The following is a 99,166-nucleotide window of genomic DNA, read 5'->3' on the forward strand; positions in this document are numbered from 1 at the left end:
AAGGACTAGATGAGATTGGATAGATAAAGGTCTTTTAATGAAGCAAGCGCTATTGTGTTTTTTTATATTATTTTCTTTGTGTTGCATAATCGCGCCTAGCCAAGCCCATAACTTCGGTCACTATACTTCTCGTTTCTCTGTTGAAGAAGGGTTAAGCCAGTCTGCAATCACCGCTATAACACAAGATAAACATGGCTTCATTTGGATAGGCACCCTGCAAGGGTTAAACCGTTATGATGGTAATCAACTCGTTAGTATTGAAGCCTCTATGGGCTTTGATGAGAGAGAAATAGTTGGATTATTCAATATTTCGAACGATGAATTACTGATTTCGACCGGTGTAGATGGCGCATTCCTGTTTAACGTTAATGATTACACAAGCAAGCGAATTTATGATGGTAAACGCCAAGATAATAACGCTATTTCAAAACCCATTAGCACCGCCACCACTCAAAGAGAAAGCATTATTTTCTCTATTGAAAGCGACCTTTATTCACTTAACCGAAATACATTTGAATCTGAGTTACTAGTCCACTTTAAACCCAGCAATCATATAAGAGCTATCACAGTTATTGGTAATTTTGTAATAGTTGGAACGACCGAAGGCTTATTCAGCTATTCACTTGCTACAGGAAACGTAGAGCAGCTCAGCTATACAGAGTCAGATTCAGAGTTAAGCCACGATGTGAAGCTACTAAAGCGTGATCCTTCTTTAGGACTACTTGTGGGCACTGTAGAAGGCTTGTTTGTTATTCCTATCAAGAACCAAACACTTGTAGCTTCAAAAAGCTATACGCTTGTTCCTGAAAGGAATATTTGGGGGCATCAAATCACTCCCTTTGGAGAGTTTATTGCGACAGAGGATGGGTTATACCTCATTGACAGAAGAGACAAGAGCAGCTCGAAAGTGCTTTCCTTGACGGAAGGCCAATACAGGCTAACGAACCCAAGTATTACCCACCTATATGCGGATAAAAATAATAACTTATGGATGGGTACATATAACGATGGTGCATATTTATGGCCTTCCAGCTCGCTGCGTTTTACCAAATTCATAAGTACTCAAGATAGGTTTGCCAATAACAATATCTGGTCGATTCACCCTACCAACAAAAACACAGTGCTCCTTGGTACAGATAACGGCATTAACGAGTTTGATTTAAGTACCCGCCAATTGAAATCTAGCTATCTACAAAATAGAGACTCAAAAGCTTTGTATGGAGCAGATGCCGTATACTCTATTTTTAATTCGTCCCATTTCGATGAAAATACCTATTTAATCCAAACAACTCAAGAGACCTCGCTATTTAACATCAGCACAAAACAGCTGAGCCCAATTATGCTTGAAAACGGTGACAAACTTGAGCCATATAGTTGGGGAATAGCCAAGTACTCTCAAAGCAAGTTTCCATTCATCAATAACAATGGATTTTACGAATATAATGCAGCGACTAATAAAGTTCGGGCATTAGCTGGGTTATCCAAACAGCTAGCAGCAGCTCAAAGCTTTTTGTTTCTTCCGCCGTTGGATAGCACAAAAACAGAGTATTGGATAAGTACTAATACAGGTCTGGTCAAATACAGTGAGTCAACAGACTCACTAACTATGGTTTATAGTAAGTCCGATAAACATCTAGTTTCTGCCGTCAATAGTTGGGTAGTAGACAAAGCTGGAACGTTATGGTTGGCAACCTCAACAGAAGGTCTCATCGGGCTTAATAAAGACACCTACGCTGAAGAATACAAGCTGACAACCGATCAGGGCTTGATGAGTAATGCAATTTACAATCTGCAGTTAGATAGAGATGGCATGATCTGGGCCAGCAGCCAACGGGGTATGTTTAAGTTTGATCCAATAAATAAAACATTAGAAACCTTTGGAACGACTCAGGGTTTGCCGACACCTGAGTTTAACGGAGGCGCTGCAGCAGCACTTCGATCTGGAGAGCTTATGTTCGGTACGGTCAACGGCGCTATCTCTTTCGATCCAGAGCAATTTGCTGATAGCGTCGTGAAAAAAAGACCACTGCTGCTCACTCAAATGGATATCCTAAGCAGAGGTCAGACCTACTTAGCACCTGACGCAATTTTGCAAGCACTTGATTTTAAGTTTGATGACATGGGCATAGAGCTGCAGTTTTCCGACTTTGACTTCAATGGCGATCATCACATCCAATATCAAGCATCGTTACTTGGCCCAAGTGCACTTACATTTTCAAGCCTAAAACGAAATAAAGTATTTTTAAATCAAATACTCCCCGGCGACTATCAATTAATCATTTCGCCGCGCTCGCTAAACAGTGATGGTCTTAGCAATGTACTCAACTTGCGTTTTAATGTCGCTCATTCACCATGGCGCTCGCCTGTTGCACTAACTTTATATAGTCTAACAGTTTTCGTGCTTATATTGCTGATCGTTACCAAACACCAGCAAAAGCAACGTCAACTTGAGACAGCACTGAGGGCCGTTACACACGCAGGAAGACAGACCAAACTTGCCTTGAAATCAACCAAGAGCGGCGTTTGGTCGGCAGATCTGGCAGCACGCCAGATCACCCAGCAACGCGCCGAGGCACTTGGCTTTGAGAGCGATACGATGACACTTCAAGAGCACTATAACGCCATTCACCCAGATGATAGAGAACTTGTCGAACTTGCTTGGAAGAAGTTTATTTCTAACCCGACTAAAGAACAGCTTTCTCTCTCTTATCGGCTGCGTTGCGCTGACAACAACTGGCACTGGTTTCACGACTTTGGTCAAGTCGCAGAGTTTGATTCACAAGGTAAAGCTACCGAGCTACACGGTATTTATACTAATGTTACCACGCAAAAAGCGAACCAGATGCGCGCAAGCATGTTGGGCGAAGCCTTCAGCCAAGTAAATGATTGGATTTTGATCTTAGATCCGAGCTTACAACCTATTTCTGTCAATAGTAGCTTTTGTCGGGCATTTCAATTGCAAGAAAATGAAGCGTTAAATGACTTAACTACTGAGCGTTTTGTTAATGCTATTGGACAAAAGAAATTCCATAGTTTAATTGCCAACTTAAAATCTCTTGGACCGAATCAGTATTTAAGGCAAGAAGTACAAGTTACAGACGGTTGGGATAAAGTACATCCAGTTCAACTTAGCATTAGCGCAATTTCCAAGGACAACGTAAACCTTCAATATTTCGTGGTAGTTGTTACCGATCTCACAGAGCAAAAAAAAGCTGAGAATGAACTAAGATACCTCGCTAATTTCGACGCTTTGACGGAGCTGCCGAATCGTAGCCTCATGCTACAACACATCGAATTTGCACTGTTTAACGCAAACAACACACAGCAGAGCTGTGCCCTATTATTTATTGATTTAGACAGGTTTAAACCAATAAATGATGCTTATGGACATCATATTGGGGACAAATTACTGGTTGCTATAACTAAACGCATCCAAGAACAAATAAATAATAACTGTATTTTAGCAAGGCAGAGCGGTGATGAGTTTCTGGTGCTAATTAAGTCCTTCCCTAGTATCGAATATGTGAGTGAATTAGTCACACGTTTGGTGAAGCGCTTACCTGAGCGTATCGAAATTGATGGGATCACCATGAGTGTATCTGCCAGTATTGGTATTGCTGTTTACCCATTCGATGCGCCAGACTCAGAATCCTTGATCCGCAACGCTGATATCGCCATGATCCATGCAAAACAATCCGGAAGAAATGCATTTAAATTCTTTACTGAGTCAATGAATGAAGAGATCAGTAAAAAGCTGCGGTTAGAAACAGCAATGAAAACAGCTGTTAAAGATGGGGAGTTTTTTAATCACTATCAGCCTATCATCAATACCACAACAGGCCAGCTTGCGGGGGTCGAATTACTTATGCGCTGGCGCAATGACGATATGCTGATCCCTCCAAACGACTTTATTCCGATTGCAGAAGAAAGCGGGTTGATTGAAACCTTGACTGAGCAAGCACTTATCAGAGCCTTAATAGAATTGCGTCCGTTATTTAAACAAGAGCCAGGTTTTTATCTATCTCTTAATTTAAGCGCGGTACATATTTTACGCTCAGATATTGCGCACCAATTCACTGAAATTTTGAAAGCACATGGCCTTACAAATCGGTGCTTAAGACTTGAGATCACCGAGTCAATCTTTATGTCTGATATGGTTAAGGCGCGAGCAACTATCAACGAAATGAAGCGAGCAGACTTCGTATTGTTGCTTGATGATTTCGGCACTGGTTTTTCTTCACTTACGTATCTGAATGAGTTCCCGCTTGACATTATAAAAATCGATCAGGGGTTCGTACGTAATATGAGCGCAAAGCCTGCGAATAAATCTATCATTCGGACTATTTATTTACTGGCGCAGAGCTTAAACATGAAGTGTATTGCAGAAGGTGTTGAGACAAAAGCTCAACTTAATTACCTAAGAGAAGTGGGCTGTGAATATATGCAGGGCTATCACTTCGCAAAACCCATGGCGATTGACGATTTACTAGCATTTTACGAACTGCATGCACGCTCACGGGCTTGAATGAGAATTCGTATGTTAATTGGGCCAACACAATAAGTTAGCCCTTACCTATTGTTTCACTATCAGATAATTCTAGGCGCTGCCATGCACTAAGTTTCTGATAGAGCTCGTTAATATCAATGGGTTTTGCAATAAAATCATTCATTCCTGCTTGGATACACTTTTGTTTATCTTCTTCGTAGGCATTAGCTGTTATCGCGATAATATATGGATTACCGTATATGCTTGGCTCATTTCTGATAGCTTTGGTGCAAGCAAAGCCATCCATATTTGGCATTTGGCAATCCATTAAAACCAATGCATAGTTTTTCGCTTTCATCGCAACTAATGCTTCAACTCCATCGTCCACCTTATCCAACAAACAGTTTGTTTTCTCCAGCAACTTGCCAACAACCACTTGGTTAATTTTATTGTCTTCTACCAATAGAATATCAATGCCTTTGAAATCAGGAGCCCCAACTTCTTGCTGCTCTGTCTTAACTCCTTGCCCTTTTAAGGCTGGAATGTCTACATAAAATTTACTACCGAGCCCAAGTTCACTGTGAATGCTTATCTCACCATTCATCGCTTCGACTAGCTTTTTAGAAATAGCTAAACCAAGCCCAGTACCACCAAATTTTCTTGTGGTGGACAGATCTGCTTGAGTAAACTCATGAAACAACGTTTCTTGCTGTGCCTTTGAAATACCAATCCCTGTATCAGCGATAACAAACTTTAGTCTCCCGCTCTCGTAGTGAACAGTAAATTTTATTTGTCCTTTATTAGTAAACTTACCAGCATTGCTGAGCAAGTTATTTATCACCTGCGACACACGCAGTTCATCTAATTCAAGGTATGTAGGTAGCCCAGCCCCCTTTTCGTACTTAAATTCAACACCATACCTGACGTTTGAAATCTTGAAAATGCTAACCAAACTATCGAGCATTTCTTGTAAGTTCACTACTCGACGCTCTATTTTCAATGCTCCGGCTTCAATTTTAGAGTAATCCAAAATATCATTGAGGATGAGCATTAGGTTCTTTGCCGACTGCCGTATTATTGTTATTTGATCTGCTATCTCGCTGTTAAGGCTATCGTCTCTTATCAAGTTATCCGCCATCCCTATGATGCCATTTAGCGGCGTCCTGATTTCGTGGCTCATGTTTGCAAGGAATCGGCTCTTTGAGTGATTGGCAGCGTTAGCGGCTTCTACCGCTTTGGTAAGCTCTTCGGTTTTTTCAGCAACCTGTTGCTCAAGCTCACGATTAAAGTCGGTAAGCTTACGGTTGAGTCTTTCATTTTCCAGGCTGGCTTGGTTTTGCTTTGTAAAACTTAGCGTTAACTTAAAAGCCAACTGATTAAATTGCTGCTGTAGCTCGATAATCTCTAGGAAGCTGCTATCGGCATTGGCGGAGTTTTCAATGAGCGTTGAAGGCTCATACGCTCGAATATCGTGGCTCAATGCAACAATAGGACGTACGAGTAGACGAGTAAGCTGACGTACAAAAATAGAACTCAATACAATAATCGCAAGCGCAAGTCCCAAAGCATCTGACCAGGCTTCAGCAGCAACTAAGTTAAGATATTTACGGTCAAGCATAGTGATAACTGACCATTCATATTTTTTTGATACCGCAGTTTGCTTAAATAAGATTTGCTCAGTAGAGTCTTCAAAAGTTGATGCCTCCTTGTCAAACAAGGCTTGTAATACCGCATCACTTGGCATATCCAAGGTTTTAAATTCGGTTTTTAACGAGCTGTAGACGACCCTTTTATGCTTATCCAACACAATCAAGCTAGCGTCTTCAGCAAGAATTTTTGGAATGAAGCGTTCAAATGAGCCAAATATTAAAGAGCCTTCTACAATCCCTCTAAACTCTTCTTCGATAAAGATTGGCGCTGAAATTGCGACAATAGGAGCTTCATCAAAGCCACGCCCTTGAAATATTCCTGACACAAATCCGTCGGGGTGTTCAGGTGCTTTAATAAAATAGTCTCTGTCTGAAACATTGGCGTTTGTCCCCTTCATCGTCTCTGCAAATTGCTGAGGATAGAGGTGAGTAACATTGGCTTGATCGTCAGCAACAATCGCCGTTCTAAAATTAGCATGTGTTTCTAACAAGCGCTCGATGACATAATCAGCATTAATTCCTAAAGACACATCAGAGGCAGATATCACCATCGCCCGACGATAAGCATCTAAATAATCATCAATTTGAGCAATGATAGAGCCGGAGGCCTCTTCAAGCTGAGTTTTTATCTCAGTTTCGATTCGTTTATAGTAATTGTTTGTCAGCACAACGGTCGTCATCAATACAACCAGAACAATAACTAGGTTGACTGTAGAATTAAGAATTTGATTGAGCGGCATCCCTTGCCATTTACTTCGAGTAAAGAAAAAGCTCAGCAAGTCGACTACTGCCAAGCAGATACCGGCGTTGATAAGGTACTTAGCTAGTGCAGTGAATATAACGAGTAACGGCAGTTCAAGGGCAAAGTAACCAAAAATAAATAAGGCTGGTAAACCCAGCAAAATCCAATAAGAAATACCCCGAACAAAAAATGGCTTGGCGAAACGGACGCAGACAAAGTGTAGCCACAATACTTCGAAGAAAAAAACTACTGAGGGCCAAGCATGCTCCCATCGATACCAAATGAACCCAGCCCCGATTAACACAGCAATGATGGCGTACTGCCACCCGAATAGCAGCAGGATAAACAAAACAAATAACTGACCAAATAGAAACTCAGAGCTATCTAGAAACCAAATTGGCAACAGATTGGCCAGCCCACCTAGTACACCTAGGGCTATGGTTATTATGAGCGCTTGCTTTTGATTCAAGTATTACACCACCGCTTTGAATTATTACCTAGTTAAGTATAACAATAAAAAATAATTTAAAACCTGCCAAGGTGGCGCAAGAAATAACCGAAAAACTATATCACACTTTAAACTCTGTTAGTCCTAATGATGTGGGCAGTCATGGCTTTCAATTTGTAGTACACTACTCAACACATTGAAAGACTTCTTCAACGCTTCTTCCACTTCCACTCGACATGCTGAGTCATGGGACTCGATAGTACAGTGATGCTTTAATACCACATGTGCTCCAATAACCACTGCACCATCAATTTTACTGATCGTAATATTATGTGCACTCTCTACGTGCTCAGTGGACACTATGGTTTTTTCAACCTCCTGCACCGTCGGTAAAACCTCAGACGAAGTAGATAAACCCTTAAGGCAGGCCATTATCACCTTGATGCCGGTAAACAACACAAAAACAGAAATCAGCATACTTGAAAGAATATCTACTATCTCCCAGCCAGTTAGATGAATAATCACCCCGGCCACGAAAGTTGAAATAGTGGAAAGTAAATCAAAGAATGAATGAAGAAACACGGCATAAACGTTGATACTATCTTTTCTGCCTTTGTATAACACCCATGCAGAAGCGCCATGAAACAGAAATCCAATGGCGGCAATCATAGACATTAAATAACTGTTCACTTCTAAATCATGCCCACCTGCATGGTGAGACAGACGCTCGCTTCCCTCGAGTAAAATAACCACAGCTATGGATAGGTATAGAATACCGTTGATCAAGCCACCAGTATACTCAGCTCTTTTATAGCCATCGTTATAGGTTTTGGCTAAATAAACAGCAGCACTAGACGCAATTAGTGCGATAAACAATGAACTATTATGAACAAATAGATGCCCGGCATCTGCCAGCACAGCGAGAGAATTCGCATAATAAGCACCAACGACTTGAATGATCATAAACGAGCATGTGATTGCAAGCGCAATCAGCAGCCTTCGCCGAGAAGCTTGGTGCGTTGTAATAACTGTCATGAAATGAATCGTGTACCTTTGTAAAATAGAATGCTACGTATCTCTATGCTTAGAATAAAAAATCAAAAACTAATGTTGAGTATTGTGTCCCACTTAATCACACCGCTCCAGTTGCAGAATGACGATGAATCAAGGCAGATAAATCAAGGTGACAAGATACGTAATTGCTGTTTAAGCATTGTGCTAAACGGCAATGATATACAATCGCAATTGTAACTCTTACCAAAGCCAAATGCACTAATAATTACAACACTTTTTGCGGCAATACTTTTCCTATTTCACAACCAGTCTAAATTGCCACGGTAATTACACAGTGTCTATATTGATGTAATCCCCTCGGTGGTAGGAGTGTTATCGGCAAGGTTTTCTCGCTCCATAGTAGATCTCTTAATTGGGCGCATCGGTATTACTTATTTTTCTCCAACTGTTTCACAACATCACTAGCGATTTGCTGTAAAATTTTGCAGTCCTCTGCACCAAGTTCACGAGGCTCCGTATCGATAATACACACAGTTCCGACACGATACCCTGAAGATAAAATGAGTGGCGCACCTGCGTAGAAGCGAATATACGGTGCATCTTGTACCAGAGGATTGTCCATAAAACGAGTGTCTTCGAGCGTATCGCTTACGACAAATACAGTCTCTCCCAATATCGCATGACCACAAAAAGAAACATCTCGAGAAGTCTGCTCCGCATCTAATCCAAAGCGAGATTTAAACCATTGTCTATCTTTGTCAACAAGGCTAACCAATGCGATTGGAACATCAAAAACATGGGCAGTAAATTGGGTAATTCTGTCTAATTCTTCAGTTGCATCAGTATCCAGTACCGCCAAATCCCAAAGGGCGTGTTGCCGGGCATATTCGTTGTCGGGTAGCTCTGGGGGATTCATAATACACTTAATTAGACACCGTTTATATTTCTACTATAGTTTGTTTTATGAGATAACGCAGGTGGCAAATGTGAGCAAATATCTAAAACTAATCACCTTGACCATTTTTTCCCTAATCTGTTTAAGCGGTTTTTATCTCGAAATTAACGAATTCAATAAGAGCCGCATTGTCCATAAAAGCCTAGCCCATTATTACAACAACCTTTCCGCTCTTGATAAAGCAATTGAAGTAATATTTAGTCTACAGCGTGAGAGGGGGATGTCTACAGGGTTCATGCCTGAAGACGAGCATAATACGCGGCTACAGGCATATTACCAAGAGACAGATAAAAATATACAAAAGCTAGCTGCAGAGAAGTTTACTAGCATCCAGAACTTTGAACAGTTCCAGCTAACTTTAAAAGAGGATGTACAAGCACTTAGAAAACTCAGTCGACAAGTCGACTTTGACCATGAGCAGCTGTTCTTCCGTTACACTATTTTGATCAATTACCTGACCGATACGGTACGTACTATACAAACCGAACAATCCTACATTAATACCTTTAGTAATCACCAAAACAATGCTCAGTTTCAAAATATCCACTCGCTTATCAGAGCGATTGAATTAGGCGGTAGATTTAGAGCCAAGATAAGTCGGTACTTAACCGCGGATGAAGAAAATATCCAGTTAAGGGCCATGAGAAGCGCGTTGCACAACTATGCAACCCATATTACCCTTTTAGAAAGCTTGAAAGATAATCAAAATACAGAGCAGCTGTACAACGTCGCTACTACCTCTGACGGGTTTAGTGCTGTGGCATCAACTCTACATCTGTTCAATCAAGGACTGGAAAATAACCTCTCACATTATACGTGGTGGGATAGTAGCACCAGTTACCTCAATCTCCTCACCGACGGCAGCTTAAGTTTATTGTCATACATGAAGGACTCAGCCTCAGAGCGCATGCAAAAGTCGCAGCAAACAGCACACGCTTCTCTTATTACTTCTTGCGCTACCGCTGTTATCTACTTCATCCTCATCAGCCTATTAATTAAAGCGTTTACAGAATTAAAAGTATATAAAACCGCGCCACTAAGAGCACAAACAGCTCAGCTCATCGTCATTTTTTCCTCAGTACTTGCAGTATTGTTTGTCGAGCATTCAGCTAGCCAAAAGCAGCTATTATATTTATCTAAGGTGCAAACATTGAGGCAACTTAATAATCAGTCTTTGGAGCGAATAAATCACCTAAAAACACTGTGGTATAACCCAATGATTGAAGAGCTCAAGCAAGCGAGTATAGATACCAGCAATGCTAAGCACACTCGATTGCAAACTTTGACCCTCAACGACTTACATGACACTCAATACTTAAAAAAAAGCCAGATAACATCACTCTACTCACAAAACCAAGATAACCTGCTGCGTGGTGGTATTGTGACGAAAGTGATAACAGGAAACGATGGTCATCGGATACTTATTATGACCGGGATCGGGCTTTCCAATTCAGGGCTAACTGGCACACTGTATTGGTATGAAACGCAACTTGACGTGTTACTTGGTAGCTTAGAGTTAAACCTTAATACTCGCCTTGAAAACGCATCTGGCTACTACACACTGCAGGAACTGCAAACTCTAGAAATGGGTGGTAATCTAACACCATCAATTCAGTTACTATTAAATAATAATAAGTCAGCTGATTTTTTAAGCGCAAAAGTTTGGGATCAGGAGCTTCAAATAGGCACTTATGCTTATTCACATGAAGCTTTCAATAAAGACCTACTCTACACGATAGAAATAAAGTTTATTTGGCAAGTGCTAGCCCTAGTTGCATTTTGTTTGTTTGGTTTAATAATTAGTTATCGCGCTCAACAAAAAGCAAGAAAAGAAAAGCAGGCCGCAAAAGATGCAATTCAAAAACGTCAAACACTCCTCAATGCTTCTGAAAAGCTTGCCGTAATTGGCAGCTTTGAAATGCCTGTGGGGCAATACTTTACGCATGCTTCTGAGGGCTTTAAAGCATTGTTTAGTTTACACAATGACGATGATTACTACGACTTAAAGCCAATCGTAAAGTCACTCGATAGAGGTAATAGAAAGAGGTTACACTCAAACCTACGATCCTTAACTCATGAACAGTCCCGTGAGTTTCAATTAACATTAAGTGATGAATCTTCGACTCGGTATCTAACTGTTATTCTTAATTTAAAGTATTATTCCAGTGAAAATACACATTTTATTGTTGGCGTTGTAAAAGATATAACCAATCAAGTTAATGAAAGTAATCGTCAAAAAAGAATACAGAAAGAGCTTGTTTCCGCACGAAAAGAAGCGCTAGAAAAAATGCACGAGGCAGAAGCAGAAAGAACCTCTGCGCAACGATTACTCAAGATCCAAAAGTCTACTGAGAAGCTACTTCAAGAAGCCATTGATTCATTTCCTGCTTTTATCTTGTTAATTGATGAAAAACAGAAAATTACTATGTTAAATCAGTTTAATGAGCACCTAAAATGCGCTTCTAATATTGAATATCAGTTTATGGGGAGCACTATCAACAAAGGCTCAGACATCGTCCAACTCTTTGAGCAACTGCCATTAGTCGATAGCAAAGGCCTGCTAGACATGCTTGAGCAATCGAAACACCAAACGTCTTACCAAGCGCAAACTACCTGTCAATACCATATAAAAAACGAAGTGTATTGGTTCAACGTGTTAGTAAAAAACATTAATACCGAATCAGGAAAGTACACCCTTATCTATCAGAATGACATGACTAAGAGCGTCAACTTTTCGGATGAGTTAGAGCAAGCTCGCAAAAAAGCAGAGCAAGCTAGTAAAGCAAAATCACGTTTCCTAGCTACAATGAGTCATGAGATTAGAACGCCGATGAATGGCGTAGTAGGCATGCTAGATATTCTCGCCCAATCGGATCTTGACCATGAGCAGTCTCACCTTACTAAAGTCGCGAAAAGCTCGGCACTGGTGTTACTGAGAATAATAAACGATATTTTAGACTTTTCAAAAATTGAAGCGGGTAAAATGGAGCTTGAATCAACACCATTTAACTGGCAGGAAATCATCAGCGAGCTCGCAGAATTACTTGCATATCAGGCCGATTCAAAGAAAATCAAACTTGCTTTTTACCTTTCACCACAGTTGCCAATTTGGCAATTGGGTGATCCGGTTAGGCTACGGCAAATTTTATTAAATTTGGTCGGTAATGCGTTAAAGTTTACCAAAACTACCGCCACCGCAGTGGGATTTGTAGAGGTTACAATTGGCCGTTCTGTTGATGACAACTTAATGGAAATTAGCGTTAAAGATAATGGTAAAGGCATGTCTGAAGAGCAAGTAGACAACCTCTTCAAACCCTTTGTACAAGCTGACAGCAGTATTCAACGACAATACGGAGGGACAGGTCTTGGGCTTTCCATTACCCACAAGCTCGTAAGCATGATGGAGGGAGAAATTGAATGTAGGAGTCTAGAGGGGTTCGGCAGCAACTTCATTGTTACATTGCCATACCATGAAGTACCAAAGCAGAATAGCGATTCAGATCTGACCTTAGATAGGCTTAAAATTGCCGTAGTCGGTGACGAGGATAAGTTTGAAAAAGACCTGCAAAATCAACTGCGAATATACGAAGCACAATGCGAAATATTCCCTCGAGAACTTTTTAATGCACAACTGATTGATAGCCAGCAGTTCGATTATCTCGTCATTACGGCCGAAGCTTTTCAACGCCTGACAACCGAAGGAAAAGAAGTTTTTATTGCTGAGAGCAGTTGCAAGTATGTGCTACTGGATAATAATCAGGACAAACTGCCCTCTAATAACAGCATCCGAGTGTCAAATTTGGCACTATATCCTTACTACGCCTATAAAGTTGTCTCACACATCGCCTCGCTAGAAGGACTAATCGAATGTGACTCAGATAACAAAAATAGAGATAACCTAGGATCTGTAACCGTACCAAGCATAAATGAAGCACAAGCAATAAATAAACTCATCTTGGTGGTCGAAGATAACGTTTATAATCAGGACTTATTTAAGCGACAGTTAGCGTTACTAGGTTACCAATGTATCATTGCTGACAACGGCAAAGTTGCCTTGCAACTACTTGAACAGTATAACTTTTCACTCATTATTTCAGATTGCCATATGCCTGTAATGGATGGTTATGAATTTACAAGGAAAAGACGAGAAAATGAGCAAATACACAATTTGGGCCATATACCGATCATCGCGGCTACCGCTAATGCCTTAGAGGGTGAGCAAGATATCTGCTTCCAAGCGGGTATGGATGACTACATTGCTAAACCCATCGTACTACAAAAGTTGAACAGTAAACTCAAAAAGTGGTTTTCAAGTCATTTAAAAACAAACGCTCAAGCACCTATTCGTTCCGCTTCACTTATAGAAGAATTGTCTGCACCACCCCATCATATTGACCTCGCTATACTCGGTGAGTATGTCGGGACAGATAAAGATTTACAGCATATCTTTTTGAGAAGCTTTGTAGAAGATACGAAAAAGCTGCTGCAAGAAATTGACATGAATAGCACTGAAAGTATCAAGAATATCGCACATCAGGGAAAAACCTCCGCCAAAGCAGTAGGCGCAATACAACTTTCCGAAAAGATGGCAGAACTCGAACGAGCGGCAAGTGAGGGCAACTCCACCAAGATTGAAAGCTTGTTAAATCAGTGTTTAACACTCTTTGATAATGCACAAGCTGAAATCGCTTCTATACTTAATGTAGATGATCTAACTTGATCGTGTGCTAAATAACTCAGGCTTAGTATGTATGATAGATAATAAGCACCTAATTATTGCAATTGATGACAGCGAGCTCATCCTCACTCAATTACAGCTGTTGGTTGCCAATCAAACACCGTGCCTTTTTAAAGGTTTTATCAATGGAGCGTCTGCATTAGAAAGCCAAGAGCTTCATCAAGCTTCTCTTATTTTACTCGATATCAATATGCCACAAATGGATGGTGTTGAAATCTTAAGAAAATTTGCCGAACTAAACATTCAAGCACCTATCGCATTGCTAAGTGGCGAAAAAGACCTATTTATTAGGAACACCGCTGCACTGGCTGAACTGCATGGCCTCAATATTATATCCAGTTTAGAAAAACCACTTTCTATAACTAAGCTCAGAGAGCTTTATAGTCAACTTCAGTCCAGAGGTACCCCCGCAAGATCCCAACATGCATTACAAAACTATAGTAAAGATGAAATCTACGAAGGGTTATTGCGTGAGGAGTTTTGTGCTTATTTCCAGCCCAAAGTTGCAAGTCCGTCAGGTACCATTATTGGCGCAGAGGTGCTCGCGAGATGGCATCATAACAGCGATGGTATAGTTCAACCTTCACAATTCATCACGACAATGGAAGAGCACAATTTAATTCATCTACTTTCCTATAATTTGTTGAAACAGACCTTATCTTTGCTAAGCCATAATCGCGATGTTCTAAAAGCACTTCAATTTAGTATCAATTTGAGTGTTAAAGAACTCGAAGACATAAAACTCCCAGAAAAGCTCGAATCTATCTGTGAAGAGTACTTCACCCCCACTTCACAGATCACCTTAGAGTTAACTGAAAGCCATTTATTAGACAATATCAAGCGTGCGCTTGACGTGTTACTGCGTCTAAAGCTTAAAGGCTTTAAACTATCAATAGATGACTTTGGTACAGGTTACTCCTCAATAAAACAACTTAGCGAGCTACCTTTTGATGAGCTAAAAATAGATAGGTGCTTTGTTGATGGCTGCTCCACACAGCCCAATAAGCGTGTCATTATTGCTAGTACCTGTGAAATGGCGCACCAACTTGGACTAGAGGTGGTAGCTGAAGGGGTCGAAGAGGTGGAAGATCTAATTGTGCTACAAAGCTACGAAGTAGAATACATACAAGGGTATTATTATTACCCACCTTGTCCGCCGTCAGAGTTTTTACAAATGGTCTCCGAATCTGCGTTGCAAAAGTCTCATTCTAGTAAATAATTAAACTTAGTAGTCTTTGCTGTACTCTCAAACCCAGAGGGAATTTATGCATAAAAAAGAAGTTGAACACGCGCAGCGACATCCAAAAGTTATCATCATCTGTGACGATCCAGCAGATCTAAGTGGTGTTGTTGACATTGTTGCTTCTCAGGTAAGCGCATTTCGCACACTAACAAGCCATAAAGAAGTCGCTGAAGTGCTTACAGAATCACCACCTGATGTTATCGTCATTGCTCGAAGTACGGTTGCAAAAAGCGTAGAAATATACAGTCTACTTGCAAAACATGGCCTGCTTAATTACGCCCATGAGAACATCCTACTATGTGAAAATAAAGAATCAGGTGTCGCCTTTAGGTGTTGTATGAAAGGTATTTTTACCGATTACTTTGTTTACAAACCTATGTACGAAAATTACCGATTTCGGATGATCTTGCATAATGCTTTGGTTCGCACAGAGGGCACATCTGAGGTCACCAAGATCCGAGAAGAACATTTTGGTCGCATCGATGATAAATTAAAGCAACTCATTGATGATGCAGCTTTGTACCATCAAAAAGCGGATGAGACACTACAGACAGTAAGGCGAAACCTAGATAATGAAAAAGGAATTAACAAAGTTCAAGATGACTTGCTCAATGAGCTGAAGCAAAAACACTTATCGCCACTATTGGATGAATTAGAACATCAATTGGCAGATAGCGTTCATGAATTAACAAAGAGGCTGAAAGATAAACAGTTTTCTATCGCAGAGCTTACCGCGTTACTGAGCGAAAAAGACAACTCAAAATGCGCACAGTTAGCGCAGAATGTATTGCCAGTTGGTGAGACGGGTGAAGTCAACATTAGTGAGCCGAAAGCACTTGAAACAAAGCAAGAAGAAATAAAAATAATGGTGGTCGAAGACAACGAAATCTACCGTGAAATGATAGCTAAAATTTTACGCGACGAGGGACATAAAGTAGAGTGTGAAACCAGTGGACTAGGTGCAATAAAAACATTGAGGAAGCATAAATTCACCATGGTGTTTATGGATCTATTTATGCCTGAACTCGATGGCTACAACACAACAAAAAATATTCGCAACATTCCACATTGTAAAAAACTGCCGATCATTGCTTTAACAAGCAATAAAAACAAAGACATAATTAGAAAATGGGCATCTTTAGGGCTTACAGGATACATCACCAAGCCTTCAACCAAATCATCTATTCTTAAAGCAGTGGAAAAAGCACTGACGGAAAGCCAGTAAGTTGTCTAAAATACAAATCAGCAAACATTATCAAATCGAGTTCTGCCAAGATAAGCCATATCAGCTCCGACGTTAATCACGGAGCTGTAAAAGCCATTAGCTTAATTAGGTGATCTATTTTGAGGCAAGGCAAAGGTTTTGCTATTTAGTTGTTCTAAATAAGAAATTTTTTAGAGTAGTGAGAGGCAGATTTGCTCCTTCAATTTGACCCTGTATTAAGACAAATTGGCACACATGGCCGCATAAACCAACAATGAAGTGAACGATGACTAGAAAAGCAACGACCTTAAGCCATTACACTACTCGCTTAAATCACGTTATTGATTATATCTATAACAATATTAATCGCGATCTTGATGTTATCACGCTTGCTGATCAATGCCATATGTCGACCTATCACTTTCACCGTGTTTATCGCTCAATCGCTGGGGAAACCATCAATGCAACCGTGAGAAGAATGCGACTACACGTTGCCGCAGGCATGTTAATTCGCACTCAAGACTCTATTGCAAAGGTGGCTGAGCAAGCGGGCTACGCAAGTATTGAAGCATTTAGCCGAGCATTTTCCCAACGATACAAGCAACCACCTAGTCTGTTTCGTCAACGTGAACAGACCAAGTTAAAGGACTATGCAGCCGAATTTTATATTATTAAGGCAGATGAGGATTCGAATATGTTTAATGTAGAAATCAGCAGTAATGAGCAAATGACGTTGATCGGACTTGAGCATCATGGCGATTACATGCAAATTGGCCAGGCATTTGAAAAGTTAAACTTACTGGCGCAACAACAAGGTTTATTAGATGCAGAAACGCGTTTCTTTGGTGTGTATTTTGACGACCCAAAAACTGTCGAGGAAAATAAACTGAAATCAATGGCGACAATTTTAGTGCCAAAGACAACAGCCTCCCTACCAGAGGGGTTTTGTGAATTCACCATTCCACAAGGCAAAACGGCGAACCTACTCTACCAAGGAGACTACGCCTCTTTAGAAACACCGTATGAATATCTGTTTGGACAATGGTTACCCAACAGCGAGTTTGAGCCTGCAGATGTACCCGTTATCGAAGAGTACTTAAATGATGTCAGGGAGACACCACCACACGAGCTTCTCACTCGTATCACTTGTTACATTAAATAACTGATTTTTTATCCCGTTAAGGGTTAACTAATCTAAACGTGACTAAGCATCGACTGCTTAGAAAGAAAAAGGAGGGACTTCCCTCCTTTTCTTTTCGAACCGATTAGAACTTATAGTTAAAGCTCAACTTAGCGTTACGCTCATTACCCGGCATACCACCTAAGAACAATGCTTTACTGTAATAACGCTCATCAGTTAAGTTTTCTAAGTTTAGCTGAATGTCGAACTGCTCGGCATCGAACTTAATTGCTGCGTCCCAGCGGGTATAACCATCAATCGTCGCTGTTGGGAGACCGAAAGACACAGAGTTAATTGTTCTTTCACTCTCATAGTTAATGCCAAGACTATACTCTAATGCACCACCAAACCATTCCATAGGTTGAGTATACTTCACCCATGTGCTGGCAAACTTTTTTGGTACCCCTTTCATTTGACCTGAGCGCTCGTTTGAACGGATCTCAACAGCATCTTGATAGGTTGCATTCATGTTCACACTGATTTGGTCGTTCAATGCTAAATTTAAGTCCAGCTCTACACCTTTTGACTCATCTTCATCATCAAAGAAATAGTGTGGAACACTCACATTGTAGTCTTCTCCAGGCTGATCATTGTACTCAGGGTTTTTATACATGAGATTTGTACGTTTTGTTTCAAACCACACTAATGACCCTAATAAGTCTTCGTCAAAGGCAGTAAAACGCACACCAATATCTAACGTTTCAGATTCCGAGTCAGGTCGATTTTTACGGTTTGCATTAGCTTCATTTTCTAGGCTACCCAGTACACTGTATGCTGTACGACCTTTTGCCATGTTTACAAAAGCAGACAGCTGAGGAGTCACTTGATAGTTTACCCCCACATTGTAAGTCATACCTGCATCGTCAGTATCCAACTCTTTACCTACTGCGGCGAGTACTTCACTTCCCAAATGCTGATACTTTTGTTCAACGCTAGTATATGCAAGACCAGCACGAGCAGTTAGTGCATCAGTGATATAGAGCACTTCTTGTGCACTAATGCCATAAGCTGTAAGCGTTTTGTCATAATTAGTTCGCAACGATGGGTCGTAATCTTCGAAATCACCCGTTGGCCAGTTAGGATTGCGAATATCTAAAATGTAAGGCACAGAACCATTGCCATCGGCATCATAGGCAGACCAACTCTTTAAACGCATATCGCGATTTTCATAGTTAACACTGACTAAGTGCTCTCCGCTCAAAGAACCCATATCCCAAGTTAACTGCAAATCGGCAAAGTACTGCCAGGTTTTTTCACTGGCAACTTGGCGACGATATTCTTGACGGCGAGCCGCATACGGGTATAACTCACCGTTAACAACCAAAGGCGCTCTTGGTATACCATTGATCACATCGTAAAACTCACCTTTGTACTTTGTTCTACGCTCCCAATAAACATAATTATAAGCACCTGTTTGGCGAACAAAATCCGAATCGTAACTACGCCATAACAGTTGTTGAGTCAGCTTTGAGTTGCGATTTAGATACCAGTCATGACGTAATTTAATACGAAACTCTTCGCCCTCATTTGGGCGTGAAAGTGGTGAAATTAGGTTGCCATCACCCAAGTCAAACGGTTTTAGACCGTCTGACGCTAAAATGGAAGCCGCTAATTGAGCACGCTGCTCATCTGTAAGCTGCTGACCAAGCCACTTTTCATCTTTTACTATATAGTTAGAGTCGTTAGGTAAAAGGTCAGCAGTAACTAACCCGGGCTCTGCGTCGATACTATCCCAGTTAATAATCCGTACCGGATCGCCGATTGAATCTACTTGTTGTGAGTCATCAATATAAGCTGTTGAAAGTAAAAATGAGTGCTCGCTGCTTGGGTCGAAACGTAAGCTTGCATAGATTTCGTCTCTATTTGATTCTAGATCTCGATAGCCGTCGCTACGCTCATGGTTTGCAACAACACGGTAGGCAAGCTTATCAGTAATTGCATCTGTAAAATCAACGCCCAAGCCATAAGTATTCCACGCGCCCACTTTACCGTTAATTGCAAGTGCTTGTTCAAATTGAGGCTTTTTCTCGACTAGGTTAACTACCCCACCCGCTGCACCAATGCCATAAAGGCCTGTAGCAGGGCCTTTTAACACTTCAATACTTTCGATGTTGGTTAAGGAGCGTGTTGGGTTGAAGCTGTTCCCTAAATCAGCACCACCATACATACCATCGTAGGTATAGTTCACACCTAAACCACGGACCATTAGTGAATCACCAATGCCGTAGTTATTACCAGCCTGAGACAAACCACTTACGTTGCGTAATGCTTCTTGCAAAGTCGCTGCGCTTTGCGAATCTAGTAGCTCTTTGTCAACAACAACAACCGCCGCAGGCGTTTGCATAAGATCCATATTAGACTTGGTTGCAGTACCAGATTGCAGAATAATGTTATTATGTTTGCCATAAACACTGATTTTTTCTATATCATCTGAAGCGGAAGCGGTTGTGCTTGCACCTAGTAAAGCTATCTTAACCGCAATACAAGAAGCGGAAAGAACAGAAGAGCGAGAGTATTGCATTTTTAACTCCAAACTACGCAATTGGATAGTGGTGAAATAAGCCAAATACCTATTTCAGAAAATAATTTATCAGAGAGGGGGCGAAGTTTAGCAAAACAATAGTAATGATAACAACTATCATTTACATTTTATATTTGTAACGATTTTTGCAATAAACTCAAACATGATAACGAAGTGTAATAAGATGGTGTTTTTTAGGGTCAACAGAGCTTTCAGGTCTGCTTTTACAGCAGTTTGATTTGTTTCGTTGTTGCGTATCGTTTACGTGGATTACTGAGCTGTAAGTCGAGCATCGCTATCATACACAACCTATTCATCTCGCCCATTTAAGACTTGCGCGGATGCAATAGAACGAAATGATTACACGCTTAAAATTATTATTGCAATCGAGAGCGAAATCCGGTTGCGAGAAACACACCCACAATAGTTGAAACATACGCCTATCTCCCTTATTATAACTATAAATAATTACTTATTACTTTTTGTTATATCGGTAATTTGCTTATACCTAAAGGCTCAGTCATGACAGTAGAATCGGTGTTACCTCAAATATATCTAGATGCTAATGCAACAACCCCTGTATTAGAGCAAGCAGCAGACGCAGCATTGGTTACCATGAAAACCATGTTTGGCAATCCTAGCAGCAGCCATATTACGGGCTTACAAGCAAAGCAACTGATGGAGCATACTCGTCAAAAAGCACGTGCTGTTTTAGGTTCTGGTCATGGTCGAGTGATCTTTACCAGTGGTGCGACCGAAGGTATTCAGACTGGTATATTATCAGCTTTGTGTGCCGCGAAAAATAAGATACAACCACACAAAAAATATACACTACTTTATGGTGCCACGGAACACAAAGCGGTACCTGAATCACTCAAACATTGGAATCAAATTCTAGAAATTAATGCCGATGTTAAAGCCATTCCGGTTGATGGTGCTGGTAACCTAGATTTGGCATATATTGCAGATGAAGTACCTAATGCGCTAATGATTTGTACTATGGCCGTTAATAATGAGACCGGCGTATATCAAGACTTGAACAAACTAGAAGAAGTAATAAGAAAATACAATTCAGATATTTTTTGGATGGTTGACTGTGTACAAGCACTAGGTAAACGCAACCTAAACCTAGCGAGAACGACAATTGACTATGCACCTTTTAGTGGTCATAAACTCTATGCACCAAAAGGCATAGGTTTTGTCTATATTCGAGAAACTGCACCGTTTACACCGTTTATTGCGGGTGGTGGTCAAGAGAGCGGTTTACGCTCAGGAACAGAAAACTTGCCAGGCCTTGCCGCACTGAATGTTATCTTTGATGAACTGCTAAAAGAAAATGACAGTCGATTTGCAAACGTGGATAAATTACACGATTTTAGAAATCAACTGGCACAAACACTCAAAGATGCGTTCCCGACTATTGTATTTAATAATCAATTCAGTAATAGCGTTCCAACTACACTAAACTTTGCAATTCCGGGATTCAGTTCAAAAGAAATCATGGATTTATTTGATGCTGCAAACATCCGAGTCAGCTCAGGCTCAGCGTGTAGCTCAAAGGTAACACGCAGTTTTGTACTTGATGCCATGGGGCTCCCAGCTTGGCAAAGCGAATCGGCTATTCGACTGTCTTTTGGTCCAGCCACAACCCAAACCGAAATAGACGCGGCGTGCGAGCGCATTCTCCATTGTGCTCAGGCACTCGGTCACAGCTGTCTTATGCAAGCAGATAACGGTATTAACAATAAAGAAGCACTTGACGGTCTAGTACAATTCAAAGTGGGTGGTGCATGCTGTTGGCTGTTCGCAGATAAGCAGTCAAAAACAGCGATTATTATCGATCCTCTTCCTGAATTGGTCGAGCGCCTTAATACGATATTGGAATGCCAGCAGCTGACATTGCTCGCCGCGCTCGATACTCATGGGCACGCCGATCACAAATCGAGTCGAGCTGCACTCAGTTTACCAAAGCAAACATGCGATCATTTGGGTTGGCCAACTCAAGCCTCACAGATTGAATTTAAAGGCCAGTCACTCGAAGCGCTAGCAATTGGTCACTATCGTCTTGCAAAATTAGCCACTCCAGGACATACAGACGATAGCGTCACCTTTATACTATTGGAGCAACTACAGGGTGAGTACAGCATCAGATATGTTTTTTGTGGCGATCTGATCCTGATGGGAGCGCTTGGGAGAACTAACTTCTCCACCAGCTCATCGAAAGCGATGCTGCATAGCATTCAATCACTTGCTCAACTTATCGATACAGATACTTTGTTATGTCCAAGCCACGACTACAACAATGAATTTGCAACTACTCTAGCGGCAGAGTGCAATCGCAATTTGCTCCTAAATAATGTCCTTTACCATGACATTACGGTTGATGAATTTGTCGAGAAAAAGGTACAAATAGATAATAATATTGTTGATGAGGCAGGTAGTGAGATCATGTGTGGTGCAACTATTTGCAACAAAAATCAATTTGAGCTACACGAGTACACTACAACAGAGCTCAACACACATATTGCCAACAACGAAGAGCTGTTGTTAATTGACATACGTGAACCGCACGAATATGCCTTAAATCACAACAGCGCGTTTGATCACAATGTGCCACTCACCCGTCTTACAGACTTTATTTGCAAACATAACCAAGACAAAACGAAAAAATTGGTGTTGGTGTGCCGCAGTGGCAGCCGCTCACAAGTCGCCGCACAAGCATTGGCTAGACTCGGCTTTAATAATATCGGACATTTAAAAGGGGGGTATGCACTCATTCCTTCTGCATAACTCGCCCTGTTTCCTTTCTAAAGCCCCTATCGTGCTTGCTACGGGGGCTTTTCTGATCTCGACTTTCCCCGCCACCGTATGGATACCAGAAATGACTAACGCCAATTTGCTTGTGTTGAAGTAACCTGTGTTGAAGTGAGAAAATTTAGTCGATAACTCCACTTCCGCCCCCTACTATCACCAAGGTTACCGACATCCATGTCGGCAAGTCGGAATTTGCTCTTTCAAATTGAACATGTATTAGTGAAGTTGGTATAAACCTACAATGGCTCACAAAAAACCAAACCTACAATATAAAATATGCCCTATTTGCGAACGTCCGTTTTATTGGCGGAAAAAATGGCAAAGAGAGTGGGGTAACGTTAAGTACTGCTCAAAGCGCTGCGCTTCTGAACGGCGCTCAGGTATAGGACATAAAGATTAGGTCCTGTTATTCCTTGCTGATTGATTTTTGTTATCTTGGGTGTGTTTTGATCGCCCCCTCAATTTTACGCCAAGTGATCTAAGCAAAAGTTGAGCGATAATGGACAAAAGCCACCGAGGTGGACCCATTGAATAGCATTTCTTTGTGTGTTGCCCCACATGGAGGTGGGTAAGAGTACGCAGCAAGAGCGCAAAGTCTTTAGCCCCTGACTCACATAGAATATTTATGCTAGGCAGTCTCTGCCTCGTATAAGTACCAATTAAACTGGCGCAAAAACAAACTTGAAAGATAAACAGACTCTAAAATACATAGTAAATCTGGAAACTTAAGCAATCTGAACTGCGGATAATTAATGTCTTACTAACAGTCCACTTCAATGCTATCAACACTTAATTCTCCTTCGATAGCCAGCTATTGGCAGTCCAATTGGCGCTGCCTGTAGAAAGTAGGTACCTGAGCGGCCTCTGGGCATGGAAGTCGTATTTTCCTTAAACGCTTAGGCTAGACAGGGAGATGTATCAAGTTGTACTTTAACAACAATGAGCTAGAACATTCCTTATCCAAAACTCAAGTTAAATAGTTTATTATAATATTTGCAAATTACAAAATAATACTATTGATAATCACTCTCATCTACAATATCATTTGCGCGAACTTTGATCATAGGGATTAATAATGCGCTCACTTAAATACAAATATCCAACCTTAATTACCAGCATTGCACTGGCATTATCTTGCTCTGCGATAGCACAAGAACAAACAAAACAAGATAAAGATGACATTGAAATCATCGAAGTTAGTCCGAGGGGTCTGATTTCATACGTTAGCGCTACTGCATCAAAAACGGCAGTACCTATCGTCAAAACGCCTGTTTCGGTGTCTGTATTAACGGCTCAACGTATTTCTGATTTAGGTGCAGAAACACTGCAAGATGCAATTGGGTATGTTGCAGGTGTTTATAATGGGCCATACGGTGTTGATACTCGAGGCGATTGGTCTAAAATTCGTGGCGTTGATCCCCTACTCTATGTTGACGGCCTGCAAAAGTTGTTTGGTAATTACAACAACACGCGTACTAACCCTTATGCGCTTGAAAGTGTCGAGATCTTAAAAGGCCCTTCGTCTGTGCTTTACGGGCAAGGGTCTACCGGTGGTATCATCAACGCGGTATCAAAATTACCAAAAGCAGAAACTGAGGGTGAGATCTGGGCGCAAGTGGGCAACTACGACCGTAAGCAACTAGCACTTGATTACAACACCATATTTGGTAAGCACGAAGAGTATCAAGCACGTGCTGTCGCCATGTATCGAGACAGCGGCACACAGACCGATTATGTTGATGACGACACCTTGATGCTTGCGCCAAGCTTTAGCTGGCTTGCTTCAGATGAAACTAAAATTACCTTGCTTGCCAACCTTCAAAGAAATGAATCTGGCTCTTCAACGCAATTCTTCCCGCATGAAGGCACTATTCTACCTGCAAAATATGGCAAGATCCCAAGTGAACGTTTCGTCAGCGAGCCAGGCTGGGATAAATATGATACTGAGCAACAAGCGATCACCGCAATCGTTGAGCACAGCTTTGATTTAGACACGCATATTAAATTCTCCGGTCGCTACAGTGATAGTTCATCCGAATACCGTACCATTTATTCTTGGCCACCAAAATTTGAAGCGGACAAACGCACTATTAAGCGTATCGCCAGCCTTACCGATTCAAGTGCACGTAGTGTGACGATGGATCTGCAAATCCATAAGTATTTGGAACTGGATGCGGTGAAATTAACTATGGTGTCGGGTGTAGATTACCAAAATGCGGATACAGACTCTGATCGCGGCCGTGGTGTTGCAGCACCATTAGACTTATATAATCCAGTGTATGGACAAAGCACTGAGTTACCAACTGCGGTTGTCAATAACCCTGAGAATACGCTCAACAACAAACAGCTCGGTGCTTATGCGCAAGTCACTGCAGAAGTAAATAGCTGGGTACTTAATGCCGCACTTCGCTATGATGACCTTTCAAATCAACTGCAAACAGCAGGTGCAATCAAGAATAGTCAGAATGCCACAACGGGTCGGATTGGTGTGCTTTACCAATTTAAAAATGGTGTAGCGCCCTATGCTAGCTATTCAGAATCATTTAAAGCCGTATTTGGACAGAAACCACAAGGTGGCGCATATACACCGCTGGAGGGTGAACAAGTTGAGCTTGGATTAAAATATCAGCCAAAGGGTACAGAGCACCTTATCACAGCCTCTATATTTGAAATTAAAGACAAAAATCAAATACGAAAAGTTTCCCCTGAGTTTGAAGTACAAGATGGCGAAATCGCGGTAAAAGGACTCGAGCTTGAAGCCCAACTCGAATGGCAGTACCTTGATATTTATGCCGCTTACTCTTATTTAGATACGGAACAAGACGTTTCTCCGCTGTCTCCTACTGAACTCTTTGTGGCACAAGATTTAGTTACGTTAATCACAGATGATGCTCAGCTCTCAGCAACACCTAAGCACTTAGCTTCCATTTGGGCAACGTACCGCGCGGAAGAATGGCTTCCGGGGCTTAAGTTTGGAGCCGGTATCAGACATGTGGGAGAAACCTACGATGGCAGTCGTACAGTTGAACTAAACGGCCAAACACTACATCAGCAATTAGTGACCGACAACTTTACGCTTATCGATATGATGATTGGGTATGACATTGAACAATATCAATTCAGTTTGCAAGTTGATAATGTCAGCGATAAAACGGTTATCACCAGCTGTTTGTACCGCGGAGACTGCTTCTACGGACAGCGCAGAACCATTAGTGCTAACGTGAAGTACAAGTTTTAACGACTAGACTACAGAAATGGAATCGCCCTAGAACCGGTACCAACGGTTGTAGGGCGATTATTTAAAACTGATAACTAACAATTAAGCTACCATCAACACGCTTTTTATGATAATCGCTGCTTTCACCATAACCGCCAACCAGCTTAATACTCCACCCAGACTGATTTATACCCGAGAAGTGATAGCTATAACTTAAACCTGCGCCATTGGTGGTTTCTTCATCAAATAAATCAATAATTGGCTCAAAAATACCACATGTAATATCATCATCGTCTTCACATGTAGGGCCCGCATCTCTTGCTCCCAAAGCCCCCAACACTATACCAACCGCATGTTTGTTATTGTCAGACACAGCTCTCTCATAGCCTATAGAAAACCCGTCATCCAAACCGATAAGATAATTTCCATACCACCGACTATTACTATCGGTTTGTGGAAGAGAGAGTTCGACTTGACCAAAAAATGGGTACCCAGTACCAACAGAAAAATCTACTGAATTAGCGATAGTGGTAGTGCTGGCTACCAGAGCTGACAAGCCAAATGCCGCCCTCGTTAAAAATGAAAACATTTATCTTTCCTTTTATTATCAATCTTACAAAGGTAGCAGTAATCGTTCCTAAATAAAACACAGAAGATGTAAGAAATTGTCATACCAATTGCCTAATTAGATAACCTACCTTGATGTTTAAAAGTACTTATTAAATATACACTTAGACTTTCCATTGCACTTTTCATGTTTTAAGTAAAATGGATATGATCAAGTTAATAAAATAGTGAGCTCGGTAATTAGCTCGTCCACATCGGCGCGGCTCACTCCCATATGCGTCACAAATCGCATGCCTTGATATCCAGGAGTGATGTTAATGCCCTTTGTCTTTAACTGCTTTGCTATCGCAAAAAGATCAATGCCGGCTTCCACTTTAGCGAAGATAATATTTGTCTGTACTAAGTGCTTGCAGGGCTTAAACCCAGGCAGTTGCTCAAGTTTATCAGCTAAATATTGCGCGTTTTGATGATCTTCCTCGAGACGCTCTACATTATGTTGCAAAGCATAAAGACCAGCCGCCGCGAGCATGCCCGCCTGACGCATACCGCCACCAAGCATTTTCCTAAGCCTTCTCGCCTTTTCTATCAATGCTTTATCACCAAGCAATAAAGAGCCAATCGGCGCGCCAAGTCCTTTAGATAAGCAAATAGTAAATGAATCAAAGTGCTTTACGATTTCTGTGATATCAACCTTTAACGCGACCGCGGCGTTATAGACTCTTGCACCGTCAAGATGGAGCTTTAAGCCACGCTCGTCACACAGCGCTCTAGCTTGTGCGATATATTCTAGACTTAATACCTTGCCACCAATGGTGTTTTCTAAACTAAGCAGCTTAGTTTTCGCAAAATGAAAATCGTCAGGTTTAATCGCTTGCTTAATTCTTTCTAAGCAAATACTGCCATCTGACTCGTTTTCCAATGGTTGCGGCTGAATAGAGCCAAGCACAGCCGCTCCACCCGCCTCAAATTTATAATTATGCGCCTGTTGCCCGCACAGATATTCATCCCCTCTTTCACAATGGCTCATCAGTGCAAGTAGGTTTGCTTGCGTGCCAGAGCTGGTAAACAGCGCTGCCTCAAAACCATGACGCTCAGCAGCAAACTGTTCAAGTGCATTTACTGTTGGGTCATCACCATAAACGTCGTCACCAAGCGGCGCGTCAAACATGCTTTGTTTCATGGCGGGGGTCGGTTGCGTAACCGTATCAGATCTAAAATCCATCAATCTTATCCTTGTCAAAAGAGGAGCACACAGCATAACTGAAAAACGCGCATTGAAGTATAAAACCAGATGAAAAAGGGAGTTGTTCACTCCCTTCAAGATCCGTTACTTTCGCTGGGTTTATTGCAATCCAGGCCAAGTGCCATTATCAATGGCTTTAGGATAACCCGCATCCACTTTGTCAAAAGTAATGCTATATCTTAGATAGCGGCCATCATCTAAGAAGAAATAAGCACGCGTGTCGTTCCACTTTAATGCTGCACTTATCTTCGTTGCGTAGCCACCAAGTCCCGGCCAAGTATTATCGTTGATAGCTTTGGGATACCCACTGTCCACTCGGTCATCTCCCAAGTCATAGCGTAAATATTGACCATCATCTAGGAAGAAATACACCTTATCGGACGTCCAACGAAGGGTTGCGGTTATTTTATTTGCGTAGGCGGCAAGCCCCGGCCAAGTATTGTTATCAATTATTTTTGGATAACCTGCTCGTACCTTATCACTCTGTACGTCATAGCTCAGGTATTGACCATCCGATAGGAAGTAGTACACCGTATCACTGTCCTTATAAAAACTCGCACGAATTTGTTCTGCATAATCGCCAAGTCCCGGCCAGTTGCCATTAGTCACCGATACCGGATAACCATCATCCGTTTTATCAAGCACAGTATTGTAACGCCAGTAGCGCGCATCTTCAGAGAAAAAGTAGCTTTTAGTATTATGCCACTGATGCGCCGCGCTGAGTTTCAACTCGGTAACTCGATAACCAACATGCACACCCTGTTGCTCAAAGCTATAGTTATTGGTGCCAGATACGGGCTGCGGATCTTGCCACTGGGCAACACCTGCAGGCAATGTCTCAATCAATTGATTATTTCGATAAATACGCGTTTGCGCATTTGCACCATTTAGCCACGTAAATAGTTTATTGGCATAATTGAGTTTACGAATTCCTAAGTCACCGTGCATCGGCGTGCTTTCAAAACCCGCTTGCACATTTGTTTCAATGCCCATGTAAGATAAAATCGTCGGTACAATCGCTGTTTGTGCTGGATAGCCATATAAACCAGAGAAGTCAGTATTTGCAGGATTAACATCTTTTGAGCTAAATTCTTTATTCAACACTTTGTTGGTGGCAATAAAGATGGTTTTTTCCGGCTCGGTTTGCTCGCCATGATGACAGCCAACAACCGGTGTACGGCCATGATCGGTGGTGACCATCACCAACCAGTTTTCACCGCTTTGTTCTCTTGCTTCAACCGCATCAAGCAGTTTACCCAGTCGCTTGTCCGCATCTTCTACCGATTTATTGTAGGCAGAACCAAAGCATAAGCTGTGGCCCACAGCGTCCGGTTCATCTAAATGTAAAAAGACAAAATCTGGTGAGCCGCTGTTTAAGGTAGCCAGCGCTTTATTTAAATTATCGTCGTCGCTGCCTCCCTCCGATCTCCTGTCCATCAAGGCAACATCATCACTGAAGAATTGCGTATGAATGGGTCCCCAAGTGCTAAAACTTGAGATATCGGCGTTAGCATCATGTTCTGCGATGTAACGATAAAGGCTGGGATAGGCTTTGTTTGCTAGGCCTGAGCCGTTGCTCGGCACTTGATGCTTATTCACCCAAACCCCAGTTAAAATTGTCGCCCAGCCTGGGCCACTTTTGGTTTTTTGCTGTGTTTGTGTTTTTGCGATCCCGCCAGTGTAAGCTTGAGTCAGATATAAGCGATCAAAGTTTGGCGTATTATTGGCACCAATTTTTTCATATTGCAGGCCATCGATACCAATAAGCAATACTTTGTTTTCAAGTGCATCAACACTTGCAGTAAATGAAAGTGCAAGTAATGCACAGCTAAGCACGGGTAATTTCATTATCTTTCCTTTAAATGTAATTTTTTGGACTAGTCCAAGAAAGATGATAAATCCCAAACATGAATAACTGCTTACAAAAAAATTACATTAATATAGTTGACCGAGCAGGAAAAGGGCGAGCTAACTGAACGTTTTTTAAGTTCATTTTAAACTACATCCTAATCTAACTAGAGAATTTTAGAGGTTATTCCATTTTTTGTGCTGTATTGCAGCTCGAGGACTAGCGCTTGTTATACCAGTTGTATTACGTAACTGATCTATCTTGAAGCGGGGAAATAGCTTTAGTAGCACCGCTCTCGCGTCCTGCTACCGCTAAGGTACCTATATCCATATAGGCAAGGCAAAAATTTTGCTATTTAGTTGTTCTAAATGAGAAATTTTTAACGAAGCTAATATGCTATTTCACCCTTCAAATTGATTAGAGAATTAATTCAATTGGTATTACATTGCCCTTTTGCCATTAAGAATTAGGCGGTAAGTCGAACGCCTCGACCAAAGCCCACTCAAGAGCACAAAAATCAAACAGAAAAGGTCAACAGGCCCAAGCGTAACCGAGGCGTTTCATGTCGTAATTCCAGACATAGAGGCTTATTTTCTCTTTGGTGCACAATAGTGCCTTAAATTAGAGTTTGTCTCTACAAGCTTGCCCTTCTTTACTCAATTTAATACTGTATTACAAGAGTGGAAATACATTATTTATCAAGGAAGTGTCAAAATGGCAAACACTACCGAACAAGTGCTCAGTATCTACCCTGCCGCTGCACAAGAAAAAATCAGAGTATTGCGTAGACTTGTTATTCGAGTTGCCAGTGAGCAAAACTTTGGAGAAGTGATTGAAGCAATAAAATGGGGAGAATTAAGCTTTAGTGTTAAATCGGGAAGTCCTTTTCGTATGGCGTGGAAAGCCAAAACGCCTACCAATTTTCACCTTTATTTTCACTGCCAAACGAAACTAATAGATACATTTAGAGTACTATTTCCCGACGATTTACAGTTTGAAGGAAATCGAGCAATTGTACTCAAGTTAGAAGAAGAGATACCAACAGAGGTACTTTACCGCTGTATCGCCATTGCTATGAACTATAAAAACCTCAAGCACTTACCTTTACTTGGACAATGACACAAAACCTTATAAACCTAACACCTGAGAAAAGCCCACCGTTACCAATTTTTACAACCCTGTACTTCTTACCAGAATAAAACGTGAAAAAATTACTTGTGAAAACGCAAAAAACAAAAAACCAACTTAAAATCAAAACATTACAAACTTAATATGATGGCCCAAGCTTTGCTTACTTAGTGTAGGTAAACAATACTGGTGAGTTCGCAACTCAGCATTGGGACACACCAAAATCTACTAGCGCAACAATATGAGTAATGTAAGGAGTATAAAACATGACACCACAATCCGAGCTGCAAGATAGTTTTATTGACTTTGTGAACAAACAGCAATTTCCTTGCATTTGTGGTGGCAATAAGGCCGAATTAGCATTTAACAATGTTGAAGTTTTAGGCTTTGGCGATCTTACCTCTAGACATAACAACTTTAGTTTAATAACGAGCCTTTATTCTTTTGTCGAAAAGGTAGATTTTGACAACATGAAAAGTGCCGCGTTTGTTGCGGTTTTTGAGCAGAGCCGACACTTGGATGACAGTGACTTTAATAAGTCTGTGTGGCGTAAACTACAAGAATTGCAAAACCTGGTATCGCAGAGCACTCCAAGAGGGCCGCATTCTCAATCGTCAGATTGCAGCAGCAACTTTCATTTTAATTTGGACGGTGATCCACTTTATATCACTTGTTTAAGTCCCACAAGCGCGTCTAAAAACAGAAAGTTTAAATATCCAGCGATTGTTTTTAACTTAATGCCTCAGTTTGAGGTCCCCCAGAGTTTCCGCGTAGTCGAATCGCACGTGGAAACCCACAGAATTTAACGCGCATTGTACCAACGGAGAGGAATTAAAGATGAGCAATATCATGGTAATAGATTTCATTATTTACGTCGTCATAGGCATATTAACAACCTTGGGTTGTTTTGGTTTAATGAGTGCTTCAAGCGCTTATTCAGACCTAAGTAGTCCATCAAGGCCAACTAAGACCTGTAAGCCTGCTGCTGTTCGGAGCTAAGGTATGCAGAATTCAAGCTTTACTCCCTTTAACTATGTGCGAGAGAAAGGGAGTTTGCTTACATTTTCAAGCCACATAAATTACTTACCGGCAGCAACTAAACCAGCGCCAAATCCAAAAAACACGCCACCGCTCACTTTATTCATCACCGCCATGCTTTTCGGTGACGATAACTTAGTCTTGGCAAGGCCAGAAAACAGCGCATAAGAAATATGCACCATGAATACCAGCAAGCTAAAAGTGAAAATCAAAACCGTAAACTGCGGTAAAAATGCATTCTCAACATTGATAAACTGCGGGAAGATAGACAAAAAGAAGATAGCAGCCTTGGGATTGGTGATCGAAACAAAAAAGCCCTCTAAAAAGCACTTTTTCATCGTACCTGCAGCAATAGACTTGCCTATTTTACTCTCGCCTTTAGTTCGCCACATTTTGTAACCCAAATAGAAAAGATACGCAGCACCAATAAACTTTACGACCGTAAATGCCAGTACAGAGCTGGCTAAGATAACACCTAAACTTGACGCAGATATTGCAGCAACAATCAAAATCCCAAGTGCAACACCACAAATACCAGCTAAGGATTTGGTAAAGCCTCTTTGAATCGAATTATTGATAGTCAACATCACAGCAGGCCCTGGAAGTAAAATCGTCGCCAATGCAACACCTATAAATAGTAAATAATTATCCAAAATAATAAACCCTTAAAATGAACCATGCTTTTCACATCATTACACTAAACTAAATATTAGCCAAGCGGTATAAAATTCGGCGAGTCAAGTTCAGCACTTTAATACCAACAGCTTTAATTCTCCAAACAATTTGCAGATCAGAAAGCACATTGACTTAATACAGCTTGGCTAATCCACCTTGACGATACGGAAGTGTTACTCGAGGATAAATTCAGATTATTGCACTCACCTCTCAAACGGCACAGCATTGAATTTACTAAGCTATACCTTCGTGGTCACACCACCCAAGTGCAGTGTTTAGCTATGCTGATAACGCACCAAAGATTGTGCAATTTTGTACAAGACTTTTTGAGTGAAGACAGATACGCTTTTCATCAATAGGGGAGAGAATTATGCAACACTCAAAGTTTAGTTTTCACCGTGAACTCGGTGGCCTAGAAGTACTACACAACATTGATAAGCAGGAAGACTTTGGTAGACATAGCCACAGCGGCTATACGCTTGCCCTAGTGGATAGTGGTGCGCAACGATTCTACCGCAGCGGCGGTGAACACTTAGCGAGTCAGCATAGTGTCATTTTGATTAATGCAGAGCAGGTGCACGACTGCAAAAAGGCATCCCAAGATAAGTCTTCGTACCGCTCACTCTACCCAACACCTGAACTATTTAATCAGCTTCTTGGTGATGGCAAGGCAATGGCTCCTTTTTTTCATGATGCAGTGGTACACGACCGAGCGCTTGCGGCACTCATGAATACCACTTTTAACGTCCTAGAATGTGATACCAGCGTACTTGAAAAGCAGTCTCAACTTATTACTCTGCTATCTTATCTAAGCAATAAGCAAGGCAAAGTCACATTCGATAGAAAAATCCCTTCGGTGAAGCAGCGAATTACCACAGCACGCCATTTTCTTTTGGATAATTTATTTGAAGATGTATCACTCGACTCCTTAGCGAGCCTTGTCGGCATGAGTCCCTTTTACTTTATTCGCGTGTTTAAGGCCCACACTGGCCTCACTCCCCATGCCTTTCAAATACAACACCGGCTTAATCATGCCAAGGCATTACTGCGCAATGGCAAAAGTGTCTCCCATGCAGCATTAAGCGTAGGCTTTTATGACCAAAGCCACTTCAACCGTCATTTTAAAAAGAATATGGGGATCACTCCCAGTCAATATAGCAAGGCTTGTTAATATGAAGGTCGCAGTATGCAAAGGCTTTTGGGATATGTTGCCATTAAATCTCGCCGTACTTCCTTGGGGGATATTGTGTGGCTCCCTTGCTGTACAAAACGGCTTTACACCGCTCGAGGCACAGTTAATGTCGTTACTGGTTTTTGCAGGCTCGGCGCAGTTAGTGGCAATAGAGCTTATTGCCAAAGACACGGCGCTTATCACCTTGCTTGCGACTACCTTTATTATTAGCGCGAGACATTTACTCTATGGCCTTGCTATCCGCAACAAAATGATAGATAAGCCCCTTAAATGGCGTGGCCCGATTGCGTTTTTTCTCACTGACGAATTGTTTGCATTTTCCCATCACCATCGTGCCTATCAAGGCAAACTTCGGCTAGTGTATGCGCTCATCGCAGGTGGTAGCTTTTATGTTGCATGGAATCTGTGGACGCTCATTGGTATTGTTGCAGGTCAGTTTTTACCTGACTTGACCAACCTTGGCTTAGACTTCGCGATTGCGGCGATATTTATTGCTTTAGTGGTCCCGAGTATTAACGCATTACCCGTGCTATGTGCTTGTTTAACGTCGGCCGTAACTATCCTAGTGTTCAAACTGATCCATTTTGAATTTGGCTTAATCGCCTCAGCACTGCTCGGAATGTCGGTGGGATATGTGCTACAAAGTAAAAAGGAGCGTGTATGATCACTACTATTTTGGCCATGGCTTGCGTCACGTTTGCAACTCGATATTTATTTCTGGCAAAACAACTGCCTTTTACTATCGGTCCTAAACTACAGCGCTTTTTAAGTTTTAGCGCCCCTTGCGTACTGACTGCCATTTGGGTACCCATTGTATTTATTCAGGACAAGCAACTTGCCATCACACCAAGCAATCCCTATTTGGTCGCCGCAACGGTCGCGGTAATACTGGCGTTTCGCTTTAAAAACCTCTATGTCACCACGTTTGGGAGCTTAGCTGTGTTTTACTTGCTGTACTAAATGTGAAATGGTTACGGCCGTTGGATTAAACCCTAAACGCATGAGTGCCGTTTCATCCTCTGCTGTACTCACGCAAACTAAAGGGCGCTGGTTTAGCGCTTCGAAGCGCCCTGTCACATGGGCTTCACGGCCAATTGCAGCAAGTGGAAATACCATATCACCTTGTTCAACTTCGATATTTACATCTAGGCCATTTGCTATTCGCAGCGTCATCCAACAACCTAATTTTCTGCAAACATGAGTGACCACCCCTTTTACGGTCACAAGGTTTGTTGTGTAGTCATTGAGATTTGGCAAGATGTGCTCTGCCTCGACTAACTTAGACATGTCTGCACCACCGGCAAATTCAAGCGGACTTGAAAAGCTAAACCGAGAAAATACCGCCAAAGAGAGTGCTGTTAGTTTTATCGTATCCTTCATCATTGCGACTCCATAGCTTTTATCACTATTACCTCATCAATTGCTTACTCCTATAAAAAGTTATGGAGCATCAATCATATAGCTATATAAAAGTACAATTTGCAACTAAAATCAACACAAAAGTTAATAAAAAGTAAACTTAGAAATTAAATGTTTTTGAAATTGACGCCACAAATGTAGAATCTGCATAGGAATCAATATCATTGCTTTCATAACCCAATGAAAAAGACCAAGTACTAATCGAGTAAGTTCCAGTTAGATGCCAGTGGGTATAGTCATCATCACCCGACTCCCATTCGTATTTATCACTATCAAAGCTCATTGAATGGTCTACCCCGAGCGTCAGTGACCACCGCTCTGTGATTGGGATACTATGCGTGAGCATCACTATCCCGTGAGCAGCCCCTGTTCCAAAATAATCCCATGCATACCAAAAGTCTAAATTTGTCTGGCCGTAATTAAACTTTGCAAAGGCTTCTGCATAGTTGTAATCAGAACTCACATCATCACCATGGTAGGTATATTGCGAGAGGCCAACATCAAGCTTTAATTTTTCAGTTAGCGAAAATTTGTAGCCACCGTACAGATCTCCTTCTAAATCCGTACCATCGCCAAAATCTACTTTAGACACCCAGCCTCCGGCATACCAACCACTTTTTCCAAACCAATCTAGACTGACTTGAAGCGCTTCGTCTTCCTTAGTTTGACTTACGCCGTTAAATAAATAGTCGGAAGCCAATGTGACGGTAGAGGATGTTGTCGCATTGACGAACAGTGGAGTAAACAACAATGGCAGCAGCCAGGATTTTTTCATCTTTGAAATCACTTTTTAATTAGAGTCATCTCAAGCATAGACCAGTTTTATTGATCTATATCCATTTACAACCCGCCTTACAAAGATGATAATAAGAATGATTTTTAATTAAGGAGTCAATATGAAAACCTCTCTTTCTGCCACATTGCTTAGCCTCGGTGTCTTTCTTTTTTCTCATGCCGCATTAGCAAATGAATGTGAACTCAGCATCGAAGCTAATGACATGATGCAGTTTTCTAAAAAATCACTCAGTGCACCATCTAGCTGTAAAGAAATTTCAGTTACGTTAAAACATACAGGGAAACTGGCGGCAACAACCATGGGCCATAACTGGGTGTTGAGCAAAGCAGCTGATGTTCAAGCCGTTGCGACCGATGGTATGTCAGCCGGCGCAAATAACAGCTATGTAAAACCAAACGATAGCCGCGTTTTAGCTGTATCTAAGGTAATTGGCGGTGGCGAACAAACCACAGTGACTTTTTCTACAGAGCAGCTAAAGAAAGATGAAAGCTATAAGTTTTTCTGCTCTTTCCCTGGCCATTTCGCGATTATGCAAGGTACGTTTACACTTAGCTAGAAATACTTAATAGCAGGGAATAAACCGTGAATTTCTACAGTTTCGCAGTGTCACCCTGCTAATACCGTATCACTCACTTCTCTAATTTGAGACAATTATTACTCAAGCCTTGAAGAATATCCCTATAATCATTACAATCAATTGCAAACAATAATGATTATCACCATCATGAGCTTTTTCTCAATTATACCGTTTTGGTTTGCCGCCGTATTGCTCTATCTGGCAAGTCCAAAACAACGATTTTTGGCTACACCTATTAGTAAACTCGCGGCATACCCTGTAGCCATTCTACTAAATTTATCAGGCCTTGTTATTTTAACTGTGCAGTACCCTTTGGTCTCTGCAATGTTAGCAGCACTTGTTATCTTTATGTTTAGCTTAGTTTCAGTGACTTTGTTAAGTGGATACCCAATTAAACGCTTCTATCTCAGTTCAACGTTGGTCTTCTTATTATCTCTATTTGTAGGGGGAATAAGTTATGTGGCCTAAAACCTTACTTGGGTTTTCGTTGGGATTATTGCTGTCTATCTCCTTGGTGCTAAATCTCAATTTGCTATTACCATTTTCTGAATCGGCAAAACTCATGCTGGGTCTGATCTTGGCCTTTCCTATTTGGGCGGGCATTATCGTTTGGGGCTACGGATTTCCAAGTGCCAAAGCCGCTTGCAAGCCACTATTTGCCATTTTTATCCCTTCACTACTATTAAATACAGCATTACTGTTAATGAGATAAATAATGAAAAATCAAACACTAAAATCATTAACCGAAGCACACGCCTGGATTGGACTCATTATTTCAACGGTATTATTCATCGTTTTTATCACAGGCTCGCTTAGCTTATTTAGAGATAATATTCGGGGCTGGGAGCGTGCACCTCTGGCTGTACAATCAAACGAGTCAATAACTACAATTTCCTATGATAAAGCCATAAACTCTATCCAACAACAATACGATGTTGATACCGATCATGGTTTTTTTATGCGAGAGCCAACGCCTCATAACCCGTTTATTGAAGTATATTTCGCAACCCACTTAGACCAGCCCCACCCGATCACCGGGGAGGATCATCAGGACCAACATCTGTTGATATCACCGCAATCTGGTGAGGTACTTGCTGATGCCGATAAGTTTGAGTTTTCGACATTGCTTTTTGAACTTCACTTCGATTTGGGGTTAGGCAGGCCTGGGCTCTACTTCGTTGGTGTCATTACGTTATTTTTCTTCGTTGCTATACTAAGTGGTGTTGTGATCCATTGGCGCAAAATTGCTAAAAACTTCTTTCAATATCGCGCCGAAGGTAAAAAAGACAAATGGCTAGATGCTCATAACTTGATTGGCACAATAGGTCTGCCTTTTCACATTATGTATGCCTTTACAGGGCTTGTTTTCAACCTCGTTATTATTTATCAAATTTCATACGCCGTGCTGCTCTATGGCGGTAACCAAACTGCATTACTGCAAGCGGCTGGGTTTAACGAGCCAAAAATTGAGGCAATAAACGAAGCACAGCCGATGCAGGGCATCGATCAACTAAGAGCTCAAGCACGAGCTAAACTTGGAGATGTAACCTTCACTATGGTTGAAATTAGTCACTTTGGTGACAAGAATGCAGTGGTAGGCTTTACAGCAAAAAGCAATGATGCTTTCTCTAATATTAAAGAAATTCAATATAAGCTAAGTGACAGTTCACAAGTTTATCTCACAGAAAACAACTATGATAATGCGGTACGAGCGGGGCTATCTACCATTGCAAGTCTACACTTTGGTGATTTTGCTGGATATGGCATGCGACTGGCGTTTCTATGCCTTGGACTTGCAACCGCCTACTTAATTGTTACTGGCAATTTAATGTGGATTGACAAGCGTGCGAAGCAGAAAAAGCAAAGTCCTAAAAGCCTAATGTTTGTTAAAAGACTGACCAGTGGCAGTTTTATTGGGGTAATTTTAGCGGTAGCTGTTGGCTTTGCATTAACCACTTTACTTCCAGTAACACATACCGACAAATTAGAAACAGTAAAGTCCTCTATGTATATGGCCTTTTTCTTCTCCCTGATAAGTAGTCAATTTGCCAAAGATGTTTTGTCCTTTAGCAAGGTGTTATTAGGGCTAAGTGGTATTAGCTATTGCTTAAGTTTAGTGATGAATTTGGCCTACTTCGGTAATCAATACAGCTTATTACCGCTGCAAACTAAAGTAGACTTCGCGATTGTGATTGGACTGATAGCACTAATGGCCTTGGTTTGTTGGAAAACCGTGTCACGGATCAACGCCGCAGCGCAAGCCACAAGCGCTGCTTCGTCAGAACAAACTTCGCCCCAAACTGCGAACTAATACTAATTCAATTAATTCTCTAATCAATTTGAAGGGTGAAATCACATATTAGCTTCGTTAAAGATTTCTCATTTAGAACAACTAAATAGCAAAATTTTATCTTGCCTATATGGATGTAACCTTTGCGGTAGTTGGACGCGAGAGTGGCGCTACTAAAGCCATTTCCCTGCTTAAAAACTGGTATAAAAAAGCGGGCTGACATAGCCCGCTTTGCCTTACTCTCACAGGGAAACAATGTGAAATTAAAACTCAGTCTTAAATCTTAAGTAGTACTCACGGCCTAGATATAAAGACGAGTGAATGGGATCTGCGTTATTTCCATTACCCGTCGCAAAAGGCGGCGCTTCATCCAATAGATTGTTAACGCCTAGCGTAATTTGAGTATCAACAGAATCTAAATGGTAGGTGACTTGAGCATTATGTGTCAGCGTGCTATCAACGGTATTGGTAAAGTTAACGATTTGGTCGCCTTGTTTAACCGATACTTCTTCTAACATCGAATCGATATAGTAACTTTGCCAACTTGCGCTAAAGTCGTCATGCTGCCAGTTAAGTGCAAAGTTAACTCTGTGCTCAGGCACCGCCATTTGGCCATTAACGCGCTGTCCAGCTCGATCTTTGGTTGCCAGGCCCGGTTCAATAACTTCATGTTTACTCACAAATGACCAGTTGAGTGCGGTACTCAAATCACCAAATGAAAACTGCCCGATGTCAAAACGAACTTCAGCGTCTATCCCTTGACGATTTAACGCATTGAGGTTTTCATTAAACACATCAACGCCGGTGATCACCCCCTGAAACTCACCAGATTGAACGCGATGTACAGAGTCGCAGTACAAACCATTATTCATACATTCACTCAATTTAGTCACCGCGCTAATGTTCCCAATGGCATCTTTTAATTGGATGTCATAAAAATCTAAGGTGATTGAACCGTTAGTAAGCCAGCTCGGCTGATAAATCACCCCAAGTGTTTTGCTCGTCGCGGTTTCAGGTTCCAGTTCTGTGTTACCGCCAGTATTGGTTCTGATCTGCCCGATCGTTTCTCGGTAACTACCATCAGCGGGAACGCCTGTGCTGACACAGTTTTGGTTTGGATTTGCTACGGCACAAGGATCGTCGCCATTTTCAAAGCCAGGTAACCTTCCTTTATAAAGTTCCACCACATTAGGCGCTCTAAATGCTTGTGACCAAGTCCCTCTGAAACTCATCTGCTCATTCAACGCCCAAAATACGCCCACTTTTGAATTGGTAGTCGAGCCAAACGTATCAAAGTCTGAATATCGAGTCGCGAGGTTTAACTCTAAACTCTGCGCCCAATCATGGTCTGATAATAGTGGCACAACGGCTTCTAGGTATGCTTCATTGAGTGAATATTCGCCGCCCGTTGGTCTACCTAACCCATCCGTGACTAAAATATTAATAGAAACGGCATCTGTTTGATTGCGCGCCTCAACCTTTTGATTTTCTATGCCAAAAGACACACCTAGGTCGCCCGCAGGCAAACTCGCCACGACACCACTTACATTCGCGCTGGCGATCTTAATTTGGTTATGACCTTGCTGAATCCCCGGCCAATCACCAGAGAGATAATTTAGCATGTCCTCGGAGATCTCAGAGTCGGTACCGGGTTGACCAAAGATATTAAGCGGCACACAATCCGCAATTAGCGCATCCGGTGTAGCACCACAGCGCAGCACGCCTTGCTCATCAAAATGAGTAGGACCAACCGCATTTTTAGCCGCTGGCCAATTGAATATACCGGTTTTTAGTCGTTTGTTTGAGTTGCGACCAAAATTGTAGGCAAGCTCCCAGCTCCAATCTGCATTAAAATCACCTGAGAGCGCCATCACAATTCGGTATTGGCTGTTTTCTACATGGTTCATACGGCCATTGGTTTCTACCATTCTGCGGCGCCAGTCGTTGATGGCATAAGGATTACCATCTTTATCTTTCGGACCGAATTGCTGGTTGTAGTAGTTATCAGGAGAGTAAGTAAAATCTAAATACCCACCCCAAACTGGAACTAATGGCTGAGGCGCACCATTGGTTGTGGATTTTCGATGTGAATAAAGCGCCTCAAAATTGAATACCACGTCATCCGAAAACTTCAAATTGCCAAGATCATACTCGCCAAATGCACTCATGCTATAGCGTTCAAAAGGCGTTTGCAGCAAGCTCGGCTCTTGGTAATTGTATAAGTCATTTTGCGCAAGCGACGCATCGGAGATAGTTTCACGCCACTCGCCATATTCAGGGCCTCGGGTAACAAATATTTCCTTGCCGTTTTCATCCGTGACTTTCAGGTTACTCCAAGGCATTGCGGAGCTACCGCCTTGACCGTAACTGCCATCGGGGTTAAGGGTTAAATCATAACGACTAAAATCTCTGTCACCGGCATACACTTCTTGTTTTTCATCGTAGCTGGCACTCACCATAAAGCGCCCTTTATCACCAACAATGCCTGTTACGAGTTCCAAAGAAGTCGTATCAGCATCGCCTTCAGCGGATTGACCAATGGAGCCACTGACCTCAAAAATATCGCCCGTTTGGCGAGTAATAATGTTTACAACACCAGACACCGCATCAGAGCCGTAAATAGAAGAAGCACCGTCCAATAAAATTTCAACACGTTCAATAATCGCAGTAGGGATAGCACTCAGATCAACTGCAGCATCCGCGCCATTTCCCCCATTTGGTAAGCGACGGCCATTTAGCAAGACCAATGTGCGCTGCGCGCCTAAACCGCGCAAGTCAAAGTTTGTCACGCCCGACGTATTTTCATTTTGTGAAGCATTAGGAGCACTGGCTGACACCGTCAGATTTTGCAGCATATCACCAATATTTTTAAATCCGGTTTGCTCAATATCCGCTCTAGATATTGTGGTTACCGCACCGGGTTTACTCAGGTTTGCCCGCGCAATACGCGACCCCGTCACCATGATCTTCTCAACAGGTTCCGACGCTGCTTCTTCGGCAAACACTGGGGCCGTCCACACCATAGCGCCCGAACCACACAAGCTGGCGATTGCCAACGCCAAAGTCGTTTTTTGTTTTGTTATTGTCATAACGGTTTCCTTTGTAACGTTCCAAATTATAATCAGACGCTGACGATAGAAAGTTTCTTATTATCACCACAGGGAATGAAATAGGTTATTTATTGCGCCTTTTTATACTGATAACACAATTAAAACGTTCCAACAAACAATTCTAGACGATTTGCGCAATATTTATTTACTTTTATTGAATATTCAAGCACCTAATAAAAAGTCATGTGATCAGTCAGATTTGGCGTGAACACTTCCCAGAAAGTCACAAATGTCACAACTTTCTTGGTATTCAATATTGGCCTTTAAGGTCACCGAAATCTGGTAAAAAGCACTTACCGGGACTACCTTTATCTAGGGTTTATTGGTCTTTGCGATTTGATTTTTGTTCCTCTGAGCGTGTTTTGCTCGCGGTGTACAACTTGCCCTATATACACATCAATCATACTGCTGCAAAAACAAACTTGAGAGATCAACAGGCCCTAGCAATCTTCCGTCATCGAACAAACAAGGATCTCCCATGGATAAGAAGCAAAACACACCATCGATTTGCCCTTTCGCACATGGTGCAAATACGTCGTCAGAGCATAGCGAGCACCAGTGGTGGCCAAATAGCCTGAACCTAGACATATTGCATCAGCACGATACGAAAACCGATCCGATGGATGCCAATTTTGATTACAAAGGCGCCTTTAACAGCCTTGATTATCCCGCCCTTAAAAAAGATCTCGAGCAACTTATGACAGACTCTCAGCCATGGTGGCCCGCCGACTGGGGACACTATGGAGGATTAATGATCAGAATGGCATGGCACGCTGCGGGCAGTTATCGTGTTGCAGATGGTCGCGGTGGTGCAAACACGGGGAATCAGCGCTTTGCTCCGCTGAACAGTTGGCCGGACAACGGAAACTTAGATAAAGCACGGCGTTTACTTTGGCCGATCAAAAGAAAGTATGGCAACCAAATTTCGTGGGCCGATTTAATCGTGCTGGCAGGCAACGTTGCTTATGAGTCAATGGGATTCAAAACCTTTGGCTTTGCCGGTGGCCGAGAAGATATCTGGCATCCAGAAAAGGATACCTATTGGGGAAGCGAAAAAGAGTGGCTAGCTCCCTCAAATAACCAAAACAGTCGTTATAGCGGCGAACGCGATTTAGAAAATCCGCTTGCCGCTGTGATGATGGGCCTTATCTACGTTAATCCTGAGGGCGTAGATGGTAATCCCGATCCGCTAAAAACAGCTGAAGATATGCGTGTTACCTTCGCTCGAATGGCAATGAACGATGAAGAAACCGTTGCCCTAACCGCTGGCGGACACACGGTGGGTAAAGCGCACGGTAATGGCAATGCCGATGAATTAGGTCCGGAGCCCGAAGGCGCGGACTTGCATGAACAAGGTTTTGGCTGGATGAATCACAGCTCACGTGGCATTGGTTCTAATGCAGTAACCAGCGGGATCGAAGGCGCTTGGACGACGAACCCAACTCAATGGGACAATGGCTACTTCTATTTGCTGTTCACGTACGAATGGGAACAAACCAAAAGCCCTGCGGGCGCGTGGCAATGGCAGCCTATCAATATAAAAGAAGAAGACAAACCAATTGACGCTGAAGATGCATCCAAACGCTGCATGCCGATGATGACAGATGCCGATATGGCACTGAAAATGGACCCTGCTTATCGTAAAATTTCAGAGAGGTTCTACGCCGATCCCGACTATTTTAACGATGTTTTTGCCAAAGCTTGGTTTAAGCTCACCCACCGCGACCTTGGCCCTAAAAGTCGTTACCTTGGCCCTGAAGTACCCAATGAAGACCTGCTTTGGCAAGATCCAGTCCCCAGCGTTAACTACACCCTAAACGACAGTGAAATTAGCGCCCTCAAGCAACAGATTCTAGCAACCAATGTGACGCTTTCAGAATTAGTAGCCACCGCGTGGGATAGTGCTAGAACGTTTAGATATTCCGATTATAGAGGGGGTGCAAATGGTGCGAGGATCCGCCTAACCCCACAAAAGGATTGGCCTGGAAATGAACCAGAACGTCTAGCGAAAGTGCTCGCGGCATTAGAAGTCGTGCAAAGTAATTTTACGCCTACCGTAAGCATGGCTGATTTAATCGTATTGGGTGGCTGTGCTGCTGTTGAACAAGCGGCTAAAAATGCCGGTGTGTCAATCCAAGTGCCTTTTGCCGCTGGACGAGGCGATGCCACAGACGAGCAAACCGACATTGAGTCATTTGATGTATTAGAGCCTGTACATGACGGTTTTCGCAACTGGCAAAAACAGCACTACAGCGTAAAACCAGAAGAAATGCTACTTGATAGAGCCCAACTGATGGGCCTCACAGCCAAGGAAATGACCGTACTGATCGGCGGAATGCGCGTGCTAGGCACCAATCACGGGCAAACATCGCATGGCGTATTTACCGATAATGTTGGCACTTTGAGTAATGACTTTTTCGTCAACTTGACCGATATGGCATATCGCTGGGAGCCAAGTGGAGAGAGCCTATACGAGATAAAGACACGCGACACGGACACGGTAAAATGGACCGCGACTCGCGTTGATCTCGTCTTTGGTTCTAATTCTATTTTGCGCGCTTACGCCGAAGTGTACGCACAAGATGATAGCAAAGAGAAGTTTGTCCGTGACTTCGTTGAGGTATGGACCAAAGTAATGAATGCAGACCGATTTGACCTAAAATAATCACTTCAATATAAACTTGGGATGTGATTGACTTTTCCGCAGTAAAGTCAATCACATACTAATCCTACATTGGTTTACACAAAACCTTAGTGATTTGCTTGCCATTGATTTTTATCGCTATATGCTAGAAACCAATAATAATAACGAAAGTAGGGAAATTATGTTTAAAAAATCACTCCTAGCATGTGCGTTGATCGCTTCGCTAACGGCATGTAACCAAACCACTCAACAAGTTAATCCACCGCAAACTACTCAAGCTATCTCTGACTTTAAGACGTATTCAGCAGAAACATTTTTTGATACCACAGACATTCAGGGTAACGCGTTTCGCCCTGATGCAAAGAAAATCTTAGTGGCTTCTGATGAGTCGGGTATATTTAACCTATATGAAGTTGATGTTAAAACAGGCAAAAGAACACAAATAACCGATGCCGCAGACTCAACCTATCCAATTGGATACTTTCCCAACGATCCCCGTATCTTATTCACTCGAGACGGTGGCGGTAATGAACAATTTCATCTCTTTGTCCGTGACCAAAACGGCAACGTAAAAGATCTCACACCGGGAGAAAAGGTCAGAGCCGGTTTTGTCGGTTTCTCTGAGGATAACAAGGCATTTTTCGTGTTAAGTAACCAGCGCGATGAACGCTTTATGGATCTATATCGCTTTGATGCCAGCACTTACGAAAGTGAACTTATCTATAAAAATGACAAAAACTTAAATGTCCAAAAAATGAGCGAGACAGACCGCTACCTTGCACTTGTCAATGCCCAAGGTAATAAAGACAGCGACCTATTCTTACTCGATTTACACAACCCAGATACCCCACTCGTTGAGATCTCAAATGTGGAGCACGAAGCAAACTTTTTCGCTTCAGCCTTTTCTAAGGACGATAAGTATTTATACTACAGCACTGATGCCCATGGTGAGTTTTCTCAAACTTGGCGCTATGAAATCGCAACGGGTAAACACACGCCTTACATCGTAAAAAATTGGGATGTACGATTTTTGTATTTCTCAGATTCTGACCGTTACCGCGTTGTTGGTGTAAACGAAGACTCTAGTATCAAAGTGACGATCACCGACCTTAAAACTGGCAAGGATATCAATTTACCCAAGCTCCCCGCAGGTAGCATCAACAGTGTTAATTTCTCTGATGACGAAAAGCTGATGGCTTTTTATTTAAATTCAGATACTTCGCCAAATAACCTGTACGTATGGCGGGTTGGCAGTGACGAAGTTAAGCAACTGACCTCAACCTTAAGCGATAAAATCGATACCGACCATCTGGTCGAAAGCACCATCGCTCGCTTTAACAGTTTTGATGGTTTGGAGATCCCAGGAGTACTTTATAAACCAAAGCTAGCGAGTTCAACAAATAAGGTACCGGCGCTTGTATTTGTTCATGGCGGTCCTGGAGGCCAAAGCATGACAGGTTATAGTGCACTTACTCAGCACTTAGTTAACCAAGGATATGCCATTTTTGCCGTAAACAACCGAGGTAGCTCTGGCTATGGTAAAACCTTCTTTCACTTAGACGACAAACGTCATGGTGAAGATGATTTACAAGATATTGTTTGGAGTAAAAAATACCTACAGCAACTGGACTGGGTTGATGCTGATCGCATTGGCATCATGGGCGGAAGCTATGGTGGCTATATGACAGCTGCTGCATTGGCGTTTGAGCCGGAAGAGTTTAAGCTGGGGATAAATATCTTTGGTGTAACTAACTGGGTCAGAACTCTTGAATCTATTCCTGCTTGGTGGGAGGCATATCGCAAGTCACTATATGATGAGCTAGGCGATCCAGCTACCGATAAAGAGCGTTTGCATCGTATATCACCGCTTTTCCATGCTAAAAATATCACTAAACCACTAATGGTGGTGCAAGGTGCAAACGACCCACGTGTACTGCAAGTTGAAAGTGATGAGTTAGTCGAAGCGGTTCGCTCAAACAATGTGCCGGTCAAATACGTCTTATTTGAAGATGAAGGACATGGATTCTCAAAAAAGGAAAACCGTATTGAGGCCTCTCAAGCCTATCTCGACTTTCTTAAAAAGCACCTCTAACAACTAGGCCACCGGATCCGAGTATCTGACCTTCGATTACTCAGCTCGGATCCGAACTGCTTACTTATGGCCCCTCTGCGCAAAAATACATCGTGAGATAAGGCTAAATAACCTGAGGTTTGGATAAGGAATGAGCTAACTCATTGTTTTTAATACCACATTAAATTATACCCTTATCTAGCCAGTCAGTTTTAGGGATAACAAGGCGAATTTATGCACCAATAGCTGGCTATTGGAAGTGAATTCAACGCAGTTAGCGCTAAAACTGGCTGCTAGAAAGGCATTAATTATCCGAAGCTCAGGTTAAATAGTATAGCTCAGCATGCACTAAGCTCAGCCACTATCCAATCTCGAAACGCCTTTAATTTAGGCCACTCAAAATGGCGTTCAGGTGCAACCAAGTAATACCGATATTCACATAACCATGCAAAGTCGGGATAGATTTCTAATTGGCCAAGCTCTAAAGATTGATTCACTAAACGTCGACGTAACAAAGAAAATCCTTGCCCTGCTACTGTTGCCTGCTGAACTAATGCTGCATTATCAATTTTGAGATTACTGAATGTATGACCACTCAGATCAAGTTGCTTATTAAGCTCTATCCACGCACGTTCATTATCTCGACCTTCATCATAGATAAAGTTGAGTTTTGATAGCTGTCCTCGCAACGGTTTATTTGGGTCAATTAATCCTGGGCGGTAGGCGAGAACTAACTCGTCCTCAGCGATGAGCTCGCTTTTCAGTCCCGGGTAATTACCAAATCCAAAACGGATCCCAATATCAATACCGTCGTGATTAAAATCGGCGAGTTGTTCGGTTGGATCGATACGTAACTGGTAGTCTGGTAATGCTTTGTTAAAGCTCGCCAATCTTGGTAGAAGCCAACAGGTAGCAAATGAAGGTAAAACTGACAGGTTAATGGTATTTGGATTCGGATCTAATTTTAACGTCGATAGACCCATTTCAACTTGCCCAAAAGCCTTGTGTAAATAAGGTAACAAGTCTTGCCCTTGCTGGGTTAGCAATACCTTCCTTGTTTGCCGCTCGAACAACATGCAACCAAGCTGTTGCTCGAGTGTTCTTATTTGCTGGCTCACTGCAGCTTGAGTCACGAATAAGGCTTCCGCCGCCTGCTTAAAACTACCTAATTCTGCCGCCGTTTTAAAATACCAAAGTCCTTTGAGTGGAGGTGATTTCATTCGCTATCTTACTTAATTAAAACTTAACTATAGGTCAGAATTTCTAGTTTGTCAGTTTTATGAATGCGCACAATACTTAGCAGTGAAATCAGAGACGGAAGGAGTCTTTATCATGAAATACGCAATTATTCTTGCATTTCCTCTAGCAGCACTCGCATCAACATCCGAGCAGGTACAAACTGAAAAAGTATTTACTGATGCGGGATACCCCTACAAAAACTTAATCATGAAGGCCAAAAAAGTTGAGCTTGTTTATTCAGAAGAGCAAAACAAAACGACCTGTCGAGTTAAAGTCTATAGCGGTGATGTACTTCATGAAGGGGAGCCTATGGAGATATCGGCTAAAACGTTTTCAACCGATCCCATCAAAGGTTGTCTTGCCCGACAAAATGCCAAACATATTTTAAGTTTGCTGTAGATCACATGTGTACCTCAGCATCTTTTTTGTTCTAAAAGATGGTTTGAAATTAGCATTAGCAACTTGCTTCCGGTAGTTGCTAATCGTTATCACTGTGTTGTGCGTGTTTGCATCAGTTCGAAAGCATAAACATTTAACAGATGGTTTCAACACAACCAAAGAACAATACACCTGTTAACAAAGAGCACTCAAGTATGCGCTAACTTTCGCTTAAATTGAATCCCAGCTAAGTAGAGTAACTTTAGTACCAGCAATAAAATGTGCATATTCCACTTCGTAACAGAACATAACGCATCAGCATAAAACCCATAATTAATTGATATTAAATAAAAACTATTTTTACCCTTGTCAAACCATGTATGAGTCAAACTTTCAAAAACAGGTCTGTTGATAAGAAAACTTATTCGTTACAAACAAAAATCAATTGAAACATTTATTTCACAAACTATAATCCTTGCCCCTAAGTTGAGTAAAAACGCTATTTTTGCTTTTAGTTTTCAAGGAGTAGATATGAAAATAAAGCCTCTCACAATTACGTTCGGACTTGTATTAAGCAGTACTGTTCAAGCATTCACCCAATTTGGTGGACAAGGGATCATGCCCATGGGACATGAATGGTTAACCCGCACCGCAGCCCTTGAGGTGCTGGATGCCGAACATATTATCGAACCAGATCCTAACGACCCTAGACACGCTTGGCGCTATGGTCTGGCAAAGAACATCACACTACATACCGCACAAGATGAAGTTACTCGACTCCAATCCCAGTTAAACAACAACCCGCTCTATGAACCAAGATACGACAGTGTGAACTCCGCTATCGTCGGTGAGCGTTGGGTTGATATTGCTGGATTTAACGTTACCAACGCCAGTACCGATCCAACCGGCCCAAACTGCTTTAGCGCAGTCTCCCAAGAACCGGCTGACATTCAGCTAGATCATTTTATGCGCCGCTATGATGATATTGCAGGCCAAGGTGGTGTAGATGCAGCTTATCGCGCGCAAAAACGCTTTGTTCAACATTTTATTGATGCGGCTATGGCTGAGGAAAAGCGCCTCAAGGTGTGGGATGGTGGTGGCCACGCCGCCCTTGCGGAAGTAGATCATAATTATTTTTTGTTTGGCCGTGCCGTTCACCTATTTCAAGATTCATTTAGTCCAGAGCATACGGTAAGGCTTCCACAAGATAACTACGAAAAGGTTTGGCAAGTAAAAGCTTACCTTTGCTCTGAGGGTGCCGAGCAGCATTCGCACGACACCAAAGATGTGCTCAACTTCACCAGTGGCGATGTGATCTGGCAAGCGAATACACGCCTAGAGTCTGGCTGGCCGTCTTATCGTATTAGCAGCATGAAACCGGTCGCGATTGTCGCGCTGGAGGCCAGTAAAGATCTCTGGGCTGCGTTTATTCGCACAATGGCAACACCAAAAGCACAAAGACGTAGCGTAGCCGAGCAAGAAGCACAGCTATTGGTACAAAACTGGTTGTCGTTTGACGAGGCCGCTATGCTGGCTTGGTATGAGGACGAAAATAAACGTGATCATACTTATGTACTGGCCCCTAATGAGTCAGGAAAAGGGAAGTCTCTTGAAGCGTGTATGGCGGAGTTAAATGTAGGCACAACCAGCCAAACAGAGCGTGTTGCACAGCTAGATGCACAGCGAAACCAATGTCTTTTTAATATCGAAGCCGAACCTGGTTTTGAAGATCTTAACGATCCACACTTAGATATTCCCTACAACTGGCGCTGGAAATCTCTAACCTGGCAAACGCCACCAAGCGGCTGGACATATCCGCAGTTAGGTGCAGATACAGGCACACAAATCACGATAAAGTCGCCTGTAAATAACCAGTATTTAGCAGCACAGACCCTAAACAATGACACCCGAATTAGCTTTAGCCCAAATGAGCCTCTCGATTTAATTCAGGTAACCAATACTGAAGGTCAGCACTATTTTAGAGCCACTCAGGCCCCTTCACTGTTTTTAAGTTACAGCAGCAAAAGCGCAGGTTATCTCAAGCTCGTAGACTCCCCTAAGCAAGCACTCTACTCGTTGATTTATCAAGGTGGTGTTTGGAATATCAAAAATCAATTTTGGCAGCAATATATTTGGTTTAACCAAGCGCAAAACCAACCTGAGTTAAATCGCCATGGCGAGCCGGACCAGTTATCCGCGAAGTGGATGATTGAAGGCATATAGCTTAACACAACCCCCAACCAGCAGGCCCTATCCAATTTAGGGCCTTTTTCTAAATTGTCGACTCACTCAGCAAACCTGAAATAAAGTTCGATTAATTTTTCTTGCGCAGCCAAAAGAGGCTTCCTTCAACGCTTAACCAGGCTTTTTTGCCACCACAATCTATATAACTTAAGACTTCTTCTTTTGAACCCAATGTGTAGCCATATATCTCTTTTTGTTTGGTCTTCTCTTGACCTGTAAGCATCTTGATAAAGTGCTTATTGTACCCTTTGATTGTCGCTTTTAGCTCATTCGAGGCTTTGCTCTCGCCATCCTGTGCAAAGCGCATCAACACCTCTGCAGATAGCATAAAAATGCTCTCTTCTTCATATTCATCAAGACAAGCTTGTAGCTTATCCCACTGTTTTAAGATAACTAAACCGTTCACATACAGATATCGACAGGCCTGATTATCGTTTGGATTAAGTCGCAGCAGCACTGCTAGTTCATCAACCGCCTCTTGAACTCTGTCTGCCCAAAAGTAAATCCACGCTTTATGGTAACGAATAAACATATAAGGTCTGGTTTCGTGAATAAGCCAAAAATTGCCTTGATTTTCCTCAATATAATCAGGCGTAATAAAGTCTTGTTCTTCATTATGAATAAACTGGTCAAGTAAAGGGATTGAATCGATGTGAGTCAATTTGAGTAAATTCTCAATCAGTGAGTTTCTTATTTCTTCCTGTTCTTCATCAAAATCTTCTTCAAATTCAAACGCTCCGAGCTCATTGTCTAACTCAGGATCCCAAATTAAAGTATCCCCTAACTCCATAATCGCGCCAGCCAAATAACGCTTTACGTCATGAGCCTCCCGCTCAAAAGGCACCATAGGCTCAGCGTGTGAAAACGTTGCCTTTGCTGCATCTAAGCTAGTAAATCCGGTTAGCTGTTGTTGTAATTCACTTACCGCACCTTTCTGCTCTAGTGACAAGTTCTCAAAAGATACTTTATCCAAAGCTTTGAGCAGACCAAGACAAAAGCTCGGTAATGGAGCCCCCTTTGCTAATGATGCTGCAAAGTCTTGCTTAGAGAGCGCACACTCTTTTGGCAACTTATAAGTTTTGCCATCCAAGCTTGAAACGCACTGCTCATGCAAATCCATTAAGGCCTCTAACTGAGCACGGTAAATAGCCGTGTAATCACCAAAGAGCTCAGGCAACCACTCGTGTATTTCAGCCATATCATTAATAGCAACTTTGCCAATCAAATAGCCTTCAACAAAATAATAATCCGGTTGATGCTGAGTATCCTTAGAAAAGGCATTAACTGCTTTGCGTAACGCACTTGGAGTCATATAGAACATTCCTTTAATAATTGGATAAGTAAGTGGGAGCCGCTTTATGCGGCGATCTCTACATAAAACATCGCGGAATAAATCCGCCCCAACCAAACTAGCCCCCCGCTGATGGAAGCCGCTTTACGCGGCGATCCATACAGCAAACATCGTGGAATAAATCCACTCCCACCACACTAGCTCCCCGCTGGTGGGAGCCGCTTTATGCGGCGATCTTTACAGAAAGCATCGCGGAGCCAACCCGCTCTCACCACACTAGACCTGCTGGTAGGAGCCGCTTTACTTGGCGATCTCAACAAAAAAACATCGCGGAATAAATCCACTCCCACCACATTAGCCCTGCTGGTAGGAGCCGCTTTACGCGGCGATCTCTAAATAAAACATCGCGGAATAATTCCGCCCCTACCATACTAGCTCCCCGCTGGTGGGAGCCGCTTTATGCGGCGATCTCTACATAAAACATCGCGGAATAAATCCGCCCCAACCAAACTAGCCCCCGCTGGTGGGAGCCGCTTTACGCGGCGATCTTTACATCAAACTCAGGATCACAACCTTTGCGGCTCTACTGGGCTTTGTATAAAGCTGGCGAATCTATCAACTATGTTTGGATAATGTGCACGTAACAAAGCTTGTGACTCTCGGTTACTCAAAGCACGACATCGCTCAGTTTGCTCTTGCAGCATCAACTTTTTCAAACTCAGTCTACCGTTTGTCGTAGACATCAAAAAATGGATGGTCGCCCAACTACTTTTATACATCAGCTCAGAATTGTAAGACTTCCATTTGGATTCTGCATTAATGAGCTCATAAGGCGATAACACTCGCCCTTTAATATAACCGCGATGTAATCTAGCTTGATTTGGTGCAACAGTGCCGATCTGCATCGTCACTTTTACGGTTTGAAAATAGCCTGCAAGTCCCTCATTTAACCAACGCGGCGTATATCCAATCACAGTCTGATTAATAGCGTGCACCGCTTCATGAACAGCGGTTTGCATCGTCGCATGATGATTTCTCTGCTCGACCAAAGCAAGGTTGTATCTACCCAAGTAGAGACCAACATTACCCTTTGGATTGCCACCATAGGATTTAACCACTCGCTCATATTCGTGCCGATTAGGTAGCACCTTGATCCTGAGCGTCACCTTTTGCATCGCCTCCAAGCCAACAATACTGGTATACCCTCTAAATACGGCATTCAGTTTAGCGCTCAAGGTGTTTTTAAACTTTTCCGTGATATTTGGACCGGAGATATTGAGGTCAAAGAAATCAAGAGCACGATTACGCTCTGGCTGATAAGGCTTAGCCGCAGAACTCGGTTTTTTATCCGAGTAATTCGTAATGCCTCTTTCATCAACCCAAGTGTAGATGCCATTCTCAACACGGTATTTGATTCCCTCGGCTTGCTGAGAAACACAGCGACCAAACTGTCTTAAACTCGTTTGATGGTCAAAAGTATCTCCGTTTGTTGACTGAACTGAACTTGGTTGTTTGAACTTTTGCTCTGAAACCACTGGCGCACTATTTAATTCAGTTTTTTGGTTGCTTAGCATATTGGTTAGCTGAGGCTGTATCTGAGTAAACCAAAACTCACGGCCATCAAAAAAGAGAAACAACAACACAGAAAACACAACTAAGCAGGCCTTAAAAATAGCCTCCTTCCACTCGCTCCAAGCGCCCTTCATTCCTTGACCCTCAATCCTATTTTTTATTGAAATATCCTGATAGTAAGAATAACCAAGCTAGAATCCCGCAGTTAGAAACCGCTTTACGCAGCGATCTCTTTATAAAACATCGCGGAATAAATCCGCTCCTACCATACTAGCTCCCCGCTGGTAGGAGCCGCTTTACGCGGCGATCTCTTCATAAAACATCGCGGTATAAATCCGCCCCAACCAAACTAGCCCCCGCTGGTGGGAGCCGCTTTACGCAGCGATCTCTTTATAAAACATCGCGGAATAAATCCACTCCTACCATACTAGCTCCCCGCTGGTAGGAGCCGCTTTACGCGGCGATCTCTTTATAAAACATCGCGGAATAAATCCGCTCCTACCATACTAGCCTTACGCTGGTGGGAGCCGCTTTATGCGGCGATCTCTTCATAAAATATCGCGGAATAAATCCACTCCCACCACATTAGCCCCCACTGGTAGGAGCCACTTTACGTGGCGATCTCTTCATAAAACATCGCGGAATAAATCCACTCCCACCACATTAGCCCCCGCTGGTGGGAGCCACTTTACGTGGCGATCTCTTGCGCACTATTCTTGAAAACCAATCCCTCGCACAACCTTTCGACGCTCCCAACCCCAACAAAGTGCCAAAGCAAACACACCACTTGAGTAAGTGACATACAAAGGCACTGAGGTGTCGGCATCCTCAGCATACATAAACACGCTCGACATCACCCAGGCAGCACCTGCACCAATCAATAACCACACCGCCGCAGAATACAACTTATACACCGGCGCACTTATATAACCCGACAACACCACACAAGCCGCTGCTACACCGCCTATCACCGGTTTTTTCCACCAGCCCGCATACTCCGCTAATATCCCAGCCAAGGTTGCTGACACGACAAAAGTCACGATGACGATCATGATAGACAGTAAAAATTTAAGGGCATGGTTCATAATTCACCTTTGCAAAACCTCAGACTACTGAATATAGTCTACAACCTTCATCGATCTAAAATTGAGATGCTTTTCTTCATGATGTTCTGCATCCAGCACTACTGACAAGTACGGAGCAAATACCATTTTTTCATCCGATGAAAGCTCAAACTCCATTTTAAACATTCGCTTACTGCCCACTGGAACAGTAAAGTAATCAGAGTTATAACTACCGTAACGCTTTTCACCTACATAGTATGCAAGTAATCTAGCTTGACTATCTTTATGATCAATCGCATAACTTTTATTTCTAATCCTAAAAGCATTATCACGAGGAAGCAGGTTAATAGCGTAAAAGGAGCAAGTAAGATTTTTGCCGCGCTTTTCACATTTATCCTTCTTTACTTCAAACCCCGCGTAGTGTTGAAAAGTTTTAACGGGGCCATCGTATTCATCATTGAACATGGAAAGTGATATCCAAGGATCTTTTAGAAACATCCCTGCTGAAAAAAATGCTGCACATACAAACACAGTTAAAATTGACTTTATGAATCTCCTAAAAGTGCTTAGTCCGGCTCTCTCAAATTGATAATATAAATAACTTATCATCACCACACTAAGCACCAAAATTGGTATAAAGCGAATCAAGCTACTACCAGAATAAAGTACGTAGGCCTTTACTATCTCAACAATATCAGTTGCATAAGCACCAATGACAATACTGGTTATAAAAACGGTAAAAGCAACAAATTTATTAAATGAAAATAAAGCCGCTTTTTTTACTGTGTTGTGTTGTTGTGACGCTGAGCCATCCATTTGTTTGCGTGTCCTAGTTGCTAAAGTTTTGAAATACAATCAAAGTTTTTATCGATAAATAAATTTACAATCCATCTACATAGAGTTCAAGCTGTAATCTATCATCCGTTATGTTGATAGAGAAACCTATCTGGTTGTTAAATCAATATCAGCTCCTCTTTGACGCTGACAGCTCATACCCACCTTGCGTTAGTTCACAGGGAGTTTCAAAACTTCTCTCAACCGCGCAAACGTCAAAAACTCATCGTTGGCTTCCATTACTGCATACTCTGGGTTTCTTGCCACAAGTAAGTAAGTTACTTCACCTTGCGCATTAATCTGTTTTTTTACATCTCGTAATAAAAATTGTTCGTCGCCAGCTGCGTCAAAGCGCTCGATGGCGATAGTGGTATTTGTAATTGATCCTGCATTGTTCGATGTGATCCGCTCTAGTAACAATAAATCCCCATCGAAGATCGGGTATTTCCCACCATTCATAGAATTGCCACTAGCATGAGCTAAGAAGTGTTTTTCAGGGTCGACTTTTCCACACCCTGGTGGTGCAGGTACGAAGGACATTTCGCTGCAGTCTCCTGTTTTAAAGTGACCACAAGCAATTTTTAAATTAGGAAAATATGGCAGTTGTACCACATGTTCCGCAACATCTGTGCTTTGTAGCTGGTTTGGTATCGCATCATCTGTTACCGTCTGTGTACTTTCGAGTTCGGCTAGCCTGTCACGTTTGGTATGAAGATATCTAGCAAGGCGATAGCGGCTTAACTCCAATATACAATCGGTCAGTTGTTCAATATCTTGCGTGTTAACTTCAAGGTTTAGTTTGAACTGTGCTTCTTCAATGGATTGATTTGGTGCTTGTTCAATTGAAAACCAGTGGTGTGCTTTTCGCTTATGCATAGGCTTTTTTGCTTCTGTATAGGCATTAACCGGATTATCAAACCAATAGTTGAACCAAGCTTTACTGCCTTTGCTTTTGCTTCTGTCCTTTTCTGATATATCTAGCTTTCTTAGCTGAGGGTAGTGCAATAGCACATCATAACTCTTATCTGCCAGCGCTCTTAATGTGGGAGGGTAAGCCATACCATCAAGCTGAACAAAGGCTTCAAGCAAAATGGCTTTAAAGCATTTTGTCATACTGGTTACTTCGACAGCCTCTTTTAAAAACACCTTGTAGGGCGCAAGCCACGCAGCTGAAATACTACTAACGCTCTTTGCTTTTACAACGAGTTCAAACCAACTTCCATAAGCCTTTACCTTCTTAAACTCACCATATTCATGGAAAAACTCACACGCATCGGGCGCATGACCTAGTTGCTCTGTTAGATTTTGATAATCATCAAGAGCCGTGGTTCGCTGTTCTTTAGCGAGTTGCCGCCAAAAGTCGGTAATTTCTAGGTCATAATTTACAAAACATCCTTCAGGTAGCTGAACTACATGGTTGTCTTTATTTAGTTTTGTAACTAAATCTTTAGGTGAGTGCGTAGCAAAGAGTGCATAAGGCTTGTTCAAAAAGCTGTGGTGGTTGCCAATAAAATCTAAGACTACCAAATGCGTTTTCTGTTGATGGGTTCTCAGTCCACGACCTAATTGCTGTAAGAATAAAACCTTAGATTCACTGGGTCTCAGCATCATCACAGTGTCGATACAGGGTAAGTCAGTGCCCTCATTAAACAGGTCAACACTAAAAATAATTTGTAGTTTTCCAGATGCTAAATGCGCTAAAGCCTCACTACGTTTTATGCTTGACTTTCCATGTACCGAAGCCGCTTCAATTCCCGCTTTATTGAAGTAGTTTGCCATGTAGTCGGCGTGTGCGGTCGAAATACAAAATGCCAGTGTGCGTGTTTGCGCTAACTGTTTCCAGTGCTGTAAAGCATGTTTTGCCCTGTGCTCTGTGGCAAATTGGTTGTTTAGACTGGTTGGATCAAACTTGCCGTTACGCCAAGGAATTGCGGTATAGTCAACGCTTTTATCCCAAATACCATAGTAGTGAAATGGTGCGAGCGTTTTGGCATCAATCCCCTGCACCATATTCCGCTCATAGACGAGGTTGTTGTCACATAGACTTAAAATATCGGCTTGGTCAGTTCGCTCTGGTGTAGCAGTTAACCCAAGTAAGAATTGTGGCTCAAAATAAGACAGCAAGTTTCGGTATAGTTTACTACTCGCGTGGTGAAACTCATCAACAATAATGTAGTCAAAATAATCGACAGTGAACTGCCTCAAATTCTCTGTTTTACCAATGCTCTGTACAGAGGCAAACAAAAAGTCGGCATCACTTTGTTTATGCTTACCGATATAAAACCCTGCAGTACAATCAATTAGTCGCGTAAATGTCTTGGCCGCTTGCTTGAGAATTTCTTCTCTATGTGCCACAAATAGAACTTTTTTAGCACCTACTTGTTGAACATCAAAAGCAGCAAGCCATGTTTTGCCCATTCCTGTCGCTAATACCACTAAGCCTCTTTTATAGCTTTGTGCTCTTGCGTTATTCAGCTTTTCTAAGGCTTCTCGCTGTTCTACTCTTGGGCTAATCGGCTCAATATCTATATCAGCAACAGCATTGCTAACGGTTTTGAACTGTGGCTTCTTACGGCGCTCTTGATAATGCTGAATCCATGGGTAGCTTAAACATACTGTTTGAGAGTGAGTAAATAAACTGGCAAACGCAGCCTTAAACTGCAAAAATGTTGCCTTGTTATTAGCACTGTGACTAGCCATAAAATCATGCCGAAAACACCACTCTAACCCTTGAGTTAGTGCCACTGCACTTATATTGTTTGAACCAATAAACGCACTCCCTTCATAAATTTGGCCATCTTCACCTTTGGTTTTTGTGAAAAAGTATGACTTCATATGGAAGCTTTCATTGCCACGAGTTTCATATACTCGCAGCTCAGCCCCTAAAGTATGTAGCGTCATCAATTCTTTAAGTGCGAGCGGGCAAGTGAAGTCTAGATAGTCTGAAGTAAGTAACTTTAAGGTGGTGCCGTTTGTTAAGGCGTCATACAAAGCATCAAAGAGTAAATCAAGACCAGAGCGCTGAATAAATGAAACGGTAATTTCAATCTCGTCAGCTTGCTCGATGGCATGAAGCAACGCAGGCAGTAAAGGGTCATCGCCCCCTACGTAAAGTTGCTTATCCGTGTACAGCGTAAGTTTTCCTCCTTGGTAATTACTGCTCACTTGATTAGTCCTTCCTAAGTAGAGCGTTTAACCAAAGCTCATTATCTCGGTTGGGTCTTCTATCTTCCGTCACCCATTGCTTGATGACGTTAAGATTTGGACATGCTGCGATAACTTTTGATAACCCCTCTTCATTGAGATCTGTAAATCTGCGACCATTGTGCTCTCGTTCACCAGCACCATATTTGAACGAAACATACAACACGCCATGAGATTTAAGCGCGTCTTGTAACTTCACAAAAACATTGGGTAGATCTTGCTCTGCGACATGTAAAAGACTGGCACAGGCCCAAATACCATCAAAAGCAGCAATATCTTGTATCTCTTCAAAGAATTGGTGCCTCACTGGCTGGCCTAGTTGTGTAGCGGCAATCTTCACTAGCTTTTCGCACGCATCCATTGCGCTGACTTCAAAGCCAAGTTGCTTAAACGCTACCGCGTCGCGGCCACTGCCACAGCCTGCGTCAAAAATATGGATATGGCGTTTCTCACGCTTTGGTAATTCAGGAAGAAACTCCCGATAAAGCGGTTGCATGTCCACATTGAGTGTTGAGTTTGCAAATTCTTCTGCGTGTTGATCGTAATAAGCGAGCGTAATTTTGGACATTTTTTACCTAACATAACTTCATTTAGTGGCGCAGTGTAAATGACGAAAAGTATGATTTCCATGTCGCCATTGAAACTCCGTCAACTCACATTTGCTGTCCATTACCAATGTGATGCCACAGTAGCGCTGATATTACTAATCTAAATGGTTAGATAAACGCTCAAACGCATAAAGATCCTGTTCGTGAGCGGTTACTTCATCCTTAACCACTGTATATATTCATTTGAAATTAGATGTAAACGAATGCTGTGAGTATTAAACCCGAAAATCCGTAAGTTTTGTAGTGATTTGCGTCAAATTTCGAAGCCTTTGCCACCAAAGTGTTAGATATTTTTTGCCAAACTATTAAAACTAGGGTTAATTCAAACTGGTAAAAGTAACAAATATAGATGGGTTAGCCCATTACAACGTATTACAGCTATTTTTATCACTTTACTGGCTTAGTCGGTGTTTTGCCTGTTGTTAGTTCGGTGTAGAGATACTGTGCTACCTTACTTTATATGAAGGTTTGCTTGTAGGCTGGCTATGCGAGGTGTCGATTCGGTTTACAACTTTTCCACATTCACCTACATTGGAAATGTAGCTTGGGTCTCAACAGGAAAGTCGCATGCACTTCAAAAATAAAATAACAAACGAACGTTCTTACAATACCGGTGGTAGTGAGGCGAGTAGCCTTGAAAGCGACCGTGGGCGTATTATCAACAGTGCTGCGCTTAGACGGCTGCAACAAAAAACCCAAGTGTTTCCGCTTGAGCGCAATGCGGCGGTGCGTTCGCGCTTAACGCACTCGCTTGAGGTGCAACAAAACGGCCGTTACATTGCTAAAAAAATTGTTGATGCACTTGTGCAGCAAGGTAGACAAGATTTGCTGCAATATGAAGATAAAAACGGCCAGCAGGTGGATTTGTCTGAGTGTTTGGTTACTCTGTCTGAAATGGCCTGTTTGATGCACGATATTGGTAACCCTGCGTTTGGTCACTTTGGCGAGGCCGCTATCAATGATTGGTTTAAACGCTATTTGAGCCAGCATCAACAGTTTGCAAAAAGTGCTCGGGCGGCACTTAGGTATGGCTCAAAGGAGAGTAAATCGTCTGATCTGGCGGTACTGAATCAAGAAATGGAGTTGCTGCTCGATATTTGTAGTTTTGAGGGTAACGCCCAAGCCATTCGCGTTATTCATACGCTTTCTCGGCTTAACCTTACCTACTCGCAATGTGCCACTGTGATGAAGTATACCCGCTGCGCAACCACACCTAAATCAACTGTGGCCATTGATAAGTCTTATCTGCAAAAGAAAGCAGGATACTATTTTAGTGAAAGTGGTTTTGTCAGTGAGCTGTGCGACAAATTGCAGATCCAAGTGGGTAATCGCCACCCGGTGACTTATATCATGGAAGCGGCTGACGATATTGCTTATTGCCTTGCTGATATGGAAGACGCTGTAGAAAAAGGCATTATTAGCGTAGATGAGTTAACGGGCTGTTTAATAGAGGAATATCAAAATATCGCAGCAGGATTTGGGATCACCGATGACAAGCTGTTAGAGCTTATGAGTAAAAAGCTGCACTATGCCAATGACAAAGCCAGCAAGCATATGGCGAATTTTGATAATGAATTTTTTATTTGGCTCCGCGTGGGATTGCTACACCCGCTTGCTGAACATGCCAAAACACGTTTTATCGATAATATTGAAGCGATCTACGAAGGGAATTTTAACGCTTCGTTGCTGGAGGATAACAGCCACCTTCATGCTATTGTAAAATCGCTGAAAACGGTCGCGACCAACAAGGTATTCTCGAATAAAGAAGTCGAGCAGTTGGAGCTTCAAGGTTATAAGATCACCAGCAGTATATTAAACGAATATCAGCGGGTGCTTGATTTAGATGCCGATGATTTTCACGCTGCATTAAATGGCGAGCATAGTTTTGCGATAGAGTCGCGATTGATTAATCGGATTTCCAAAAAGTATGTTGCGGTATACCGCGAAACGGTCGCGAAGCTTAGTGAGCCTGAGCAAGCCGAGCCGATTTTTGAGTTTTATTACCGCTGCCGCCTTATTCAGGATTTTATTAGCGGTATGACTGACCAGTTTGCTTATGATACCTATCGTGCGTTGACTGCGTTGGATTGAGGTTAAGGGCGTGATCGCGGGGTCTTTTTGAAAAGATCGCCGCATGAAGCGGCTCCTACCAGCGGTAATGATATGCGGTTGGAGTGGGTTCACACCATAATTTTGTAGAAAAGATCGACGCGTGAAGTGGCTCCCACCAGCGGTGGCATTTGAGGAGTTGTCCAGCGGTCATGTTACATGGTGGGAGTGGGTTCACCCCACGATTTTGTTGAAAAGATCGCCGCATGAAGCGGCTCCCACCAGCGATGGCATTTGAGGAATTATCCAGTGGTCATGATATGCTGTGGGAGCGGGTTTATCCCGCGATATTGTTGAGTTGATGTTTGAGCCTTGTTGAAAAGATCGCCGCGTGAAGCGGCTCCCACCACTGGTGGCATTTGAGGAGTTGTCTTGCGGTAATGATATGCGGTTGGAGTGGGTTCACACCATAATTTTGTAGCAAGGATCGCCGCGTGAAGCGGCTCCTACCAGCGGTGGCATTTGAGGAGTTGTCTTGCGGTAATGATATGCAGTTGGAGTGGGTTCACCCCACGATTTTGTTGAAAAGATCGCCGCATGAAGCGGCTCCCACCAGCGGTGGCATTTGAGGAGTTGTCTTGCGGTAATGATATGCGGTGGGAGTGGGTTCACCCCGCGATTTTGTTGAAAAGATCGCCGCGTGAAGCGGCTCCTGCCAGCGGTGGCATTTAAGGAGTTGTCTTGCGGTAATGATATGCGGTGGGAGCGGGTTTATCCCGCGATTTTGTTGAAAAGCCGCTGCTATGAGTGAGGTAAAAAGTAGAGAAATGATCGCTGCGTCCTGCACAAGTGGCAATAAAAAAGAGGTGCAAATTGCACCTCCTTTGAGTTTTGTAATCTAGTAATGCTTTACATGGGTATTAAAACGTCACGTTTACACCAAACCAAATATTGCGGGCTTTGTCTTTTACGTTGTAGTCATCGCTAAATACGACTTCGCTTACCACACCACGGCCACTTAGGTATTCGTATTTACCATCACCGTTTAAGTCGTTGTAATCCGTGCTATAAGACGTAAAGTCTTCATCCAATAAGTTATTGATACGCGCAAACACAGTAACATTGTCGTTAAAGGTGTATTTAGCACCTAAGTGCAGTAGGTTGTAGTTTTTGTAGTACATGGCCTTGTCTAGGTTGTTGTCCCAGCCACGGTAACGATCAGAGCGCATTTCAGCATTTAGCGTTAGTGAGAACTCGTCTGTTACTTGCCAGTTTACCGTGGCATTTGCCATGTGTTCAGCGGTATTGGTTAATGGTTGACCTTCTTGAGGACCACTCTTTTGCTTGCTGTCAGTCCAGGTGTAGTTTGCGTAAAGTGAAACTGCATCAGTGAACTGGTAACGGCCTGCAAGTTCAATCCCTTGGATCTCAACTTTGTCGATATTGATTTTTTGGCTATAAGTATCGTAACCAAGCTCGTCATATACACCCAAATTCACGCATGGTTTTGCGCCGTTGGTTGCAGAGCAACTCTTGATAGTGTCACCACGGGCGATTTTATCGTCAAACTCCGTTGAGAAGTAAGTGATATTAAAGTTGTGGTTCTCTGTTGGGTGTGTCCAATACAATGCAACTTCGTTGTTTACGCTGGTTTCTGGTTCAAGATCTGGGTTACCTGCAAACGGTGACGTACCTTGACCACCAAAGCCGGTAATACCATTGTATAAGTCAGTCGTTTGTGGCGTTTTATAACCTGTACTGATCCCGCCTTTTACTGTCCAATCGTCAGACAGCTCGTATACACCGTATAGACGCGGAGAAAGTTGGCTACCAAATACATCGTGGTTATCGTGACGGACACCCACTGTAACTGTTAGCGGATCGCTTAAGTGCCAGTTATCTTCTACAAATAGCGAGTACATTTGGTGTTCCTGAACGCCTTGATCAACGCCCGACTCCATACCAAATACGCCATCTTGTAATTCACCATCAACCCACTGGCCGCCCACAACAAACACGTGATCGCCAAGTAAATCGTCAACAGGAATATCCACTCGCGCGTCTAACGTATATTGGTTGCTGTTCAGTGTACGCTTTGGACGTGGTAAGAATGTGCTTTCAGCAAGCGCTTTACGCTCTGCTTCTTCCATATCGGCATATTTACCACTGCCATCATACATGGCTTGTAGTAGTTTACGCTCTGCAACAGAAAGCGGCATAGTACGGCCATTGTTATCGGTATCAACAAATGCCAAAGACACAAAAGTTTCGATATCGTCAAACGTACCTTGATGCGTTAGTGACCACCAGGTTCTGTCGAATTCTTGATCCGCCGCATAACCTGCGCGCGGGTTTACCTTGCCACGGCGTGTTTGCCAGATTGATTCGATGTTGTCTTTAGTGCCAAGCGGATAGGTAATTTTGCCCGACTCAACGTCGTAGTTTGGCGTATTATCATACTCTTGATTTGAGATATCGTAGTCAAAAGTAACAGTGTGGTTGTCATTTGGCGTAAATACAAAGGTTGCACCCAATTGGGTGTTAGTGTTGTCTACTGTTTTGCCACCGCGTCCAAAACCAAGTTCACGATGATGCAGCTCACCATTTGGATCGACTGCAGGTGAAAACTCAGGGTTTGAGGCTTGACGCTCATAAATGCTGCCGCGAGCAGAAAAGTTGAGTAAACCTTTAACTAAAGGCCCATAGATACTGAAGTCAGTGGTAATGTCATCACCAAACTGGTCGTTTGTTTGTAGGCTTCGGCCAAAATCAATGCTGCCGGTCCATTCATCTACTGACTTTTTAGTAATAATGTTGATTACGCCACCCATCGCATCTGCACCGTAAAGTGTAGAGGCAGGTCCCCTAATGACTTCAATACGCTCAATGGCACTTTTAGGTGGAATATGGTTAAACGCGTTACCACCAAAATTATTTGGGTAGATATCACCGTGGTTGTTTTGACGCTTACCGTCGATAAGAAGTAGCGTATATTCACCTGTTAAGCCACGCATACTCACACTGCCTTGCCCGGTTTTATCTCGAGTTGTGCCAATGTCCACGCCTTCTTGGTACTTTACGGCATCAAGCAAAGTCGTATAGGACTGAGCTTGAATGTCTTCAGCGGTGATCACAGAAATACTCGCAGGTGCTTCTGGTATTTTTTGCTCAAAACCAGTCGCAGTTACAACGATGTGTTCCATGTCTGGCTGCGCTTTTATCGAATCAGCAAAAGCAACTGGGCTAAGGGCAGACAGCACCAAAGCAGAGAGTACACCACGTTTAAAAGGCGTGTTTATCATTGTTAATATCCCAAAATTTATTGCATTAAAGTAAATTTTGGCGCGTACTCTAAATGGAAACTGAATAAAAGTCAAAGCAATTGATAATTAATCTCATTTGCATTTTTTGTTTAGATCATATTTAAGGGCCTTTGTGAGTTTATTGATTTTTCTTTTTGTTGGTTATTAAGAGATCGCCGCGTAAAGCGGCTCCTACCAAATATTTAACCTCTTGGTGGGAGCCGCTTTATGCGGCGTTCATTTGAGTTAAGATCGCGGAATAAATCCGCTCCTACCATATATTCAAACCCTTGGTAGGAGGCGCCTTAGGCGGCGAGCATTTGAGATAAGATCGCGGAATAAATCCGCTCCTACCATATATTCAAACACTTGGTGGGAGCCGCTTTACGCGGCGTTCATTGGAGATAAGATCGCGGGGTGAACCCGCTCCTACCATATATTAAAACTCTTGGTGGGAGGCATTTTACGCGACGAGCATTAGAGACAAAATTTCGGAATAAATCTGCTCCTACCATATATTCAAACCCTTGATAGGAGGCGCCTTAGGCGGCGAGCATTTGAGTTAAGATCGCGGAATAAATCCGCTCCTACCATATATTCAAACACTTGGTGGAAGCCGCTTTAGGTGGTGATAATTAGAGGCGAGATCGCGGAGTAAATCCGCTCCTACGACATATTCAAAACCTTGGTGGAGAGCCGCTTTATGCGGCGATAATTAGAGAAAAAATCGCGGAGTAAATCCGTTCCTACGACATATTCAAGCCCTTGGTGGGAGCCGCTTTACGCGGCGATCAGTAGAAAAAAGACCCGCGCGTCAAGCGCTTTTTAAGTACTAAACAGTAAACTCTCTCGCATTGTCGTTAAGGCGATGACTAGTTTGCTCTAGCTGCTCAACAATGGCCATAAACTCATTCATCCGCTTAATTGCTTCTTTGGAAATATCACTCAGGCCATTGATATTGGTGTTAATGTCTTCTGTCACCGATAACTGTTCCTGAGAGGCTGTAGCAACACCTTGAGTCAAGTCTTTGATTTTACTTACAGCTTCAAATATGCTGTCGAGCACTTCGGAAGATACCATCACCTGCTCTTCCGTCGCTTGCACTTGATGCTGACTCTGCTGAATGGCGGTATTCGCACTCCCCGCTTTGGTTTGCAGCTGGTTGATGATATCACGAATCTCTTCTGTGGATTTTTGGGTTCTTTGTGCAAGGGTTCTTACTTCATCTGCAACAACAGCAAAGCCACGACCTTGCTCTCCTGCTCTTGCCGCTTCGATGGCAGCATTTAATGCGAGCAGATTAGTTTGCTCTGCAATCGCCTGGATCACGCTCACTACATTTGACACCTGATCGCTTTGCTCAGTCAACTCTGAAATAATATTAGCAGTTCTGTCAAAGCGCGCAGATAATTCGGTAAATTGTTGGCTGGTTTGCGACATCACCTCCATTCCACGCTGCGCTTCAAGTTCAACCTGATTAGCGTAGTCTGCGGTACTTACTGTACTTGAGGTGACCTCATTGAGTGTAGCAGTCATTTCTTCCGCGGCAGTAGCAATGGTTTCGAGGCGAGCGTTTTGTTCTTCGCTTATCTCTTTGTTACTACGAATAAAATGCGCCACCTCTTTGGAAGATTTTGACATCGCACCACCTGCAGAGCCGATATTAGTTACTGTGTTTTTAAAACTATTAAGCATCCGATTTACGATATTGGCTACCACCTGAATCTCAGTTGCGCCGCTTTCATCTACCGTTTTTCTAAGATCATTTGAACTACCTATCTCTTCAAATGTTCTGCCAAGTAATTCAATTGGTTTTACGATGCGGCGACGAACCAAGTACACACCGAATAAACTGAAGCATACGGTTATGACTAACATAACCATGGCCCAAAAAACATAAGACTCCACAGCACTGTGTGCTTGTATAACGTTTTGTTTAGTGCGGTTTTCCAGCTCTGTGAAAAATGATTCCACCGGTTTCATAATGTTGGCTTTATAGCGATGATAATCATCACTGTGCGTGAGGTTAACCGCTTTGGTCAAATCAGGCTCGCCTTGAATAGTGTAATTACCAGCGCTATCTTTAAATTTACCTTTTACAGCGTTCATGGCTTCAACTTCTAATGCGACGAGGCCATCGGAATTGGCTTGTGCCTCACTTAAGTAGTTGAGCTCCTTTTGGCTAAACCCTGCCGCTTTCATGGCATCGAGTAATACCTCACGCTGACCGTCTGGTTTTGGTTTCTCACCATAATTAAGCACCAGATCCCAATAAATTTTATGGTAGCCTTCAGGCCTAGGCTTTTCACCATTACGAATCGCTAATACATCCATATACATCTTTTCGTATTTATCGTTGCCAGTTACCGCATAGGTTCTGCCCAATCGTGTTAAATCGTCGGAGCTTTGTCTTAACTCGTCGGCAAGTTGGTAAGCCTTGTATCGGTTATCTGCCATTTGTTCAAAATCAAGCAAGGCGTTATACATGTTGACAACTAAAAGGGTAACGATGACGACAAAAACAACAATGCCACCGAAGATAGTGGTCATGAGGATACGGATAGAGTTTAACTTCATGATTCTAGCCTTTATTAAAGCGTTCACAATAAAGATTAGTGCAGGGGTTGAGATTCTTCTAGCATAGAATTAGGAACAAATGGAGTCGATATAATAACAGTAAGAACCAAATCAAAAGATCGCGGAGTAAATCCGCTCCTACCATATACTCAAATCCTTGGTGGGAGGTGCTTGAGGCGGCGTTCATTGGAGATAAGATCGCGGGGTGAACCCGCTCCTACCATATACTCAATTCCTTGGTGGGAGCCGCTTTAGCCGGCGATCATTAGAGATAAGATCGCGGAGTAAATCCGCTCCTACCATATCTCAAATCCTTGGTGGGAGGTGCTTTATGGGGCGATCATTAGAGACAAGATCGCGGAGTAAATCCGCTCCTACCATATACTCAACCCCTTGGTGGGAGCGGCTTTAGGCAGCGATCATTAGAGACAAGATCGCGGAGTAAATCCGCTCCTACCATATCTCAAATCCTTGGTGGGAGGTGCTTGAGGCGGCGTTCATTGGAGATAAGATCGCGGGGTGAACCCGCTCCTGCCATATACTCAATTCCTTGGTGGGAGCGGCTTTATGGGGAGATCATTAGAGACAAGATCGCGGAGTAAATCCGCTCCTACCATATCTCAAATCCTTGGTAGGAGCCGCTTTATGCGGCGATCATTAGAGACAAGATCGCGGAGTAAATCCGCTCCTACCATATACTCAATTCCTTGGTGGGAGCCGCTTTAGGCGGCGTTCATTGGAGATAAGATCGTGGGGTGAACCCGCTCCTACCACATTAAACACCGCTTAAATACTGGCAGGCATGCCCATGCAACTTGCATAATAGGTGGTCGTTGCTGGCCAATCAGAGAATACGCCGAGTACGCCAACCTCTCTGGCCAATACATCTAGCACTTTAAAGGTATCGCCATCATTATCTATCATCGTCTCACCAGACAGACTGCCGTTGATGCTTTGATAGTACCAGCCACCGCCGCTGGCTAAGTGACCAGAGCGCTCCAGTGTCCAAGTGATGATCCCAAGCCCTGCGGCTTTTGCAGCTTTGGCATAAGGTGAGGGTACGATTTCCCCTCCTTCTTCGGTTAATAACATCCACAGAGGTGGTGCGATAATGTTAACGCCATCCGCTGCAAGCTCTTCCATCGTCGGTGATAGTAGCTCTGGGTTATGCACGATTTGCTCGGCTGATACCATGGTTTCATTATCTGCTGCTTGCGCTTCGTATCTGTCGTCCAAATACACCGCCTGTGCGCCAAACTCTGGATTTTCTTTTATCCAATAGACGACATCGTCCCGATTAAATGACTGCGCCCAGACATTTTTTGGATCTACATTTGCAGCTTTATATTCGTCGATCATTTTTTGTGCGTAGGCTTTTTGTGTAAAACCGTCAAAAGGCATAGCGACAGACGGAGTCTTCAGCTCTGGTGTCATTTTCACGCCTAAACTTTTAAATAACTCAATGCTCTGGGCATGGGTCATTAAAGTGCCACGGCTCGAATATAAATCGGTGCGCCAATTTGCCGTGCCATCCATATATTCCTCTACGGTTGTCGCCATTGAGTTCGCGGCATCCATTTTACCTTTTAATGTCTTAAACTCAGCCAAAGTAATGTCGCTGGTACAACACATCGCTTGGGCTGCAATTCCATTTTCAGGATCGCCAGGTACAAATGGTGTTGTACATTTTTGGCCTAAATCCGTTGCTAAAATATTTGTTGTAGTGTGTAAATCACATTGTGAATGGCGACAAACCAGCTCTTTGTCTTTGGTAAAGGCAACGTCACACTCTAAAATCCCAGCACCCATTTTAGCCGCCGCAATATAAGATTCTTTGGTGTGTTCAGGAAACTGCATTGGCGCACCACGGTGTCCAATTGAAAAGTCTGTTTTATAAAAAGGTCCGTTAGCACACTGCTCAAGCTTGGTTTTGAGTGCACTGCCTTCCATGTCTTGAATCAAGAAATTAGGACGTGTGCCCACTTGCATAGCACTTGCGCTACCTGCAGGTACTTCCACAATTACCGGAACTTCAACGACTTTTATTTCAGTCTCTGTTGTGATCACCGGCTTTTCAACCTGTACAACCTCCACAGAATCATCATCACATGCACTTAGTAATAATGCAGCCAAGAGCGTAGAACAAACGCTTATCTTATTCATTGTAATACCATTATTATTTTAAAGAAGGTTTACGCTAGACGCTTTGCATTACGATTACGGGAACAAATCATGATTTTTTGATTACATATTTTTAACCAAATATAACTCCCCTGACTGGATAATAGTTGTGTAATTTGAATATAAAGAAAAAGAGCCTGCGCTTACAGACTCTTTGATGCGAGATAATTATCTTAATGATTAATTAACTATTTGGCCTCTTAACTCACCACCTGGATTTGCTGGTGTGTGCACATTTACATAGTGACCACCGCCTGCCAGAATCGCAAATATTTCCGCTGTCAGTGCTGCATTGGCTGGAGCCATCCAACGATTGGCATCACTACTATCTTGCATTAATGCCAGTAACACAGGGCCGTTTTCACCAGCAATACCTGTATGTATGTGCGCAGCGGTTGCATCGGCAACACCTGAAGTGAGGACTTGTAATTCAAGGCCGAAGCCGTTTCGATTTACCAAAGCATATCCACTGCCAGTGGCTGTGGTTGTAACGGCTGGGACTTCTTGCTCGCCACTCAATGGAAAGGCTACCAACGTGTAGTTGTCAGTGAGGATCTGACCACGGAGTTCACCACTCGGATTTGCTGGTGTATGCACATTAACATAGTGACCGCCTGATGCGAGCACTGCAAAAATCTCGGCATTGATCATGGTGTTGTCTGGCGTCATCCATACATTCATATTATCGGTGCTTTGTTCAAGGCCAACTAAAACATCACCATTCATGCCGATCCGACCAGTATGAATATGTGCTGCCGTTGCATCTTCAACACCCATTGTCACTACACGAAGTTCGACTTCATAATCGTTCATGTTAACCAATGCGTAGCCGTCCCCTGACGCCATTGTCGATACCGCCGGAACCTCTTGCTGACCTGAAAGCGCAAATGTAGCGAGCGCATAGTTGCTGGTAAGAATTTGGCCACGTAGCTCACCACTAGGATTGCTAGGAGTATGGACGTTAACATAGTGACCGCCTGATGCGAGTACTGCAAAAATTTCGGCATTGATCATGGTGTTGTCTGGCGTCATCCATACATTCATATCATCGGTGCTTTGCTCAAGGCCAACTAAAACATCACCATTCATGCCGATCCGACCGGTATGAATATGTGCCGCCGTTGCATCTTCAACACCGCTAGTGACAACTCTGAGCTCTACTTCATAGTTATCAGTGTTAACAAGGGCATAGCCGTCCCCTGACGCCATTGTCGATACCGCCGGCACTTCCTGTTTGCCGGATAAGTCAAATGTCGCAACTGCGTAATTGTCCGTCAGGATTTGGCCGCGGATCTCACCGTTTGGCATCTCTGGCGTATGAACATTGACGTAGTGTCCACCCGAGAGCAAAACATTCAACGTCGCTTCGTCGATCATCGTGTCATCTGGCGTTACCCAGTCCGTCATTACTTCGTCGTCCTGCTCTAACATCACTAGCACATCGCCGTTCATGCCAATGCGGCCTGTGTGAATATGTGCAGCGGTGGCATCATCAACATCCATAGTGACCGCGCGAAGATAAAGCTCACCATCGGCGCTGTCGTAGGAAGCATAACCATACCCCATGGCACTACTTTCATTCATTGGTACCTGTTGTGAGCCATCTAATTTGAACGTGATCACGCTTACCGTGTCAGGCACAATCTGAGCGCGTAACTCGCCGTTTGGAAAGGCTTCGGTGTGTAAATTTATATACCAATCACCGTCCAGCATATCCTCAATTAGATCCTCAGACAGATCTGTGATTGGAATACTCACCATATTGTCATCTGATACTTCAAAGGCGAATGCCACATCGCCATTTTCCCCCAAATCACCATCGTGAATATGTGCAGCACTAAAACCTTCGACGTTGCTGTAGTCGAGTGTTGCTCTGAATTGCATCAGATTTTCATCAAGCTCAACTGTTGCAGAAGCGGTTTGCATTGACGTATTCATCGGCACTTCTTGCTTTCCAGATAACATCAATTCAAAGGTCTTAGTCGCTGAAAACTCTTGGGCTGGTGGCGGAGGTGTAACAGTATCGTTATCGTCGTTGTCGCTACATGCCATAAGAAGCATGAAACTGGCACTTACTATAAACTTTTTCATTATACTCATCCTGTCGACTCGATTAAAAAGAATGACTTTTGTCATCCATAGCTAACCCTTACGAACAGAGCTGAATAAAAGTTCATCAAACTTGCAAAATTATTGTAAATATTTTACCTGTACCTAATAGCAATATTCACTAGACGGGATTCTGGCGAGCAAAGCATCCATTTAATTGTAAAATGGATGCATTTTTTTATTTATGTAGTTTTATTTGAACTGAGTTTTTACAAAAAGTTAGCAAACTGATTTTTCCGAGTTCAGGCTATTGAGTAACCACACGCTTTCAACTGCCTCATCGAGTCCTTTCAACCCTCCCATGACCAATTGACGTGCTTGTAGCTCAATTTTGTGGCTATTACCGTAATAGCTTGTGACCATGTCTGCTGAAACAGAAAATGGAGGCCCCTCCATTTGCGATTGCTCGTATTCAAAACAGATTAACAGCTGTGATGCTGCATTCGTGATAGCGTTGAGATGCTCACTATATTTGCGGCGCATAGCTTCAGGTAAAGCGACTAATGCTGCTCGGTCATAGATAGCATCAATATTTTCAAGTTCAGCTTTGGTAATCGTAAAGAAGTCTCCAACGTAAATCGTTAGATTTGTGGCTCGGTAAAGGGTAAACGCTCCTTCACGGCTGATATTAGGTTTCACTTTTAGCGCTTCAAACAATGCTGTAATTGCGGGTTCGTATAACTCTACGCCAATCACATGATGGCCCTTTCCTAAGAAATAAAATATGTCATGTGTCTTGCCACATAGTGGCAATAACACCCTGCTATTTTCTTTTAGGTTTAAAAGCTCACCGTACTTTAGCAGCATTCGGTTTACTTGCCCTTCATGAAAACCAGTTTGTTCGCTTTCCCATAACTCTTGCCAAAACTCTGCTTTCATACTTTGTCTCCCATTTATTAGTGTGCCGATGAATACTAATTCCTCAAGTCAACTTTAGGTCAAGTAGGTAGGGTGAATTTCCACGACATTAAGTTTGAAGACAATTTTTACAATCGCAGATTATAGGATGCCAAAAGCAATAGCTATTTGGTGACAGAAGTGCAATATGCGAAGCCTTATTGGTGATCGGTAATGAAATTTCCGGCCCAATTGCGGTATGATAATTAGCTGAAAAATAAACCATTCACATTATGTCGCAGTGGGAAACGTTCTTGATGAAAAGATCGCGGGGTGAACCCGCTCCCACAATATATTCAAGCCTTTGGTGGGAGCCATTTTATGCGGCGATTATTGGGGAAAAGATCGCGGGATAAACCCGCTCCCACAATATATTCAAGATATTCAAGCCCTTGGTAGGAGGCGCTTTACGCGCCGAGCACTAGAGATAGGAGTGCAGGTAAACCCGCACCTACCAAAAAATTGGTGGGAGCCGCTTTATGCGGCGATATTTAAGTTAGTCTGACAGCCCTTTAACCGTGTTTGTGAGATTTTCTGCACCTTGTTTTATTTCATCCATCACTTTATTCACTTCATCGATCTGCGCAAGGCCAAGCTCTGTACTTTCAGACACAGTATTCATCAATGCGGTGGCTTCTTTGGTTAGCACTTCATTCTGATTGACCACTTCATTAATTTCGTTGGTTGATTGCGAAGTACGAGCAGCTAGGCTTCTTACTTCATCGGCTACCACTGCAAATCCCCTTCCCTGCTCACCCGCTCTTGCGGCCTCTATCGCTGCATTTAACGCCAGTAAATTAGTTTGCTCCGCAATTGCGCTAATGGTAGAGACAATTGCAGAGATCCCTTTTGACTGTTCATTAAGTTTTGAGATTGCGGCCATCGCATTTTGCACTTGATTAGAAATAAGCCCTGAAGTACTGACTGACTCTTGCAATAATGAACTCGCACGAGCGGCTATCTGCTCAGTTTGTTCTGCAGTTACTTGTGCAATTTCAGCTACTTTTGCCACCTGATGAGCCTTTTGCACACGAGATGTTATATTCGTTGCAAACTTTATGACTTTGATTACTTTGCCGTGCTCATTGAAAATAGGATTATACGTTGCTTCTATCCATATATTCTCACCGGATTTACTTAGACGGAGAAACTGCCCACTTTTGTACTGACCCTTTGCCAACTCTTGCCAAAAATGTGGATGCTCTTTGTAAAAGCGATCGTCACAGAAAATTCGATGATGCTGGCCTTTAATCTCACTTAGCTTGTAACCCACTGTTGCAGTGAAATTTTGATTCGCATCTAAAATCACTCCCTCAGGCGTAAACTCTATTGTTGCCATGGATTTATTTAGCGCGTTGGCTATCGCTTCTTGTGCTTTTATCGTGAGTTTTTCTGCTGTGATGTCACTCGCAATTTTCACGATACGAGTGACTTTGCCATTCTCTTCAACTGGGAAGTAGGTAGCATCGAGCCAAACCACTTCTCCTTTTTTATTAACACGCTCAAAATTGCCAAACTGAGCTTGGCCGCGCTTAAGGTTAGCCCAAAAACTGCGATATTCTGACGAATTTACGTAGTCCTTATGACAAAAAATACGATGATGCTGCCCTATCACTTCAGCTTCGGTGTAGCCCACCACAGCGAGAAAGTGTTGATTGACAGCAGCAATCTGACCATCAGGTGTAAACTCAATTTTCGCGACCGCCTCATCAATAGCAGAAAGTAATGCCCGAGCACGGTTAAGTTCAGCGGTCAAATTTTCAACTTCTTGATCTGGCTTTCGAAAAAAGTTCATAAGCTATTCCATAACAAACAATGTGCATGACTGCATTATTAGCATAGTTTTGATAATAAAGTATGAAATATAGATAAGAAAATGAATTTTAGCGAACTAGCATGCTCACCAACATGAAAACAGCCACGCTGTTTTATCAAGCAGCGTGGCTTGCTCTTAGCCTAGATTAGGGCCTGTTTACCTTTCAAGTTTGTTTTTGCAGCAGTTTGATTGGTATGTGTAAAAGGCAGAGCCTGCGCAGCATAGTTATTCTATGTGAGTCAGGCGAGAACACAGTAGAAATACTAATCAAGCGCAGCCCTTTGAGTTCACCTGAGTGCGCTTTGTTCATTGTTGCTCAACTTTTGCCTAGATCACTAGGCGGCAAGTCGAGCGTCGCGACCAAAACACACTCAGGAGAACAAAAATCAAACAGCAAAGATCAACAGGCCCTAATTAATCTGCCACCCGAACTGCTATTTTTGCACCGTTAAACGGTAATCACCAGCACCGCTGTATGAGTAAACCAAGATGCGGTAATAACCTGAATTTGCCTTATAGTTAATTGACTCTTGTGAGGTTGGCGCCTCCGAAATGGCAACTTGCTGCCATGAACCACCTCGCCAAGCTTCGAGTTTTAAATCAAAATCTGCACTTGAGGGTCCCTCTAAAGTCAGTGCGATTGTGCCACCGCCGTACTGAAACCAACTGCCGTCAGGTTGTATGGCTTGTTGCTTGTCCGCTAAGTACCCAGTATACACATCTCCCGAGGGTGGTGGGGTTGTACTGCCGCTCACCGTAAACTGGATTTCTACAGCGGGATCAGAAATATTGCTAATGGACAAGCCTGAGTCGCTTCCATTCCACCATAACGCATTTGTCCCTTTGCTATTCAACGCATTTGGCAGCGTTGCACTAAACTCTCCTGCTACATCAAATAAATCACTATTATCCCCACGATTTCGGCCATTTTCGGGATCTCGCTTGGCATCACCATGCTCCATTTGGATATACGGATGCCATTCATTCGAGTTATTACCCGCAGTGTCAACGTGCCAAATAGCCAAACCTGAATCGAGTTGCTCTGAGTTCTGTCCCGATTGATGGATCGCCTCAATGTAAAAGGCTTCATTCGCGTTACTTGGATTGGTCCATTTATACGAGCTATTAGCGCCTGAAATATGGCTGAGTCTTCCCGTTGGGGCATTGGCATTTATGGCAGGATTAAGTTCAGTTACTGTATCCCAACCGGCTATGGCTCTGAAATGTGCAACAGGTGGTGTCGGCTTGAACCGATTGGAAGCGCCAATCGCGCCGAACCCCATAACGCCAAAACTTGCAACTGAGCCCTCTGAGCTGCCGTCATAATCATAAAGATCGGGCCAATTTGTAATTAAGTGACCAGACTCATGTACAAAGGTACCAATTGCAAGGCTATTTCCCATATCGGTGATTTGATAACGATCGGTACACACGCCATCAGCACAAAAACGTGGACTGAGTCTTGCCATATGTGGCCATAAACCTTTAGACCAAGCACTATCAGAGTTGCCAGCATAAAAAATATTTAACCCACGGATCTGCCCGCTACTATTTGTAGTCAGCGAGCTAAAATCGAATCCCTGCTGAAATTCAAGCCAATTTAGCGCTTCTTTTATGAGTTCTTGCGAGCGTACCGTTGAGCTTAATGTGCTATCCGCATAATACGCTTTGTTTTTCTTGGCAGTGTAATAAGCTGTTACTGTATTGGTATAGTCAAGCTTGCCGCCAGAAACCGAAGAAAAATACCCTCTTACTGACTGCGCGTTACCAAATTCATTGTAATTTTGGTCATTTAAAAAACGCTCAACTTGCGCTTTTGTGATTGTGCCGCGCTCATCAGGGAAATCAATGATGATGGTTAACCCTTTTACTTGACCGCTGATCTCAGCATTCAACGCTGTTGTATTATCACTACGCTCAAACTGATGCGTATGTATCAAGTCGACTGATGTTTGGTTTTGACCCAACATTACCTGCTGCGCCGCTTTTACCTTTTTTGCAATAGCAGTTGAGGATAGTCCTTGCTGCATAGCGTTTACTGAGTGACGTTGTATGCCTTGCTTGTTGCGTTTGGTCACAAGCTTACCTGTTGATATAAGCTGTTCCCCATCGGCTGATACCTCTGCGTAAGCCATGCCTTTGAGCGAGGCATCATACACCACAAGCTCGCCGTCAGGTGTACGCTGCTGAGCAAAGTACGTATTGCCATTAAGAATAAGAGTGATCACCTCACCACTTGGTTGGGTAAATTGGTACTGTTCGTTTTTATAAGGTATAGCCGCGTTTACCGCGACACTGGTTGCCAATAATGATGTTGCGATAATCGCTGATGTAAATTTCATTTTTCCTTTCCTAGCTTACATGTTGTACAATTCATTAACATACAGAAGAGATACAAAATTGCAACAACTACTGAACCATTTAAGGTACAAATATCACCAAATAGATAAATAACAAATAGTTACAGTGATTACTATTCAATCATTTTAGAAGCATTTATATTTCAAAGTGAGCAAAAAAAGTCCGTTTAAACTATTTTTTTCAATTTTTAGTTTACAAGTACTAAACATTACATTAGCATTGGTCTCGTTCCTTTGGGGCTGCACCTTTTTACCTGCGTATTTAGGCGTGCCTAAAGTCACAATTGAACTCCCGAGAAGTAGAGCTTGCCGACTAGGATGTTGGCATTATTGGGATTTCCTTGGCACAGCTTGTTGCTATTGGAGTTTTTATGCAGGCCAGATGGCCTGCTTTTTTTTGTCTAAAATTCGCTTTTGACCAATTGCCGAGTGCAACTCAACTGGATAAACTCAAAGCACATGTTCCTGATTTGATGTAAACCATGCCGGCACCACGTAAACCCATTTCAGTATTAGTCGTAATATACAACGAGCATAATGAGTTTTTGCTATTACAAAGGGCGGATGACAAACACTTTTGGCAATCAGTAACTGGGGGAGTAGATCCCGGTGAAACTCCAATCGCTACCGCGTATAGAGAGTTAAAAGAAGAGACCGGCATTGACGCCAAAGCGCTTGGGCTCACTATCCAGTCGCATAATAAAACAAATCAATACACGATAAGACCGCAGTGGCTTCATCGCTATGAGCCGGGTGTTACCATTAATACCGAGCATGTTTTTAGTGTTCAAGTGCCATCAGGGATCAATGTGGTACTTGCTGAAGATGAACATACAGATTTTATTTGGCTTAACAAAAAAGACGCTTGTGAACGAGTCTGGTCCCCAAGCAATCGACAGGAAATAGAACGCATAGGAGTATGATTGAGCTATGTTTACATCATTAGGATCTTTACAAACACCATGTTTAGTTGTTGATAAAATTACCTTTTTGCATAACCTTTCGCGCATGGAAAAGCATCTAGATGCTTTTAATGTAACCCTTCGCCCACATTTGAAAACGGTAAAATCCATTGCAGCCGCAAGCTATATCTTGGCCGACAAACAAGCGGGATGTACGGTTTCCACTCTAAAAGAAGCAGAAACATTTGCAGCGGAAGGTTACACCAACATCACCTACGCAGTGGGGATAACAGAGGATAAGTTACAACGTGTTTTAGCCCTTATCAACCAAGGTGTCAATCTAACCATACTGCTAGACAGTATGGAACAAGCCATGTTTGTCTCCCAGTTTTGCTCGGAAAATGAATGCACGATTCCATGCTTGATAGAAATAGACTGCGACGGACATCGCGCAGGACTTAGCCCTAAAAACAAAGAAATCGTAACCATCGCAACCATACTGGAAAGCAGTGGTTTATATCTGGGTTTACTAACGCATGCCGGTGGCTCATACGCGTGTAGCACGGCCGAGCAGCTAATACTGTTTGCTGAGAAAGAGCGCTCAGCAGTTGTGGCAGCCGCGTCCATGCTGGAAGAGGCTGGGATCACCACAACAGTGCTGAGTATTGGCTCTACCCCAACAGCACTGTCAACGCAAAACCTAGATGGGATCACTGAAGTGCGAGCCGGGGTCTATACATTCTTTGACCTTGTTATGGCTGGTATCGGCATATGTGACATCGAAGATATTGCACTAAGCGTGCTAACGCGTGTCACGGGTATCAAGCGTAGTGAAAATAAGCTCTTTATAGATGCTGGCTGGATGGCGCTTTCAAGAGACAGAGGTACCGCGAGTCAAGCGTTTGATTGTGGCTATGGCCTCGTTTGTGACCAAGCAGGTAATTTGCTGCCGGGGCTCAAAGTAACCTCAGCAAATCAAGAGCATGGCGTTATTGAATGTGAACCCGGCTTCACCTTACCAGACATGAAACATGGTGACCTACTACGTATTTTACCGAATCATGCATGTGCAACAGCCGCCCAGCACTCGGGCTATCATGTGTTAAGTCATGATGACATCGAATTTTGGCCAAGATTTGGGGGATGGTAGGTTCGTATTATCACCGCCACGGATCAGAGATATTTATAGCAATTCAGTCTAAGCCTAATTGAACTATGTAGCGCGCTATAACGTCTTGAATAAACTGGTGTTCCTGAGCTGGCAAATAGTTAACATGGGCCTGTAGAAACGCTTTGGTATCATAATTGCTGAGAAGTATCTGATTTATTCTCTCTAACAGTTGCCTACTTACTTGTGTCTTATTACACATCACATGCCCTAAAATAAACCGAGGTGAGTCCGCTATCAAATAGGACTCATATTTATCTTGGTTGCTCTTGGCATATCGCATCACTTCAACCGGATAACTCAGCAAAAAATCCACGCGTTTCAACTCAAACATCCTATGTACGGTCTCATAATGATTACTACCACCTCGTACCGCTTTATTTGTACTATCCAATTGTGCTAATTGCTTATCTAAAAAAGGTCCATATGATAAGTCGTCAGCAATTACTATCAGCTTGTTCCTGTATATATTAAACAAATGCATAAGTGAGACAACACTTCCCTCTTTATTAAGTACTTCCTTAGATAATGGTGGTGAATCAGCATGTTTATATAAACGTCTACTGATATAAAAATTTACTGGCAAGCTGAATAGAAAGTTTTTTTCGCGATAAGTAGTTTTTACTTTGTTAAGAGTGCAAATAGCTGATTTATCTTGCTTTAGCATTGAGCGTAACGTCCGTTTATAACTTGCGCCGAGAAACTCAATGTTTGAGAGGTTTAACTGTTCAAATAGTATTTTGTTGGTTGCGCCAGCAATATTTTCAGGTTTAGCTTTTTGCGTCAAAATAGCGAGGTCTTCTTCATCATCCAAAAATATCTGAATCGTTGTTGCATCAACATTAGCAGTGACAGCTAAGCAAAAAACGACAAATAGGTACCTCAGAAAATTCATATACATCATTCAATTACCTGGTAAACAAAAGGATTCCTGAGCCTAATACCTCCCTCTCTAAATTTAGTTGAGGATTTTACGATTGTAAAATCCATACCTTCCGCCAACTCACAAGAACATTATATTGAATATTGTATACTTTAATCCTATGTTAAATAGGCTTGTAAATTAGCAAGCTTATTTAATAAGGATACAACTGTGAAAAAGATATATTTGAGAAGAGCGCGCTGTTATGCGCTTCTATTACTATTAACGGCAGGTCCGGCAAGTGCAGCTCAACTCACTGACACCTGTAAATCCTCAGCCCCATTTACTGGAAGAGAAATTGTCAATAAGCAACCTATTTGCCTTCCGAGTGGCGCTCGAACTTACTTAAGTATTCCAGGTACAAATAGTGTAAATAGTTTGGCAATTACCACTGGACATGGCTCAGGAAATCTTAATTTATATTCAAAAAATGGGGGGTGGCCAAAACTGGACGGTAGCGATCCAAATTCAAAAAGAAACGGTAATAGCGAATGTATCGTGCTTAAGAACTTAAACCAATATTGGACTTACATTACGTTAGATGGGGCCAGTCAAGGTGCCTCATTGGTCGTTGATTTAGGTGCAACCTCATGCCGTAACTTAGGTTCTACTCCACCACCTGGAGATAATGATGGTTATCCTTTAAATTATGCCAACATCAAAGTGTTTAGATTTCAATTTAGCGATGCGCAACTTAACTGGAATTCAATGCAGCGTGATTTAGCTGACGCTGCAACATATTACACGGACCAATCTTACGGTAAATTTAACCTCACATATGATACATCGGTACCAATAATTAATATTAATCGACCCAAAAGTGACTTTGACAGTGACTTTCACGGTTGGACAGCTGAATGGAAGAAGCATGTTAAAGCAAACGGCGTTGACCCGGAAAACCCTGGAACTGGTAATGTGGTAATGATGGTTGCCCCTCAAGTTGGTAACTTCAATTCCAGCGCAGCTCCTCCTTCAATCAGTTTATATCACCACACATCAGGCGTGGTGGCGCATGAGTTAGGACATGCACTTGGGCTACGTCATGCTAAAGCGCTAGAAGCTGGCTCTGGTAGAGTCATTGGCGATCATGATTATGCAAAGGAAAGTTTAAACTATGGTAACGTATATAGCATGATGGGAATGGGCGCTCATTCTTTAGAAGAATATAACTTACTGTACAAAAAGTATTTCGGTTGGGTAAGCGAATCAGAAGTCCCACTCATTACCTCATCGGGAACATATCGCATTTATGCATTTGACCACGGGCGCAATGATCAAGGATATATCGGATTAAAGCTAAAATCGGGTAACGGCTTATATACGTATTGGTTAGAGTATAGAACCACAAATGCGCGATATCCAAATACCAAAAACGGCATACTCATCAATTTAGAAGGCTACTTCGAAAATGAGCAAGATCCACGTTTTTGGAAAACGACCTCTTACCTCTTAGATATGACTCCAGGGTCAAAAACACCAGGCTGGTGGGGTGACGACCAAACCGATTCGGAGCTAACAATCGGAAATTCATATACCGATCATTGGGGAGGATTCAAAATCACCCCTACATCAAAGGGCGGAGCAGAAAATAGCGCTACCGCATGGATAGAAATAAAAGTAGAACTACTTTAATAAAGTAAGTAACGATGGCTATCGTTTGAGGATGATTGCCATCGCTATACCTCTGAGTGAATTTATTTATAGCAGATCTTATTACGGATCTATATATATCATATCAATGACCTCAGCCATTATATTTTTTCTTTCTCTAACATTGCGCTTATTTAACTTTCTTCCTTCACCTACTCTATCACTGGCTACAGCAACGAGCATATAAAGCGCTTTACTATGTTCAGCAACCGATTCTCTTCGTATCATTTGAGGCACTTTGGGAATATACTGCGACTTGATGTCTGCAAAGTGCGCAAACACTGCAACCAAATCTTCCTGCTTTGGGTAGCTCTTATCTGCGCACCAACACACTAGAGTAACATTAAGATTTTTTGAATAAAAATGCCCCCAATTTAGTTCAATATTTTGGGCTTTTAATAATGGATGAACCAAGTGTAAGGAAACTCCATCTACAAGTAGTTTTACTAAGTAAAACGAATCTAGTTGCAACTGATTGTCGACGATAAATGAGTCTATCGCTTTTCCTTCTTTATCTATTAATTCAACTAAAACTCCTGAATAAGCCCGATCAGACGTTAAATATATCTTAAAGGGCACCAGTAGGCTGGCACCAATCAGTGCACAGCCAATGAGCAGCGCTATAGCTAATTTCCTAAAAGGACGCTCCAATTTCATTTCCTTTATCTTGGGTTCACTTCGAAAATAACTGGATAGTCAAGTAGAGCATTATCAGCCCCATCTTTCAAAGTGATAACTACATTGATTTCTGCCCCAGATATTTGATTTTGCGTAGTTAAGTTATAACTCATTCTTATTGTCTCACTGTCAACAAAGGACGCTCCCGTAGTATCAATTTTCACACCAGCAGGCATATTCGAAAACTGACTAAACAAATTTCGTACCTGCGACATCACATTTTGAGAGGCCGATACATTTACAGTAACAGGAACGGACTGTCCCGCAGCAACATTAACAATAACCCTAGGTGTGCTGCCATCTACACTGAGCGGAATGATTTTACTTTGATGTTGTCCTTCGAACTCAGCAACTATCATGATTTGATGTTGACCATCGCTAAGCTCTAAACGCTTGGTGAAAGTCCCGTCATTTTGTATATCTGTGTTTTCGTTATTTACTCTTACTAATGCATCTACTTGATTGACACGACCCATGATAGTTACAGAGTTTGAGTTAATTATTGAGTTTGGCTCTGGAGAAATAATCTCAAGGTCTAACTGTTCAGGGTTATCGTCTTGAACAACCAATATAAGATCTACGATTTCAGAACTAATCGTCGCATTAGATGAATCCTTTAGAGTCAAAGTTAACTCAATCGGGTATCGATCAATTGCAGCATTCTGTGAAGCACTATATTGATAATCGAACCCAATTCCTGAGCGTGTACCATAGACTCTAAGTATCTGAAAGTTTGTCCCATAAGGTCTTAATGACAAACTATATGAATATCTTCTGACTAATGCTCTTTGTTCACTTGTTAAGGGCACCTCATAAGTTATAACTTCACTCACGCCACCTTGTATTAGTTCAATATATTCAGATTGAGAACTCGCACGAACTTTTAGCATCAAATACTTTTCTACCAGTTTGCCATTACGTTCAGCTTTGATTTGCAAACGGTGCTCACCAGAATCCAAATTTAAAGTTACCGAAAATGCCCCTATAGAATCTACATCGGCAAGCTTTCCATCGACTGTAACTTTTGCGTCTGCATGAGACACTTGACCAGTAATAGTTACCTCCCCTTTGTCAAACTCAGCCCCTTCAACTGGACTAAATATTTCAAATGATAGTGGCTGAGGTAATACTTCAAAACTGACGCTTTTACGGACAGATTTATAACCATTAGTCGCATCGATGAAAACTTGATGTTTACCTTCTGCAAACTTGATTCGCTTATAGAACTCTCCTTGAGCATCAATAGTAGCCTGATGCCCTTGAATAATCACAGATGCCAGAGGGTCGCTAATACTGCCTTTAAATAACACTTCTGATTGCGAATAACCCTCCTGTTCAGTAGGAGATTGCATATTTAGTATGAGCTCATCCGTATCAACACTTACAATAATCGTTTTATTCACGTGTTGCTCAGCCGTTGAGGCGCGAACCACTATTTGATTAATACCTTCACTCAATAATAGTGTATGTGAGAAATCTCCATGTTCAGTGAGAACCACACTTTGCTCATTAATATCTAAGGTAGCCTCCGGATCGTTAACCTTTCCACGTACTTGAAATTCATTTGTACCTATTTTCTGTTCTTGCCTTAGATTGTCAAAACTGACTTGGAGCCTTGCTATCCCTACATACAAAAAGATATTCAAGAAATGTGTATGTACTGTGTTACCACTAGCATCAAGCAAATCGATTGCTACGGGTATTGTATACATACCTGGACGTGTCGATTGGCCTACATACACGTGATAATCAAACACTATAGTATCTGCAGGTGAACCCAACAGTTTCTTATAAGTAAAATTGACCTGAATCCCATGTGGGAGTGAGTCCATAAAAGAAGTTCGATAACGGTTTAACTGTGATATCACATCACTTGTTGTTTTCAACTGCCACTCTTTTTGAGCAGGATCATCAATTCTAACTTCAAGGTGGGATTCATCCGCAACAACTCTGTTGACTACTAGTAGTTTTTTACTCTCTCCAAACTTATTCGTAGCAACGATCTGTATCATATTTTCCCCTTGGTTTAGATAGTATTCCAACTCGAAATCTCCTACCTGAGAGTCGACCGAAATAGGGGTTCCATTGATTGTCAGTTGGGCATTCTTATCGTCCACCGAGCCGTGAATTAATATCTTTTCGGACATTGTATTTAACTCAGCCTCGTTAGGTGAGTCTAGCTTTAATGTTGGACTGCCAAAAGCAACGGAAAAGTTAACAACCTTTTGTGTTGACCCTGCGTCGTTAATGGCTTCCACTACGATTTGGTGGTCACCAACTCTATACTCTGAGGTATATAAAAAGTTACCATCCTTGCGAAGAGTCACCTCTACACCATCAACCAGTACCTTATTAACCGGAATTGAAACATCTATTATCCCGTCTATTGTTACAGGCTTAGCTCCCTCGTTAAATACTTTAAATAACTCATTTTGCCTAGGAGTGCCTATCTCAAAGGCCGGTTTCGGCATCGCCTTACGCTTAAATACGACTGTTTTTTCAGACACGTTATCATTTAAAGTAGAGTGTGCGGTTATCTTTACCTCGTTATCACCTAGCTCTAACGGTAGGTCCAAATAATGATAAGAATCGAAATCTGATATAACACTCACATAACCACCCTCTCCTATAAAATATTTTTTCGCAGGAAGACCATTGATATAGACATCAGCAAGTTTGTCATTATTAGTATCAATTTTTACCCTAACCACAGAGAAGTATGTTTCTCCTCCGTCCATCGGCTCTTTTAAAATAATATCAGGAACAGAATCAGACGTGCCCAAAACATCAACGTAACTTAAATAGTTCCGACTATTTGTTATGGGGGATCTGTTATCTGGCAAATTGACATAATGATTTACTCGCTTCTTCCCTGTCGTGGCACCACCTTCATTAGTTTTTAGCCCAACAATGACTTTTCCAATATAAATCCCGTCTATGTTACTTTGATTAGAATCCATTTGAACAAGTGACTTCATATTAACTTCAGAATGGTTTCTTTCAACACGATCTCGAGAGAAAACATACTCAGGTTCATTAAATGTAATAATTTCATCTCTTGGATAACTATAAAGATTTTGACCAGCAACTAAAGTATACTTATAAGGTTCAAAGTTAAGACTAAAACGCTTACCAACTTGAACCCCACTAGCATTACTAACCATTATTTCATAATTCTCCAACAGAGAATCAACTCTCCCCCCCATCAGAAAGTATTCATTTACATCATTATTTAAAACCTGTCTTTTTATTTTTAATGGCTTACCATTCAAAGTAGCTTTTTCAGGAATAAAATTCACTACAGATGCTAACACCGATGTACTCGTTGACCGTACAATACCATTATCTCTATGGCTCCATAGAATTACCTTTGGCTCCTCATTTATTTCAATAAATTCGGATAAATAATGTATTGATTGGTAATATATTTGCTCGCCTGCATCATCAAACACTCGGATCGTTGATGCATCATCAACTAACTCGCCTCGCGTCACTAAGATTTGGTATATTTCATAAGGAAACTCTAAAATGATCGTTCGCTGACCCAGTTCGTCTACACCGAGATCATCTACTATAGTCCCCTCATCTATTCTGCCATAGGCTCCATTAGTAGTTCCTTTACTTGCAGGGGTAGGAGCCTGAAATAAACCAGACTCTAAGCTTCTAGTCCACCCTAATGCAAACCTAAAACGTTTAGCTTTTGAATATAGTGCTTCGTCTATTTTTAGCGGTAACCTGATAGTATCTGGGGTAAGTACTTTTAAATCAAAAGCGTATTTCTCATATCGCAAAACTCTCGTTAGCTTTTGAATTGAGCCATCCTTAAATTCAAGTTCGGTTAAGACTGTATTTTTTCCTTCTTTCAACCCACTTTCAAATGTGAAATCAAACTGAACAGAATTTTCATCTATAGCTTCTACCCACGAACCATTATTAAACCTAGCTCTTTTTAACCCAGATGAAGTTGATACTTTTATGGAAGGCCATGCGGTATGAATTATTTCCCTATCAAGTAGGTTTGAATATTTGGCTGTATAAGTGCGTTTATTTACTTTAAGTTTATATACGCTAACTCTTCCTTCATACTCTGCATTGATCGTAATCCAATTTTCTTCTTCGGTAATGGGGATATCTACGGAAAAACGACCATCCTCCAGTGCGACAGTTCGACCATTCACCGATAGCAAAGCATTGAGTTCAGAAACTGAGCCTGATAATACGATATTATTAGATGAAACATGTTGGTCATGGCTATGTGAAAATACCTTAATTTGGGGGTATTCATCTGGATAATAGTCTAGTCGATATATTTCGGTGCTAAGTACTCCATTTCGGCTGAGCTCAAACTCCAAATAATTTCGACCCGGTTCAAGGTTAACTGGAATATCAAAAAAACCTTCCTGAATATCTATATTTTTACCTTTATACTTTAGTGTTTCCGCAGCAATTACATAACCTTGATATCTAGTATTGGGTGAACTTTCCACTTCACCATCTTGGTGTGAGGTAACTACCATAGCGGCGCCGCCATTAGGCTTAACCAAAGTTAGCTGAATCCAAGCTTCTTCAGTGTAATTAGCCTTAATGAATGCATTTTTCAAAGTCATAGGAACACTAAATTGATAAACACCGTATGTAGGATCACTACCAATAGACTCAAACTTAATCCCCAAACTTGGATTTATTGAGGGATCATTATCTGTAATACTTGCTTTAAACCCATAAGTAGATAACTTTGGATAGGCGTTCTCTATAAAGGCTTTGCTCGCAAATACCTGTTTACCGTCGAAGTCAACTGTTATATATTCAGGAAGTGTGATCCGCCATTTATCACTTACTTTTAAGCTTTGAAATAGCTCAATTTCTTCGGCGCTTCCTGCTGGTAAAGTAAGTAGACGAGGTTCAGCTCGCAAATTTATCGTTTTCTCAGCCGTTACACCGAACTTACCATACGCAACAATTTTTAGTTTATTTTCACCAGCAGACAGTGGTACAGGAAACACAGTGAACAGGTCACCATTTAATACCCCTTCAATACCATTAACTACAATGCGCTCTGCTCCCTCTTGCTTTCCTGCTACTGTGACAGATTTGGCGTAAAGAAGCTGCCCATCTGTTTGGGAAGTGATATCAAATAAAGGTGGTTTTGCATATTTCACTGAGAACTCTAAATAAATGGTACCTCCATTTGCGTCTCTTCCCTTTAATACAATACTGTTTTCACCTTCTGTTAATTTAAAATCATTCAGTCTAAAACTTCCATCACGGATCTGAACCGCTTCTCCATTAATTAAAAGTACTCCAGATTGAGTATCAATAAATCCAAAAATATCGATCTTCGACGATGAGACAATTCTGATATCTTCGATATTTGTTAATGTAACTCCATGCTCACTTCTTGGTGGAAATTTTAATATAAAGGGTGAGGTAACTTGCAGTTTAAAACCCTGAGTAGCCAATAAAGGAAAGTCCGTTCCAGACAACTCGCCATTCACGAACTTAGCAGTTTGATATAAACCAGTGTCAGAGTTCACACCTGTAATAGAATCTAGTTTTCCTTCTCCGTACTTCTCCAGTAACCCAAAGGCAGATTGACCGTTCCTTATACAAGGTAAAGCGGTAAAGTTAATACCAAATTGAAGAGCGACGGAACTACAACTAGCGCTCTCTGTAACTGGAATAATGTTCGATTCAACAGCATCAATAATAACAGCTTGCATCGGCTCTAAAGTAAAATCATCTCCTACCCAGTTTTCACCCTCGTATGTGTATTCAGCCGTAACTTTGCCATCTATACCAAGAGTAGAGACACCTTGAACTTTTGCACTACCACCCAACCGTCTCACCAGTTCAGACGCTCGCGGTAGATCTAATAGCTCGGTAGGGTAGTATATATAATTTCTACCTTTAACTAGCTTAATATTTGGAACAAGAAGTCCAGTACCTTGCGCAAATTCTTGTTGATTACTAAATCCATCGTTATCGAAATCTGCATCTCCATCTGAAACGGAATTAGACCATGAATACGCATTTCGCGGATCAGTATATAACTCGTTTATCTCTAAATCATTCGTAAGGCCGTCACCATCTATGTCTTCGTCACAAGCATCCCCAAACTCGTCACCATCGATGTTTTCTTGTGATTCATTATGGATTAGTGGGCAATTATCATTCGCATTTGATATACCATCACCATCTAAATCTTGAGCTGATATGTCGCAAGCATCCCCTTTTCCATCCTCATCAACATCAGACTGATCTTTATTAGGGACGAATTGACAATTATCATGAGAAACGAATGCGCTTCCAGATAGCAATAGGTTCATCAACGAAGCGTGATCTTGTGCGCTGTAAGATTTATAAGCAGAACCATCATTAGAGGAGGCAAACTGAACAGCTCCCCTCTCAGGTGTATGGCTAGGAATGCGTATATATGAAACACCATCTTCGGTAGTAAGCTTCAACTGGCTGTTAGGTTGATTCACCACGACACACTCACAATTATATGGGTCAATAGTTGTGATCAACTGGCCAATCATCTTTTTATTTTCTTCAGTTAACTCAAATTCAGTATACCTATGAAGCGATAGATCAAACTCTCCCAGTAAAACTTGTTGATTAGAATCAATGGACTGTTTTACAAAGTAAAGCTTTGAAGATTGGCTCTTTGAATACTCTAAGTTAACACTTTCTACTTTATAAAGGCGCTGTAATAGCAAAGCTTGATTTGAAGGCTCTCCCAATTGTTGATAGTCCAGCACAGTGTCGTTGTCATCATCGTCGTCGCACAGATCTCCTAGCCCATCGGTATCATTGTCCCTTTGATCTTCATTTGATACTAATGGGCAATTATCTATAACGTCACCGACTGAATCACCATCGCTATCTTCTTGACCTGAGTTCGGTACTAGAGGCGCATTATCGTTGTAATCTTTGATTCCATCATTATCATCATCGTCATCACATGCATCACCTTGTTCATCATCATCCGTATTTATTTGACTCGGATTTGGCAATGCTGGGCAGTTATCATCCTTGTCAGCAATTCCATCCTTGTCTGCGTCTGCATACGGAGGATGCACTTTGTCATCTTTGGGATCAAACCCCTCCTTTATCTCATCACTATCAGAGAATCCGTCACCATCCGTGTCTGTTGCAAGCGCATCAGTCTTGTAAACAGTCAACTCTTGGTAATCCGATAAGCCATCATTATCACTGTCACTATTAGTTGCCAATGTACCTGTAACCTTGACTTCTTGATAATCACTTATCCCATCACCATCTGTGTCACCTATGCTCGAACTTGTTCCCAACTGGAATTCTTCAATATTCGATAATCCATCGTTGTCTAAATCACCTAACGAGTCATCAACGTTAATATTTAAACCATTTACCTTCTCATACCAATCAGGAATACCGTCACCATCTGTATCCTTATTATCATTCACAGATATAGCGCTTGCTAATATTTGCAGCCGACCTAATTGTGAGTTATCAGCTAACTTAACTTGAGTATTGTCTAAACCACGCACTGAATGGCCAATAATATTTACATTGGTGCTTAGCTGGTTAATATGTGTTTCACCGTCTGAAAGGTTTGATAGGCTCACCGCAGCCATATTGTCGGGCAAAGAGTCTCCCACAATATGTGACAGCGGGTATTTGGCATTAGGGAAATAGAAGTAAACAAGGTTTCCAACTGCATTATCAGCCGTTTTATCTTCGATATATGCAGCGACAGTGTCATTTAAGACAACCCCCTCTTTTGCCATGGTCTTTACAGAAAATAACGCACCAGACTCAGGTACCAGCTTTACATTACCATTACCATCCTCTTGACGTATCTGGTAATAGTAATAGGTATTTTCGGATAGTCCTTTAACCCGAGTCCTAAATAAACCCATTGCCGTCATTTTATTTTTGATTGCTTTATCATCAGTGTAAGTAAACTGTGCTTCACGTGTAGTAGAAGAAACTGGATGAGTGCCTTTCGGATCTAAATACACATTAACAGTGCCTCGACTTTCCGCAGGTGCAGACCACGCGACAATGAAAGATCGAGTATTCACGTCAGAAAGTAGTACGCTAGATGGGTGTACTTCTAGTGCCATAGCAGAGATGCTGCTAATAAAATAAAATAAAATTATAATTATCGATTTAAATCTCATTGTATCCCTACTCTTGGCATTTAATTGACGTTGGGTAAGTAAATGTGCAGCTTGCTTCAGCAGCGCTATTGCCTGATGCATCAGATATGCTTAATTTAAATGTATTACTTCCCTTATTGAGCTCTGAGGCCTTTGGTGAATAGATAAGCTGCATGTGTTCTGGCTTTAGGTGCAAAACTTCCTCTGTTATGACGCCAATTTGATGGTGGTCTAGCCATAGCTGAGCAAAGTTAGGTGACTGATTTAATTGAATAGAGTCTTGTAAATTACTTGCATTAATAACCGTTCCATTCGGCATAGTGATATTAAGCATTTGAAGGTCTATACCACTAACATTTCCAATTCCCGGATAGCTGGATAGATCGTCACTACCGCTTACAAAGGGGTCTTCTATAACGAATGAGAGCTGTATTGGTTTAGGATAAATTGTTGCGTAACCAGTTAAGTCTTTGTAGTACGTTTCTCTAACGATCCCCCATCGAGTATCATACGTATCACCCACGAAAATACCGTGTCTGTATTCTGGAATTACAGCTTTAACAAAAACGGGCTGGTTTGCATAGAAATCACCGACGTTTGTTACTTTTACCTTCCCGGCACGGTGAGCATAATAATGAACTTGGTCTTCACCTCGGCATTGCCAAATATCCTTATCCTCTTCACAGACTAATTTACTATCTATAACTTCCATTTCTGTACCTTCATCAGCATAATTAAGCACTGAAAAGTGAATATCATCAGCCTTTTGATGAGTCGGCATAACTTTTGTGAAGTCTTTAATTCTAGTGATATCGTCCCTTGCATATGCACTCTTAGGCCCTTCCCAGCGATACCCTTCTCCGGTTAGTTTCCACTCCATTACATCATTCCACATCGCCTTTTTCCTTGTGAGTGGTTCTGATTGTGAGTTACGCATAAATCCATGTGGCTTGAAGCTTATTTCTTCCTCCAGAGGTTGTCCCACAATAGCTGTTATTCTCCGGTCAGATTTTTGGGTAAGTAAAATAGGCCCCATATCAATATCTAATTTGTACTTTAGTGCCTTAGAGCCTATTTGAAGATTGATAACGTAAGTTTCTGCTAAGCCTTGAGTATCTTTATTACCAAACTCATCTATTGTAGGAATGGCCTCACTCATCTTTATATCGGCTAACCAAATACCACGGTTATTCGTTCGAAATCCATTTATTGGTACGCCATGTATGTCACCAGGTAAAATTTCAATTCCCGAGTCTGGAGTTGGAGAAATAACCTTTACCTCAGCACCACTGACAGGATTACCATAAGCATCTTTTGCTATTAATCCTAATGCGTTGAAACTTTGTGTATACATAGTTCCTTGGAGATCAGTTAAACTACTAGAAATTACGCGACTAACGGCACCAGCTTTTGCTTCAGCTGTAAAAATAACAGGGGCGGATTGACCTGGAATAGCCATCATCGCGATTTGAGGGATTTTTACCAATGAATTTGATATGTCACTATTGTCTCCATTAACATATAACTTATCTCCAAGCTTATGATAAACCTCTATTTTTCCGTTTTCATCGGTATCAACCTGTAGAGTTCGTTTAGTAGTAGAAGACGCACTTTTTCCTAACTTACCTTCTCCTGAAACGATTAGCCAATCCACTCTCAAGTCTTTAATACCATTGCCTTGAGCATCTAAAAAAGTTACTGCCCAAGGATCCGGAAGCACCTCTCCAACAGGGCATTGACTTCCACAATTCTGTTCTGTTTTCTCTATATTTATTTTTGCCACCGGTGCAGAAATAACTTTTACAGTCAAAAGGATAGGTTCAATATCAGGTATTCCAGGAACACTTACTCTTAGTTGAAAATCCTCAACTAGATTTGGAGCTGCAACTTTAACTGCGACCATGCCATAGCTATCAGATTTTAATGACTCTAGTTGCGTATCGGTGAGCCCTGCGTTAGCGGCAGCAGGACGTGGAGCACTCTCATTCTTTTTTAATGAGTTACGTTTAACAACTTGAAGCTTTTTAGCCTCTTCAGACGCGATACTTTTTTGCGTCAAAACCACATCAGCATTTGCTACAGGTTGTCCCCTTTTATCTGTAATTAGCAATAATATTGGTTCAGCAAGCTCAGTCCCCTTTACTGCAGTCTGACCCTCACCTAGAAGCACAGACGTTTTAGCCGAACCAGTTGGTGCATCAATATCGATGGAAAGCTGATATGCACTCACCATTTCAGATGAAATAACGAGTGTATAAATCCCTGTGGCCTCAATTTCAAAGTTTTGTACCGCTATATAGGTGCCTCCTACACTAGCTTTTCGATGCAGAAGCATTCCTCCATTTGGGTTTAACATTTGGAGACCGAGCTTTGCTCTACTCTGCAGTGGGAGTAATTGAATATTAACTTTTGAACCTGCTAATGCTACAAACGTATAAACGTCTTGTTCGCCTAAGGCGTCAATTCCTCCTCTTACTTTCATTCCAGAGAGCAACTGTGTTAAAGACTCACTGTTTTCCAATACTTGATTGGGCATGATACTTAATGTGGCTTCATTACTTTTTAGTCCATTTACTGTCACTGACAGCATATACTCCCCGGCTTCTATATCGTTTGGAATTTGAACAAGTAATGAGTTATGGGATGCGTTTTGGACTGCTAATCTTTTGTTACCGGCCAAAACGATATTTTCACCGACTTCGGCCGTAAAACCTTCTCCGGATATTAATACATAACCACGTGGTATCGTTACTCCTGGAGAAATATAGTTGATAATCGGCGCTGAAATTTCCTGCTTTGATAGCTGAAAAGTTCCACTATCTACCAACATTCGAACTTCTAGAGCTACTCCATGTGGCAAATCAAATCTATCACCAACAATTACTCCTCCCTCATATCGAGCTTCTCGATATGCTTTGGTATTAGAGTCATAGTATCTGATACTCTCAACCGTTTCAGAGCTGCCGATTGCTTCTAGCATTTGATAAGAATCAAAATCACTTGGAGGGCAAGTGATAGAAACCAAATTTAACCCTTTTTTCAAGGTAAATTGGTGACAATAAGTGCCACCAGGAAATACCAGTTCGCCATCACTTTCACTGGCTATTAGGTAACCTTCCCCTGATTGAATGTCAAATTCTACACCTTGTGGCTGGCCATCAAGCATAAAAGCAAACTCAAAACCGCCAGTTTCAGTATTAAAGCGCTCTATTCTGTTTACTTCAATAAACTGAGACACTTGGCTTAACAAATCATAAGATGTTAGGCCAAAAGGCACTAATTGAGGATAGCCGAAGTAATTCAACCCTTTTTTTAAAGGAAATTTAAATTCACTTGTGGCCTTTTGGTTTATATAAAAATTGATATCTGAGATTTCTATACCCGCAGTAACATCAAATAACAGAGGCTCTTCAGCCCCTTCTTCATATGAAGATTCCTTGGGGTCATAATACTCTCGTTCAAAAAACGTAGAGTCAGGGTTAGTCACCAGTATATTAAGCCGCTCAGCTTCCAAGCCAACATGTGAGGAATCCAGAGGCTCTATTTTTAAAAAATACTTCCCAATCGGTACAAATAAGTCGTATTGCCCATTGGTTAAACTGTAAGTACCAACAATTGACTCTTTGGTATCACTATCTACCGCAATAACATGCGCGCCAGTGATCGTTCTACCTGAGACACCATCAAGCACTTGACCAGAAATGCGTCCATAACGAGTTTTTGTGTCAGCGTTGCCCATATAACTTGCAAGCGTGCTGATATCATCCGCTTTTAGCAATGAGCCTCGCTCAATATCCGTATCTTGAGTAGGGTACATAGTACTATATGGCAAAGAACTGTGAGCAAGCCCAATACAATGGCCTATCTCATGAAGTGCAACGTTGTAAACCAGTTGATCCGAAAAAACCTTTGCACCGTCAAAAAAGATATCAGCGTCGAAGATAGTTCCAGCAGGATAAAACCCAATTGGAATATCATTTATCCCATCACCATTTAAATCGGCATTATCATCGGTGATCTCAAGCTCTTTGCTGATGCTTGTGGAAGAACAAACAGCCAATACAGGTTCCGGGAATTCATGTTCAGTGTTAGCGAATGAAATTACGTTGTACCCATCAATATTTGGTCCCAGCGCACTACCTCGCCCTTTGCCAGTTTCAGGTGTGGTTCCGCCATAAGAGAATGTTACATTACTATCAGGTAAAGTTTGCCAAGTGGCAAAAGCTTCTCGTAACTTTTGTTCTAAAACATTAAACTCTAAAGGAGGATAGCCTGACTCGTTTAAACTCCATACGTAGGGCTGATTATTAGCATCCCACTTGACTGGAACAGGTTGATTTGAACTATCGAATTGCCAATTCGGACTTCCACCAAATGCCGGGAATATCACCAAAAATAGTAATAAGCAAATCCAGTTTGCGATTTTCATGATTTCAGATTCTTATTGTTTAGTTAATACAGTTTTGTCGTACAGCTAATTCACGCACATCTTGTTGATTCGCGTTATTAAACAAAGTGATAGCTTCTTTCAGAGGTAAATCAATATCACATAGAGGTTCTAGCCTGTAGTCTTGAAATTTATCATTTTGCTTTACACGTAGTAACTTGACAGGGAAATCAATTAAATCCCGTTGATTATCCCACCATCCGATTACAAAAAAGAATTCGCTCAGAGGGCGTTCAATTTTTCTTGTTAAAAGGAGATTTGCTAAATTGAAAATGCTATAACCTTGTTTTGCATCCACTGCAATTGGGTAAATACTAATGCCTGGTATCGACAGCATATATTTTCCGTAGTTCAGTTCCCATTTAGGAGAATAGATAACAGGCATCTGACGACTTGATAACATTGTCGTATTTTCTGGTAAAGAAATTACCACTCCTTTGGTAGCCAACGTCTTGATCGTCATTTCAAAATCATTATGGCTAGAGTCAAGGCGAATATGCGACGTTGCATTATCAATAAAATCTATATTCAGTGGCTGTGAAAAAATAACTTCACTGCTGTGAGGTGTCACATTGAACTGTATATAATTTGGTTTTGATAATGCTGTAAAGCAACATAAATACATCAAAACAGCTATTATTTTACTTTTCATTTATTAACTTCCCCATATCCTTTTTGGGATCTATGCTCTTATTACTTGTCTGTTTATCTGTTTTTTTACTCTCAGCTTTGACGGCAATCGCTGAATGGTTCTTAATACTTTCAATACCAATGGCACCTAACGCAATAGCTGAAGCATCTACACGTGTTAACACAAACTTATTAGTGAAATTCACTGTATTTACTGCCTTATGCTTTAAGTGTATAACTTTGGCTGTTGGCTCTTTTCTTGGTTTTGTCAGATTCGCTATTCGAGCTAAAGGAGCGAGCGCTTCTTGACGATGTGGGATCTTTTGCGTTCGTTGATATGGCGCGACTCTCTTTTCACCCATTATGGCTTTCAAGGTTTCTATAGAGTCTGCTTCATTGCCGTGCGCGCTACGTGTGTTAATAATCAACAAAGCAAGTAATAATGCCTTAGTTGTAATATTATTCATTTTCGTCCCTCTACACCGTACTTTTGCTTAAGCAGCTCTTTGATCCGCTTTTTTCCTAGAGCCAGAGTTAACGGTTCTTGCTCAAGCACAGCTTGGCTAGCTGCTGATGATTTGCTCTCTTGGCTACGTCCTAGGCTACTCACAGCAGGAGCCATATAACTTGTAACTTTCAATTGCTTAAATTTAGGCAGCGTAGCAGACTCTGAACCTATACCTTGAATAAATACCACCGAGTCAGCTCCACTGACTAAACGTTGCTCACCTAGTTCACTTTTTCTGGTGAAGTACAGAGCCTCTTCGCCCTCACGGAGTAAAATTTGATGTGAAATATGTTGTGTTACCTCCACATTTAACACTGGGTGCAAGGCTGTACCTCCTAGCTGAGTGATTACAATCTCATTTCGTGCCGGTATATTTTTTGCGGACGCACTCAAATCGTCTCGAACTAACACCTGATTGAGGGTAATAATTTGCCCATCTCTCCACTCGCTCCGCTTTGATATTACTTTTCCTTGTACAACTGTATCTGCAAGCTGTACCTGCTCTGATAATGACAAAGCTAAGCTAAACTCACTAAAAATAAGCAGCAAGCTTAGAAATATAACTTTAGAAAATGCCATTTCTTTACTCCTTCTTAGGTTCTGCGGTTATCTCTCCCGCTTTTACTTCAAGCCTAATTTCCGGTTTTGTAGTATCGAAGAGTAATACGTGATTTCGATCGATCCCCGGGTCATATGCAAATGCGCCGACTTTTTTAGCATAACTACCAAACATTTCTCCTGGTAAAGAAGTACCTGAATGCCAAGAGTATCGATTTTCGTTTTGAGAAAATTTCTCGTTATGGACTGTGTATTTTGGGCCAGTGCGAGTCACTACTCGTCTCGCAGGAGTGTTAGGTGTACTATCTAATAAGCTCCCCTCAGTAAGGCTATCTGTTGGGTTGCCTTCTTGATCTCTGTGGTTATTGAGGTCAGCAGCCTTAACCAATAACTGCACGCGACCATTTAGACCATCCCCAAATAAAGAACTCAATACCCCGGGACTCACCTTAACTTCCCAGCAGTTACCCGTTTGTCTAGTGGATGCTTTTACAACGGTGCAACCTGAAAACTGTCCATCGTTTAATACACTAAATTCCAAATCTTCGGTATTTAGCATGACGTCCTTGCCATTTTGAGAAAAGCCCAGAGCAAATGAGCTACCTTCGGTATTCGGATGGCGTATTGCTTCGTTAAATTTTAATCGAAGAGTAATATCCTCTTGGTGATTTAAAAAGCGCAAATGTGGAATTGTCTGTGCCTTATATCGTTCTGATATAAAATAAAATTTTTCTTTCGCATCGCGATGAAACCAAGGATTTTCGTCAAATAACGTAATGTCTCCATCCCGATTTATTTTTCCTTGCCACTTCATCCCATACTTTGCTTCTCCTCCTTGAACAACCTCAACTTGCTGCAAATAAGGAGGCAGGTTGGCAACGTCGTAAAAAAACTGACTATAGCCTGTTAAAAATTTCAAAGAATATGGGATAAGTACTTCAGCGTAACGCTCTAACAAACTATCACCGCTGAAGCAACGCTTTTGCTCTACAGAAGACTTAGTGCAGGTCTTAACTAAGGGGTTATCTTTAGAAAAAGGCTTTGTGATATCTTTCCTGATGAAGTTTGGTCTTAACAGAAGCTCACCAGGTTTTATTAACTTTCCATTGGAATTACTTTCGTAATCCACCCCTTTCATCGTCTGTTCAATATAGTAGAGTCCTTTAGGCCCACCGAATGCCGAGGCCTCCCACCAATCAGAGTCTAGACTATTGAAATATCCATTGAACTTAAACCGGTGCGCATTAAACTCGCCACTCTCCTCATCGAATTTTGCGGCCGCATGCATAATTTCATACTGAGGCAGACGTCGGCGAGATTTAAAGTTAAGTGCCAAACCACAAAGGTTTAATTTTGGGCGTTTATCTGATTCAAAATCAGCTAAGTCTCCAAAATAAAACATCATGCTTAGTTCACCGTATCCGCACAGCTTGCCAGCTTCTTTAAAGGTTCTTTTAGTCGCGGCTCTATCGAAGAAGTAGTATTTTCCTTCTACCCGTAAGCTATATGGCCTTTTATAACTTCTATCGTGCTCGTAAAATACCGAAAAGTCAGTTGGAAGATGTGCTTGAAACAACGGAACATTATATATGCCCTTTGCCATGGTGTTGGGATCGAGCAAATTATCTAAAGTATGTACATGAGATGGATCGCTTTTGCGCCCCCATATTTGGCCTGAATGAGTAATGAGTTTGCTTTTATTTGAATCAATGAACCATGTATCAACTACTTTTTCGCTTATAAATTCAAATATTTTACTGGGAATAAAGTGTGCTTCGTAATCATCAGGTTCGCCAAGAGCATCCCGAGCCAGCGTTAAATGAGCGTCGCCATGTACATGAGCAATCGAACTCATATCTTCAGCATGATGCAGTGCGTGTCCAAACATCCACATTGCTTTTGCACCACTTAATAACCGGCCATGCTGCTCCAAACTCCACTCTTCTGTGGGTGCCATCTCATAGAGGTCATCCAGAGTATTCAGATATCCCATTGTTAAAATTGCACTGTTAAAAAAGCGTCCAGCCGTAATCTCACTAGGTTCTAATGCACCGTATATATTAACCATGCCATTTAGAACCAGAGGCCAGTCATTCATAGAAAGAGGAGCACCTGTGTAAGCATGTTGAAAGTGCGACATTACTCGGCTCAACGGCGTATCCTCCATCACCACACCATCAAGTACATTTAAACTTTTCTTTCTAAAGGCCGGGTACTCAGGGCTAGCCTCGTCTTCGTCCATCTTTTTATCTTTCAATGTCTTGAATTGAGGGTCATATCCCCAAAGGTATGGATAAGGTTTGTTTAACGTAGCATTCTGCTGAGCAACACCTAAGCGCTCTATTACATAGTCTGGATGCAGTTGATATAGTTGATAATATGCAGAGTGTTCTCCATCTAATTTCTCTAGTGATTTTCTGATAACTTCAGTAATTCTAGGATGAGTGGTATTGGTATCGTGAGCAAAACAAGGCCAATTGATAGCACTTATTAAAGCAACTACACCCAACTTTTTTTTATAGTCCATTATACTCGTATACTCTCGGTTTTTTAATTTGCTCTTGGCAGGTTACTGAATTCCAACAATCGGTTTCTGGATAGCGATAATATAACTCTTTAAATATCGGGTTATATTTCTCTCTCACCGCTTTTTGTATTTCTTTTGGAAGCACTGGTAAATAGTCGGTTTTTATGGAATAAATATGCTGTGATACCAAAGTTCCTAAACTGTATCTAGCCTCTTCAAAAAACGAACTCTGACGGTAATATTCTGAGCTATCCGGTGCGAGCTGCTCCATCGCCAAGCTCGCGCGCTCAGCCTCTTTTTCTATTCGAGCCAAAACCGCCTCCAGCGGAAGCACTTCAACTGTAAAGGGAATTGGATCATCAGCTTTGCTTGGGGCAAAACCTGCACTCGAATAATTAATATGGTACATAGGATGGTACACTTCGAAGTGGATTAATGCATAAGCGTTAGGATATTTGAGATCTAAGTGCTCCCTTGGAAATAAAATCGGTTG

The 99,166-nt window shown here is 42.1% G+C and carries 61 protein-coding genes; 27 read left to right on the forward strand and 34 right to left on the reverse strand.

The window, feature by feature from the left end; translation table 11 throughout:
• Positions 1-37 precede the first annotated feature (37 nt).
• Positions 38-4,525: an EAL domain-containing protein gene (locus DRB05_RS06460; RefSeq protein WP_128726202.1), complete on the forward strand. Its 4,488-nt coding sequence runs from the start codon at positions 38-40 to the stop codon at positions 4,523-4,525.
• 37 nt (positions 4,526-4,562) lie between these two features.
• On the opposite strand, the gene DRB05_RS06465 is transcribed toward DRB05_RS06460, so the two are convergent.
• From DRB05_RS06465 to DRB05_RS06475, 3 genes are all read right to left on the reverse strand, one after another.
• On the reverse strand, positions 4,563-7,346 hold the full coding sequence (locus tag DRB05_RS06465) for a hybrid sensor histidine kinase/response regulator (RefSeq protein ID WP_128726203.1): 2,784 nt from the start codon (positions 7,344-7,346) through the stop codon (positions 4,563-4,565).
• Positions 7,347-7,469: 123 nt separating this feature from the next.
• Positions 7,470-8,360 carry a cation diffusion facilitator family transporter gene (locus DRB05_RS06470; RefSeq protein ID WP_128726204.1) on the reverse strand — a complete coding sequence of 297 codons (891 nt, stop codon included), beginning with the start codon at positions 8,358-8,360 and terminating at the stop codon, positions 7,470-7,472.
• 406 nt (positions 8,361-8,766) lie between these two features.
• Positions 8,767-9,255, reverse strand: a complete 489-nt coding sequence (locus tag DRB05_RS06475) for a GAF domain-containing protein (protein ID WP_128726205.1) — start codon at positions 9,253-9,255, stop codon at positions 8,767-8,769.
• A gap of 70 nt (positions 9,256-9,325) precedes the next feature.
• Here DRB05_RS06475 and DRB05_RS06480 point away from each other — a divergent pair, with 70 nt between their 5' ends.
• From DRB05_RS06480 to DRB05_RS06495, 4 genes are all read left to right on the forward strand, one after another.
• On the forward strand, positions 9,326-14,014 hold the full coding sequence (locus DRB05_RS06480; protein WP_128726206.1) for an ATP-binding protein: 4,689 nt from the start codon (positions 9,326-9,328) through the stop codon (positions 14,012-14,014).
• 31 nt (positions 14,015-14,045) lie between these two features.
• Complete coding sequence (locus DRB05_RS06485; protein WP_128726207.1) at positions 14,046-15,251, forward strand: EAL domain-containing response regulator; 1,206 nt, start codon at positions 14,046-14,048, stop codon at positions 15,249-15,251.
• A gap of 46 nt (positions 15,252-15,297) precedes the next feature.
• Positions 15,298-16,500 carry a response regulator gene (locus DRB05_RS06490; protein WP_128726208.1) on the forward strand — a complete coding sequence of 401 codons (1,203 nt, stop codon included), beginning with the start codon at positions 15,298-15,300 and terminating at the stop codon, positions 16,498-16,500.
• A 265-nt stretch (positions 16,501-16,765) separates the two neighbouring features.
• Positions 16,766-17,641 carry a GyrI-like domain-containing protein gene (locus DRB05_RS06495; RefSeq protein ID WP_128726209.1) on the forward strand — a complete coding sequence of 292 codons (876 nt, stop codon included), beginning with the start codon at positions 16,766-16,768 and terminating at the stop codon, positions 17,639-17,641.
• Between the two features lie 103 nt (positions 17,642-17,744).
• On the opposite strand, the gene DRB05_RS06500 is transcribed toward DRB05_RS06495, so the two are convergent.
• Positions 17,745-20,180 (reverse strand): TonB-dependent receptor, encoded by a 2,436-nt coding sequence (locus DRB05_RS06500; protein ID WP_128726210.1) that lies wholly within the window; start codon positions 20,178-20,180, stop codon positions 17,745-17,747.
• Between the two features lie 522 nt (positions 20,181-20,702).
• On the opposite strand from DRB05_RS06500, the gene DRB05_RS06505 reads away from it, so the two are divergent.
• From DRB05_RS06505 to DRB05_RS06515, 3 genes are all read left to right on the forward strand, one after another.
• Positions 20,703-22,970 carry an aminotransferase class V-fold PLP-dependent enzyme gene (locus tag DRB05_RS06505; RefSeq protein WP_128726211.1) on the forward strand — a complete coding sequence of 756 codons (2,268 nt, stop codon included), beginning with the start codon at positions 20,703-20,705 and terminating at the stop codon, positions 22,968-22,970.
• 265 nt (positions 22,971-23,235) lie between these two features.
• The gene (locus DRB05_RS06510) at positions 23,236-23,394 is read left to right on the forward strand and encodes a DUF2256 domain-containing protein (protein WP_128726212.1); all 159 of its coding nucleotides are present in this window, start codon (positions 23,236-23,238) and stop codon (positions 23,392-23,394) included.
• Between the two features lie 675 nt (positions 23,395-24,069).
• Positions 24,070-26,232 carry a TonB-dependent siderophore receptor gene (locus DRB05_RS06515; RefSeq protein ID WP_128726213.1) on the forward strand — a complete coding sequence of 721 codons (2,163 nt, stop codon included), beginning with the start codon at positions 24,070-24,072 and terminating at the stop codon, positions 26,230-26,232.
• Between the two features lie 61 nt (positions 26,233-26,293).
• Here DRB05_RS06515 and DRB05_RS06520 read toward each other — a convergent pair whose 3' ends face one another.
• The 3 genes from DRB05_RS06520 to DRB05_RS06530 form a co-directional block, all read right to left on the reverse strand.
• Positions 26,294-26,800: a hypothetical protein gene (locus tag DRB05_RS06520; RefSeq protein WP_128726214.1), complete on the reverse strand. Its 507-nt coding sequence runs from the start codon at positions 26,798-26,800 to the stop codon at positions 26,294-26,296.
• Between the two features lie 189 nt (positions 26,801-26,989).
• Positions 26,990-28,000, reverse strand: a complete 1,011-nt coding sequence (ltaE, locus tag DRB05_RS06525; RefSeq protein WP_128726215.1) for a low-specificity L-threonine aldolase — start codon at positions 27,998-28,000, stop codon at positions 26,990-26,992.
• A gap of 120 nt (positions 28,001-28,120) precedes the next feature.
• The gene (locus DRB05_RS06530; RefSeq protein ID WP_128726216.1) at positions 28,121-29,869 is read right to left on the reverse strand and encodes a hemopexin repeat-containing protein; all 1,749 of its coding nucleotides are present in this window, start codon (positions 29,867-29,869) and stop codon (positions 28,121-28,123) included.
• Positions 29,870-30,584: 715 nt separating this feature from the next.
• On the opposite strand from DRB05_RS06530, the gene DRB05_RS06535 reads away from it, so the two are divergent.
• The gene (locus tag DRB05_RS06535; protein WP_128726217.1) at positions 30,585-30,989 is read left to right on the forward strand and encodes a DUF1801 domain-containing protein; all 405 of its coding nucleotides are present in this window, start codon (positions 30,585-30,587) and stop codon (positions 30,987-30,989) included.
• A gap of 275 nt (positions 30,990-31,264) precedes the next feature.
• Positions 31,265-31,804, forward strand: coding sequence for a YqcI/YcgG family protein (locus DRB05_RS06540; protein WP_128726218.1), 540 nt, complete (start codon positions 31,265-31,267; stop codon positions 31,802-31,804).
• Positions 31,805-32,077: 273 nt separating this feature from the next.
• Here the strand turns inward: DRB05_RS06540 and DRB05_RS06545 are convergent, their stop codons facing one another.
• Positions 32,078-32,689 (reverse strand): LysE family translocator, encoded by a 612-nt coding sequence (locus tag DRB05_RS06545; RefSeq protein WP_128726219.1) that lies wholly within the window; start codon positions 32,687-32,689, stop codon positions 32,078-32,080.
• 392 nt (positions 32,690-33,081) lie between these two features.
• On the opposite strand from DRB05_RS06545, the gene DRB05_RS06550 reads away from it, so the two are divergent.
• The 3 genes from DRB05_RS06550 to DRB05_RS06560 are packed head-to-tail and all read left to right on the forward strand — an operon-like array spanning position 33,082 to position 34,863.
• A complete protein-coding gene (locus tag DRB05_RS06550) occupies positions 33,082-33,882 on the forward strand; it encodes an AraC family transcriptional regulator (RefSeq protein WP_128726220.1) in 801 nt (266 codons plus the stop codon).
• Position 33,883: 1 nt separating this feature from the next.
• On the forward strand, positions 33,884-34,567 hold the full coding sequence (locus tag DRB05_RS06555; RefSeq protein ID WP_010607477.1) for an AzlC family ABC transporter permease: 684 nt from the start codon (positions 33,884-33,886) through the stop codon (positions 34,565-34,567).
• Entirely contained in the window at positions 34,564-34,863 is a 300-nt protein-coding gene (locus DRB05_RS06560) for an AzlD domain-containing protein (protein ID WP_039491726.1), read from the forward strand. The genes DRB05_RS06555 and DRB05_RS06560 overlap by 4 nt, the downstream gene beginning before the upstream one ends.
• On the opposite strand, the gene DRB05_RS06565 is transcribed toward DRB05_RS06560, so the two are convergent.
• Complete coding sequence (locus tag DRB05_RS06565; RefSeq protein WP_128726221.1) at positions 34,837-35,286, reverse strand: DUF4920 domain-containing protein; 450 nt, start codon at positions 35,284-35,286, stop codon at positions 34,837-34,839. The genes DRB05_RS06560 and DRB05_RS06565 overlap by 27 nt on opposite strands.
• 136 nt (positions 35,287-35,422) lie before the next feature.
• Positions 35,423-36,097, reverse strand: coding sequence for a TorF family putative porin (locus DRB05_RS06570; protein WP_128726222.1), 675 nt, complete (start codon positions 36,095-36,097; stop codon positions 35,423-35,425).
• Positions 36,098-36,218: 121 nt separating this feature from the next.
• Between DRB05_RS06570 and azu the strand changes: the two genes are divergently transcribed.
• From azu to DRB05_RS06590, 4 genes are all read left to right on the forward strand, one after another.
• On the forward strand, positions 36,219-36,674 hold the full coding sequence (gene azu / locus DRB05_RS06575) for an azurin (protein ID WP_128726223.1): 456 nt from the start codon (positions 36,219-36,221) through the stop codon (positions 36,672-36,674).
• Positions 36,675-36,827: 153 nt separating this feature from the next.
• A complete protein-coding gene (locus tag DRB05_RS06580; RefSeq protein ID WP_128726224.1) occupies positions 36,828-37,163 on the forward strand; it encodes a hypothetical protein in 336 nt (111 codons plus the stop codon).
• On the forward strand, positions 37,153-37,407 hold the full coding sequence (locus tag DRB05_RS06585; protein ID WP_095729233.1) for a hypothetical protein: 255 nt from the start codon (positions 37,153-37,155) through the stop codon (positions 37,405-37,407). The genes DRB05_RS06580 and DRB05_RS06585 overlap by 11 nt, the downstream gene beginning before the upstream one ends.
• A gap of 3 nt (positions 37,408-37,410) precedes the next feature.
• The gene (locus DRB05_RS06590) at positions 37,411-39,006 is read left to right on the forward strand and encodes a PepSY-associated TM helix domain-containing protein (protein ID WP_128726225.1); all 1,596 of its coding nucleotides are present in this window, start codon (positions 37,411-37,413) and stop codon (positions 39,004-39,006) included.
• A 242-nt stretch (positions 39,007-39,248) separates the two neighbouring features.
• Here the strand turns inward: DRB05_RS06590 and DRB05_RS06595 are convergent, their stop codons facing one another.
• The gene (locus DRB05_RS06595) at positions 39,249-42,074 is read right to left on the reverse strand and encodes a TonB-dependent receptor (protein ID WP_128726226.1); all 2,826 of its coding nucleotides are present in this window, start codon (positions 42,072-42,074) and stop codon (positions 39,249-39,251) included.
• Positions 42,075-42,573: 499 nt separating this feature from the next.
• On the opposite strand from DRB05_RS06595, the gene katG reads away from it, so the two are divergent.
• Together katG and DRB05_RS06605 are read left to right on the forward strand one after the other, a co-directional pair.
• Complete coding sequence (katG, locus tag DRB05_RS06600; RefSeq protein ID WP_128726227.1) at positions 42,574-44,760, forward strand: catalase/peroxidase HPI; 2,187 nt, start codon at positions 42,574-42,576, stop codon at positions 44,758-44,760.
• Between the two features lie 160 nt (positions 44,761-44,920).
• The gene (locus DRB05_RS06605) at positions 44,921-46,831 is read left to right on the forward strand and encodes a S9 family peptidase (RefSeq protein ID WP_128726228.1); all 1,911 of its coding nucleotides are present in this window, start codon (positions 44,921-44,923) and stop codon (positions 46,829-46,831) included.
• A gap of 317 nt (positions 46,832-47,148) precedes the next feature.
• On the opposite strand, the gene DRB05_RS06610 is transcribed toward DRB05_RS06605, so the two are convergent.
• The gene (locus tag DRB05_RS06610) at positions 47,149-48,030 is read right to left on the reverse strand and encodes a LysR substrate-binding domain-containing protein (RefSeq protein ID WP_128726229.1); all 882 of its coding nucleotides are present in this window, start codon (positions 48,028-48,030) and stop codon (positions 47,149-47,151) included.
• A gap of 112 nt (positions 48,031-48,142) precedes the next feature.
• Between DRB05_RS06610 and DRB05_RS06615 the strand changes: the two genes are divergently transcribed.
• Positions 48,143-48,448 (forward strand): hypothetical protein, encoded by a 306-nt coding sequence (locus tag DRB05_RS06615; RefSeq protein WP_128726230.1) that lies wholly within the window; start codon positions 48,143-48,145, stop codon positions 48,446-48,448.
• Positions 48,449-48,958: 510 nt separating this feature from the next.
• Entirely contained in the window at positions 48,959-50,650 is a 1,692-nt protein-coding gene (locus tag DRB05_RS06620; RefSeq protein WP_128726231.1) for a hemolysin D, read from the forward strand.
• A 91-nt stretch (positions 50,651-50,741) separates the two neighbouring features.
• Here DRB05_RS06620 and DRB05_RS06625 read toward each other — a convergent pair whose 3' ends face one another.
• From DRB05_RS06625 to DRB05_RS06650, 6 genes are all read right to left on the reverse strand, one after another.
• Positions 50,742-51,983: a UPF0149 family protein gene (locus tag DRB05_RS06625; RefSeq protein WP_128726232.1), complete on the reverse strand. Its 1,242-nt coding sequence runs from the start codon at positions 51,981-51,983 to the stop codon at positions 50,742-50,744.
• Positions 51,984-52,528: 545 nt separating this feature from the next.
• The gene (locus DRB05_RS06630) at positions 52,529-53,668 is read right to left on the reverse strand and encodes a DUF1570 domain-containing protein (RefSeq protein WP_128726233.1); all 1,140 of its coding nucleotides are present in this window, start codon (positions 53,666-53,668) and stop codon (positions 52,529-52,531) included.
• A 576-nt stretch (positions 53,669-54,244) separates the two neighbouring features.
• Positions 54,245-54,619 (reverse strand): hypothetical protein, encoded by a 375-nt coding sequence (locus tag DRB05_RS06635; protein ID WP_128726234.1) that lies wholly within the window; start codon positions 54,617-54,619, stop codon positions 54,245-54,247.
• 24 nt (positions 54,620-54,643) lie between these two features.
• The gene (locus DRB05_RS06640) at positions 54,644-55,414 is read right to left on the reverse strand and encodes a hypothetical protein (protein ID WP_128726235.1); all 771 of its coding nucleotides are present in this window, start codon (positions 55,412-55,414) and stop codon (positions 54,644-54,646) included.
• Between the two features lie 189 nt (positions 55,415-55,603).
• Positions 55,604-58,597, reverse strand: a complete 2,994-nt coding sequence (locus DRB05_RS06645) for a DEAD/DEAH box helicase family protein (RefSeq protein ID WP_128726236.1) — start codon at positions 58,595-58,597, stop codon at positions 55,604-55,606.
• Positions 58,598-58,601: 4 nt separating this feature from the next.
• On the reverse strand, positions 58,602-59,204 hold the full coding sequence (locus tag DRB05_RS06650) for a class I SAM-dependent methyltransferase (RefSeq protein ID WP_128726237.1): 603 nt from the start codon (positions 59,202-59,204) through the stop codon (positions 58,602-58,604).
• Between the two features lie 607 nt (positions 59,205-59,811).
• Here DRB05_RS06650 and dgt point away from each other — a divergent pair.
• Both dgt and DRB05_RS23080 read left to right on the forward strand, forming a co-directional pair.
• A complete protein-coding gene (gene dgt, locus DRB05_RS06655; RefSeq protein ID WP_128726238.1) occupies positions 59,812-61,335 on the forward strand; it encodes a dGTPase in 1,524 nt (507 codons plus the stop codon).
• Between the two features lie 555 nt (positions 61,336-61,890).
• Positions 61,891-62,025, forward strand: coding sequence for a hypothetical protein (locus tag DRB05_RS23080; RefSeq protein WP_275669074.1), 135 nt, complete (start codon positions 61,891-61,893; stop codon positions 62,023-62,025).
• A 188-nt stretch (positions 62,026-62,213) separates the two neighbouring features.
• On the opposite strand, the gene DRB05_RS06660 is transcribed toward DRB05_RS23080, so the two are convergent.
• The 6 genes from DRB05_RS06660 to DRB05_RS06685 all read right to left on the reverse strand — a co-directional run bounded on the left by DRB05_RS06660 (position 62,214) and on the right by DRB05_RS06685 (position 74,155).
• Positions 62,214-64,595, reverse strand: coding sequence for a TonB-dependent receptor (locus tag DRB05_RS06660; protein ID WP_128726239.1), 2,382 nt, complete (start codon positions 64,593-64,595; stop codon positions 62,214-62,216).
• A gap of 832 nt (positions 64,596-65,427) precedes the next feature.
• Complete coding sequence (locus DRB05_RS06665) at positions 65,428-67,173, reverse strand: methyl-accepting chemotaxis protein (protein WP_128726240.1); 1,746 nt, start codon at positions 67,171-67,173, stop codon at positions 65,428-65,430.
• A gap of 786 nt (positions 67,174-67,959) precedes the next feature.
• Positions 67,960-69,336 carry a glycerophosphodiester phosphodiesterase family protein gene (locus tag DRB05_RS06670; RefSeq protein ID WP_128726241.1) on the reverse strand — a complete coding sequence of 459 codons (1,377 nt, stop codon included), beginning with the start codon at positions 69,334-69,336 and terminating at the stop codon, positions 67,960-67,962.
• Positions 69,337-69,534: 198 nt separating this feature from the next.
• The gene (locus tag DRB05_RS06675) at positions 69,535-71,445 is read right to left on the reverse strand and encodes a CHRD domain-containing protein (protein WP_128726242.1); all 1,911 of its coding nucleotides are present in this window, start codon (positions 71,443-71,445) and stop codon (positions 69,535-69,537) included.
• A gap of 237 nt (positions 71,446-71,682) precedes the next feature.
• The gene (tmpT, locus tag DRB05_RS06680) at positions 71,683-72,342 is read right to left on the reverse strand and encodes a thiopurine S-methyltransferase (RefSeq protein WP_128726243.1); all 660 of its coding nucleotides are present in this window, start codon (positions 72,340-72,342) and stop codon (positions 71,683-71,685) included.
• 514 nt (positions 72,343-72,856) lie between these two features.
• Entirely contained in the window at positions 72,857-74,155 is a 1,299-nt protein-coding gene (locus tag DRB05_RS06685) for a PAS domain-containing methyl-accepting chemotaxis protein (protein WP_128726244.1), read from the reverse strand.
• A 281-nt stretch (positions 74,156-74,436) separates the two neighbouring features.
• On the opposite strand from DRB05_RS06685, the gene DRB05_RS23125 reads away from it, so the two are divergent.
• A complete protein-coding gene (locus DRB05_RS23125) occupies positions 74,437-74,628 on the forward strand; it encodes a hypothetical protein (protein WP_128726258.1) in 192 nt (63 codons plus the stop codon).
• On the opposite strand, the gene DRB05_RS06695 is transcribed toward DRB05_RS23125, so the two are convergent.
• The gene (locus DRB05_RS06695) at positions 74,611-76,518 is read right to left on the reverse strand and encodes a M6 family metalloprotease domain-containing protein (RefSeq protein WP_128726245.1); all 1,908 of its coding nucleotides are present in this window, start codon (positions 76,516-76,518) and stop codon (positions 74,611-74,613) included. The two genes, DRB05_RS23125 and DRB05_RS06695, sit on opposite strands and share 18 nt — an antisense overlap.
• A 500-nt stretch (positions 76,519-77,018) precedes the next feature.
• Here DRB05_RS06695 and nudB point away from each other — a divergent pair, with 500 nt between their 5' ends.
• Both nudB and DRB05_RS06710 read left to right on the forward strand, forming a co-directional pair.
• Positions 77,019-77,459 (forward strand): dihydroneopterin triphosphate diphosphatase, encoded by a 441-nt coding sequence (gene nudB / locus DRB05_RS06705; RefSeq protein WP_128726246.1) that lies wholly within the window; start codon positions 77,019-77,021, stop codon positions 77,457-77,459.
• 7 nt (positions 77,460-77,466) lie between these two features.
• A complete protein-coding gene (locus DRB05_RS06710) occupies positions 77,467-78,588 on the forward strand; it encodes an alanine racemase (RefSeq protein WP_128726247.1) in 1,122 nt (373 codons plus the stop codon).
• Positions 78,589-78,631: 43 nt separating this feature from the next.
• Here DRB05_RS06710 and DRB05_RS06715 read toward each other — a convergent pair whose 3' ends face one another.
• Complete coding sequence (locus tag DRB05_RS06715) at positions 78,632-79,510, reverse strand: hypothetical protein (protein ID WP_128726248.1); 879 nt, start codon at positions 79,508-79,510, stop codon at positions 78,632-78,634.
• A 189-nt stretch (positions 79,511-79,699) separates the two neighbouring features.
• Between DRB05_RS06715 and DRB05_RS06720 the strand changes: the two genes are divergently transcribed.
• On the forward strand, positions 79,700-81,160 hold the full coding sequence (locus tag DRB05_RS06720; protein WP_128726249.1) for a pre-peptidase C-terminal domain-containing protein: 1,461 nt from the start codon (positions 79,700-79,702) through the stop codon (positions 81,158-81,160).
• Between the two features lie 81 nt (positions 81,161-81,241).
• Here DRB05_RS06720 and DRB05_RS06725 read toward each other — a convergent pair whose 3' ends face one another.
• From DRB05_RS06725 to DRB05_RS22635, 8 genes are all read right to left on the reverse strand, one after another.
• Positions 81,242-81,835, reverse strand: a complete 594-nt coding sequence (locus tag DRB05_RS06725; RefSeq protein ID WP_128726250.1) for a hypothetical protein — start codon at positions 81,833-81,835, stop codon at positions 81,242-81,244.
• Positions 81,836-81,840: 5 nt separating this feature from the next.
• Positions 81,841-90,105: a thrombospondin type 3 repeat-containing protein gene (locus DRB05_RS06730; protein WP_205125724.1), complete on the reverse strand. Its 8,265-nt coding sequence runs from the start codon at positions 90,103-90,105 to the stop codon at positions 81,841-81,843.
• Entirely contained in the window at positions 90,032-94,432 is a 4,401-nt protein-coding gene (locus DRB05_RS06740; protein ID WP_128726251.1) for a matrixin family metalloprotease, read from the reverse strand. Before DRB05_RS06740 ends, DRB05_RS06730 begins: the two co-directional genes overlap by 74 nt.
• Before the next feature lie 19 nt (positions 94,433-94,451).
• Positions 94,452-95,102: a hypothetical protein gene (locus DRB05_RS06745; RefSeq protein ID WP_128726252.1), complete on the reverse strand. Its 651-nt coding sequence runs from the start codon at positions 95,100-95,102 to the stop codon at positions 94,452-94,454.
• Positions 95,092-95,547 carry a hypothetical protein gene (locus tag DRB05_RS06750; RefSeq protein WP_128726253.1) on the reverse strand — a complete coding sequence of 152 codons (456 nt, stop codon included), beginning with the start codon at positions 95,545-95,547 and terminating at the stop codon, positions 95,092-95,094. Before DRB05_RS06750 ends, DRB05_RS06745 begins: the two co-directional genes overlap by 11 nt.
• A complete protein-coding gene (locus tag DRB05_RS06755; protein WP_128726254.1) occupies positions 95,544-96,167 on the reverse strand; it encodes a hypothetical protein in 624 nt (207 codons plus the stop codon). Before DRB05_RS06755 ends, DRB05_RS06750 begins: the two co-directional genes overlap by 4 nt.
• A 4-nt stretch (positions 96,168-96,171) precedes the next feature.
• The gene (locus DRB05_RS06760) at positions 96,172-98,673 is read right to left on the reverse strand and encodes a hypothetical protein (RefSeq protein ID WP_128726255.1); all 2,502 of its coding nucleotides are present in this window, start codon (positions 98,671-98,673) and stop codon (positions 96,172-96,174) included.
• Positions 98,663-99,166 (reverse strand): hypothetical protein (locus DRB05_RS22635; protein ID WP_205125725.1); only part of this gene is annotated, 504 nt, incomplete at its 5' end. The genes DRB05_RS22635 and DRB05_RS06760, both read right to left, overlap by 11 nt.

The sequence above is a fragment of the Pseudoalteromonas sp. A757 genome (genome assembly GCF_004103285.1).
Classification (GTDB): Bacteria; Pseudomonadota; Gammaproteobacteria; order Enterobacterales; family Alteromonadaceae; genus Pseudoalteromonas; species Pseudoalteromonas galatheae.

What these genes read in the sequence shown, in the direction of transcription:
- DRB05_RS06560 (WP_039491726.1), top strand. Translation starts at nt 34,564, where the DNA reads ATGATCACTACTATTTTGGCCATGGCTTGCGTCACGTTTGCAACTCGA.
- DRB05_RS06640 (WP_128726235.1), bottom strand. Translation starts at nt 55,414, where the DNA reads ATGGATGGCTCAGCGTCACAACAACACAACACAGTAAAAAAAGCGGCT.
- DRB05_RS06585 (WP_095729233.1), top strand. Translation starts at nt 37,153, where the DNA reads ATGTGGCCTAAAACCTTACTTGGGTTTTCGTTGGGATTATTGCTGTCT.
- DRB05_RS06590 (WP_128726225.1), top strand. Translation starts at nt 37,411, where the DNA reads ATGAAAAATCAAACACTAAAATCATTAACCGAAGCACACGCCTGGATT.
- nudB (WP_128726246.1), top strand. Translation starts at nt 77,019, where the DNA reads ATGCCGGCACCACGTAAACCCATTTCAGTATTAGTCGTAATATACAAC.
- DRB05_RS06555 (WP_010607477.1), top strand. Translation starts at nt 33,884, where the DNA reads ATGAAGGTCGCAGTATGCAAAGGCTTTTGGGATATGTTGCCATTAAAT.
- DRB05_RS06500 (WP_128726210.1), bottom strand. Translation starts at nt 20,180, where the DNA reads ATGCAATACTCTCGCTCTTCTGTTCTTTCCGCTTCTTGTATTGCGGTT.
- DRB05_RS06505 (WP_128726211.1), top strand. Translation starts at nt 20,703, where the DNA reads ATGACAGTAGAATCGGTGTTACCTCAAATATATCTAGATGCTAATGCA.
- tmpT (WP_128726243.1), bottom strand. Translation starts at nt 72,342, where the DNA reads ATGAAAGCAGAGTTTTGGCAAGAGTTATGGGAAAGCGAACAAACTGGT.
- DRB05_RS06580 (WP_128726224.1), top strand. Translation starts at nt 36,828, where the DNA reads ATGATTATCACCATCATGAGCTTTTTCTCAATTATACCGTTTTGGTTT.
- katG (WP_128726227.1), top strand. Translation starts at nt 42,574, where the DNA reads ATGGATAAGAAGCAAAACACACCATCGATTTGCCCTTTCGCACATGGT.
- DRB05_RS23080 (WP_275669074.1), top strand. Translation starts at nt 61,891, where the DNA reads ATGAAGCGGCTCCCACCAGCGGTGGCATTTGAGGAGTTGTCTTGCGGT.
- DRB05_RS06675 (WP_128726242.1), bottom strand. Translation starts at nt 71,445, where the DNA reads ATGAAAAAGTTTATAGTAAGTGCCAGTTTCATGCTTCTTATGGCATGT.
- DRB05_RS06745 (WP_128726252.1), bottom strand. Translation starts at nt 95,102, where the DNA reads ATGAAAAGTAAAATAATAGCTGTTTTGATGTATTTATGTTGCTTTACA.
- azu (WP_128726223.1), top strand. Translation starts at nt 36,219, where the DNA reads ATGAAAACCTCTCTTTCTGCCACATTGCTTAGCCTCGGTGTCTTTCTT.
- DRB05_RS06475 (WP_128726205.1), bottom strand. Translation starts at nt 9,255, where the DNA reads ATGAATCCCCCAGAGCTACCCGACAACGAATATGCCCGGCAACACGCC.
- DRB05_RS06530 (WP_128726216.1), bottom strand. Translation starts at nt 29,869, where the DNA reads ATGAAATTACCCGTGCTTAGCTGTGCATTACTTGCACTTTCATTTACT.
- DRB05_RS06635 (WP_128726234.1), bottom strand. Translation starts at nt 54,619, where the DNA reads ATGAACCATGCCCTTAAATTTTTACTGTCTATCATGATCGTCATCGTG.
- DRB05_RS06710 (WP_128726247.1), top strand. Translation starts at nt 77,467, where the DNA reads ATGTTTACATCATTAGGATCTTTACAAACACCATGTTTAGTTGTTGAT.
- DRB05_RS06605 (WP_128726228.1), top strand. Translation starts at nt 44,921, where the DNA reads ATGTTTAAAAAATCACTCCTAGCATGTGCGTTGATCGCTTCGCTAACG.
- DRB05_RS06515 (WP_128726213.1), top strand. Translation starts at nt 24,070, where the DNA reads ATGCGCTCACTTAAATACAAATATCCAACCTTAATTACCAGCATTGCA.
- DRB05_RS06695 (WP_128726245.1), bottom strand. Translation starts at nt 76,518, where the DNA reads ATGAAATTTACATCAGCGATTATCGCAACATCATTATTGGCAACCAGT.
- DRB05_RS06520 (WP_128726214.1), bottom strand. Translation starts at nt 26,800, where the DNA reads ATGTTTTCATTTTTAACGAGGGCGGCATTTGGCTTGTCAGCTCTGGTA.
- DRB05_RS06740 (WP_128726251.1), bottom strand. Translation starts at nt 94,432, where the DNA reads ATGAAAATCGCAAACTGGATTTGCTTATTACTATTTTTGGTGATATTC.
- DRB05_RS06630 (WP_128726233.1), bottom strand. Translation starts at nt 53,668, where the DNA reads ATGAAGGGCGCTTGGAGCGAGTGGAAGGAGGCTATTTTTAAGGCCTGC.
- DRB05_RS06715 (WP_128726248.1), bottom strand. Translation starts at nt 79,510, where the DNA reads ATGATGTATATGAATTTTCTGAGGTACCTATTTGTCGTTTTTTGCTTA.
- DRB05_RS06470 (WP_128726204.1), bottom strand. Translation starts at nt 8,360, where the DNA reads ATGACAGTTATTACAACGCACCAAGCTTCTCGGCGAAGGCTGCTGATT.
- DRB05_RS06685 (WP_128726244.1), bottom strand. Translation starts at nt 74,155, where the DNA reads ATGAACTTTTTTCGAAAGCCAGATCAAGAAGTTGAAAATTTGACCGCT.
- DRB05_RS06610 (WP_128726229.1), bottom strand. Translation starts at nt 48,030, where the DNA reads ATGAAATCACCTCCACTCAAAGGACTTTGGTATTTTAAAACGGCGGCA.
- DRB05_RS06670 (WP_128726241.1), bottom strand. Translation starts at nt 69,336, where the DNA reads ATGAATAAGATAAGCGTTTGTTCTACGCTCTTGGCTGCATTATTACTA.
- DRB05_RS06595 (WP_128726226.1), bottom strand. Translation starts at nt 42,074, where the DNA reads ATGACAATAACAAAACAAAAAACGACTTTGGCGTTGGCAATCGCCAGC.
- DRB05_RS06725 (WP_128726250.1), bottom strand. Translation starts at nt 81,835, where the DNA reads ATGAAATTGGAGCGTCCTTTTAGGAAATTAGCTATAGCGCTGCTCATT.
- DRB05_RS06510 (WP_128726212.1), top strand. Translation starts at nt 23,236, where the DNA reads ATGGCTCACAAAAAACCAAACCTACAATATAAAATATGCCCTATTTGC.
- DRB05_RS06730 (WP_205125724.1), bottom strand. Translation starts at nt 90,105, where the DNA reads ATGCATCAGGCAATAGCGCTGCTGAAGCAAGCTGCACATTTACTTACC.
- ltaE (WP_128726215.1), bottom strand. Translation starts at nt 28,000, where the DNA reads ATGGATTTTAGATCTGATACGGTTACGCAACCGACCCCCGCCATGAAA.
- DRB05_RS06750 (WP_128726253.1), bottom strand. Translation starts at nt 95,547, where the DNA reads ATGAATAATATTACAACTAAGGCATTATTACTTGCTTTGTTGATTATT.
- DRB05_RS06615 (WP_128726230.1), top strand. Translation starts at nt 48,143, where the DNA reads ATGAAATACGCAATTATTCTTGCATTTCCTCTAGCAGCACTCGCATCA.
- DRB05_RS06565 (WP_128726221.1), bottom strand. Translation starts at nt 35,286, where the DNA reads ATGATGAAGGATACGATAAAACTAACAGCACTCTCTTTGGCGGTATTT.
- DRB05_RS06650 (WP_128726237.1), bottom strand. Translation starts at nt 59,204, where the DNA reads ATGTCCAAAATTACGCTCGCTTATTACGATCAACACGCAGAAGAATTT.
- DRB05_RS06540 (WP_128726218.1), top strand. Translation starts at nt 31,265, where the DNA reads ATGACACCACAATCCGAGCTGCAAGATAGTTTTATTGACTTTGTGAAC.
- DRB05_RS06660 (WP_128726239.1), bottom strand. Translation starts at nt 64,595, where the DNA reads ATGATAAACACGCCTTTTAAACGTGGTGTACTCTCTGCTTTGGTGCTG.
- DRB05_RS06535 (WP_128726217.1), top strand. Translation starts at nt 30,585, where the DNA reads ATGGCAAACACTACCGAACAAGTGCTCAGTATCTACCCTGCCGCTGCA.
- DRB05_RS06755 (WP_128726254.1), bottom strand. Translation starts at nt 96,167, where the DNA reads ATGGCATTTTCTAAAGTTATATTTCTAAGCTTGCTGCTTATTTTTAGT.
- DRB05_RS06495 (WP_128726209.1), top strand. Translation starts at nt 16,766, where the DNA reads ATGACTAGAAAAGCAACGACCTTAAGCCATTACACTACTCGCTTAAAT.
- DRB05_RS06760 (WP_128726255.1), bottom strand. Translation starts at nt 98,673, where the DNA reads ATGGACTATAAAAAAAAGTTGGGTGTAGTTGCTTTAATAAGTGCTATC.
- dgt (WP_128726238.1), top strand. Translation starts at nt 59,812, where the DNA reads ATGCACTTCAAAAATAAAATAACAAACGAACGTTCTTACAATACCGGT.
- DRB05_RS06490 (WP_128726208.1), top strand. Translation starts at nt 15,298, where the DNA reads ATGCATAAAAAAGAAGTTGAACACGCGCAGCGACATCCAAAAGTTATC.
- DRB05_RS06620 (WP_128726231.1), top strand. Translation starts at nt 48,959, where the DNA reads ATGAAAATAAAGCCTCTCACAATTACGTTCGGACTTGTATTAAGCAGT.
- DRB05_RS06550 (WP_128726220.1), top strand. Translation starts at nt 33,082, where the DNA reads ATGCAACACTCAAAGTTTAGTTTTCACCGTGAACTCGGTGGCCTAGAA.
- DRB05_RS06625 (WP_128726232.1), bottom strand. Translation starts at nt 51,983, where the DNA reads ATGACTCCAAGTGCGTTACGCAAAGCAGTTAATGCCTTTTCTAAGGAT.
- DRB05_RS06570 (WP_128726222.1), bottom strand. Translation starts at nt 36,097, where the DNA reads ATGAAAAAATCCTGGCTGCTGCCATTGTTGTTTACTCCACTGTTCGTC.
- DRB05_RS06460 (WP_128726202.1), top strand. Translation starts at nt 38, where the DNA reads ATGAAGCAAGCGCTATTGTGTTTTTTTATATTATTTTCTTTGTGTTGC.
- DRB05_RS06485 (WP_128726207.1), top strand. Translation starts at nt 14,046, where the DNA reads ATGATAGATAATAAGCACCTAATTATTGCAATTGATGACAGCGAGCTC.
- DRB05_RS06665 (WP_128726240.1), bottom strand. Translation starts at nt 67,173, where the DNA reads ATGAAGTTAAACTCTATCCGTATCCTCATGACCACTATCTTCGGTGGC.